Source organism: Pseudomonas sp. LAMO17WK12:I1, assembly GCF_900177315.1.
Lineage (GTDB): Bacteria > Pseudomonadota > Gammaproteobacteria > Pseudomonadales > Pseudomonadaceae > Aquipseudomonas > Aquipseudomonas marginalis.
This window is the reverse complement of sequence record NZ_FWZV01000005.1, coordinates 338,934-454,276: the sequence shown is the minus strand read 5'-3', so window position 1 is coordinate 454,276 and position 115,343 is coordinate 338,934. Positions and strand designations below refer to the sequence as shown.

97 protein-coding genes and 1 pseudogene (2 of these 98 cut by a window edge) are annotated in these 115,343 nt (G+C 62.5%); 46 read left to right on the top strand and 52 right to left on the bottom strand.

Annotated elements, in window-relative coordinates:
• A protein-coding gene (locus B9N88_RS12315; protein ID WP_027604592.1) for a molybdopterin oxidoreductase family protein crosses the window boundary here: on the bottom strand, positions 1-276 show its start. 1,833 nt of this gene lie to the left of the window's left edge; the window shows 276 of its 2,109 coding nt (coding positions 1-276); its start codon is at positions 274-276; its stop codon lies beyond the left edge, outside the window.
• A gap of 432 nt (positions 277-708) precedes the next feature.
• On the opposite strand from B9N88_RS12315, the gene argF reads away from it, so the two are divergent.
• Entirely contained in the window at positions 709-1,629 is a 921-nt protein-coding gene (argF, locus tag B9N88_RS12305; protein WP_027604593.1) for an ornithine carbamoyltransferase, read from the top strand.
• Complete coding sequence (locus B9N88_RS12300; RefSeq protein ID WP_027604594.1) at positions 1,626-2,735, top strand: ABC transporter ATP-binding protein; 1,110 nt, start codon at positions 1,626-1,628, stop codon at positions 2,733-2,735. Before argF ends, B9N88_RS12300 begins: the two co-directional genes overlap by 4 nt.
• A gap of 63 nt (positions 2,736-2,798) precedes the next feature.
• Here the strand turns inward: B9N88_RS12300 and ybaK are convergent, their stop codons facing one another.
• Complete coding sequence (ybaK, locus tag B9N88_RS12295) at positions 2,799-3,269, bottom strand: Cys-tRNA(Pro) deacylase (RefSeq protein ID WP_027604595.1); 471 nt, start codon at positions 3,267-3,269, stop codon at positions 2,799-2,801.
• Between the two features lie 326 nt (positions 3,270-3,595).
• Here ybaK and B9N88_RS12290 point away from each other — a divergent pair, with 326 nt between their 5' ends.
• From B9N88_RS12290 to B9N88_RS12240, 11 genes are all read left to right on the top strand, one after another.
• A complete protein-coding gene (locus B9N88_RS12290; protein ID WP_027604596.1) occupies positions 3,596-4,450 on the top strand; it encodes an MIP/aquaporin family protein in 855 nt (284 codons plus the stop codon).
• A gap of 76 nt (positions 4,451-4,526) precedes the next feature.
• Positions 4,527-6,032: a glycerol kinase GlpK gene (glpK, locus tag B9N88_RS12285; protein ID WP_027604597.1), complete on the top strand. Its 1,506-nt coding sequence runs from the start codon at positions 4,527-4,529 to the stop codon at positions 6,030-6,032.
• 95 nt (positions 6,033-6,127) lie between these two features.
• Positions 6,128-6,883 carry a DeoR/GlpR family transcriptional regulator gene (locus B9N88_RS12280; protein WP_027604598.1) on the top strand — a complete coding sequence of 252 codons (756 nt, stop codon included), beginning with the start codon at positions 6,128-6,130 and terminating at the stop codon, positions 6,881-6,883.
• Positions 6,884-7,105: 222 nt separating this feature from the next.
• The gene (gene glpD, locus B9N88_RS12275; RefSeq protein WP_027604599.1) at positions 7,106-8,644 is read left to right on the top strand and encodes a glycerol-3-phosphate dehydrogenase; all 1,539 of its coding nucleotides are present in this window, start codon (positions 7,106-7,108) and stop codon (positions 8,642-8,644) included.
• Between the two features lie 312 nt (positions 8,645-8,956).
• On the top strand, positions 8,957-9,883 hold the full coding sequence (locus B9N88_RS12270; RefSeq protein ID WP_027604600.1) for a glutamate/aspartate ABC transporter substrate-binding protein: 927 nt from the start codon (positions 8,957-8,959) through the stop codon (positions 9,881-9,883).
• Positions 9,884-10,077: 194 nt separating this feature from the next.
• The gene (locus B9N88_RS12265) at positions 10,078-10,824 is read left to right on the top strand and encodes an amino acid ABC transporter permease (RefSeq protein WP_024073702.1); all 747 of its coding nucleotides are present in this window, start codon (positions 10,078-10,080) and stop codon (positions 10,822-10,824) included.
• The gene (locus B9N88_RS12260; protein ID WP_027604601.1) at positions 10,824-11,495 is read left to right on the top strand and encodes an amino acid ABC transporter permease; all 672 of its coding nucleotides are present in this window, start codon (positions 10,824-10,826) and stop codon (positions 11,493-11,495) included. Before B9N88_RS12265 ends, B9N88_RS12260 begins: the two co-directional genes overlap by 1 nt.
• Complete coding sequence (locus B9N88_RS12255) at positions 11,492-12,226, top strand: amino acid ABC transporter ATP-binding protein (RefSeq protein WP_027604602.1); 735 nt, start codon at positions 11,492-11,494, stop codon at positions 12,224-12,226. Before B9N88_RS12260 ends, B9N88_RS12255 begins: the two co-directional genes overlap by 4 nt.
• A 66-nt stretch (positions 12,227-12,292) precedes the next feature.
• Complete coding sequence (locus B9N88_RS12250) at positions 12,293-14,194, top strand: two-component sensor histidine kinase AauS (protein WP_027604603.1); 1,902 nt, start codon at positions 12,293-12,295, stop codon at positions 14,192-14,194.
• Positions 14,191-15,528 (top strand): two-component response regulator AauR, encoded by a 1,338-nt coding sequence (locus tag B9N88_RS12245; protein WP_027604604.1) that lies wholly within the window; start codon positions 14,191-14,193, stop codon positions 15,526-15,528. The genes B9N88_RS12250 and B9N88_RS12245 overlap by 4 nt, the downstream gene beginning before the upstream one ends.
• Positions 15,528-15,866, top strand: a complete 339-nt coding sequence (locus B9N88_RS12240) for a GlpM family protein (RefSeq protein ID WP_027604605.1) — start codon at positions 15,528-15,530, stop codon at positions 15,864-15,866. The genes B9N88_RS12245 and B9N88_RS12240 overlap by 1 nt, the downstream gene beginning before the upstream one ends.
• Positions 15,867-15,988: 122 nt before the next feature.
• Here B9N88_RS12240 and B9N88_RS12235 read toward each other — a convergent pair whose 3' ends face one another.
• The 6 genes from B9N88_RS12235 to B9N88_RS12210 are packed head-to-tail and all read right to left on the bottom strand — an operon-like array spanning position 15,989 to position 23,321.
• Positions 15,989-17,386, bottom strand: coding sequence for a sigma-54-dependent transcriptional regulator (locus tag B9N88_RS12235; protein WP_027604606.1), 1,398 nt, complete (start codon positions 17,384-17,386; stop codon positions 15,989-15,991).
• Positions 17,376-19,145: a HAMP domain-containing sensor histidine kinase gene (locus B9N88_RS12230; RefSeq protein ID WP_027604607.1), complete on the bottom strand. Its 1,770-nt coding sequence runs from the start codon at positions 19,143-19,145 to the stop codon at positions 17,376-17,378. The genes B9N88_RS12235 and B9N88_RS12230 overlap by 11 nt, the downstream gene beginning before the upstream one ends.
• Complete coding sequence (locus B9N88_RS12225; protein WP_027604608.1) at positions 19,145-20,269, bottom strand: GNAT family N-acetyltransferase; 1,125 nt, start codon at positions 20,267-20,269, stop codon at positions 19,145-19,147. The genes B9N88_RS12230 and B9N88_RS12225 overlap by 1 nt, the downstream gene beginning before the upstream one ends.
• Positions 20,270-20,282: 13 nt before the next feature.
• Complete coding sequence (locus B9N88_RS12220) at positions 20,283-21,233, bottom strand: alpha/beta hydrolase (protein ID WP_256221157.1); 951 nt, start codon at positions 21,231-21,233, stop codon at positions 20,283-20,285.
• Complete coding sequence (locus B9N88_RS12215; RefSeq protein ID WP_027604609.1) at positions 21,230-22,624, bottom strand: aspartate aminotransferase family protein; 1,395 nt, start codon at positions 22,622-22,624, stop codon at positions 21,230-21,232. The genes B9N88_RS12220 and B9N88_RS12215 overlap by 4 nt, the downstream gene beginning before the upstream one ends.
• The gene (locus B9N88_RS12210; RefSeq protein WP_027604610.1) at positions 22,617-23,321 is read right to left on the bottom strand and encodes an MtnX-like HAD-IB family phosphatase; all 705 of its coding nucleotides are present in this window, start codon (positions 23,319-23,321) and stop codon (positions 22,617-22,619) included. Before B9N88_RS12210 ends, B9N88_RS12215 begins: the two co-directional genes overlap by 8 nt.
• 226 nt (positions 23,322-23,547) lie before the next feature.
• Here B9N88_RS12210 and B9N88_RS12205 point away from each other — a divergent pair, with 226 nt between their 5' ends.
• Positions 23,548-24,318 (top strand): MipA/OmpV family protein, encoded by a 771-nt coding sequence (locus B9N88_RS12205; RefSeq protein WP_027604611.1) that lies wholly within the window; start codon positions 23,548-23,550, stop codon positions 24,316-24,318.
• A gap of 51 nt (positions 24,319-24,369) precedes the next feature.
• On the opposite strand, the gene B9N88_RS12200 is transcribed toward B9N88_RS12205, so the two are convergent.
• The 5 genes from B9N88_RS12200 to B9N88_RS12180 all read right to left on the bottom strand — a co-directional run bounded on the left by B9N88_RS12200 (position 24,370) and on the right by B9N88_RS12180 (position 27,985).
• Positions 24,370-24,774, bottom strand: coding sequence for a DMT family transporter (locus B9N88_RS12200; protein ID WP_027604612.1), 405 nt, complete (start codon positions 24,772-24,774; stop codon positions 24,370-24,372).
• Entirely contained in the window at positions 24,771-25,151 is a 381-nt protein-coding gene (locus tag B9N88_RS12195) for a DMT family transporter (protein ID WP_027604613.1), read from the bottom strand. The genes B9N88_RS12200 and B9N88_RS12195 overlap by 4 nt, the downstream gene beginning before the upstream one ends.
• Positions 25,148-26,068: an arginase family protein gene (locus B9N88_RS12190; protein WP_027604614.1), complete on the bottom strand. Its 921-nt coding sequence runs from the start codon at positions 26,066-26,068 to the stop codon at positions 25,148-25,150. Before B9N88_RS12190 ends, B9N88_RS12195 begins: the two co-directional genes overlap by 4 nt.
• Before the next feature lie 188 nt (positions 26,069-26,256).
• Positions 26,257-26,910, bottom strand: coding sequence for a DsbA family oxidoreductase (locus tag B9N88_RS12185; RefSeq protein WP_027604615.1), 654 nt, complete (start codon positions 26,908-26,910; stop codon positions 26,257-26,259).
• 55 nt (positions 26,911-26,965) lie between these two features.
• The gene (locus tag B9N88_RS12180) at positions 26,966-27,985 is read right to left on the bottom strand and encodes an alpha/beta fold hydrolase (protein WP_027604616.1); all 1,020 of its coding nucleotides are present in this window, start codon (positions 27,983-27,985) and stop codon (positions 26,966-26,968) included.
• A gap of 182 nt (positions 27,986-28,167) precedes the next feature.
• On the opposite strand from B9N88_RS12180, the gene metR reads away from it, so the two are divergent.
• Positions 28,168-29,085 (top strand): transcriptional regulator MetR, encoded by a 918-nt coding sequence (gene metR, locus B9N88_RS12175; protein ID WP_027604617.1) that lies wholly within the window; start codon positions 28,168-28,170, stop codon positions 29,083-29,085.
• Between the two features lie 24 nt (positions 29,086-29,109).
• On the opposite strand, the gene B9N88_RS12170 is transcribed toward metR, so the two are convergent.
• Genes B9N88_RS12170 through B9N88_RS12160 form a run of 3 tightly spaced genes read right to left on the bottom strand, consistent with a single transcriptional unit; the run spans position 29,110 to position 31,384 of the window.
• Positions 29,110-29,616 carry a GNAT family N-acetyltransferase gene (locus tag B9N88_RS12170; RefSeq protein WP_027604618.1) on the bottom strand — a complete coding sequence of 169 codons (507 nt, stop codon included), beginning with the start codon at positions 29,614-29,616 and terminating at the stop codon, positions 29,110-29,112.
• A gap of 5 nt (positions 29,617-29,621) precedes the next feature.
• The gene (locus B9N88_RS12165; protein ID WP_027604619.1) at positions 29,622-30,035 is read right to left on the bottom strand and encodes an NUDIX hydrolase; all 414 of its coding nucleotides are present in this window, start codon (positions 30,033-30,035) and stop codon (positions 29,622-29,624) included.
• Positions 30,036-30,067: 32 nt separating this feature from the next.
• On the bottom strand, positions 30,068-31,384 hold the full coding sequence (locus B9N88_RS12160; RefSeq protein ID WP_027604620.1) for a response regulator c-di-GMP phosphodiesterase, NosR family: 1,317 nt from the start codon (positions 31,382-31,384) through the stop codon (positions 30,068-30,070).
• 219 nt (positions 31,385-31,603) lie between these two features.
• Between B9N88_RS12160 and B9N88_RS12155 the strand changes: the two genes are divergently transcribed.
• The 10 genes from B9N88_RS12155 (at position 31,604) to B9N88_RS12110 (ending at position 51,606) form a co-directional block, all read left to right on the top strand.
• Positions 31,604-33,478: a putative bifunctional diguanylate cyclase/phosphodiesterase gene (locus B9N88_RS12155; protein ID WP_027604621.1), complete on the top strand. Its 1,875-nt coding sequence runs from the start codon at positions 31,604-31,606 to the stop codon at positions 33,476-33,478.
• 25 nt (positions 33,479-33,503) lie between these two features.
• Positions 33,504-34,472, top strand: coding sequence for a cytochrome-c peroxidase (locus tag B9N88_RS12150; protein ID WP_027604622.1), 969 nt, complete (start codon positions 33,504-33,506; stop codon positions 34,470-34,472).
• A gap of 10 nt (positions 34,473-34,482) precedes the next feature.
• Complete coding sequence (locus B9N88_RS12145; RefSeq protein ID WP_027604623.1) at positions 34,483-36,297, top strand: DAHL domain-containing protein; 1,815 nt, start codon at positions 34,483-34,485, stop codon at positions 36,295-36,297.
• Positions 36,294-37,673, top strand: coding sequence for an ATP-binding protein (locus B9N88_RS12140; RefSeq protein WP_027604624.1), 1,380 nt, complete (start codon positions 36,294-36,296; stop codon positions 37,671-37,673). The genes B9N88_RS12145 and B9N88_RS12140 overlap by 4 nt, the downstream gene beginning before the upstream one ends.
• A gap of 208 nt (positions 37,674-37,881) precedes the next feature.
• Positions 37,882-39,462: an OpgD/OpgG family glucan biosynthesis protein gene (locus B9N88_RS12135; RefSeq protein WP_256221179.1), complete on the top strand. Its 1,581-nt coding sequence runs from the start codon at positions 37,882-37,884 to the stop codon at positions 39,460-39,462.
• A complete protein-coding gene (locus B9N88_RS12130) occupies positions 39,459-41,723 on the top strand; it encodes a glycoside hydrolase family 3 N-terminal domain-containing protein (protein WP_051429328.1) in 2,265 nt (754 codons plus the stop codon). The genes B9N88_RS12135 and B9N88_RS12130 overlap by 4 nt, the downstream gene beginning before the upstream one ends.
• Before the next feature lie 81 nt (positions 41,724-41,804).
• Positions 41,805-43,424, top strand: coding sequence for an FMN-binding glutamate synthase family protein (locus B9N88_RS12125; protein WP_027604625.1), 1,620 nt, complete (start codon positions 41,805-41,807; stop codon positions 43,422-43,424).
• 64 nt (positions 43,425-43,488) lie between these two features.
• Complete coding sequence (locus B9N88_RS12120; protein WP_027604626.1) at positions 43,489-43,785, top strand: cupin domain-containing protein; 297 nt, start codon at positions 43,489-43,491, stop codon at positions 43,783-43,785.
• A gap of 132 nt (positions 43,786-43,917) precedes the next feature.
• Positions 43,918-45,051, top strand: coding sequence for an OpgC family protein (locus B9N88_RS12115; protein ID WP_043293421.1), 1,134 nt, complete (start codon positions 43,918-43,920; stop codon positions 45,049-45,051).
• 66 nt (positions 45,052-45,117) lie between these two features.
• Positions 45,118-51,606, top strand: a complete 6,489-nt coding sequence (locus B9N88_RS12110; RefSeq protein WP_027604628.1) for an NEL-type E3 ubiquitin ligase domain-containing protein — start codon at positions 45,118-45,120, stop codon at positions 51,604-51,606.
• Positions 51,607-51,656: 50 nt separating this feature from the next.
• Here the strand turns inward: B9N88_RS12110 and B9N88_RS12105 are convergent, their stop codons facing one another.
• Positions 51,657-53,075, bottom strand: a complete 1,419-nt coding sequence (locus B9N88_RS12105; RefSeq protein WP_027604629.1) for an amino acid permease — start codon at positions 53,073-53,075, stop codon at positions 51,657-51,659.
• A gap of 457 nt (positions 53,076-53,532) precedes the next feature.
• Here B9N88_RS12105 and B9N88_RS12100 point away from each other — a divergent pair, with 457 nt between their 5' ends.
• Positions 53,533-56,643 carry a transglycosylase domain-containing protein gene (locus tag B9N88_RS12100; RefSeq protein WP_027604630.1) on the top strand — a complete coding sequence of 1,037 codons (3,111 nt, stop codon included), beginning with the start codon at positions 53,533-53,535 and terminating at the stop codon, positions 56,641-56,643.
• On the opposite strand, the gene B9N88_RS12095 is transcribed toward B9N88_RS12100, so the two are convergent.
• The 6 genes from B9N88_RS12095 to B9N88_RS12070 form a co-directional block, all read right to left on the bottom strand.
• The gene (locus B9N88_RS12095; protein ID WP_027604631.1) at positions 56,640-57,380 is read right to left on the bottom strand and encodes a pilus assembly protein; all 741 of its coding nucleotides are present in this window, start codon (positions 57,378-57,380) and stop codon (positions 56,640-56,642) included. The genes B9N88_RS12100 and B9N88_RS12095 overlap by 4 nt on opposite strands.
• 20 nt (positions 57,381-57,400) lie before the next feature.
• Positions 57,401-57,931 (bottom strand): CS1 type fimbrial major subunit, encoded by a 531-nt coding sequence (locus tag B9N88_RS12090; protein WP_223841661.1) that lies wholly within the window; start codon positions 57,929-57,931, stop codon positions 57,401-57,403.
• The gene (locus tag B9N88_RS12085) at positions 57,931-58,671 is read right to left on the bottom strand and encodes a pilus assembly protein (protein ID WP_027604633.1); all 741 of its coding nucleotides are present in this window, start codon (positions 58,669-58,671) and stop codon (positions 57,931-57,933) included. The genes B9N88_RS12090 and B9N88_RS12085 overlap by 1 nt, the downstream gene beginning before the upstream one ends.
• Positions 58,672-58,686: 15 nt before the next feature.
• Positions 58,687-59,925, bottom strand: a complete 1,239-nt coding sequence (locus tag B9N88_RS12080; RefSeq protein ID WP_027604634.1) for a hypothetical protein — start codon at positions 59,923-59,925, stop codon at positions 58,687-58,689.
• A gap of 26 nt (positions 59,926-59,951) precedes the next feature.
• Positions 59,952-62,477: a CS1-pili formation C-terminal domain-containing protein gene (locus B9N88_RS12075; protein WP_027604635.1), complete on the bottom strand. Its 2,526-nt coding sequence runs from the start codon at positions 62,475-62,477 to the stop codon at positions 59,952-59,954.
• A 122-nt stretch (positions 62,478-62,599) separates the two neighbouring features.
• Positions 62,600-63,091 carry a CS1 type fimbrial major subunit gene (locus B9N88_RS12070; protein WP_027604636.1) on the bottom strand — a complete coding sequence of 164 codons (492 nt, stop codon included), beginning with the start codon at positions 63,089-63,091 and terminating at the stop codon, positions 62,600-62,602.
• A gap of 520 nt (positions 63,092-63,611) precedes the next feature.
• Between B9N88_RS12070 and B9N88_RS12065 the strand changes: the two genes are divergently transcribed.
• Both B9N88_RS12065 and B9N88_RS12060 read left to right on the top strand, forming a co-directional pair.
• On the top strand, positions 63,612-64,160 hold the full coding sequence (locus B9N88_RS12065) for a PadR family transcriptional regulator (protein WP_027604637.1): 549 nt from the start codon (positions 63,612-63,614) through the stop codon (positions 64,158-64,160).
• A complete protein-coding gene (locus B9N88_RS12060) occupies positions 64,157-64,924 on the top strand; it encodes a siderophore-interacting protein (RefSeq protein WP_027604638.1) in 768 nt (255 codons plus the stop codon). The genes B9N88_RS12065 and B9N88_RS12060 overlap by 4 nt, the downstream gene beginning before the upstream one ends.
• Positions 64,925-64,964: 40 nt before the next feature.
• Here the strand turns inward: B9N88_RS12060 and B9N88_RS32900 are convergent.
• From B9N88_RS32900 to B9N88_RS12045, 3 genes and pseudogenes are all read right to left on the bottom strand, one after another.
• Positions 64,965-65,158, bottom strand: a pseudogene (locus tag B9N88_RS32900) (fimbrial protein); the annotation flags it as partial.
• Positions 65,158-65,784 (bottom strand): Pr6Pr family membrane protein, encoded by a 627-nt coding sequence (locus B9N88_RS12050; RefSeq protein WP_027604639.1) that lies wholly within the window; start codon positions 65,782-65,784, stop codon positions 65,158-65,160. The pseudogene B9N88_RS32900 and the gene B9N88_RS12050, both read right to left, overlap by 1 nt.
• Positions 65,785-65,788: 4 nt before the next feature.
• Positions 65,789-66,022, bottom strand: coding sequence for a VF530 family protein (locus B9N88_RS12045; protein WP_027604640.1), 234 nt, complete (start codon positions 66,020-66,022; stop codon positions 65,789-65,791).
• Between the two features lie 149 nt (positions 66,023-66,171).
• Here B9N88_RS12045 and B9N88_RS12040 point away from each other — a divergent pair, with 149 nt between their 5' ends.
• Both B9N88_RS12040 and B9N88_RS12035 read left to right on the top strand, forming a co-directional pair.
• Entirely contained in the window at positions 66,172-68,190 is a 2,019-nt protein-coding gene (locus tag B9N88_RS12040; protein ID WP_027604641.1) for a TonB-dependent receptor, read from the top strand.
• 380 nt (positions 68,191-68,570) lie between these two features.
• The gene (locus tag B9N88_RS12035; protein WP_027604642.1) at positions 68,571-70,988 is read left to right on the top strand and encodes a glucose/quinate/shikimate family membrane-bound PQQ-dependent dehydrogenase; all 2,418 of its coding nucleotides are present in this window, start codon (positions 68,571-68,573) and stop codon (positions 70,986-70,988) included.
• 105 nt (positions 70,989-71,093) lie between these two features.
• Here B9N88_RS12035 and B9N88_RS12030 read toward each other — a convergent pair whose 3' ends face one another.
• The 9 genes from B9N88_RS12030 to B9N88_RS11990 all read right to left on the bottom strand — a co-directional run bounded on the left by B9N88_RS12030 (position 71,094) and on the right by B9N88_RS11990 (position 81,296).
• On the bottom strand, positions 71,094-73,430 hold the full coding sequence (locus B9N88_RS12030; RefSeq protein WP_027604643.1) for a putative bifunctional diguanylate cyclase/phosphodiesterase: 2,337 nt from the start codon (positions 73,428-73,430) through the stop codon (positions 71,094-71,096).
• 213 nt (positions 73,431-73,643) lie between these two features.
• Entirely contained in the window at positions 73,644-74,816 is a 1,173-nt protein-coding gene (locus B9N88_RS12025) for an ABC transporter substrate-binding protein (protein WP_027604644.1), read from the bottom strand.
• Positions 74,813-75,787: a CobW family GTP-binding protein gene (locus B9N88_RS12020; protein ID WP_027604645.1), complete on the bottom strand. Its 975-nt coding sequence runs from the start codon at positions 75,785-75,787 to the stop codon at positions 74,813-74,815. Before B9N88_RS12020 ends, B9N88_RS12025 begins: the two co-directional genes overlap by 4 nt.
• Positions 75,784-76,083, bottom strand: a complete 300-nt coding sequence (locus B9N88_RS12015) for a hypothetical protein (RefSeq protein WP_027604646.1) — start codon at positions 76,081-76,083, stop codon at positions 75,784-75,786. The genes B9N88_RS12020 and B9N88_RS12015 overlap by 4 nt, the downstream gene beginning before the upstream one ends.
• Positions 76,084-76,096: 13 nt before the next feature.
• Positions 76,097-76,846, bottom strand: a complete 750-nt coding sequence (locus tag B9N88_RS12010) for an SDR family NAD(P)-dependent oxidoreductase (RefSeq protein ID WP_027604647.1) — start codon at positions 76,844-76,846, stop codon at positions 76,097-76,099.
• A 77-nt stretch (positions 76,847-76,923) separates the two neighbouring features.
• On the bottom strand, positions 76,924-77,685 hold the full coding sequence (locus B9N88_RS12005) for an SDR family NAD(P)-dependent oxidoreductase (protein ID WP_027604648.1): 762 nt from the start codon (positions 77,683-77,685) through the stop codon (positions 76,924-76,926).
• 10 nt (positions 77,686-77,695) lie between these two features.
• Positions 77,696-79,036 carry an MFS transporter gene (locus B9N88_RS12000; protein WP_027604649.1) on the bottom strand — a complete coding sequence of 447 codons (1,341 nt, stop codon included), beginning with the start codon at positions 79,034-79,036 and terminating at the stop codon, positions 77,696-77,698.
• Positions 79,037-79,074: 38 nt separating this feature from the next.
• Positions 79,075-79,953 (bottom strand): polysaccharide deacetylase family protein, encoded by an 879-nt coding sequence (locus tag B9N88_RS11995; RefSeq protein ID WP_010212857.1) that lies wholly within the window; start codon positions 79,951-79,953, stop codon positions 79,075-79,077.
• An 11-nt stretch (positions 79,954-79,964) separates the two neighbouring features.
• Positions 79,965-81,296 (bottom strand): amidase, encoded by a 1,332-nt coding sequence (locus B9N88_RS11990; RefSeq protein WP_027604650.1) that lies wholly within the window; start codon positions 81,294-81,296, stop codon positions 79,965-79,967.
• 336 nt (positions 81,297-81,632) lie between these two features.
• Between B9N88_RS11990 and B9N88_RS11985 the strand changes: the two genes are divergently transcribed.
• The 6 genes from B9N88_RS11985 (at position 81,633) to cmoB (ending at position 88,129) form a co-directional block, all read left to right on the top strand.
• Positions 81,633-82,622, top strand: a complete 990-nt coding sequence (locus tag B9N88_RS11985) for a GntR family transcriptional regulator (protein WP_027604651.1) — start codon at positions 81,633-81,635, stop codon at positions 82,620-82,622.
• A 119-nt stretch (positions 82,623-82,741) separates the two neighbouring features.
• Positions 82,742-85,162 carry an endopeptidase La gene (gene lon / locus B9N88_RS11980; RefSeq protein WP_027604652.1) on the top strand — a complete coding sequence of 807 codons (2,421 nt, stop codon included), beginning with the start codon at positions 82,742-82,744 and terminating at the stop codon, positions 85,160-85,162.
• Between the two features lie 187 nt (positions 85,163-85,349).
• The gene (locus B9N88_RS11975; RefSeq protein ID WP_027604653.1) at positions 85,350-85,739 is read left to right on the top strand and encodes a protease inhibitor I42 family protein; all 390 of its coding nucleotides are present in this window, start codon (positions 85,350-85,352) and stop codon (positions 85,737-85,739) included.
• A gap of 1 nt (position 85,740) precedes the next feature.
• On the top strand, positions 85,741-86,397 hold the full coding sequence (locus B9N88_RS11970) for a lysoplasmalogenase (RefSeq protein WP_027604654.1): 657 nt from the start codon (positions 85,741-85,743) through the stop codon (positions 86,395-86,397).
• A gap of 35 nt (positions 86,398-86,432) precedes the next feature.
• Positions 86,433-87,176, top strand: coding sequence for a carboxy-S-adenosyl-L-methionine synthase CmoA (gene cmoA / locus B9N88_RS11965; protein WP_027604655.1), 744 nt, complete (start codon positions 86,433-86,435; stop codon positions 87,174-87,176).
• Positions 87,173-88,129, top strand: a complete 957-nt coding sequence (cmoB, locus tag B9N88_RS11960) for a tRNA 5-methoxyuridine(34)/uridine 5-oxyacetic acid(34) synthase CmoB (RefSeq protein ID WP_027604656.1) — start codon at positions 87,173-87,175, stop codon at positions 88,127-88,129. Before cmoA ends, cmoB begins: the two co-directional genes overlap by 4 nt.
• Positions 88,130-88,162: 33 nt before the next feature.
• Here the strand turns inward: cmoB and tadA are convergent, their stop codons facing one another.
• From tadA to lptF, 10 genes are all read right to left on the bottom strand, one after another.
• Positions 88,163-88,660 (bottom strand): tRNA adenosine(34) deaminase TadA, encoded by a 498-nt coding sequence (gene tadA / locus B9N88_RS11955; protein WP_027604657.1) that lies wholly within the window; start codon positions 88,658-88,660, stop codon positions 88,163-88,165.
• Positions 88,660-90,042 carry a multicopper oxidase family protein gene (locus B9N88_RS11950; RefSeq protein WP_027604658.1) on the bottom strand — a complete coding sequence of 461 codons (1,383 nt, stop codon included), beginning with the start codon at positions 90,040-90,042 and terminating at the stop codon, positions 88,660-88,662. The genes tadA and B9N88_RS11950 overlap by 1 nt, the downstream gene beginning before the upstream one ends.
• Before the next feature lie 103 nt (positions 90,043-90,145).
• Positions 90,146-90,889, bottom strand: a complete 744-nt coding sequence (pdxJ, locus tag B9N88_RS11945; protein WP_027604659.1) for a pyridoxine 5'-phosphate synthase — start codon at positions 90,887-90,889, stop codon at positions 90,146-90,148.
• A 52-nt stretch (positions 90,890-90,941) separates the two neighbouring features.
• Positions 90,942-91,631 (bottom strand): DNA repair protein RecO, encoded by a 690-nt coding sequence (recO, locus tag B9N88_RS11940; RefSeq protein ID WP_027604660.1) that lies wholly within the window; start codon positions 91,629-91,631, stop codon positions 90,942-90,944.
• Positions 91,632-91,773: 142 nt separating this feature from the next.
• Positions 91,774-92,676, bottom strand: coding sequence for a GTPase Era (gene era / locus B9N88_RS11935; protein WP_027604661.1), 903 nt, complete (start codon positions 92,674-92,676; stop codon positions 91,774-91,776).
• A complete protein-coding gene (gene rnc / locus B9N88_RS11930) occupies positions 92,669-93,358 on the bottom strand; it encodes a ribonuclease III (protein ID WP_027604662.1) in 690 nt (229 codons plus the stop codon). The genes era and rnc overlap by 8 nt, the downstream gene beginning before the upstream one ends.
• A gap of 147 nt (positions 93,359-93,505) precedes the next feature.
• Positions 93,506-94,360 carry a signal peptidase I gene (gene lepB / locus B9N88_RS11925; RefSeq protein WP_027604663.1) on the bottom strand — a complete coding sequence of 285 codons (855 nt, stop codon included), beginning with the start codon at positions 94,358-94,360 and terminating at the stop codon, positions 93,506-93,508.
• A gap of 5 nt (positions 94,361-94,365) precedes the next feature.
• A complete protein-coding gene (gene lepA, locus B9N88_RS11920; RefSeq protein ID WP_027604664.1) occupies positions 94,366-96,165 on the bottom strand; it encodes a translation elongation factor 4 in 1,800 nt (599 codons plus the stop codon).
• Between the two features lie 151 nt (positions 96,166-96,316).
• The gene (gene lptG, locus B9N88_RS11915) at positions 96,317-97,396 is read right to left on the bottom strand and encodes an LPS export ABC transporter permease LptG (RefSeq protein WP_027604665.1); all 1,080 of its coding nucleotides are present in this window, start codon (positions 97,394-97,396) and stop codon (positions 96,317-96,319) included.
• Entirely contained in the window at positions 97,389-98,507 is a 1,119-nt protein-coding gene (gene lptF, locus B9N88_RS11910) for an LPS export ABC transporter permease LptF (protein ID WP_027604666.1), read from the bottom strand. Before lptF ends, lptG begins: the two co-directional genes overlap by 8 nt.
• 274 nt (positions 98,508-98,781) lie before the next feature.
• Here lptF and B9N88_RS11905 point away from each other — a divergent pair, with 274 nt between their 5' ends.
• The 5 genes from B9N88_RS11905 to rlmF all read left to right on the top strand — a co-directional run bounded on the left by B9N88_RS11905 (position 98,782) and on the right by rlmF (position 105,403).
• The gene (locus B9N88_RS11905; RefSeq protein ID WP_027604667.1) at positions 98,782-100,272 is read left to right on the top strand and encodes a leucyl aminopeptidase; all 1,491 of its coding nucleotides are present in this window, start codon (positions 98,782-98,784) and stop codon (positions 100,270-100,272) included.
• A gap of 51 nt (positions 100,273-100,323) precedes the next feature.
• Positions 100,324-100,752 (top strand): DNA polymerase III subunit chi, encoded by a 429-nt coding sequence (locus tag B9N88_RS11900; protein WP_027604668.1) that lies wholly within the window; start codon positions 100,324-100,326, stop codon positions 100,750-100,752.
• A 4-nt stretch (positions 100,753-100,756) separates the two neighbouring features.
• The gene (locus tag B9N88_RS11895) at positions 100,757-101,152 is read left to right on the top strand and encodes a hypothetical protein (RefSeq protein WP_043293424.1); all 396 of its coding nucleotides are present in this window, start codon (positions 100,757-100,759) and stop codon (positions 101,150-101,152) included.
• Positions 101,153-101,301: 149 nt separating this feature from the next.
• Positions 101,302-104,148 carry a valine--tRNA ligase gene (locus B9N88_RS11890; RefSeq protein WP_027604670.1) on the top strand — a complete coding sequence of 949 codons (2,847 nt, stop codon included), beginning with the start codon at positions 101,302-101,304 and terminating at the stop codon, positions 104,146-104,148.
• Between the two features lie 238 nt (positions 104,149-104,386).
• Entirely contained in the window at positions 104,387-105,403 is a 1,017-nt protein-coding gene (rlmF, locus tag B9N88_RS11885; RefSeq protein ID WP_027604671.1) for a 23S rRNA (adenine(1618)-N(6))-methyltransferase RlmF, read from the top strand.
• Positions 105,404-105,471: 68 nt separating this feature from the next.
• Here the strand turns inward: rlmF and B9N88_RS11880 are convergent, their stop codons facing one another.
• A complete protein-coding gene (locus B9N88_RS11880; RefSeq protein ID WP_003188840.1) occupies positions 105,472-105,753 on the bottom strand; it encodes an HU family DNA-binding protein in 282 nt (93 codons plus the stop codon).
• A gap of 396 nt (positions 105,754-106,149) precedes the next feature.
• Between B9N88_RS11880 and yejK the strand changes: the two genes are divergently transcribed.
• Positions 106,150-107,154: a nucleoid-associated protein YejK gene (gene yejK, locus B9N88_RS11875; RefSeq protein ID WP_012722392.1), complete on the top strand. Its 1,005-nt coding sequence runs from the start codon at positions 106,150-106,152 to the stop codon at positions 107,152-107,154.
• Positions 107,154-107,504, top strand: coding sequence for a glutaredoxin family protein (locus B9N88_RS11870; protein WP_027604672.1), 351 nt, complete (start codon positions 107,154-107,156; stop codon positions 107,502-107,504). The genes yejK and B9N88_RS11870 overlap by 1 nt, the downstream gene beginning before the upstream one ends.
• Here the strand turns inward: B9N88_RS11870 and B9N88_RS11865 are convergent, their stop codons facing one another.
• The 5 genes from B9N88_RS11865 to B9N88_RS11845 are packed head-to-tail and all read right to left on the bottom strand — an operon-like array spanning position 107,505 to position 111,267.
• Positions 107,505-108,482 carry a FecR family protein gene (locus B9N88_RS11865; RefSeq protein ID WP_027604673.1) on the bottom strand — a complete coding sequence of 326 codons (978 nt, stop codon included), beginning with the start codon at positions 108,480-108,482 and terminating at the stop codon, positions 107,505-107,507. It lies immediately after the preceding gene.
• Complete coding sequence (locus B9N88_RS11860; RefSeq protein ID WP_027604674.1) at positions 108,479-109,057, bottom strand: RNA polymerase sigma factor; 579 nt, start codon at positions 109,055-109,057, stop codon at positions 108,479-108,481. Before B9N88_RS11860 ends, B9N88_RS11865 begins: the two co-directional genes overlap by 4 nt.
• A gap of 9 nt (positions 109,058-109,066) precedes the next feature.
• Positions 109,067-109,393, bottom strand: coding sequence for a DUF3325 domain-containing protein (locus tag B9N88_RS11855; protein WP_027604675.1), 327 nt, complete (start codon positions 109,391-109,393; stop codon positions 109,067-109,069).
• On the bottom strand, positions 109,394-110,968 hold the full coding sequence (locus B9N88_RS11850) for a PepSY-associated TM helix domain-containing protein (RefSeq protein WP_027604676.1): 1,575 nt from the start codon (positions 110,966-110,968) through the stop codon (positions 109,394-109,396). It lies immediately after the preceding gene.
• Positions 110,965-111,267 (bottom strand): DUF3649 domain-containing protein, encoded by a 303-nt coding sequence (locus B9N88_RS11845; RefSeq protein WP_027604677.1) that lies wholly within the window; start codon positions 111,265-111,267, stop codon positions 110,965-110,967. Before B9N88_RS11845 ends, B9N88_RS11850 begins: the two co-directional genes overlap by 4 nt.
• Positions 111,268-111,451: 184 nt before the next feature.
• Here B9N88_RS11845 and B9N88_RS11840 point away from each other — a divergent pair, with 184 nt between their 5' ends.
• The 3 genes from B9N88_RS11840 to fecA all read left to right on the top strand — a co-directional run bounded on the left by B9N88_RS11840 (position 111,452) and on the right by fecA (position 115,314).
• Complete coding sequence (locus tag B9N88_RS11840; RefSeq protein ID WP_027604678.1) at positions 111,452-111,940, top strand: sigma-70 family RNA polymerase sigma factor; 489 nt, start codon at positions 111,452-111,454, stop codon at positions 111,938-111,940.
• Entirely contained in the window at positions 111,937-112,878 is a 942-nt protein-coding gene (locus B9N88_RS11835; RefSeq protein ID WP_027604679.1) for a FecR domain-containing protein, read from the top strand. The genes B9N88_RS11840 and B9N88_RS11835 overlap by 4 nt, the downstream gene beginning before the upstream one ends.
• 90 nt (positions 112,879-112,968) lie before the next feature.
• Complete coding sequence (gene fecA, locus B9N88_RS11830) at positions 112,969-115,314, top strand: TonB-dependent Fe(3+) dicitrate receptor FecA (RefSeq protein WP_027604680.1); 2,346 nt, start codon at positions 112,969-112,971, stop codon at positions 115,312-115,314.
• Here the strand turns inward: fecA and B9N88_RS11825 are convergent.
• Positions 115,311-115,343, bottom strand: partial view of a LysR family transcriptional regulator gene (locus B9N88_RS11825; protein ID WP_027604681.1) — the 3' end only. Its footprint extends 840 nt past the window's final position; the window shows 33 of its 873 coding nt (coding positions 841-873); the start codon falls outside the window, past its right edge; its stop codon occupies positions 115,311-115,313. The genes fecA and B9N88_RS11825 overlap by 4 nt on opposite strands.

Sequence of the window (115,343 nt, the reverse complement as noted above, 5' to 3'; positions counted from 1 at the left end):
CCGCTCGGCGACCAAGGCAAACGCCTCATCCCACGGGATTGGCTGCCATTCGCTGCCCACCCGCAACATGGGCTGGTGCAGGCGGTCAGGATCATTCTGGATGTCCTGCAACGCCACGGCCTTGGGGCAGATATGGCCGCGACTGAAGCTGTCCAGCGTGTCGCCCTTGATCGAGGTGATCGCCAGGCTGCCGTCTTCGGCCTGGGTGGTTTCCAGGGTCAGGCCACAGATGGCTTCACACAGGTGGCAGGCACGGTGGTGGAGAGTCTTGGTCATGGCCAGTCTCTTTATTGGGCTTTTGGCCTGACTATGGGCCGTGACCATGACAGGCGCCAGCATCGTTCGTCCTGTGAATCGATAGCCATCAGGCCAGGCCATGCGCAAACATGAGCAAATGTTACAGAACCTGTCATCAACCTCTGAAACCGACGCAGCCTGATCCAGGCCCGCCCCCGCGCATTGCAAAAGGTGATGGCGTCAGTGTACAAATGGCCCGCTGCTGTCAGGAAATCGTCTTCAAAAGCGCTCTCGCGCCCTTCTTGAACACCCCTAAAAACGTAGCCCTATTGGTAAGACGCGACATTTAATGTCAATATCGCGCCTTCCCCTATTTCGTCGCCCCGTGCGGCTTTCGCCGCAGGTCTCGCCCGTTGTCACAATAAACAAGGCTTTGAGTATCTGCGGTCTGTTGCAAAAAGGTAGTTAATGATGAGCGCAAGGCACTTTCTCTCCCTGATGGATTGCACGCCCGAAGAGCTGGTCAGCGTGATCCGTCGAGGCATTGAGCTTAAAGACCTGCGTAACCGCGGCGTACTGTTCGAGCCTTTGAAAAACCGCGTGCTCGGGATGATTTTCGAGAAGTCGTCGACCCGCACTCGCCTGTCGTTCGAAGCCGGCATGATCCAGCTGGGTGGCCAGGCCATCTTCCTGTCGCCGCGTGACACCCAACTGGGCCGTGGCGAGCCGATCAGCGACTGCGCGATCGTCATGTCGCGCATGCTCGATGCGGTGATGATCCGTACCTTTGCCCACAGCACCCTGACCGAATTCGCCGCCAACTCGCGCGTGCCGGTAATCAACGGCCTGTCCGATGACCTGCACCCATGCCAGTTGCTGGCCGACATGCAGACCTTTCTTGAGCACCGTGGCTCGATCCAGGGCAAGACCGTGGCCTGGATCGGTGACGGCAACAACATGTGCAACAGCTATATAGAAGCGGCGATTCAGTTCGACTTCCACCTGCGCATCGCCTGTCCGGAAGGCTTCGAACCGGCCGCCGAGTTCCTGGCCAAGGCCGATGGCCGTGTGCAGATCCTGCGCGATCCAAAGGATGCAGCGATCGGCGCCCACCTGGTCAGCACCGACGTCTGGACCTCCATGGGCCAGGAAGACGAAACCGCCAAGCGCCTGGCCCTGTTCGCGCCCTTCCAGGTGACCCGCGCCCTGCTCGACATGGCCGCGCCGGACGTGCTGTTCATGCACTGCCTGCCCGCCCACCGGGGTGAGGAAATCAGCCTCGACCTGCTCGATGACCCACGCTCCGTGGCCTGGGACCAGGCCGAGAACCGCCTGCACGCGCAAAAAGCCCTGCTCGAATTCCTCGTCGAACCGGCGTACCACCACGCATGAGCCAGCCATTACTGCTGAACTTGCGCAATCTGGCATGCGGTTACCAGGATCAACGGGTGGTGCAGAACCTCAATCTGCACCTCAACGCGGGCGATATCGGTTGCCTGCTGGGTTCTTCGGGCTGTGGCAAAACCACGACCTTGCGCGCGATTGCCGGTTTTGAGCCGGTGCACGAAGGCGAAATCAGCCTCGCGGGCGAAGTGATCTCCAGCGCCGGTTTTACCCTGGCGCCGGAGAAACGTCGCATCGGCATGGTGTTCCAGGACTACGCGCTGTTCCCCCATCTCAGCGTGGCCGACAACATCGCCTTCGGCATTCGCAAACACCCGCAAAAAGACCGTGTGGTCGCCGAACTGCTGGAGCTGGTCAACCTCAAGAACCTGGGCAAGCGTTTCCCCCACGAACTGTCGGGCGGCCAGCAACAACGCGTCGCCCTCGCCCGCGCCCTGGCGCCGGAGCCGCAGCTGTTGCTGCTGGACGAACCGTTCTCCAACCTCGACGGCGAACTGCGGCGCAAGCTCAGCCACGAGGTGCGCGACATCCTCAAGGCACGGGGCACCAGTGCGATCCTGGTCACCCATGACCAGGAAGAGGCATTCGCCGTGAGCGATCACGTCGGGGTGTTCAAGGAAGGCCGCCTGGAGCAGTGGGATACCCCCTACAACCTCTATCACGAACCCCTGACGCCTTACGTCGCCAGCTTTATCGGCCAGGGTTATTTCATTCGTGGCCAGTTGAGTTCGCCCGAGTCCGTCCACACCGAACTCGGCGACCTGCGCGGAAACCGCGCCTACACCTGGCCTACGGGGGGGGCGGTGGACGTCTTGCTGCGCCCGGACGACATCGTCTACGCGCCGGACAGCGCCTTGAAAGCGCGGATCGTCGGCAAGACCTTCCTCGGCGCGTCGACCCTGTACCGCCTGCAACTGCCGACCGGTGCGCAGTTGGAGTCGATTTTCCCCAGCCATGCCGACCATCAGGTGGGCGCGCAAGTGGGCATTCGCGTGGCCGCTGAGCATCTGGTGCTGTTCCAGGCCTCAGGCAGCGTCGCGGCGCAGGTTCTTCACGCCGAATCCGGCGTACGACGCTACAGCCCGGCTGGCTGAGTCAATGATCAACGTGTGGGAGGGGCAAGCCTCCTCCCACATTGGTTATCCAGGATACCGGGATTACGCCCGGCCAATTTCTGCGAATTTGGCCTGGGTATGTTCCGCCAGCACTGCGGCGGACAACTCCACTTCCAGTCCCCTTCTCCCCGCACTCACAAAAATTGTCGCAAACGGCTGCGCCGTTACATCGATAAATGTGCGCAGCCGCTTCTTCTGCCCCAGTGGGCTGATACCTCCCAGCAGGTAACCGGTGGAACGCTGCGCCGCAGCCGGATCAGCCATTTCGACTTTTTTAACCCCCGCCGCATGAGCCAGGGCCTTGAGGTCGAGACTTCCGACGACCGGCACCACAGCCACCAGTAATTCGCCTTTTTCACTGCTGGCCAACAAGGTCTTGAACACCTGCGCCGGGTCGAGGCCCAATTTCTCTGCGGCCTCCAGGCCATAGGAGGCCGCCTTGGGGTCGTGTTCATAACTGTGGATGCGATGTTCGGCGCGAACTTTTTTCAACAAATCCAATGCGGGGGTCATGACCTCTCCGAGCGTGGCAAACTGACGGCCAATTCTAGGCCAAGCCCGCATAAAACGCTCTAGTCCGCCCTCCCCGTCCACAATACTTAACGTGGCGAGCGTGATCATTCATCAAACCAATAGTTGGAAAGTGACCGACAGTTCACTTTCGACCTTTGACAGCCGTCATTCTTGTCTATATTTTTTCGTTTCCGAATACTGTAGGAATACACCTGCAGCGTTCCAGCAGTAAGCCGTGTCTTGGATGGGGATCCTCGTCACGGTGAAAATCGCGCAACCGTCCGTTGAGGCAGTGCGCCAGACAAGAACAACAATCGAGGTTTTCCATGACAACTGCTCTTCAACAGCCTTCACTTTCGAGCCAATGCATGGCCGAGTTCCTGGGGACTGCGCTTCTGATCTTCTTCGGTACAGGCTGCGTTGCTGCGCTCAAGGTCGCGGGTGCCAGCTTCGGGTTGTGGGAAATCAGCATCATCTGGGGGATCGGCGTCAGCATGGCGATCTACCTGAGCGCCGGTATTTCCGGGGCTCACCTCAATCCGGCGGTCAGTATCGCCCTGTGTATTTTTGCCGACTTCGACAAGCGCAAACTGCCGTTCTACATCCTGGCCCAAATCGCCGGAGCCTTCTGCTCGGCGGCGCTGGTGTACACGCTTTATAGCAATCTCTTTTTCGATTACGAACAAACCCACCATCTGGTACGCGGCACCCAGGCCAGCCTGGAATTGGCCTCGGTGTTCTCCACCTACCCCCATGCACTGCTGAGCACGGCGCAGGCCTTCCTGGTGGAAATGGTCATTACCGCGATCCTGATGGGCGTGATCATGGCCCTGACCGATGACAACAACGGCCTGCCGCGCGGTCCGCTGGCACCACTGCTGATTGGCCTGCTGATTGCGGTCATCGGCAGTGCCATGGGCCCGCTGACCGGCTTTGCGATGAACCCGGCGCGGGATTTCGGGCCCAAACTGATGACCTTTTTCGCTGGCTGGGGTGAAATGGCCTTTACTGGCGGCCGCGATATTCCTTACTTCCTGGTTCCGATTTTCGCGCCGATTGTCGGCGCATGCCTCGGTGCTGCGGCCTATCGCGGGCTAATTGCTCGCCACTTGCCGAGCGCCGCACCTGCTATAGCGGAAACAACTGACACGGCTGTCAACGGCAAGACTCGTATTTCCTGAAAGCGCCAGCCTGGTCCTCTGCCCTTCGCGGCCCCGGCTGATTTCTGACTTCCTTATTTCGTCCAAGGCAATAGACATGACCGATATCGAGAATAAGAACTACATCATTGCCCTTGATCAGGGCACCACCAGTTCCCGGGCAATCATCTTCGATCGCGACGCCAACGTGGTCTGCACCGCCCAACGTGAATTCACCCAGCACTACCCGCAAGCCGGCTGGGTCGAGCATGACCCGATGGAAATCTTCGCCACCCAGAGCGCGGTGATGGTCGAGGCCCTGGCACAAGCCGGCCTGCACCATGACCAGGTCGCCGCCATCGGTATCACCAACCAGCGTGAAACCACCGTGGTATGGGACAAGATCACCGGCCGCCCGATCTACAACGCCATTGTCTGGCAATGCCGCCGCAGCACCGAGATCTGCCAGCAGCTCAAGCGCGACGGCCACGAGCAATACATTAACGACACCACCGGCCTGGTCACCGACCCGTACTTCTCCGGCACCAAGCTCAAGTGGATCCTCGATAACGTCGAAGGCAGCCGCGAGCGTGCGCGCAACGGCGAGCTGCTGTTCGGCACCATCGACAGCTGGCTGATCTGGAAATTTACCGGCGGCAAGACCCACGTCACCGACTACACCAACGCCTCGCGCACCATGCTCTTCAACATCCACACCCTCGAGTGGGATGCGAAGATGCTGGAGATCCTCGACGTTCCGCGGGAAATGCTGCCGGAAGTGAAGTCTTCCTCCGAGATCTACGGCCGCACCAAAAGCGGCATCGCCATCGGCGGTATCGCCGGTGACCAGCAAGCGGCCCTGTTCGGCCAGATGTGCGTGGAGGCCGGCCAGGCCAAGAACACCTACGGCACCGGCTGCTTCCTGCTGATGAATACCGGCGACAAAGCGGTCAAGTCCAAGCACGGCATGCTCACCACCATCGCCTGCGGCCCCCGTGGCGAAGTGGCCTATGCGCTGGAAGGCGCGGTGTTCAACGGTGGCTCCACCGTGCAATGGCTGCGTGACGAGCTGAAAATCATCGCCGATGCCACCGACACCGAATACTTCGCCGGCAAGGTCAAGGACAGCAACGGCGTGTACCTGGTCCCGGCCTTCACCGGCCTGGGTGCCCCCTACTGGGACCCGTATGCCCGTGGCGCACTGTTTGGCCTGACCCGCGGCGTACGCGTGGATCACATTATTCGTGCCGCCCTGGAGTCGATTGCCTACCAGACCCGCGACGTACTCGACGCCATGCAACAGGACTCGGGCGAACGCCTCAAGGCCCTGCGTGTGGACGGCGGTGCGGTGGCCAACAACTTCCTGATGCAATTCCAGGCCGACATCCTCGGCACCCAGGTCGAGCGCCCGCAAATGCGCGAAACCACTGCACTCGGCGCCGCCTACCTGGCAGGCCTGGCCTGCGGCTTCTGGGGCAGCCTGGACGAGCTGCGCGGCAAGGCCGTGATCGAGCGCGAATTCGAACCGCAACTGGAAGAAGCCGCCAAGGAAAAACTCTACGCCGGCTGGCAAAAAGCGGTGAGCCGCACCCGTGACTGGGAGCCCCACGAAGGCGCCGAATAAGCCATGCGCCGGCCCCATATCGGGTTGTAACTGGCAGGGAGCAGATTCCTGCGTCATCATGGGCCACTTTTGTATGGCAGCCCAAAGGACGCCCCATGAATCTGCCTCCCCGCCAGCAGCAAATCCTCGAACTGGTCCGCGAACGCGGCTACGTCAGTATCGAGGAAATGGCGCAGCTATTCGTTGTCACCCCGCAAACCATCCGCCGCGATATCAACCAGCTGGCGGACGCCAATCTGCTGCGCCGCTACCACGGCGGCGCGGCCTATGACTCCAGTGTCGAGAACACCGCCTACGCCATGCGTGCCGACCAGATGCGCGACGAGAAACAGCGCATCGGCGAAGCCATCGCGGCACAAATTCCCGATCACGCCTCGTTGTTCATCAATATCGGTACCACTACCGAGTCCATTGCCCGTGCGCTGCTCAATCACAATCACCTGAAAATCATCACAAATAACCTCAACGTCGCCACCATGCTCAGCGCAAAGGACGACTTCGATGTGTTGCTGACCGGCGGTAATGTGCGCCGTGACGGCGGCGTGGTGGGCCAGGCCAGTGTCGACTTCATCAACCAGTTCAAGGTCGACTTCGCGCTGGTGGGTATCAGCGGCATCGACGAGGACGGCAGCCTGCTGGACTTCGACTACCAGGAAGTCCGGGTTTCCCAGGCGATCATCGCCAATGCACGCCAGGTGATCCTGGCGGCGGACTCCAGCAAATTCGGGCGCAATGCCATGATTCGACTGGGGCCGATCAGCCTGGTGGACTGCCTGGTGACGGATCAGGAGCCGGTGCCGGCCCTGGTGCAGTTGTTGAACCAGCATAAGGTTCGCCTGGAAGTCGTATAGCGTCTGCACTGAAGCCATCGGGGGCAAGCCCCGATGGCGATTTATCCAGCGCCTTTTTCTCGAGCCTGCCCAGGCTTATGTTCACAAATTTTCCTTTTCCCGCCCTTCGATGAGTTTTTTCAATCGAAGTCGACTGGCTGTGCCCACGTTTATCAGCTACCATTTTCGCAAATGAACATTAATGTTCGAATTCCAATACGAAAAAGCTCCCGAGGCCAGTCGATGAACCCTTCTACCTTGCCTGCTCCACCGCTTGCCGAAGTCTATGACGTTGCCGTAATCGGTGGCGGGATCAACGGCGTCGGCATTGCAGCAGACGCAGCCGGTCGCGGTTTGTCGGTATTCCTTTGCGAAAAGGACGACCTGGCCAGCCACACCTCCTCCGCCAGCAGCAAGCTGATCCACGGCGGCCTGCGCTACCTCGAACATTACGAATTCCGCCTGGTACGCGAAGCCCTGGCCGAACGTGAAGTGCTGCTGGCCAAGGCCCCGCACATCGTCAAGCAGATGCGCTTCGTGCTGCCACACCGCCCCCACCTGCGCCCGGCGTGGATGATCCGTGCCGGCCTGTTCCTCTATGACCACCTGGGCAAGCGCGAGAAACTCGCCGGCTCCAAGAGCCTCAAGTTCGGCCCTGACAGCCCGCTGAAAAGCGAAATCACCAAAGGCTTCGAATACTCCGACTGCTGGGTCGACGACGCCCGTCTGGTCGTCCTCAACGCCATGGCCGCCCGTGAAAAAGGTGCGCATATCCATACCCAGACCCGCTGCATCAGTGCCCATCGCAGCAATGGCATGTGGGACATGAACATGGAACGCGCCGATGGCAGCCTGTTCTCGATCCGTGCCCGCGCCCTGGTGAACGCCGCCGGCCCGTGGGTCGCCAAGTTCATCAAGGACGACCTGAAGCTGGACTCGCCCTACGGTATCCGCCTGATCCAGGGCAGCCACCTGATCGTGCCGAAACTGTATGAAGGCGCCCACGCGCACATCCTGCAGAACGAAGACCAGCGCATCGTCTTCACCATTCCGTACCTGAACCACCTGACCATCATCGGCACCACCGACCGCGAATACACCGGCGACCCGGCGAAAGTGGCGATCACCGAAGGTGAAACCGACTACATGCTCAAGGTGGTCAACGCGCACTTCAAGAAACAGCTGAGCCGCGACGACATCGTCCACACCTACTCGGGTGTGCGCCCACTGTGCAACGACGAGTCGGACAACCCGTCGGCCATCACCCGTGACTACACCCTGTCGCTGTCCGGTGGTACGGGCGAGGCACCGATCCTGTCGGTGTTCGGCGGCAAGCTGACCACCTACCGCAAGCTCGCCGAATCGGCGATGGCGCAACTGGCCCCGTACTTCACGCAGATGCGTCCCAGCTGGACCGCCACCGCCAGCCTGCCCGGCGGCGAGGACATGACCACCCCAGAAGCCCTGGCCGAGGCCATTGGCAGCAAGTTCGACTGGTTGCCGAGCGAAATCGCGCGCCGCTGGTCCACCACCTATGGCAGCCGCACCTGGCGCCTGCTCGAAGGCGTGCAGTCGCTGGCTGACCTGGGTGAACATTTGGGCGGCGGCCTCTACACCCGCGAGGTCGACTACCTGTGTGCCGAGGAATGGGTAACCCAGCCCCAGGACGTGCTGTGGCGCCGGACCAAACTCGGCCTGTTCACCACCCCACAGGAACAGGACAACGTGCAACGCTACCTGTCCAAGGTTGAGCAGACCCGCAGCAAGATCGAAGCGGCCTGACAGGCCCGTCGTACAAAAGCCCCTGCGCCGTAAGGCCCAGGGGCTTTTTTATAGCGCCTGGCATTCGGTTTTCCGAACGCCACAGGCAAGCCTATTCGGTTTACCGGATCAAACGGTTACATATTTGTCGTCATACAAAATTAATCCTCATGTAAATCAACTTGTTAAGCTTTTATTTCCGGTCTGGCACGACTCATGCTCTACACTCCTAGACGATTGCCTGGGACGCTTCAGGAGCCGTCACGGGCATTCGCTGTACAAGAGAGCCGTCTAGCCGGCTTCATAAAAAAAACAAATGTCGAGGAAGTATTGATGCGCATCGTTCCCCATATCCTGGGCGCAGCTATCGCTGCTGCTCTGATCAGCACTCCAGTTTTTGCCGCCGAACTCACCGGCACACTGAAGAAAATCAACGACTCCGGCACCATCACCCTCGGGCACCGCGACAGCTCCATTCCGTTTTCCTACATTGCGGATGGTTCGGGCAAACCTGTGGGTTACTCCCACGACATTCAGCTGGCCATCGTCGAAGCCCTGAAAAAAGACCTGAACAAACCCGATCTGCAGGCCAAGTACAACCTGGTCACCTCGCAGACCCGTATTCCGCTGGTTCAGAACGGCACCGTCGACATCGAGTGCGGTTCCACCACCAACAACGCCGAACGCGCCCAGCAAGTCGCCTTCACCACCAACATCTTCGAAATCGGCACTCGCCTGCTGGTCAAGAAAGACAAGGAAGGCAAGCCTAGCTACGCCGACTTCGCCGACCTGAAGGGCAAGAACGTCGTGACCACCGCCGGCACCACGTCCGAGCGCATCATCAAGGCGATGAACGCTGACAAGCAGATGGGCATGAACGTCATCTCCGCCAAAGACCATGGCGAGTCCTTCCAGATGCTGGAAAGCGGCCGTGCCGTAGCCTTCATGATGGACGACGCCCTGCTGGCCGGTGAAGAAGCCAAGGCCAAGAAGCCGGATGACTGGGTCATCACCGGTACTCCACAGTCCTTCGAAGCCTACGCGTGCATGGTTCGCAAAGAAGACCCTGCCTTCAAGAAAGCGGTGGATGACGCCATCGTTGGCCTGTACAAGTCCGGCGAAATCAACAAGATCTACGCCAAGTGGTTCGAAAGCCCGATCCCACCAAAAAACCTGAACCTGAACTTCCCAATGAGCGACAAGGTTAAGGAACTGATCAAGAACCCGACCGACAAGCCGGCGCCTGAAGTAAAAATCTGATTCCTGACTAACCTTATCGCCTGAGGGAGCCAACCCTCCCTCAGGCGTCTGTTACTACCTGCTGGCTATACTTTGGAACACTCGACCGGGCGGTTTTCGAGCCGATCGCGTGTGCCTGGCGTTCATCGCCAGGCGGGAATGGACTTTCCCCAAGCGGGTGCTTGTACATCGATCGATCTCGAGGGGAGACCCTAATGAATTACAACTGGGACTGGGGCGTGTTCTTCAAGTCCACCGGCGTGGGCAGCGAGACTTATCTCGACTGGTACATCGCCGGCCTGGGCTGGACCATCGCCATCGCTGTCGTGGCATGGATTATCGCCTTGCTGCTGGGCTCCATTCTGGGGGTCATGCGCACTGTGCCAAACCGCCTCGTATCGGGCATCGCGACCTGCTACGTGGAACTGTTTCGTAACGTGCCGCTGCTGGTGCAGCTGTTCATCTGGTACTTCCTGATACCCGACCTGCTGCCGCAGAACCTGCAGGACTGGTACAAGCAGGACCTCAACCCGACCACCTCGGCCTACCTGAGCGTTGTCGTGTGCCTGGGCCTGTTCACCGCTGCCCGTGTGTGCGAGCAAGTGCGTACCGGTATCCAGGCGCTGCCACGTGGCCAAGAGGCCGCTGCACGTGCCATGGGCTTCAAGTTGCCGCAGATCTACTGGAACGTGCTGCTGCCCCAGGCCTACCGGATCATCATTCCGCCGCTTACCTCGGAATTCCTCAACGTCTTCAAGAACTCCTCCGTGGCGTCCTTGATCGGCCTGATGGAACTGCTGGCGCAAACCAAACAGACCGCCGAGTTCTCGGCCAACCTGTTTGAAGCCTTCACCCTGGCCACGCTGATCTACTTCACCCTGAACATGAGCCTGATGCTGCTGATGCGCGTGGTCGAGAAGAAAGTCGCAGTGCCCGGCCTGATCTCCGTGGGGGGTAAATAATGGAACTCGATTTCAGCGGCATCATCCCCGCCATCCCGGGCCTGTGGAACGGCATGGTCATGACCTTGAAGCTGATGGTCATGGGCGTGATCGGCGGTATCGCGCTGGGTACGATCCTGGCACTGATGCGCCTGTCGTCCAGCAAACTGCTGTCCCGGGTGGCCGGCGCCTATGTGAACTACTTCCGCTCGATCCCGCTGCTGCTGGTGATCACCTGGTTCTACCTGGCGGTGCCGTTCGTCTTGCGTTGGATCACCGGCGAAGACACCCCGATCGGCGCGTTCACCTCCTGCGTCGTGGCGTTCATGATGTTCGAGGCCGCGTACTTCTGCGAGATCGTGCGGGCCGGCGTGCAGTCGATCCCCAAGGGCCAGATGGCGGCGGCACAGGCAATGGGCATGACCTATGGCCAGACCATGCGCCTGATCATCCTGCCCCAGGCGTTCCGCAAGATGACCCCGTTGCTGCTGCAACAGTCGATCATCCTGTTCCAGGACACCTCGCTGGTCTACACCGTGGGCCTGGTGGACTTCCTCAACTCCGCCCGTTCCAACGGCGACATCATCGGGCGCTCCAATGAGTTCCTGATCTTCGCCGGTGTCGTCTACTTCATCATCAGCTTTTCCGCCTCGCTGCTGGTCAAGCGTCTGCAAAAAAGGTTTGCCGTATGATCTCGATCAAGAACATCAACAAGTGGTATGGCGACTTCCAGGTGCTGACCGATTGCAGCACCGAGGTTAAAAAAGGCGAAGTGATCGTGGTGTGCGGGCCATCGGGCTCGGGCAAGTCCACCCTGATCAAGTGCGTCAACGCGCTGGAACCGTTCCAGAAAGGCGACATAATCGTCGACGGCACGTCCATCGCCGACCCGAAGACCAACCTGCCGAAACTGCGTTCGCGCGTGGGCATGGTGTTCCAGCACTTCGAGCTGTTCCCGCACCTGACCATCACCGAAAACCTGACCATCGCACAGATCAAGGTGCTCGGCCGCAGCAAGGAAGAAGCCACCAAGAAAGGCCTGCAACTGCTTGAGCGCGTCGGCCTGTCGGCGCACGCCCACAAGCATCCGGGCCAGCTTTCCGGTGGCCAGCAGCAACGTGTGGCGATCGCCCGCGCCCTGGCCATGGACCCGATCGTCATGCTGTTCGACGAACCGACCTCGGCCCTCGACCCGGAAATGGTCAACGAAGTACTGGACGTGATGGTGCAACTGGCCCAGGAAGGCATGACCATGATGTGCGTCACCCACGAAATGGGCTTTGCCCGCAAAGTGGCCGACCGCGTGATCTTCATGGACGCCGGCAAGATCATCGAAGACTGCCCGAAGGAAGAGTTCTTCGGCGACATCAGCGCCCGCTCCGAGCGCGCGCAGCACTTCCTTGAGAAAATCCTGCAGCACTAAGTACCACCCAGCTGTGGTGAAGGGGCCACCCCCTTCGCCACAACTGGTTGACCCAAGGCATCTGTGATGAAATGCGACCCCAACCTCTATCGCGCCGCACCGCCATCACTTGCCGTGAAACCTCGTCTGATTCGCCAACTGTTCCTGCCGCCGTTGATCATCGCCCTGATGATCGGCCTGGGTTATATCGGCTTCTGGATCAGTGAGTACTACGGCATCCGCACCCTCAGCGACAACGGCGAACGCCAGCTGGAGCTGCATGCCCGCACCGTCGAAAGTGAAATCAGCAAATACACCTACCTGCCCAGCCTGCTGGAGCTGGAGTCGAGCGTCTCCAAGCTGCTGGCCGAGCCGAACCAGGAAACCCGTAAAACGGTCAACGACTACCTCGAAGGCCTGAACCGACGCAGTCGCAGTCGGGCCATCTACGTGATGGACACCACCGGCCGCGTGCTGGCCACCAGTAACTGGCGCGATGCCGACAGTTACCAGGGTGAAGACCTGTCCTTTCGCGCCTATTTCCAGAATGCCGTGCGTGGCCAGCCCGGGCGTTTCTACGGCATCGGCAGCACCAACGGCGAGCCCGGCTACTACCTGGCCCACGGCCTGGAAGAACACGGCAAGATCATCGGCGTGGCGGTGGTCAAAGTGCGCCTCGAAGCCCTGGAAGAGCGCTGGCAACGCGCGCGCCTCGAAGCCTTTGTGAGCGACGAGAACGGCATCATCATTCTCTCCAGCGACCCGGCTCGACGCCTCAAGGCGGTGCGACCGCTGAGCGACGAGACCAAGGATCGCCTGGCCCACAGCCTGCAATATTACTGGGCCACGCTCAACGAACTGGAACCCCTGGCCCGTGAGCGCTTGAATGACCGCAGCGAGAAGCTGACCTTCCCGGCCAACACTGAAGTGGTCAACGACGAGCACGAAGTCAGCTACCTGGCGCAAACCCGCCCACTCAATGACACACCGTGGAATTTCACCCTGCTCACCCCGCTCAACGACCTGCGCCGCGCGGCGATCAACCAGGGCATCCTGGTGGCTGTCGCGTTTGGCCTCGTCGCGTTTTTGCTGATTGCCTGGAACGAGCGGCGCAAAGTCATCGCCACCCGCCTCGCTGCGCGGGAAGCCTTGCAGGAAGCCAACAGCCAGCTGGAACGGCGGATCGCCGAACGCACCGCCGACCTGCGCGCCAGCAACGAGCGGCTCAAGGGCCAGATCCGCGAACGGCGCCAGGCCGAGGAAACCCTGCGCCGCGCCCAGGATGAACTGGTACAGGCCGGCAAGCTGGCGGCCATCGGCCAGATGTCCACCAGCATCGCCCATGAACTGAACCAGCCGTTGGCCGCGCTGCGCACCTTGTCCGGCAACACCGTGCGCTTCCTCGAACGCGGCGCGCTGGACACCGCCAGCGCCAACCTCAAGACCATCAACGAGCTGATCGACCGCATGGGCCGCATCACCGCCAGCCTGCGCTCCTTTGCCCGACGCGGCGATGACCAGGGCGAAGCCAGCCTGGCCAAGGCCGTGGACGCCGCGTTCCAGGTCCTCGGCCCACGCCTGGACAGCCTGCCGCTGAGCCTGCACCGCAACTTTGCCCCGGCCCAATTGCAGATCGACCAGACGCGCCTGGAACAGATCCTGGTCAACCTGATCGGCAACGCCCTCGACGCCATGCAGGCACAACCGGCTCCCGAGTTGTGCCTGGAAGGCAGCATCGCCGACGGCAAATACCGCCTGCTGGTGCGCGACAACGGCCACGGCATCGACGCCGAGGCGCGCAAGCATCTGTTCGAACCCTTCTTCACCACCAAACCCGGCGAGCAAGGCCTGGGCCTGGGCCTGACCCTCTCCGCCAGCCTCGCGGCAGCCACCGGCGGCACCCTCGCCGTGGAGCACCCGGCCGGCGGTGGCACTGCCTTTGTCCTGAGCCTGCCGCTGGTGGGCGCTCAACAAGCTGAGTCGACATGAATATTGATCCTCAAGACCTCACCGTGCTGATCGTCGAAGACGACCCCCATGTGCTGCTCGGCTGCCAACAGGCGCTGGCGCTGGAAGACATCCCCAGCGTGGGCGTGGGCAGTGCCGAAGAAGCGTTGAAACGCATCGGCGAGAACTTCGCCGGCATCGTGATCAGCGACATCCGCCTGCCGGGCATCGACGGCCTGGAACTGCTCACCCGTCTCAAGGCCCTGGATAAAAGCCTGCCGGTGGTGCTGATCACCGGGCATGGCGACATCTCCATGGCGGTCGGCGCCATGCGCAATGGCGCCTACGACTTCATGGAGAAACCCTTCTCCCCCGAGCGCCTGGTCGACGTCGCCCGCCGCGCCCTGGAACAACGCGGGCTGGCGCGGGAAGTCTGGTCGCTGCGCCGCCAGTTGGCTGAGCGGGATTCGCTGGAAGGCCGCATCATCGGTCGCTCGCCGACCATGCAGAACCTGCGCGAGCTGATCGCCAACGTCGCCGATACCTCGGCCAACGTGCTGATCGAAGGCGAGACCGGCACCGGCAAGGAACTGGTCGCGCGTTGCCTGCATGATTTCAGCCGCCGGCACGCCCACCAGTTCGTCGCCCTCAACTGCGGCGGCCTGCCGGAGAACCTGTTCGAAAGCGAGATTTTCGGCCACGAAGCCAACGCCTTTACCGGCGCAGGCAAGCGCCGTATCGGCAAGATCGAACACGCCCATGAAGGCACGCTGTTCCTCGATGAAGTGGAAAGCATGCCGATCAACCTGCAGATCAAATTGCTGCGGGTGCTGCAGGAGCGCACCCTGGAACGCCTGGGCTCGAACCAGAGCGTGGCCGTGGATTGCCGGGTGATCGCCGCCACCAAGTCCGACCTCGACGAACTGAGCCGCGCCAGCCAGTTCCGCAGCGACCTGTACTACCGCCTCAACGTGGTGACCCTGGAACTGCCGCCCCTGCGCGAACGCCGCGAAGACATCCTGCAGCTGTTCGAACACTTCCTGCAGCAGTCGTCGCTGCGTTTTGACCGCACCGCGCCGGAACTGGACAACCAGACCCTCTCCAGCCTGATGAGCCACGACTGGCCCGGTAACGTACGCGAACTGCGCAACGTCGCCGAACGCTTCGCCCTCGGCCTGCCCGCCTTCAAGAAAAGCGGGGCCAGCAGCGGTAGCCAAGGCCTGGCGTTCACCGAAGCGGTGGAAGCCTTTGAACGCAACCTGCTCAGCGATGCCCTGCAACGCAGCGGCGGCAACCTGACCCAGGCCAGCCAGGAACTGGGCATGGCCAAGACCACCTTGTTCGACAAGGTCAAGAAATACGGGTTGAGCCACTGATGGATGTTTTTTTGAAAGCCGCCCTGGGCGCGGCGGTGGTGCTGATCCTGGCGGCGCTGGCCAAGACCAGGAACTACTACATCGCCGGGCTGGTGCCGCTGTTTCCGACCTTTGCGTTGATCGCCCATTACATCGTCGGCAAGGGCCGCTCGCTGGACGATTTGAAGACCACCATCCTGTTCGGGATGTGGTCGATCATTCCCTACTTTGTGTATTTGGCGACGTTGTATGTGATGGTGGACCGCATGCGGCTGGAGGCCTCTTTAGCCGTCGCGGCGGTAGCGTGGCTGATGGCCGCGACGGTGTTGGTGAGCGTGTGGGTACGCGTCCACGCCTGACACCACTCAATCCAAATGTGGGAGGGGGCTTGCCCCCGATAGCGGTGTATCAGTCACCTTATCTTTAACTGACCCACTGCCATCGGGGGCAAGCCCCCTCCCACATTTTTAATCGAGGCATGTCAGCGGACGATCTTGTCGACCTGGATGCCCAGCTTCTTCAACCGATACCAGAAGCTTCTCTCGGAAATTCCTATCTTCGCCGCCGCCGCAGCCTGCACGCCGTTGCTCTCCTGCAAGGCGGCCAGGATGTAGGCTTTCTCCACCTCCGCCAGCGCCGCATCCAGGTCCTGGGGAATCCCCGGCCCTTCGCTGAGGATCGCGGTCACGCCGCCTTCGCTGGGTTTGGAAGCAAACAGATAACCCGGTAAATCAATGTCTTCGATCACAGGCGTGGCGGCCACGATGGTCGCGCGCTCCACACAGTTTTGCAGCTCACGGATATTGCCCGGCCAGTGATACGCGGCCATGGCCTGCAACGCCTCAGGGCTGAAGCCGGTAATCCGCTTGCCGGCAGTGGCGCTGAGGGTCCGGGCAAAGTGGCGGGCCAGGGGCGCGATGTCTTCCACACGCTCACGCAGGGCTGGCAGCGGGATCGGGAACACATTGAGGCGGTAATACAGGTCTTCGCGAAACTCCTTGTTAGCCACCGCCTCCAGCAGGTTCTTGTTGGTGGCCGCGATCACCCGCACATCCACCTTGCGCTCGCGGGGGTCGCCCACCGGCTCGATCACCCGCTCCTGCAAGGCGCGTAGGATCTTGGCCTGCAATGCCAGGGGCATATCGCCCACTTCATCGAGAAACAGCGTGCCCTTGTCGGCCTGCTGGAAGCGCCCGACCCGGTCAGACACGGCGCCGGTAAACGCGCCCTTGCGATGGCCGAACATTTCGCTTTCCAGCAACCCTTCGGGGATCGCCGCGCAGTTGACCGCCACAAACGGCTTGTCGGCACGGCTGCCATGCTTGTGGATGGCGCGGGCGACCATTTCCTTGCCGGTGCCGCTTTCGCCGGTCAGCAGGATGGTGGTGCTGCTGTCGCGCACCGAATCCACCGCCTGCAACACTTTGCGAAACGCCGGGCTGTCGCCCACCAGGCTGTCGAACTGCGCCTGCTCATCCAATTCGGCGCGCAGGCGCGCGTTGTCGCGCATGATGTCGCGAAACTGCAGGGCCTTGGCCACGGTGATGTCCAGCTCGTCGATATCGAACGGTTTGGCAATGTAGTCGTAGGCACCGTTGCGCATCGACTGCACGGCGTTTTTCACCGTGCTGTAGGCGGTCATCACGATCACCGGCACGTGGGGATAACGCACCTTGATCTCGGCCAACAAGGCCGGCCCGTCCATGCCCGGCATGCGCCAGTCACTGATCACCAGGTCGATGTCTTCCTGTTCCAGCACCTTGAGCGCATGCAGGCCGTTGCCCGCAATGAACACCTGCACGCTGTTCTGGCCCAGGGCCGACGCCAGCAGGTCGCAGAGCTTGGGTTCGTCGTCGACTACCAGAATGTTATGCGTCATGACTGTCCTCGTCGTCTTCGCCTGTCGCTGGAATGTACAGGCTGAAGGTGGCGCCGGCATCGTTTTCGCTGGCGCATTCGATGCTGCCGTCGTGACTTTCCATGATCGAATAGACTTTGGCCAGGCCCAGGCCCGTGCCCGAGGCCTTGGTGGTGACGAATGGCGTAAAGATACGCTCGATCATCTCCGGCGCGATGCCCTGGCCGGTGTCGGCGATGGCGATGACGGTGTTGTCGCCCTCGCTGCGGATGCCCAGGGTCAGGCGCCCGCCTTCAGGCATGGCATCGATGGCGTTGAGAATCAGGTTGAGGCAGGCCTGCTTGAGTTGCTTGGCATCGACGTAGATCGTCGCCCCCGGCGCCTGGTCGTCGATCTGCGCGTCGATGTTATGGCTGGCCAGTTCCGGCGCGCAGAAGCCCAGGATCTCCTCCACCAGCGGACGGGCCGGCTGCAGCACGCGCAACGGTGGGTTGGGTTTGGCAAAGTCGAGGAACTCGGTGATCAAGTCATTGATGCGGCTGACTTCGCTGATCACATATTCCAGGTGGCGCTTGTCGGCGTCCGGCAGGTCAACGCGGCGGTGCAACAACTGGGTGGCCGTCTTGATGATGCCCAACGGGTTACGGATCTCATGGGCCAGGCCCATGGCGACTTCACCCAGGGCATGCAGGCGATCGCGCCGGCGCAGTTGGGCTTCGAGGTGGTGCAGCTCGCCCAGGCGCTCGGTCATATGGTTGAAGGTGCTGCTCAATTGCGCCAGTTCATCGCCGCCACTGACCAGCACGCGGTGCGTGTAGTTGCCTGAGATCACCGCGCCCACGCCTTCGGACAAGTCCCGCAACGGCTTGGTCAGGCGCCGAGACACCAGCACCCCCGCCGCCAGGGACAGCGCCGAGCTGAGCAGGAAAATCAGCACGAACAGATTGCTCTGGTTCACCAGCCCCACCAGGCTGGTATGGCGCAGCAGGCCGCTGAAAATCACGCCTTGGAGGTCACCGGCGTCATTGAAGATCGGCCAGTACAGCCCGCTGTAGCTGTTGGTGAACTGCTCGCTGGGCTGCTTGGTACTGCGCATCGCGGTCTCGACACTTTTCGGAATGCGCGCAGGATGGTCCACGAAGCGCTGGGTCGAAAATATCTCCGAGAACCCCTCGGGGTTGGCCAGGTACAGGCGCAGGTCGAGGGAATGCACATCGGCCACGCTGGTGAGAAAGCTGCTGTCCAGGTAGGTCGCCACCAACAGGCGGTAGTCGACGCCGTCCTGGCTGGTTTCGAAGGTCGAGACCACAATCCCGGTGCTCACCCCTGCCACTTGCACGGTCTGCAGCACCGCGTTGCTGGTCAGGCTGATCTGTTTGACGATGTCATCGGAGGCGGTGCTGAACACCACCTTTTGATCGCTGGTGCGGATCAGCGCCACCACGTCGATGTCGGTGGCATCGGCGATGTCCGCGGTCAGCCGGTCATGCTTGGCCGCCTGCCGGCTCGAGGGCGGGCTGGTGTAGCGCAGGAACAGCTTGGCCATGCGCGCGTTGTCGTGAAGGATGTCGCCGATCTCGTCCTTGACGATCTTGGTCGATTCCTGCAGCCAGATGCGCACGTTGCTGTCGAAAATCTGCGACAGCGTGGTCGCCGCCAGCTCCGCCGCGATCATGGTGGGAATCACGCTGACCAGCCAGAACGCCAGCACCAGCTTGCGCTGGACGCTCCAGCGCGAAATGGCAAAGGGGCGGGCTTTCTGGCGGGTCTTGGTGATCATCAGGTTTCGCTTATCGCAGCAGCCATGGCAGGGTCGGAACGATCCGGTCGAATAAACAGTTTTACAAGCGTGAGCAGGCCGTTGACCAGCCGGTTGCGGTGGCGGAAAAACACACTGTTGCCCTGGAACTCGCAACCCAGGCGCAGCTTACTGGCATACCCGGCCTGGCCGCACTCATACACCGCAATATTGTGTTGAATACAGTAGTCGACGTTGGTCAGCCAACTGCGGAAGTACAGGTTGTAGTCACGGGTGAACGCAACGTCATGGGCGAAAAACTTGTCCACCAACCGGTGCTCGTCCAGCAGCAGCAGGTTGAACGCCACCAACTGCTCGTCGACCCAGTAAAGAACACAGACGGCGCGATCGCCAAGACGTTCCAGTACGCCGGTGAAATAGCCGGCAGGCAGGCGTTCGAACTGCAACTCGGCGCGCGTCAGCGTGGCTTCATACAGGCCCATGACCTCGGGCAGCACGTCATCGATATTGCCGCGCCACTCCACCCGCGGTCCAGGTGCACGCAGCTTGCGGCGCAAGTCCTTGCGGGTGGATTTGCCCAGCGAGCCGAGGTAGGCATCCACCGAGCCGTATGGCAGCGGCAACACCCCGGTGGGCAAGCCCGGCATGCTTTGAAAACCCGCCACCCGGCAACTGTCGAGCCAATGAGGATCCTGGCTGGGTGCATCCTTGACCGCCAGCAGGCCGACACCGAAATCATCGGCATCCTGGCGCGCGGCCTCCAGCAAGTGTTTGAGCAACAACGGGCGACGCGACTCGGGCACGCCACTGGCCACCCCGGCGTCGCAACGCTCGGCCACCGGGGAGCCAATGGCATACAGGCCCAATTGCAAAACACCCGGCCACAGCCGCTCCACACGTTCGGCCAAACGCTTGCCGGCGCCCGACACCGTGGTGTCGAGACGATAATGGGTGATGAACGCGGCAGCCACGGCCACCAGTGTTCCGTTGTCGTAAACCGCCAGGTAGCGCCATTGGAAATCATCGATGGCGGCGTTTTCCACGGCGACGTAATAGTCCCAGTCTTCCAGGGCACCGGGAAAACAGTCGTTCCAGGCGCTACGCTGGAGGGCCCGGATGGTCGGGAAGGCTTGGGTAGTGATCACATCGTTTCCCTTGTTATGGCTGGCGAGCTTGCTGTGGTGAGCGGCTTATTGTGGTGAGCGGGCTTGCTGTGGTGAGCGGGCAAGCCCGCTCACCACAACAAGCCCGCTCACCACAAAGTAAGCCGGCGTCCACAAACGCGGTGTGCCGTTCGACAAAGTCGGCACTCAACTCGATGACCCGGCGGTATTGCAGGTCGACGGTGATCATGTGGTAGCAGTTGTCCAGCAGGATCTTGGTCACCGGGCCGCCCAGGTGACGCTCCACGTAATCGGCGTTCCAGCGGCTGGTGATGTCGTCTTCGAGGGAATGCAGCACCAGGGCCGGCACCTTGACCTTGGGCATGCGTTTCCTGACCACGGCGTTCATGCGGTGCAATTCGCGCACCGTGATGCCTTCCATGGTCAGCAAACCGGCTTCGCTGCTCTGCCCTTCCTTCATCTGCCGCTCGACGATTGCCCGCAGGCGTTCGTTCTTGATGCCGTAGGGCGGCTTCTCTTCGAAGCGGCAGATGTGCACGCCGAACGGAATCTTCATCAGCAACGGCGTGAGGAATGCCAGCTTGTTGATGCTCCAGCCGTCGTACTTGAGGGTGGTCGAATACATCAACAGCCCGGCAACTTGCCCAGGGTGCTCGGCAGCCACGTACATCGACATCACCGCGCCCATGGACAAGCCACCGACAAACACCTGCTCGTGGCGTTGCCTGACCTGCACGAAGGTCTTGCGCACGCCCTCGTACCAGTCCAGCCAGCCGGTGGCCTGCAGGTCGCTGTTGTCACCGCAGTGCCCGGCCAGGGTGGGCACGTACACCGTGCAGTTACCCGCCTTGGCCAGGCCCTTGGCGACCTGGCGCAGTTCCGTCGGGGTGCCGGTCAGGCCGTGGATCAACAGGATCCCGACCGGACCTTCACCGAGAACGAAACCGGCGCTGCCTTCACCGAGGTCGATCCCGGCGGCGCTCACCGTTGGGTCGCCCGTACCAGCAGTTGCTCGAGCAGCTTCAGGCCCAGTTCGATTTCCGGGTAGCTGATTTCCAGGGACGGTGCCAGGGTGATCACGTTTTTGTAGTAGCCGCCCACGTCGAGGATCAGGCCGAGTTTGCGGCCATCGACGACCATGTCGCCTTTCATGCCTTCTTCGACCATGTAGTCCAGGGTCGCCTTGTCCGGCGTGAAGCCGTCCGGGCCGCAGATTTCGCAGCGCAGGGCCAGGCCCAGGCCGTCGACGTCGCCGATGATCGGGAAACGTTTCTGCAGGTCCTGCAGGCCTTCGAGGAAGAATTTGCCCTTGGCCATGACCATCGCGCCGTAGTCGACTTCGTTGGTCATCTTGAACATTTCCAGGCCCACCGCCGTGCCCAATGGGTTGGAGGCGAACGTGGAGTGGGTCGAACCTGGCGGGAAGATCTTCGGGTTGATCAACTCTTCACGGGCCCAGATACCGCCCAGTGGGTTGAGGCCGTTGGTCAGCGCCTTGCCGAAGACGATCACGTCCGGTTGGACGTCAAAGTGTTCGATGGACCAGAGTTTGCCGGTGCGGTAGAAGCCCATCTGGATTTCGTCGGACACCATCAGGATGCCGTGCTGATCCAACACATGCTTGAGTTCGCGATAGAAGTTCATCGGCGGGATCACGTAGCCGCCGGTGCCCTGGATCGGCTCGACGTAGAACGCGGCGTATTCACTCTGGCCGACTTTCGGGTCCCACACGCCGTTGTATTCGGTCTCGAACAGGCGTGCGAATTGCTGCACGCAGTGGCTGCCGTACTCTTCCTTGGTCATGCCTTTAGGCCCGCGGAAGTGGTACGGGAACGGGATGAACTGCGCACGCTCGCCGAAGTGGCCGTAGCGGCGACGGTAGCGGTAGCTGGAGGTGATCGACGAGGCGCCGAGGGTCCGGCCGTGATAGCCGCCTTCGAAGGCGAACATCAGGCTTTTGCCGTTGGTGGCGTTACGCACCACTTTCAGGGAGTCTTCGATCGACTGCGAGCCGCCGACGTTGAAGTGCACGCGACCGTCGAGGCCGAATTTCTTCTTGGCGTCCACCGCGATCATTTCCGACAGCTCGATCTTGCCTTTGTGCAGGTACTGGCTGGCGATTTGCGGCAGGGTGTCGATCTGCTGTTTCAGCGCGTTGTTCAGGCGCGGGTTGGCGTAGCCGAAGTTGACGGCCGAGTACCACATTTGCAGGTCGAGGTAGGCCTGGTCTTCGGTGTCCCACACGTAGGAGCCTTCGCAACGGCTGAAAATACGCGGTGGCTCGATGTAGTGAACGGTGTCGCCGTAGGAGCAATACTTGGCTTCTTTATCCAGAAGGATCTGGTCTTCGGCGGTAGCGATGCGGATATCAGACATGGTGGAAGAGTTCCTGATTGTCAGAAGAGGTATTGAAGGTGGTGGCGTTGGCGGCGATGCCCTGAGGCAGGCGGGCCAGCAACGCAGGCACTTCGGCGAAGGTGTCGAAGCGCGCGTGAGGGATGTTGTTGGCTGCGCAGTACTGGGCGAGGCTGCCTTTGGCGAACACGAAGTCGGCGGTGGAGGCCACGCACATGTCCGACTTGCCGTCGCCGATCACCAGCACGCGCTTGTTGCGCGGGGTGGATTTGCACTTGCAGTTGCCGGACGCGGCGCGGCAGGCATCGCTGGCATACGGGAAGTCGATGCGCCAGCTGTTCTGGTCGACCTGGCGCAGGCGGTTGGCAAGGATCGGCAGCAAGGTCACGTAGTTGCGCGACAGGATCCGCGCAATCCCCTGTTCGATGCCGTCGCTGACCACTTCGAGGGAAGCGCCCAGGCCGAGCACGTGATCGACGAAGTCGGGAAAATCCGGGTCGATCTCGACACTGTCGAAATACGCCAGCAGTTCACTTGGGGTGGCCTTGATCAGCGCCAGTTGACGGCTCAGGCATTCGCGGGAACCGATATGCCCATCCAGCCATTCCTGTTCGATGGTTTCCCACTCGGGGCCGGCGAAGCGTTGGAGGACGTTGTCGATGACATCGGTGGGGGTAATGGTCCCGTCGAAGTCACACACGATATGCCAGTGGATCATCTGCGTTTACCTTGAGGAGCGCGCTGTGTGCGCTTGCCCAAGGGGTAGAGCAGGGAGTGTGCCAACTGGCTGAAGCCCAGCCGGGCTGGGGGTTCTGGCGTTAACGGTGGAGATATGTGTCGTACGAGCTACAATTTTTGTAGCTCGCTACAAACAAGATGAGTGCTTGCGCAAGGGATGCCCTTCGCGCGTTCATGCGCGCATGTCCAGATAAGGAAACCGCTCCATGTTCAAGGTTACAGCGACTGTATTTGCCGGCTTACTCGGACTATGGGGCTTTTCCAGTAGTGTCCTGGCGGACCCGATCACCGGTGAAGTCGGCGCAGGCCTCAGTTATCAACCCCACGACCCCACCGGCAGCCGCTACGAAACCCGCCCCGTGCCCTACCTGGACCTGGATTGGGGCCCTGTCAGCCTGAGCACTGATGACGGCCTGACCTGGAGCGCCCTGAACAGCAACGGCTTTACCGCCGGCCCCTATATCAACTACCTGCAGGGGCGTACCTCCAACGGCGAGCTGCAAGGCCTGCGCAATGTGTCGGACATGGCGGAAGTGGGCGGTTTCATCCAATACGCGCCGGCCGACTTCTGGCGCGTGTACGCCCGGATGGGCCAGGCCGTGGGCGGCGGGCATTCGCAGAGCGGCGCGCTGGGCAAGGTCGGCGGCGAGCTGGGCTATCCACTGGGTGGCGGGATTATCGGCAGCAGCGGCCTGGCGGCGAATTTCGCCGATGCGCGCCAGACTCAAACCTATTTCGGGGTAGACGCCAATGAATCCGCGGCCTCCGGCATTCGCCCCTACAACGCCAGCGGCGGTTTCCAGAACCTCACGCTGACCCAGAGCTTCGAGTTCCCCCTGGCCTCCCACTGGTCGCTGCTGACCAGCGCCAGCTGGATCCACCTGGTGGGTTCGGCGGCCAACAGCAGCATCGTCAAGGAGACGGGCGACGTGAACCAGGGCCAGGTGCAGACAGCGATCAGCTACAGGTTCGATTGATCACTTCGGACAACATGTGGGAGCAAGCCCCCTCCCACAGGGTTCCATGCTTCAGTTTTCCTCGCCCTCGGCCAACAGTGCGATTCCGCCGATAATCACCGCAACGCCCACCCAATGCAGCGGGCTGATATGTTCCCCCAGCCCCAGCCACGAACCGAGCAACACCACCACAAACACCAGTGAACTCAGGGGAAACGCCAGGGACAGGCTGCTGCGCCGCAGGATCAGCATCCACACGAAAAACGCGCCGATGTAGCAGGCAATCGCCGCCAGGATTCCCGGGTTGCGCGCCACCTCGGACAACCACTGCCAGTTGAAATCCATCTGCCCCAGCTGGTCCCCTGCAACCTTGGTAAACAGCTGCCCGGCACTCTCGGTGCAGATCAGCAAGGCCCACAGCACCACCGTGCCGAGGCGCCCATGCAACCAACCGGTATGCATCGTTTGCGTACTCATGCCTGACTCCCAGCAATCGCTACCAGCATCACACCCAAGGTAATCACCAGCGTGCCCAGCCAACGGCGGCGGCTGACGGTTTCGCCCAGTACCACCTTGCCGGCCAGCACCACCCCGCAATAGGCCAGGGCCGCCGCCGGAAATAACAGGCTCAACGGCGCACGAGACAGCGCTTCGAGCCACACGAAAAACTCGATCACATAGGCCGCGATCCCCGCCCACAGCAACGGCGCATTGAACACCTGGCCCCAGAACGCATTCAGGCGAAAGCCGCCCTCCAGCTCCGGTAAACGGTCCAGACCGAGCTTGAAACACAGTTGGCCGATCACATCGAGCACGATGGAAAAGGCCACCAGCAACACCACAGTCAAGGTCACGGGAACAGCTCCTCAAACAGGTCGATCAGGGCTTCATTGGTGGCGGCGTTGCGCTGCAGATCCTCCGGGCTCCAGCGCTCCGCGGGCGGCTGGTCGGACTTGGCTTCCCAACGCTTGAACGCGTTGCTGAACGCCGGCGTGGCGAACTCGCCGCACACGTCGATGCCGATGATGCGCTTGCGCGCCGCCAATGCGCGCAGGGCTTGCAGCAGGTGGGTCAGGCGCATGCCGCCCTGGTCCCAGTTGGTGGCGGCGTCTTCACTGGCGAGCACGTCTTTGTCGATGGTGATCCAGATCGCTTCGGTGGGCAGGCTGCCGATCATCTGCTCGAGAAACGCCGGCCAGTCCAGCTCCGCCAGGTTGCGCCAGTGCAGGTGGTTTTCCTGCTGCTGGTGGCCGGCGCCATCGCCGACCCGGCCCCAGACTTTCGACGGCGGGTGCTGCCAGGGGAACAGTTGCAGGCGCCCGCGCTTGAGGGCTCCGAGGTTGCCGCCACGCAGTTGCGGGTTATGCAGGTCATCGCTGCACGGGCCGAGGGTGACGATGCGTTTGATCGCCGGCATGTTCAATGCGCGGTTGACCCACGAGCCACAGTGACGCTTGGGCGCAAAGCGCACCCAGTCTGGGTGGTTGTCGAAGTGGATCAGGCTGATGGGTTCTTTCAGGTCGGCCAGAAACGCCGGCGTCAGGTGGTGATAATCGCCGGAGCCGACGAACAGGATTTCCGGGCGCGCATCCGTGGGCCGGGGCCGCCGGGCCAGGCGCTCGGCGAAGCGCTTCCAGGTTTTTTCGGTGGACCACAGGCGCAGCTTCGGGCCCAGGTCCAGCAGGTCGATACGCGTGGCACGGCCACTGGCCAGACGCCGGGCAATCGGTGCCTGACCGGTGAGGCTGTGGTCGAGGTCGAGAATATTCAAGGTCATGTTTCCCCTATGGCTTTAGGGGGGCGATGCAAGGGGCGGGCCAGCGTTTACCTCAAGGACAGTGAGAAACAAATGTGAGAGGGGGCTTGCTCCCGATAGCAGAGTGTCAGTCAACAAAGATGTTGAATGTGCCACCGCTATCGGGGGCAAGCCCCCTCCCACATTTGGATCAGTGTTCGATTTTAGTTTTTAGCTTCGCTGATGATCTGGCGAATCGCCCCCACAAAGGCTTCCGCCGGCTGGCCACCGCTGACGGCGTACTGGTCGTTGAACACGATGGTCGGCACCGACGTCACCCCACGGGAGGTCCACAACTGCTCTTGCTCGCGGACTTCGGCGGCGTATTCATCGCTGGCGAGAATCTCGGCGGCGCGCTTTATATCCAGGCCGACGCTTTCGGCGATGATCGCCAGGGTGGCGTGATCGGAAGGGTCCTGGCCATCGCTGAAGTAGGCCTTGAACAACGCCTCCTTGAGGTTGTACTGCAAGCCCTCGAGCCCGGCCCAATGCAGCAGGCGGTGTGCGTCGAAGGTGTTGTAGATACGGCTCTGGCCGTCGGTGCGGAAGGCAAAGCCCAGCTCGGCGCCCATGTCGCGGATACGCGCACGATTGGCCTGGGACTCTTCGGCGCTGGAGCCGTATTTCTCGGTGATATGCTCGACGATATTTTGCCCTTCGGCGGGCATGTTCGGGTTCAGTTCGAACGGCTGGAAATGGATCTCGGCCTGCACCTCGCTGCCAAGCTGGTCGAGGGCTTCGGTCAGGCCGCGCAGGCCGATGATGCACCAGGGGCAGGACACGTCGCTGACGAAATCGATTTTCAGGGGAGTACTCATGACAGGCAACCTCGCAGGCTTCAATACGCCGTAAAGGGTGCACGATACACCAATGTCACAGCAGCTTCGAAGGCCCGACCGGATCGATCTGCGCCCAATGCGCGGCATCTTCACGATGAGCCTGCAGGTACGGCAGCACCGCCGTCAGCAGCGGCACCTTGAACGCTTCCTGGAAACGATGGGCCATGCCGGGAATCAACTTCAACTGGCTGCCCTGGATATGCGCCGCCAGGTGCACGCCGTGCATCACCGGCAGCAAAGGGTCGGCGGTGCCGTGGACCACCAGTGTCGGCACGCGCAGCTGGTTGAGCAGCGGCACACGGCTGGGTTCGGCGAGAATCGCCATGATCTGGCGCTTCACGCCGTCCGGGTTGAAGGCGCGGTCATAGGACAGCGCCGCCTGGTGCAGCAACACCTGGCGATCGTCCTTCACCGTCGGGCTGCCCAGCGCCGCGAGCAAATCCGCCTGCTGCTCCAGCGCCACTTCACGATTCGGCGCACTGCGTCGCGACAATAACTGCACCAGCGCCGCATTCGGGGCCGGCAAGCCTTCGGCGCCGGAGCTGGTCATGACCAGGGTCAGGCTTTCCACGCGCTGCGGCGCCATCGCCGCCAGGTGCTGGGCGATCATACCGCCCATGCTTGCGCCCAGTACGTGGAACTGTTGGATCTGCAAGGCGTCCATCAGGCCCAGGGCGTCATCGGCCATATCCGTCAGCGTGTACGGCGCCGATACCGGCAGGCCGAGCTTGTAGCGCAGCACTTCAAAGGTCAGGTTGGCGCTCGCCGGCGCCTGGCGCCAGGTGGAGAGGCCGACATCGCGGTTGTCATAGCGGATCACCCGGAAACCCTGCTGGCACAGGGCAACGACGACTTCGTCGGGCCAGTGGATCAGTTGCCCGCCCAGGCCCATCACCAGCAGCAAGGCCGGGTCGGACGCACGGCCGATACTCTGGTAGGCGATGCTCACCTGGGCCAGGTCGACCGTTTGGGTCGGGACATTGACATCACATCGAGACGCCGCAAAAGACGGCAGGCCGAACAGCAGAGCGGCCAGTAAAAGCAACACGCGCATGAAAAACACCGAAACGCAGAACCCCAGTAGAGCGCGAGTCTGATGAAGTTTGTTCAAGGGCGCTGCCACAGTTCCATGACAGTTTGATGAAGAGTGCCCGGCGGTCGTGGTCGACACAGCTTGCAACATGAGACAAACTCACGCTATCCCGCTTCGTCACAAATTGTCTTCATGGAGAGCCCGTGCTCGAGATCCGTCACCTCAAGACCCTGCACGCCTTGCGCGAGGCCGACAGCCTGGTGGAGGCCGCCGAGCGCCTGCACCTGACGCAATCGGCACTGTCCCACCAGTTCAAGGAGCTGGAAGAGCGCCTGGGCATGCCGCTGTTCGTGCGCAAGACCAAACCCGTGCGTTTCACCAGCGCCGGCCTGCGCCTGCTGCAACTGGCCGACGCCACCCTGCCCCTGCTGCGCGGTGCCGAGCGCGATATCGCGCGCCTGGCCGGTGGCACCGCCGGACGCCTGCACATGGCGATCGAGTGCCACAGTTGTTTCCAGTGGCTGATGCCGACCATCGACCAGTTCCGCGATGCGTGGCCGGAAGTCGAGCTGGACCTGGCCTCGGGCTTTGCGTTCGCGCCGCTGCCGGCCCTGGCCCGTGGCGACCTGGACCTGGTGGTGACGTCCGACCCGCTGGAGCTGCCGGGCATCACCTATGTACCGCTGTTCACCTACGAAGCCATGCTCGCCGTGGCCAACCAGCACGCGCTGGCGAACAAGGCGTACATCGTGCCCGAAGACCTGCTGAGCGAAACCCTGATCACGTACCCGGTGGAGCGTGACCGCCTGGACATCTTCACCCGCTTCCTGGAACCGGCCGACGTGGAACCGGCCCAGGTGCGCACTTCGGAACTGACGGTGATGATGATGCAACTGGTCGCCAGCGGTCGCGGCGTGTGCGGCATGCCCCATTGGGCCCTGCATGAATACAGCTCGCGCGGCTACGTGAAGGCCAAGCGCCTGGGCGAGAAAGGCTTGTTTGCGACGCTGTATGCGGGGATTCGTGCGGATATGCTGGATGCACCGTATATGCGCGATTTTTTGCTGACGGCCAAGGACACGTCGTTTTCAACGCTGGACGGCGTGAGCGCGGTGCGCTGAAACAACACCCTCCCACATTGGCTCTCAGCCAGAGTTGAGTTCGCGCCACATGTAGATTTTGTCGAAGTAGTCCACACCCACCCGCACCGCCAACGGTTCCAGGCCGTACTGGATAAACCCGCAGCGGCGGTACAGCGCAAACGCTGCATCGTTGCCGGCGGTGACGGTCAGTTGGATCACTTTCAGGCGCGGATGTTGGCGCGCTTCATCCAGCGCGGCCTCGACCAATCGCCGGCCCAGGCCTTTGTGCTGGTGCGCCTGGGTCACGTACATGCCGAACAGGGTCACTTTGTGCCGCGCCTTCTCCCGAGGCTCGAAGGCCAGGCCGACGATGCCGGCCAGCTCATCCCCGACGTACGCGCCGAGCAAACGATCCAGCGGACTCTCCAGGCGTTTTTCCCACCAGCTCAACGGCATCGCCCCACGCTCGGCCACACTGGAAGTGAACGCCTGGGGATAGGCGCCGTAAGCTTCCAGCATCAACGCCCGATAAGCCTCGGCATCGCTGGCCCCCAGCGCACGCACGCTCATTCGCGTCAGGCCGGCGTGGTCAGTGACGCGCGGTAAAACGGCAGGATCAGGTCACGGGTCAAGGGCGCCAGCACCAGGCCGCCATCACCGGCCGGGTCGATCCAGCGCACCTCTTCGATTTCAGCGGCCGGGCTGACCGGAACATCGATCTGCACCTGGAACAATTCAGCGTCCACGGTAAACCCCGGTTCGTTGGCCGCGGGGGCCGAGAAGTGACCCAGGTAGACCGCGTCGCCGGGCTCGATGCGCAGGTTCAGCTCTTCGTACAGCTCGCGGGCCAGGGCCTCGACGGGCTGCTCACCGGCGTCGATCTTGCCACCGGGCTGCATAAAGGCCTGGGTGCCGCGCTTGCGCACCAGCAAGGTGTGGCCGTCGCTGCCGATCAGCAGGGCAGCGGCGATACGGATAGTGCTAGGCATGAACTGAAAACCTTGAACTCAAACAATGAAAATTAATGGAGCACCCCTTCGCTCTCGTCCGGCTCCTTGATGAACACGCTGTACTTGGCGCCTTCCATCGCCTCGAACGCGATCAGCTTGTCCACCAGCGGCAGGTTCAGCACCTTGCCGGCATTGAGCAGCAACATGCCGTTATCGGCGTTGAGGTTACGCGCCAGGACCATGCCGTCTTCCAGCTCACGGGTGGTGAGCACCTTGACGGTCGGATCGCCCAGGGTCACGTCACTGAGAAACGCAGCGCACGCCAGGATGAAGTTCTCGACCAGGTCCGGATCGTAGAGGCGCCCGGCATACTTGCGGATATACAACAGCGCTTCATCGCTGTTCAGGTGCCGCTCAAGGATCAGGCCTTTCTGCAACTCGATGAAGTCCACCGCCAGTTTCAGCAGGCGTGAACCGAACGGAATCGCATCGCCCTTGAGGTGGTCGGGAAAACCACTGCCGTCCCAGCGTTCCTGGTGATGACGGATGATCCGCGCCGCATCCTTCATCGGCTCCAGGGTCATCAGCAGTGATTCGCTCTGGGCCGGATAGCCACGGTAGCGCTCGCGATCGGTGCTGTGCAGCTTGTCGGCGGGCTCGATCAACATGCTGTCGCTCCAGCTCAGCTTGCCGATGTTGTACAGCGCGGCGGCCATGGCCATGTCGCGGGCGCTGGCTTCGTCTATGGACTGGGCGGTGCAGTACACCCGCACCAGTTCGATCAGTGCACGGTTGGTCTGTTTGTTCTTGGGCAGGCGCAGGTTGGCCAGCAACGAAAACACTTCGGTGCCGGTCACGTAGCTGCGCTTGAGCTCGTCGTAGGCCAGGTCGAGCATGTCGGCGGTCTGTTGCAACTCACTGGTGCGTGCTGCCACGCGCTTTTCCAGGGTCGCGTTCAACAGCTTGAGCTGGTCGTTCTGCTGATGGGCCAGGCGTTCCAGCCGCTGAAATTCCAGGGCCTGCTGCAGGATCAGCTTCAGTTCGTCGTCGTTCCAGGGTTTGCCGATATAGCGGTGGATCGCCCCTTCGTTGATCGCCTTGATGATCGTCGGCAGGTCGGCGTAGCCGGTGAGCAGGATGCGACTGGTGGCGGGATAAAGGCGATGAACCTCGGCCAGCAGCTGCGCGCCGTCCATGCCGGGCATGCGCGCATCGCTCATCACCAGGTCGATGGGCTGGGCGGCCATGATCTCCAGGGCCTGGGCGCCGCTGCCCGCGAGCACGACATCAAAGGGTTGGCCGCGCAACAGGCGACGCAAGCTGTTGAGAATCGACTCTTCATCGTCGACCAGCAAAATAGTGGGTTTCGTCGCAAGTTGTTCATCCATGCCTGCTGCGCCTTCACATTGAACTGAATTGAGCTGATTTGAAACCGTGTGCCAAGCCATCTTCCCTCGCTTAAGGCGCGGAGTTGATTTGACGCCAACTGGCCGCCGAATTCAAGGGACCTCGACTACACTGTCACGGCAGGTCTGCGCCCCGCTCAGCCATGGAACCAAGGAAGGAATGGTTATGCCGTCGAACCGTTTGCAGATAAGGCGCGCACTATGAACCCGAACGCAGGGCGGGCCAACCGTCGCATCCTGATCGTCGATGATGTCACGTCCATCCACCTGGACTTTCGCAAGATCCTCTGCGCCGACGCCGACGCCGAGCCCTCCCTGGATACCCTTGAGCAAACCCTGTTCGGCACCCCCACCGTCCCTCGCCAGGCGTTTATCCTGGATTCCGCCTATCAGGGCCAGGAAGCCCTGGAGCTGGTGAATCGGGCCCTGGCAACCAACGCCCCCTACGCCATGGCGTTCATCGACATGCGCATGCCGCCCGGCTGGGACGGCCTGCAAACCATCGAGCAGTTGTGGAACGTCGATCCCAACCTGCAGATCGCCCTGTGCACCGCCTATTCCGACTATTCCTTTGAAGCGATCGAGGCGCGATTGAAGTACAACGACCAGTTGCTGATCCTGAAGAAGCCCTTCGACCACCTGGAAATCCGCCAGATGGCCAGCGCCCTTACGTGGAAATGGCAGCTCGCCCAGGATGCCGCCCTCAAGGTGATCGGGCTCGAACGCACGATTGAGGAACGCGTGCAGGAGTTGCTGAAAGTCTCGCACCTGCTGCAATACGACGCGCTCACGGAGCTGCCCAACAGCACGCTGCTGGGCGACCGCCTGACCCAGGCCATTGCCCTGGGCCGGCGCCATGACACGCAACTGGCGGTGATGTTTATCGGCCTCGACCGCTTCAAGCGCATCAACAACGCCCTGGGTTATCCGGTGGGGGATGAGGTGCTCCAGCAGGTCAGCCAAAGCCTGGTGGCGGCCGTGCGTGAGTCGGACTCGGTGTTTCGCTATGGTTCGGACGAGTTTGTGATCCTGCTCAATGATGTCCAGCATCCCCAGCAAACCCAGCACATCGCCCAGAAGGTGCTCCAGGCCATCAGCGTTACCCGGCATGTCGCGGGGCACGACCTGAGCGTTACCGCCAGCCTCGGAATCAGCATCTACCCGAACGACAGCAGCACTGCGGTGGAACTGATCAAGCACGCCGAAACCGCCATGCACACCACCAAGGAGCGTGGCCCCGACGACCTGAGTTTCTACACCGAAGACATGAACCTGCGCGCCCGGCACCAGCAGAACCTGGAAAGCGCGATCCGCCAGGCCCTGGAGCACGATGAGTTTGCGCTGCACTACCAGCCCAAGCTGGACCTGGAAACCGGGCGGATCCTCGGCGCAGAGGCGCTGATCCGCTGGTTTCAACCGCGCTCGGGCTGGGTCCACCCGGCCGACTTCATTCCGGTGGCCGAAGACAGCGGGCTGATCGTGCCCTTGACCCAGTGGGTGCTGCGCCACGCCTGCGAACAGGCACAGGCCTGGCGCACCATGGGCCTGGCGCCGCTGCGCATCTCGGTGAACATCTCGGCCATCGACTTCCGCCAGCGGGAGTTTGTCGACAACCTGGCCGCCATCCTCAAGCAGACCGGCCTGCCGCCCAACCAGCTGGAGCTGGAAATCACCGAAAGCGTGCTGATGCAGAATGTCGACGAGACGGTCGATATCCTGAACCGGATCAAGGCCATGGGCGTGCGCCTGGCCCTGGATGATTTCGGCACCGGCTACTCCAGCCTCAGCTACCTGCGACGCTTTCCCATCGATGTGCTGAAGATCGACCAATCATTCGTGCGCGGGCTGCACGAAAATAGCCAGGACGCGCAGCTGATCAGCGCTATCATCGGCATGGGCAAGAGCCTGGAGCTGAACATCATCGCCGAAGGGGTGGAGACCCTCGAACAGCTGAACTTCCTGAGAGCCCAGCACTGTGAAGAAGGCCAGGGCTTTCTGTTCAGCAAGGCCGTGCCTGCGAAGGATTTCGCCCAGTTGCTGCAGGTGGGCAGCCCCACACTGATGCCCGACCAATAGCCCTATGCCTGCAAGGAGTGCTCGCTTGAGCGACGTTTCAACCTACCGTTTCGGCTTCATTCTCTCGTTGGAGCTGTGCCTGGGGATGACCGTGACGGCCGCGCCGCTGGACGAAGCGCTCAAGCCCCTGCCGCCGGTGCCGCACCTCGATGCGGCCAAGGTCGAACTGGGCCGCCAGCTGTTCAATGAGCCGCGCCTGTCAGTGAACAACACGCTGTCGTGCGCCAGTTGCCATCACCTCGAATCCGGGGGCGCCGACACCAGGCCCTTCTCCCTGGGTTTCGACGGCAAACCCGTGGAGATCAATACACCGTCGGTCTTCAACGCCAGCCTGAACTTCAAACAGTTCTGGAATGGCCGGGTGGACACCCTGGAAGCGCAGGTCGAGCAAGTGGTCATCAGCCCGGTGGAAATGGGCAGCGACTGGAACACGGTGGTGCAGAACCTGACCGCCCTGCCCGCCTACCAGGCGGCGTTCAAGCAGGCCTACCCCGATGGCGTCACCGCCGCCAATGTGCAAAACGCCCTGGCCACCTATGAACGCACGCTGCTGACGCCCAACTCACGGTTTGACCAGTACCTGCTGGGCAACACGGAAATCCTCACGATCCAGGAAAAGTACGGCTACCAGCGCTTCAAGGATTACGGTTGCATCGCCTGTCACCAGGGCATCAACATCGGCGGCAACATGTTCCAGAAATTCGGCGTGATGGGCGACTACTTCAAGGCCCGCGGCAACCCCGTCGAGTCGGACCTGGGGCGCTACCTGCTGACCAAGGATGAGGAAGACCGGCACGTGTTCAAGGTCCCCAGCCTGCGTAACGTCGCGGTCACGGCCCCGTATTTTCACGATGCCTCGGCCAAGACCCTGGAAGAAGCCGTCGACGTGATGTTCAAGTTCCAACTGGGGCGCAATCCTTCACAGGAGGATAAAGACCTGATCATCCAGTTTCTCAAGACCCTGACCGGCGAATGGAAAGGCAAGCCTTTATGAGCAGACCGTCATGACCCTTTCTCGCCGCCGCACCAGCCAGTTGGCCTTGGGGTTGATCACCCTGTTGCTGGCCTCGACCCTGATTTTTCTGTACATCAAGTCGTCCAGCGACCAGGCGTCTTCCTACACCCACTCCCGGGACCTGATCCGGCAGTTGCAGCAACTCAATGCCCAGTGGGACAGCGAAGTCCTCAAGGCCAGGATAGCCATCACCCACAACTACGACCCCCTGGTGACGCCCCTGACGGAAATGACCCGGTTGTGGGCCGAACTGGAAGCACGCGACTCGTACCACAGCCCGCAAGACCTGCCCGCCTGGCAAGCCAGCCAACAGGCTTATCAGGCGGCCATCCAGGAAAAGGCCCGGCGCGTCGACCAGTTCAAGTCCCATAACGCGGTATTGCGCAATTCCCTGGCCTTCCTGCCGACTGCCGAAGACGATATCCAGGCGCAGTTCAACCAGGTGAACGACGATACAAAACCGCAACTGCAAAGCGTGGCCACCGACACCTACGACTTGCTGCTCAGCAGCCTTGAATTCGCCCAGGTCACCAGCGACGAGCGCGCCGCCGACATTCTCGTCGGCCTGGGCAAGCTGGCCGTCAACCAGGAACTGCTGCCCAGCGAATTCCGCGGCCCGGTGGAGATCCTGAGCAATCACATCGAACTGATCCTGCGCGAGCAGCCGGTGGTGAACACGTTGCTCGAACAGATCGCCGCCATTCCGGTAGCCGAACGCCTGGATGACCTGACCACCCACCTCAACCAGGACCAACAGGCCCTCGACCTGGTCGAGCAGCAATACCACCGTTACCTGCTGGTGTTCTCGACCCTGCTGGTGGCCCTGCTGCTGTTCCTGACGGTTCGCCTGCTGCGTAGTTTCGCCGAGATCAACCGCGTCAACCGCGCCTTGCAGGCGGTGAACGAAACCCTGGAACAGCGTGTGGAACGACGTACCCGACAGCTCAAGGATGCCCAGAGCGAGCTGATGGACAGCGCGCGCCAGGCCGGCATGGCGGAGATCGCCACCAACGTGCTGCACAACGTCGGCAATGTGCTTAACAGCGTGAACATCTCCGCCGACCTGGTCACCCGCAAACTGCGCAGCAGCAAGGCAATGGGCCTGGGCAAGGCCATGCAGTTGATCAACGAACGCCAGGGCGACCTGGGCACTTTTATCACCGAAGATGAGAAGGGCAAGTTGCTGCCCGGCTACTTGAACCAGTTGGTGGACGCCATTGCCGTCGAGCAACAAGGCCTGATCGAGGAACTGGGGCAATTGAGCAAAAGCGTGGACCATATCAAGGACATTGTCTCCACCCAACAATCCTATGCGGGCGCGCCCTCGCTCAAGGAGCCGGTGCAGATCAGCACCTTGATGGAAGACGCCCTGCGCATGAACGCGGGGGCCCTGAGCCGGCACAATGTCACAGTGGTCAAGCACTACGGGCAGGTGCCGGAAGTCCTCGGGGACAAACACCGCTTGCTGCTGATCATGGTCAACCTGATCAGCAACGCCAAGTACGCCATGTCCAACCTCACCGACCGGCCACGGCAGATGACCCTTACGGTCCAGTCGCTGGAGGACAACAGGTTGCAGATCAGCGTGAAGGACGAAGGCGAAGGCATACCGGCCGAGAACATGACCCGGATATTTACCCATGGTTTTACCACCCGCAAGGAAGGCCACGGTTTCGGGCTGCACAGCTGCGCCCTGGCCGCTGTCGAAATGGACGGCCACCTCAGCGCCCACAGCGACGGGCCGGGCCTGGGCGCGCTATTCACCCTGACGATCCCCCTCATTCCTGCCGGAAGCCTCGTATGAACCAGCCTCCCAACCGGCGCATCCTGTTGATTGATGACACACCGTCGATTCATGAGGATTTCCGCAAGATCCTGATGCCGCCCACTGAATCCAACCAGGAGCTGGATGACATGGAGTCGGCACTGTTCGGCGAAACCAGCAAACCCACGGCCCCCCCTTTCGACCTGCACTCGGCCTACGGCGGCGAAGAAGGCCTGCAGTTGCTCATCACCGCCATGGCGCACCAGCAGCCCTATGCCCTGGCGTTTGTCGACATGCGCATGCCCCAGGGCTGGGACGGCGCGAGGACCATAGAAGAGCTCTGGAAAGTCGCCCCCGACCTGCAAGTGGTGGTGTGCACCGCCTACTCGGACTATTCCTGGGAGGACCTGCTCGACCGCCTGCAAGGCCATGATCGCTTGCTGATCCTGAAAAAACCGTTCGATAACATCGAAGTCCAGCAGATGGCCAACACCCTGGCCAATAAATGGGACATGGCCCGTCGCGCCACCCTGCAAACCACTCATCTGGAACGGCTGGTGGAACAACGCACCCACGCGCTGCAGCTGGAAATCGAAGAGCGCAAGCACCTGGAAAGCCAGCTGGTGCAGTCGGAAAAACTCGCCTCCCTGGGGCAACTCGCTGCGGGCGTGGCCCATGAGATCAATAACCCGGTAGGCTTTATCTCGTCCAACCTCAGCACCCTCGACGGCTACTTCACCCAGTTGCAACAGATGCTGGAGGCTTACCGGCAGGCCGAAGAAAGCCTCGCCACGGGTGAACAGCACGAGCAGCTCAAGGCCTTGCGCACCCGCCTGGAACTGGAGTTTCTACAGGAAGACATTCCGGTGTTGATCCACGAATCCAAGGAGGGCATCGGCCGCGTGGTGCAGATCGTCAAGGACCTGAAAAACTTCTCGCGGGTGGACAACGACCAGACCTGGCAATTCGCAAACCTGCAACAGGGCATCGATTCGACGCTGAACATCGTTGCCAGCGAACTCAAGTACAAGGCCGATGTGGTCAAGCACTACGCACCGCTGCCAGAGATCGAATGCCTGGCCTCCCAGCTCAACCAGGTGGTGATGAACCTGGTGATCAATGCGGCGCAGGCCATGGGGCCGGAGCGCGGCATCATCACCATCAGCAACGGTGTGGAAGGCGAGAACGTGTGGCTGGAAGTGGCGGACAACGGCTGTGGGATTGCCCCCGAGGCGGTGCAGAAAATCTTCGACCCGTTTTTCACCACCAAGCCGGTGGGCGAAGGCACTGGCTTAGGGCTGTCACTCTCCTACGGCATCATCAAGAAACACCATGGCGATATCTCTGTCAGCAGCGAACTGGGCAAGGGCACGAAGTTTCGCGTGGTATTACCGATTCGGCAGACGGCGGCGTAGGACACGCCGCCGAATCATCCGCCCCTGCGCAACCTGTTATTTCTGACAGTAGACAGACCCTTTTCCCGACTCGAGACTCCACACAAGCAACACGATTGCATGCCGGTGGCGTGCTGAACGTGAGGCCTAGGCTCTCATCGTCGAAGGAAAGGACACCATGTCTACGCGCCGCGAGTTCCTCACATACGCGTCACTGGGCGCCTTGCTCATGCCACTGGGCAGGGGCGCCCTGGCGGCCGATACAGCCGACCCGGCCAGTACTTTTTCCTTCGAAGGCTTGATCGAACAGGCACAGGCCGATGCCTTGAAACCCTACACCTACCCCAGCACCGCATCGGCCGCGCTGCTGGCGCGACTCGACTACGCCGCCCATGGCCAGATCCGCTTCAAACCCGAGCACGCCCTGTTCGCCAAAGGCCCCGGCAAGTTCCCTGTGACATTCTTTCACCTGGGGTCGTTTTTTCGCACGCCCGTCAGGCTGTATGTGCTGGACAACGGCATCGCCCGCGAGATCGTCTACGACCCGGCGCACTTTGATATGCCGGGCGACAGCCCGGCCCATGCCCTGCCCCGTAACAGCGGGTTCGCCGGCTTTCGTATCCAGGAAAGCCGCCTGGGCGACCAGGCCAGGCTGGCGTGGCAACAAAACGACTGGGTGGCCTTTCTTGGCGCGTCGTACTTCCGGGCCATCGGCAAGTTGTACCAGTACGGCCTGTCGGCACGGGCGATTGCCCTGGATGTGGCACAAGCCGGCAAGGCCGAAGAATTCCCCGACTTCACCCATATCTGGTTCGAGCCGCCAAAGAACCAGCACACAAACGCCATGACCCTCTACGCGCGGCTCGACGGCCCCAGTATCTGCGGCGCCTACCGTTTCGATATCCACCGTACACAGGGCGTGGTCATGGACATCGACTGCACGTTTTTCCTGCGCAAGAACGTCAGCAGGCTGGGCATTGCGCCGCTGACCTCGATGTTCTGGTTCAGTGAAACCGCCAAGCGCACCGCCGCCGACTGGCGCCCCGAAGTCCACGACAGTGACGGCCTGGCGCTGTGGACCGGCAACGGAGAACGTATCTGGCGGCCCTTGAACAACCCGCCACGCACCCTGGTTTCGGCGTTCAGCGACCGGCAACCGAAGGGCTTCGGCCTGTTACAGCGCGACCGTGATTTCGACCACTACCTCGATGGCGTGAATTACCAGCGGCGCCCCAGCCTGTGGGTCGAGCCATTGGGCGATTGGGGCGAAGGCAGCGTGCAACTGATGGAAAACGGCACCGACGACGAGATCCACGACAACATCGTCGCAATGTGGGTGCCCTCGGCCCCGGCGGAAGCGGGCAACCGTTATGCGCTGCGGTATCGCCTGCACTGGCTGGCCCGGGAGCCCTACGTTTCGCCACTGGCGGTGTGCGTGGCCACTCGCCTGGGCAAAGGCGGCTCACCGGGCGAGCCGCGCCCGCTGGGGGTACGTAAATTCGTGGTGGAATTCCAGGGCGCCCCCTTGAAAAAACTCGCACCGGGGGTCAAGCCCGAGGCCGTGATCAGTGGCTCCAGGGGCGCGCTCAGCCGGGTCTTTACCGAAGCGGTGCCGGACGGCGTCGCCGGCCATTGGCGGGCACAGTTCGACCTGAGCGTCGACGGCAAGGACCCGGTGGAATTGCGCCTGTTCCTACGCCTGGACGGCCAGCCGCTGTCAGAGACCTGGCTGTATCAGTACCACCCCTTCCATTCGGAATCGACGGCAATCGGTACCCCTTCAACGGCTGACACCGGCAATAGTCCATGAGGCTCGGCGGTCAATGGGCGCTGCTCTGCCTGGCCCTCAATGCCAGCGGCAACGCTCTCCAGGCCGGCGAGCAGGCCCCGGTAGAGGCCTTGTTGCAGCAGATGACGCTGGAAGAAAAAGTCGATCAACTCAGCCAGCTCGGCGTCCAGGACACACCTACCGGCCCGGTCATTGACCCAGGCGAGCTGGCGCAACGGCCCATGAGCACCGTGGGCTCGGTCCTTGGCGCCTACGGCGTCGAACAGACCCGCCGGTTACAGGAACACGCCGTCACCCGTTCGCGCCTGCCTATACCGTTGTTGTTTGCCTTTGATGTGATCCACGGGTTTCGCACCGTATTTCCCGTGCCGTTGGCAGAAGCTGCGGCCTGGGACGTTGACCTGGCACAACGGACCGCTCGCGCGGCGGCCGTTGAAGCGACGGCCAGCGGCATACACTGGACCTTCGCGCCCATGGTCGACATTGCCCGCGACCCGCGCTGGGGCCGTGTGGTGGAAAGCACCGGCGAAGATCCATTCCTGGGCGCAGCGCTGGCCGGCGCCAAGGTGCGGGGGTTCCACGGCGCCGGGCCTGCCGACCCGTCATATATGCTGGCGACCGCAAAACACTTCGTGACCTACGGTGCCGCCGAAGGCGGGCGCGACTACAACGTCGCCGACGTGTCGGAACGCACCTTGCGGGAGGTGTACTTGCCACCTTTCCAGGCGGCCGTGGCGGCTGGCGTCGATGGGATCATGCCCTCGTTCAACGAACTGGCCGGAACGCCCCTGCACAGCAACACCGCACTGTTGACCGGTGTGCTGCGCAATCAGTGGCGGTTCCGTGGCCTCATTGTCAGTGACTTCAACGCCCTCTGGGAGCTGAGCCAGCACGGCATCGCCGGCGGTCCGACCGACCGGGCACGGCTGGCGTTCAACGCCGGCGTGGACATCGACATGGTCAGCCAGACGTACCGCCAATACCTGCCCACCCTGGTGCGCACTGGCCAGGTTTCCCTGACCGCCGTGGATAATGCGGTGCGCCGTGTACTCCAGGCCAAGCAGCGCCTGGGACTGCTTGACGATCCCTACCGCTACAGCGACGAGGCGCGGCAGCGGACCAATGTCCTGACCCCGCAGCACCGGGCACTGGCACGCGAGGCCGCGCAGAAGTCCATCGTATTGTTGAAAAACACCGACGCCCTGCTGCCGCTGCCCAAGCACCTGCGCAACATGCTGGTGGTCGGCAGCCTGGCCACGGACGCCGAGGCCACGCTCGGCCCCTGGGCCTTGGCGGCTCATCCCCAAGATTCGATCACGGTCTTGCAGGGCATACGCCGTGCCGTCGCCCCTGGCACCGAGGTGGTTTACCTGCCCGGCGCTTCGCCCATCAGCACCGAGACGCAGAACCTCAACGAGGTCCGGCAGGCCGCCCGCCGCGCCGAGGTAGTGGTCGCCGTGCTCGGCGAGCGCGCCGATCAGAGCGGCGAAGCCCGCAGTCGCGCGGACCTGGGCCTGCCGGGTGCCCAGGAGGCGCTGTTGCGTGCCCTGCTGGACAGCGGCAAACCCGTGGTCATCCTGTTGATGAATGGCCGCCCGCTGGTGCTCTCGCAGAACGTGCGCCAGGCGCCGGCGCTGCTGGAAACCTGGTTCCTGGGCAGTGAGATGGGCCATGCCGTGGCCGATATCCTGTTCGGTGACGTCAACCCCAGCGGCAAACTGCCGATCACGTTCCCCCGCAACGTGGGGCAGATCCCTCTCTACTACGCGCACAAAAGCACCGGGCGTCCGCCCAGCGGCGATGAAAGGTATACCTCCGGCTATATCGATGAACACTGGACGCCGCTGTATCCCTTCGGCTTCGGCCTGAGCTATACCTCGTTCAGTTACTCCGCACCGCGGCTCAGCACACAGCGGCTGGCGTCCACCCAAGTGCTAGCTGTAAAGGTCACCGTCACCAATACCGGAGCGCGCCCAGGCGAAGACATCGTGCAGTTGTACCTGCGCGATGACGTCGCCAGCGTGACCCGCCCGGTTCGCCAATTACGCGGTTTCCGCAAAGTGCAACTGGCGCCCGGCGAGGCTCGGGACTTGACCTTCACCCTTGACCAGGCGGACTTTGCCCTGCTGGACAGCAACTTTTCGCCGGTGATTGAGGCCGGCACGTTCACCGTCTTCGTCGGGGCAGATTCGACCACCGAAAACCAGGCCCGGTTTGAACTGACCGATGGCCGCGCCTTGTCTATTGCGGGCCAGTCCGTCCCATCACCGGGATCAAACTGAGTCCACCTGCAGGTTGTCTGGCGTTTCGTTACTGGCGCAGAATGCCGGATCGACCTGAGAGTCCGAACCCAAGGAAACCGTATGAGCCTGTCCTTGCTAAGCCGCTACGCCTTCTTTGCCGTGTGCGTCATTTTCACCCTCGCCAGCCTGCCCTTTATCCAACACGAATGGCTGTGGCCCATCACCCTGGTCACCGGCGTGTTGAGCCTGATCGGTATTTTCGACCTGTTGCAAAGCCCCCACGCCGTACGCCGCAACTACCCGATCCTGGGCAATATCCGTTACCTGGTGGAAGCCATCCGCCCGGAAATCCGCCAGTACCTGCTGGAGTCCGACAGCGACGCCCTGCCCTTCTCGCGCTCGCAACGATCCCTGGTGTACTCGCGAGCCAAGAACGAAACCGCCGACAAACCCTTCGGCACCCTGATCGATGTGTACCAGCTGGGTTTCGAATTTATCGGCCACTCCATGCGCCCCGCGCCCCTGAGCGACCCCAGCGCCTTTCGCGTGATGGTCGGCGGCCCGCAATGCACCCAGCCGTATTCGGCGTCGGTGTTCAATATCTCGGCGATGAGCTTTGGCTCGTTGAGCGCCAATGCGATCCGCGCGCTCAACCAGGGCGCCAAGCTCGGCAATTTTGCCCATGACACCGGCGAAGGCAGCATCAGCCCCTATCACCGCGAAAACGGCGGCGACCTGACCTGGGAACTGGGCAGCGGCTACTTCGGCTGCCGTACCAGCGATGGCCGCTTCGACCCGGAGCGCTTCGCCGCGCAGGCGCAGAACCCGCAGGTGCGCATGATCGAAATCAAGATGAGCCAGGGCGCCAAACCCGGCCACGGCGGCATCCTGCCCAAGCACAAGGTGACTCAAGAGATTGCCGAAACCCGCGGGATCCTGATGGGCGAAGACTGCATCTCGCCGTCGCGTCACAGCGCGTTCTCCACGCCCATTGAGCTGATGCAATTCATCGCCCAATTGCGCGAACTGTCCGGCGGCAAGCCGGTGGGCTTCAAGTTCTGCCTGGGTCACCCCTGGGAATTCATGGGCATTGCCAAGGCCATGCTCGAAACCGGCATCCTCCCGGACTTTATCGTCGTCGACGGCAAGGAAGGCGGCACCGGCGCCGCGCCCGTGGAGTTCACCGACCATATCGGCGTGCCGCTGCGCGAAGGCCTGCTGTTCGTGCACAACACCCTGGTGGGCCTGAAGCTGCGCGACAAGATCAAGCTCGGTGCCAGCGGCAAGATCGTCAGCGCCTTCGACATCGCCAGCGTGCTCGCCATCGGCGCCGACTGGGCCAACTCGGCGCGCGGCTTCATGTTCGCCATCGGTTGCATCCAGTCCCAAAGCTGCCACACCAACAAATGCCCGACCGGCGTCGCCACCCAGGACCCATTGCGCCAACGTGCCCTGGTGGTACCGGACAAGGCCCAGCGCGTATTCAACTTCCACCGCAACACCCTCAAGGCCCTGGCCGAGATGCTCGCGGCGGCAGGCCTGGATCATCCGTCGCAGCTGTCGGCCAAGCATCTGGTACGACGCATGTCGGCCACCGAGATCAAGCTGTTCTCGCAGTTGCATGTATTCCTCAAGCCTGGCGAGTTGCTCACCGGCGAAGTGAATGGCGAGTTCTATTCGCGCATGTGGCAGATGGCGCGGGCGGACAGTTTTGAGCCCCATGAGGTGGTAGCTGCATAACCTGCAAACACCCTTTCCTGCTGAACCGGACCACCGACGGCATTGTAGAAACAAGGAGATTCACATGCCGTTACTGGACTTCGCTGCACTCGCCGGGCAACTGCCTGACAGCTGGAAATCGATACGCCTGGGCCAGGTCGGCCCGGCGCGGATCAAGATGCTGCGCATGGATGAGCAGGCTTACGAAGCAGAAGTGCACGACTACAACGAAGGGCTACTGGTGATCAGCGGCCATTTGCGCCTGAGCATCGCTGATGAAGAGATCCACGTAGAGACCGGCCAGATGTACCTCGTGGAAGCGGGCACCGCTCATGCCGTACTTCCAGGTAGCCAGGGCACCCTGGTGATCATTGACGTCTAGAGACATTCAGTAATACCCAACCTTTGCAATTGCTTACAAATACCGCCAACCTGCGCCCGCCCGACGTGCGGCGTACGACAACCTGCGCGCTCGCCGGTCATTACTAAACCTTTTGTTCAAGAGCCCGCTGCCATGCTGAACGGACGCGACCCACGCATCGATTTTTTTCGGGGCCTGGCGTTGATCTTCATTTTCTGGGATCACGTCCCCCACAATCCTCTCGGCCAGATCACCCTGCGCAATTTTGGTTTCAGCGATGCGGCCGAGGTCTTCGTATTCCTCGCCGGTTACGCCGCGGTGCTGGCCTACGGCAAGATCCTGCAACGCGACGGCTACTGGATTGCCTCGCTGAAAATCCTGCGTCGCGCCTGGGTGTTGTACGTGGTGCATATCTTTTTGCTGGCGATGCTGATGGGCATCGTGTTCTTCGCCAACAGCCATGTGGAAACCCGCGACCTGGTCGAAGAGATGGGCCTGACGCACTTCGTCACCCACCCGCAACAGGCCCTCACCGACGAGCTGCTGCTACGCTTCAAACCCAACCTGATGGACCCGCTGCCGCTGTATATCGTGCTGCTGGCGGGGTTGCCGCTGGTGTTGCCGCTGCTGCTGCGCAGCACCTGGCTGGTGGTGGCCGCGTCGGCGGCGGTGTATCTGCTGGCGCCGTGGATGGGCTGGAACCTGCGGGCGATTGCCGACGGCGTGTGGTACTTCAACCCGGTGACCTGGCAGTTCCTGTTTATCCTCGGTGGCGCGGCGGCGCTGCAGGCCAGTCAAGGGCGACCGCCGGAACAACGCCCACTCAAGCGCCAGCCGTTGTTCTTGGCGGCGGCGGTGTACACCGTGGTGGCGTGTGTGCTGACCCTGTCATGGCGCTGGCCCGAGGTGCATGACGCGTTGATGCCGTCGTGGCTCAGCGACCTGATCTACCCCATCAGCAAGACCGACCTGTCGCCGCTGCGCCTGCTGCACTTCCTGGCCCTGGCCTATGTCACCGCCAAGCTGTTGCCGGGTCGTGGCTGGACGCAAACCTGGTGGGCGCAACAAAGCTGTCGCATGGGCCGCTACTCCCTGGAGGTGTTCTGCCTCGGCGTGCTGCTGGCACCGCTGGCGGACATGCTCAACGCCCAGGTCGAGGATGCCTGGCCGATGCAGGTTTTCAGTGCATTGCTGGGGCTGGCGCTGATGGCCGGGCTGGCGGCGTGGCTGGAGTTCAACAAGCGCCTGGACCTAGCCCTGCGCGGCGAGGCGCCGGCCTTTAAATAGATAGCCCCAGCGCCGGTATGCGTGATGCTTCCATCTGCCTTCCACTTATCGTGAAAGGTAGAGCGCATGCCGACTCATCAATTACTCAACGGCCTGTCCGGCAATCTGCAATCGAGCACCACCTGGGCCCAGCAACAGGCGCTGGAGCTGATCCAGCGCAATATCCTGCAAGCCCTGGAAGGGCTGGACGCCGAGGAAAAAACCCGCTTCCTGCGCCTGCAACGCAACGCCCTGGCGGCCATGGCGGCGGTTGAAGCCGAAAAGGAACGGGTGGTCCGCAGCTTCAAGGCAGATGGCCTGGCGCAGTTGCGTGACCGGATCGGAGGGCGCGATCCGGAGCAGTATCGCTTCGAAACCACCTACCTGGAAAAGATCGAGCAACCGCTGCCCTGGGACCGGCAGCCGGGCAGTCACGTGCGGGTACCGCGGCGCTCCGACAAGGATCTGCGCTTTATCGAACACATCAAAAGCCTCTCGCTGTGGGAGGCCGCCTGCCTGAATTTCGGCTTCACCGCCTCGGTCCGCCAGGACTCCGGCTACAGCCTGGTGGACGCCAGCCGTGTGGTCGGGCCCGGTGACGATCGCAGCCTCACGGCGCAGGCGTTCATCGCCATTGCCCGCGAGCTTGACCTGGGCCACCAGTTACAGGTGAAGATCAAGGCCAGCCTCGATGAAAACGGCACGCTGCGCCGCTTGATGGGCGAGGCGGCGCTGGCACTGCTGCAGTTCGATGTGCTTGACGCCTGGCGCAATCGCGCCCGCAACGGCCTCACCCGCGAGATGTATGACAGCCTCACCGCATCGATCGACGGCAGCGGGTCGCAACTGCCGGTCGACCGCCTGAGTCTGACCTCGGGCGTCACCCCTGTCATCGCCGTGCCCTTCGTCACCTGGGAGAGTGCCATTCCCGTACCGCTGCTGCTGATCAGGGTCGCCAGCCTCGGGGTGCTGTCCTATTTTCCGTTCCGCCCCGGCGGCGCGCTGCGTTACCACAGCGATGCGCGCGCGGCAGAGGTGGATTTTCGCCAGCAGCTGCTGGACAGCCACCAACAAGGCGACCTGGGCTGGTTTTCCCGGCAACTGCCCCTGGTGGGGTTGTCGGTGTTCCAGTCGTTGCTGACCCGGCAACCCCGCCCCGAGGGCATGAGCTGGCTGGCCGAGCGGCTTTACGATGGCTTTCACGCGGCCTTCCCGGAGCGCACCCTCAACGACATTCGCTTCTCCACCGACCCGCACGCCGGCCCCGCCGTAACCCTGGTGCAAGCCTTGACTTACCGGCAGATCCAACGCTGCCAGGCCGACCTCGACACCCTGGCCAACAGCCGTTCCGAAGCCGACTGGCAGGCGGTCCAGGACGCCACCGCCGCCGTTGCCGCCGAAGTCTTGCAAGTGCTGCTCACGCCCTTGCCCGGCGGGGTCACGGGGATGAACCGGGTGATGCAGCTGGCCGTGCTGGGCAGCATGACCTACAGCGTCAGCGTGGGCCTGAATGAAGCGGTCAAGGGCGAGGCCAGCAGCTTCGCCTCGACCCTCAGCGATGTCGCCGACCTGGCCATCAGCGGCCGCTTGATCAGCGTCGCCGGCAGCGCCCATCGCCAGCGCATGCTCGGGCACCTGCAACGGCTGGGCAACCCGCGCAAAGTCACGCGTCCCGACGGGGTGGAAGAGCTGTGGAAACCCGACGCACGTCCCTACGCCCATCGCCAGCAGTACCTGCTCGAGGGTCAACGCGCCGACGCCCTGTGCGTGTTCACCGTGCAAGGCCAGCAATACGTCAAGCTGCACCATGACAGCCAGACCCTGGTGGCCGAGGTCGCCCACGACCAGGCCACCCAGCGCTACGTCCTCAAGAACGGCAGCAGCCCCTATAAGCCACCGATTGTCTTCAACCCGGCGCTGCAAGCCTGGACCTTCGACCTGCACAACACCCAGGCCCTGTCGGATGCCCAGTTGCTGCAACAGATGCTGCCCGATGGCTCATCGCTGATCGCGCGAGCAGACCTGGAGCGGATGCTGCGCAGCACAGCCACCTCCCGCGCCACCCTGGAGGACGTGTGGCGCGGCGAACCGGCCCCGTTGAACCTGATCGAAGGCGTGCGCCGCCTGCAAGCCGACCAGGTGATCGAGCACATCATCAACCGCTTTCATGAAGCCGGCTATCTGCCCCCCTATGGCGACAGCGTGGTGTTATGCCTGCTGACCCAACTGCCCGATTGGCCCGCCGCCACCTTGCTGAGCATCAACGACCCGCAACGCAGCGTGATCGAAACCTTCGGCAAGACCGAGCCGACGGTGCCGCGCCCGACAACGATCACCCTCGTGCGCGGCGCCGACCACCGCTACCAGGCCGAAGGCGACGGCGGCCTGCCGCCTTACCGGGCCGACCCCTTGCTGGGCCTGGTCATCAGCCTGCAACCGAGCACCTCGCTGCTGGGGCTCACGGATCAACTCGACGCCACGCTCGAACAGCGGATCCTGGCAGTACGGCGCGACGTCGCCGCCCTGGCACGGCGCGAACGCCTGGCCCTGTTCGCGGCCCTGGTGAACTACGCCGGCTATGAAAAACATGAGCTATTGCCGCCCGCCAATGTGCGGCGTTTCCTGCCGGTCAAGGCGTCGATGCCCTTGGTGGCGGTTACGCCGCTGCTGAAAAAACTGCGCGACCTCAACAGCCCGCTGTCACCGGCCTTGCTGGAGCGCCTGCTGGCGCAGCATCCCCTCACCCCGCGCCAGCAGCAGGCCTATCTGCGTGAAGGCGGGCTGCCCACGGCCTTTGCCGAACTGTTGGACAACCACCGCACCGCCCTGCGCATCGACGCTGCAATCGATGCGCTGTACCACCCGCGCCAGTTCAACAACGATGCCGATCAATGGGCGCGGGAGTTCGCCTCGGCGTTGATACGCCGAAGCCTCAAGCGCGATTTCCTCATCACCGAAGTGGTCGCGGGACGCATCGCCAAACCCTATCGCTCCAGCGGCCCCGAGGACCTCACCGTGGAGCTGCGTCACTACGGCGAGGGCGTCTATGAAGCCTATGACATGCGCAATGCCGGCACGATTGCGGTGACGCCGGCGGTGGACAGTTTCTACCTGGCCATCGGTTCGGTACTGCAACCCCATGAGCGGCAACAATTGGGCATGCGCAGTGCCACCGACGCCAGGGGCCTGCGCATCACCCTGGGCGACTACATGAGCAACCAGCGCGGCCCGGAAGGCTTCGTCAGGCTGGCCGACGGTTCGCTGGCCCAGTACGAGCACACCCTGGCGCTGCCGACCAGCCTGCGGCCGGATGCCGAGGGTATTTTCCCTCTCGCCGGCGACCACTATCTGCCGCTGTTCGGTTCCTGGTACCGGATCGTCTATGACAAACGGCTGTTCAAGTGGCGGCTCAAACACCCGCAGAAGATCGGTGTCGACACCCCGACCCTGGAGCACAACGGCGAGGGCGCGTGGCGCCTGTCCAGCGAGAACCCCATGGGCTGGGACGACCACAGCCTGCTCTATCGCCTCGGGGGCGACCATTACACATTCCCCCAGGACACCGCCCGCAGCATTCTCGCCCTGACCGACACCCCGCCCCACGTGCTGCGCCAGATACACCGCAGCGGTCGGGCGTCGCCACCGTTGTTGGCCGATACCTGCAAGCGCTTGCGCATCGATCAGGAAATCAACCACTTCATCGAAGCGATGTATGAGCTCCCCAATAATTCCGCCACCGCTCCAGACCCGAACCTGCAACTGCTGGTGGTCTCCAGCCTGCCCGGCTGGCCCGACAGCCACGTGCTGGAGATTGTCGACCGGGATGCCCCGCTCAGATACCCCGCCCGTCATCGGACCGATGCCAAGGTGGTGAGCGCCACCGATAAAGACCTCGAGTCGGCCGGGCTGCTGGAAAAATTCATCGCTGACGATGACCTGACCCGGGCGCTGCTCGGCACGCTGCCGCAGACCGAGGAACAGCGCCTGTTCCAGCTGATCACCCGGATCGTTGGATACACCGACCGCGAGCGTTCGCAAATCCTCGACTCCTTGTACATGCGCAGCGAGACTGCGGGCAGCGAGCCGGAGCGCCGCTTCAAGACCAAGCACCCGGACCTGTCCACCAGCACGGTCAAGGCGATTCTCGGCCAGGCCTCCAAGCGCGAGCTCAAACAGCTGCATGAGCATGACCGCCTGAGCCTGCGCCTGGCCGAACAGGCGCGCCTGAGCGGCCACGAGTTACGCTTGAACCGGGCGTTCGAAGGCCTGTATGTGGATGCCTGCGCCAACGCCGACAGTGACCGGATCACCCTGTACCTGCTGCACAACCTGCCCGCCTGGCCGAAGACCCTGCGCATCGATGTGCGTGAACGGGACAATCAGGGGCGCCTGCTGGAAACCGCCGGCCATCGGCAGGGCTCCTCGCGCCGGACCGTGGCCAGGACCAATCGCGGTTACCAGGCCTACACCCCGCAGGGCGAGCCGCTGGGCCAGCCCTCGAACCGATTGCTGCGGGTGATTCTCAGCAGCTTGTCCGCCGACGAGCAGGCCTTGCTCGAGGTGGACAGCGAAAGCGGTATCGCCCAACTTCGCACCCAACTGGCCGAACTGGCCTTCGCGCGCCGCGTGGAAATCAAGGGCCTGCTGGATATTCCCCATCTGCAACCCTGGATGCAACCGGCCATGGGGGTGGATCGTTCGTTCCTGGTGTATCCGTTCTGGCAGCGTATCTGGCCGTTTCGCGGCCCACGGCCGCCGGATCTGGTGGCCAAGGTCCAGGAGCTTTACCCGCACTTCAACAATGACGATGCACGGCGGATGCTCCAGTCCCTGAACATGACCGACCCGGAAAAACTCATCGAGCTGGAGCGCCGCCAGGCCGAGTACCAGGCCATGGATGTGGAACTGTCACGCTGGAGCGAAACCCTGCTGCCGGCCGACAACGAACTCAATGACCCGCTGGGCATGAACCGTGGCCGACGTCGCCATATCGCCTACCAACTGCGGGGCGCATGGCGGCGCGAAAACGCGACGTTCTATATCGCCGGCCTGTTCAACGTACCGTCACTGGAGTTGCAGCTGGACGACGAAGGCCTGCCGCCGGGCTCGTTCCTGACCGGCACCAGCGGCTTCAGCCACATCGAGTACCTGCGGATTTCCGGTAACGCCTTCCCCGCCACGGGGGCAGAGTTCCTGGGTAAATTCACCCAGCTCAAGGCCCTGCGCATCGACTGTCGCCTCACCGACTTGCCCAGCGCGATCACCGACATGACCTGGCTCACCCACCTTGACTTGAACGACAACGACCTGCGCTTGACCGAAGAGTCGGTACAGCGCCTGGCCCATATGGTCAGCCTGCAGAAACTCGACCTGAACGACAACCCGGACCTGACCCTCACCCCGGATGTCAGCCGGATGCTGCAGCTCAATACCCTGCGCCTGGCCAACACCGGCATCACCCAATGGCCCATCGGCGCCAGCGCGCTGCCGGTGCTGACCGAGCTGCACTTGCAGGCCAACGGGATCAGCACTATTCCCGACGAAGTCTTCAGCAACCCCTGGCTGCAAATGGCCAATCGCAACACCCTGCTGCACGAAAACCCGCTGTCCGCCGAGACCCTGGCAAGCATCGACGCCTACCGTATCGCCACGGGTATCCGCCTGGGCGGTCAACTGCGCACACCAGCCCATGCCCCCGTGGCGCCGAATGACTTCGATACCTGGCTGACCGGCGTCGCGGCGCAGGACGTGGCGGCCCGCCGACAACTGTGGGAGCAACTGCAGGCCAATGAAACGGCGAGTGCCGATGATGTGTTCCGGGTCCTGCGCGACCTGAAGAGGACCCACGCCTACCGCAGCAACACCTCAAGAACGCGGCTGACCGAGCGGGTCTGGAGCCTGCTGATGGCGATGGGCGAGTCGACGCAACTGCGCAACACGATCTGCCTCAATACCTACGGCTCAGGCAATTGCGGCGACAGCGTGCTGCTGGCCTTTACCAACATGGAACTGCATCACCGTATCCACCAGGCCAAGCTGCAACCCAGGAGCTACCTGGCCGACCGGGCCTTGCTGGAACTGGCCAAGAGTTGTTTCTACCTCAATCAGCTCGACCACTTTGCCGACCAGTTCGTGCTGGCGCGCGAACGGGCCGACCTGGACGCCGACCCCGCCGAGGTGACCATCTACCTGCGCAGTAAACTGGCGCGGGAATTCAACTTGCCGTTTTATCCACTGGAGCTGCTGTACAGCGTGGATGACTATGTGACACCGGCAGTCATCGACGAGGCGCGCCGGACCCTGCGCAGGCTCGGCCAGTCACCGGCGTTGCAGGAGGCGATCCTGGCCACCGAGTTCTGGGTCGAGTACCTGGCCAGCAGCGAGCCGGAGGCGTTTTTCACCGTCAAGGACACCATCACCTACAAAGTCAGCGTGCTCGATCAGGAATTATCGGACAGGCGTTCGGATGAATACCTGGAGCGTCGCCAACAACTGGTCGACGAGGAAGCCAACGAACACAACCGCCTGGTGCGGCAGTTGACCGAGGGCACGCAACGCACGTTGCAGCGGGTCTGAGACCGTGCGGGCCGACCTGTCGTAACACAGGCCGGCCCGCGCTCAAGGGATCACGCCGATGGCTGTGAACCCTGGACGACCGGGGTCGGCTGCAGCTTGAACACGTAGAACAACACGGTCAGCAGCACCAGGAACGCCGGCCCCACATACAGTGCCACGCGGGTATCCGGGAAGTACGCCATCAGGCCCACCACCAGCACCAGGAACGCCAGGGCCAGGTACGAACTGACCGGGTACAGCCACATGCGGTACTTGAGGGCTTTCTGTTCGGCCGGGCTCAGGCTCCTGCGGAACTTGAGCTGGGCCAGCAGGATCATGACCCACGTCCAGATCGCACCGAAGGTGGCGATGGACGTGACCCAGACGAAGACTTTCTCCGGCACCAGGTAGTTGAGCAACACGCCCAGCAGCAAGGCGAAGATCGACAACAGCAGCGCCTTGCGCGGTACGCCGTTGCTCGAGGTGGTAGCGAACGTGGCCGGCGCCTGGCCGTTCTGCGCCAGGCTGTAGAGCATGCGCCCGGTGCTGAAGATGCCGCCGTTGCACGACGACAGTGCCGCAGTGATCACCACGAAGTTGATGATGCCGGCGGCGGTCTTGATGCCCAGGCGCTCGAAGGTCATCACGAACGGGCTGCCCTGGGTGCCGATTTCATTCCACGGGTAGATCGACAGGATCACGAACAACGCGCCCACGTAGAACAGCAGGATGCGCCAGAACACCGAGCCGATGGCGCGGGGAATGGTCTTCTGCGGGTTCTTCGCTTCACCGGCGGTGAGGCCGATCATCTCCACGCCCAGGTAGGCGAACATCACCATTTGCAGGGACATCAACACGCCCTGGACGCCATTGGGCATGAAGCCGCCGTGGCTCCACAGGTTGGAAATGCCCAGGGCTACGCCGTCGTTGCCGAAGCCGAAGGCAATGATGCCGACGCCGCCGATCACCATGGCAATGATGGTGACGATCTTGATCAGCGCGAACCAGAATTCGAACTCACCGAAGGCCTTCACCGCGATCAGGTTGATGGTGCCCATGCTGATCAGGGCTGCCAGGGCCCAGATCCAGCGCGGCGTATCGGGGAACCACACGCCCATGTACACCGCCACCGCAGTGATCTCCGCCACGCAGGTCACCAGCCACAGGAACCAATAGTTCCAGCCGGTCAGGAAGCCCGCCAACGGGCCGAGGTAGTCCTGGGCATAGCGGCTGAACGAGCCGGCGACCGGGTTGTGCACGGCCATTTCGCCGAGGGCGCGCATGATCACCAGGATGGCCAGGCCACCGATGATGTAGGACAGCATGATGGCCGGGCCGGCCATTTCGATGGCCTTGGCCGAGCCGAGGAACAGGCCGACACCGATACAGGCGCCGAGCGCCATCAGGCGGATATGCCGTTCGCCCAGTTCGCGTTTGAGCGGGCCGCCCGAAGCGGTCTCGCCATGGGGCAGGTGGTTGCCGACTGGCATAGGGATACAACCTCGTCTTGTTATTGGATATGAGCCTCCGAGTCCGGCACGCCACGGCGGGTCAGCCATGGCATGCCGTCTCCGGTGAACCTTATGGGTCAACCGGTCTGGCCGGGCCAGATCAGGGGGGTGCAGTATAAAAAGCTCAACCCAGTGATTTTCACTCTATAAACGGCAATATTCAGCGGGAACTCCCGGAGAACTCCGATTGCGCGGTGGGAGTATCGCACGGCAATGGTGCGCGGCTTAAGCCCATTGCCCTGCGTACTGACCCTGGCGGCGCCCACATCGGCACGTCGAAGAACCACGTGCGGGCCATGGGCAGGCTGATTTCGCCGCGATGAATCGCCAGGGGTTGCACGGGGTCGCCCGCACGCCGACAAATTTCTCGGCGGTGCCCATCAGCGTCTACGCTTGAATCAAGTCCGATCAATCTGCCGGGATGGATCAATCGACTATGGGCGCTTTATGGCAAACCGATTCAACCAAGGCTGCGGCCCCCACCGACAGCATGGACGAACAGCCATTGCCACGACGCTCCCGCAAACGGCTGTACCGGTGGCGAATGGCGTGGCTGTTGCTGGTGATCGGCCTGATCGCCGCAGGGTTCGCCGCCCAGCGCGAAATGCGCACGTCCCATTGGCAGGCCCGGGAACTGAGCCGCCTGGCCGCCACCCTGAACTACCGGCTCGAACCCGGCCCCAGCGATGCCGTGGTCTATCCCGGTGACGGGCCTTTCGACAAACGCCTGGGCTACAGCGACCTGGATGAATTCCTGCCGCGCCTGCTCAAGCGCAACTATCTGGTCCAGAGCCAGGTGCGCTTCTCCCCGCCCCTGATGACCTATGCCGAGCGCGGCCTGTTCGTGCCTTATGGGGAGAAAATCCAGGCCGGCCTGTCGATCAGCGATTGCCGCGCCGAGCCGTTGTACCGGTTCACCTACCCACAGCAGTCCTACCAGCGTTTCGACGCGATCCCGCCGGTGGTGGTCAACAGCCTGCTGTTCATCGAGAACCGCGATTTGCTCGACCCGGCCCAGCCCCAGGCCAACCCGGCGGTGGACTGGCCGCGCTTCGCCAGGGCGGCGTGGTCGCAAGTGGCCAAGCTGTTGCACTTGCCCGGGCAGACCGCCGGCGGCAGTACCCTGGCCACCCAGCTGGAAAAATACCGCCACTCCCCTGACGGGCTGACGCTGTCCGGCGGCGAGAAACTGCGCCAGATGTTTTCCGCCAGCGTGCGCGCCTATCGGGATGGCCCGCAGACCTTGCAGGCGCGCCAGGACATCGTGCGCGACTACCTCAACAGCGTGCCGTTGTCCGCCGTGCCCGGTCACGGCGAAGTGCATGGCATGGCCGAAGGGTTGCGTGTGTGGTACGGCGCCGACTTCGACCGCACCAACGCGTTGTTCGCCGACACCCGCCCGCAGGACCTCGCGCAAAAGGGCCTGGCCCTGCGCGAAGTGTTGTCGTTGATGATTGCCCAGCGCCGGCCTTCCCATTACCTGTCCAAAGGCCACGCGGAACTTTCGAACCTGACCGACAGCCACCTCCGCCTGCTGGAGCGGGACGGGATCATCGACCCTGCCCTGGCAAGGGCCGCCCTGGCCAGCAAAGTAAGTTACCGCGACTGGCAGCAACAGCCGACGCTCCAAGCGATTGACACCAACAAAGGCATCAGCATGGCCCGCAGCCGCCTGGCCGCCCTGCTCAACCGCCCGCTGTATGACCTGGATCGCCTCGACCTGTCCGCCACCAGCACCTTGCACAATGAGCTGCAAACCCAGGCCACGGCCTACCTCAAGCACCTGGCCGATCCGGCCTTCGCCGGGCAACTCGGCCTGCTCGGCCCGCGCCTGCTGACGCCCGCCAGCACCGCCCAGGTGCGCTACAGCTTCACGCTGTACGAGATGACCGGCGACGGCGCGCGGGTCCGGGTGCAGACCGACAACACCGACCAGCCGTTCGATATCAACGAGAGCAGCAAGCTGGAACTGGGCTCCACCGCCAAGCTGCGGGTGCTCACCACCTACCTGCAAATCATCAGCGAACTGCACCAGCGCTATGGCGGCCAGACACCGGCTGCACTGAAAAAAGTCGATATCGATGAGCAGGATCGCCTGTCGCGCTGGGCCGTGGACTACCTGGCGCAAAACAGCGACAAGAGCCTGTCGAAGATGCTCGAGGCCGCCCTTGACCGGTCGTATTCCGCCAGCCCCGGCGAGAGCTTCTTTACCGGCGGCGGCCTGCATCGCTTCCATAACTTTCGCAATGAAGACAACGGCCGCAACCCGACGTTGCGCGACGCCCTGCGTGAGTCGATCAACCTGCCATTTATTCGCCTGATGCGTGACCTAGTGCGCTACAGCACCTATCACGCAGACAACAACAGTGCCGAGTTGCTCAAGGACGACAGCAACCCACGGCGCCAGGAATACCTGGCCCAGTTCGCCGACCGCGAAGGCACGACCTTCCTGCTGCGCTTCTGGAAAAAGTACCGCAACAAGGACACCCAGGCGCGGCTCGCCACCTTTCTCGACAGCCTGCACCCCACCGCCATCCGCCTGGCCGCCGTGCACCGCTACCTGTTGCCCCAGGCCAGCCAGGCGAGCTTCAACAGCTTCGTGCGCTCCCACCTGACCGGCAGCAAGGCCGCAGAAAAACTGACCGACGAACGCCTGGCCAGGCTCTACAACGACTACGGCCCCGGTGCCTACGACCTGCCGGACCAAGGCTATATCGCCAAGGTCCACCCTCTGGACCTGTGGCTGCTCGGCTACCTGTTGAACCACCCCGACGCCACCTTCACCCAGGCCGTCGCCGCCAGCGAGCATGAGCGCCAGGAAGTCTATGGCTGGCTGTTCAAGAGCCGCCACAAGAGCGCCCGCGACAGTCGTATCCGCACCATGCTGGAGGTCGAGGCGTTCCTGGATATTCACCAGCGCTGGCAGGCGGCGGGCTACCCGTTCGACCACCTGGTGCCGTCCCTGGCCACGGCCATCGGCAGCTCGGGGGACCGCCCGGCGGCGCTGGCGGAACTGGTGGGCACGATCCTCAACGACGGCGTGCGCGAGCCGACGCTGCGCATCGACAGCCTGCACTTTGCCGTCGACACCCCCTATGAAACCCGCCTGGTGAACAACCCCGACAAAGGCAAGCGGGTGATGCCCAGCGAAGTCGCCACCGCCTTGCGCGGCGCGTTGTCCCAGGTGGTGGATGCGGGCACGGCCAAACGCGTGTCGGGCAGCTTCAAGTTGCCCGACGGCACACCGCTGTCCATGGGCGGCAAGACCGGCACCGGGGACAATCGCATCGAAGCCATCGGCGCCGGTGGGCGCATCCTCAGCTCCAAGGCGATCAACCGTACCGCGACCTTTGTGTTCTATATCGGCGACCGGCATTTCGGCACGCTGACGGCCTTCGTGCCCGGCAGCGGCGCGCAGAATTTCACCTTTACCTCGGCGCTGCCGGTGCAGGTGCTCAAGGGCATGGCACCGGTGCTGATGCCGTACCTGCAACCGGGCGGCCATACCCTGTGCAACCCGCCTCGTGCCGTGACCTCAACAGACTAACCGTTGATTTCGATGATGCGTTCGGAGGTGCCCTCCACCAGATAGAACCGATACGTCCGCCCGGGCTGTTTTTCAAAGCTGAACACCCGGCCAGGGAAGATATGGTTCTTGGTGGTCGGGGCGCAGGATGTACGGTCCTTTGCCGCGCAATCCTTGAACTCATCCACCACCACCACGGTGTTGCCGGCATTGCGCAAGGTGTAACGCTGCCCGCCGTTTTCGACCCGGGTGTCGAAGCGGCTGTCCTTGGGCCGCACGAAGAACACCGTGCCGTAGCCGGCCATCACCTGCACGCCTCCCACCAAGGTCTCTTCGTAGGCTTTGCGCTCTTCGTCGCTGAGGCCAAAGCCGTCTTCGGTCTCGGGCGCGACCGGCAGGTAGCGTACCCGGAAGTAGCGCTCGCGCTCGCGATCGCCGATAAACACAAAGCGCGTGCTCTGCATGCCGTCCGCCGGCACGATCAGGCGCGCCGGGCTGGCCACCAGGCCGTTGCGCACGCTGCCATCGGCTTCGAGCTTGAGCGGCACCTCGTCGTAGCTGCCGTCGGGCTTGTAGAGCATCTCGGTGACATTGACCTTGACGAAGGCCGTCTTGGTGCCGCCGTTGAATACCCGCTTGAGGTAGGTGCTTTTATCGCCGCGCAAATAATCGTAGAAGTCACCGACGTTGATGTTCGGCCCGGCCTGGGCATTGAGTGAACACAGCATCAAACCCAGCATTGCATATAAAGCCTTCATAACCACTCCTCTGCCCATCATCACGGCCGTACCGCATCGAACAGCAGCTCGACGCTGCCGTAGTACTCACCAGGGGTAAAACCATCCGCCGGCTCGACCGCCGAGATATCCAGCAGCACGCGCTTGCCCTGGCGCGCCTCGTCGTGCGGCACCACCAGGGTGTCATCGAGGCCCAGCACCTGGCCGTTGAAGGTGACGTTCAAGTCGATATAGGTGCGCCCGCCATTGAACAGCGTGGGCAACGCGCCCAGACGGGCGTTGATGCCGCCGGCGGAACTCTTCACGTCAAAGTGCTCGCGCAGCGGGCGCAGGCGCCCGGGTACCAGGTCCCAGACCATTTTTTGCTCGCGCTCCAGGAACCCGGGGTTGATCGGCAGGACGTAAAAGTCTGCGGTCGGGATGGTCACGGACACATCGAACACCTGTTCTTCACGGATCGCCAAGGCCTGGGTACTCAGCAATGCGCCCACCATCAGCAGCAGCGCCGCCAACACGAGCTTGCAATGTCTGCACGACTGGCGCGCGCCCCCTGGGGCTATTTCACTGACCATCAGCCTTTGACCTCATATGGTTTTTTTTCGCTGCCCTCGATCAGGGTGAAGCGGTAGGTACGCCCGGCCTGCCTGGCAAAGCTGAAGGCACGCCCCGGCAGGATGTGATGTTTGGTGACGGGCAGGCAGTCCTGGCTATCGCCACTGGCGCAGTCCTTGAACTCATCGACCACCACCACGCTGTTGCCGTCGTTATGCAGCCCGTACTCAACGGGTTGCTCATCGATGCGGGTGGCGAAGCGGGTGTTCTTAGGCCGCACGAAAAACACCGTGCCGAACCCCGCCAACACCGTGACCCCGGCTGACAGTTGATTCTTGTAGGCCTCGCGCTCTTCGCTGGAGACCACGAAATCGTCCTCGGGCTCGGGCATCACGGGCACGAAACGCAGGCGGAAATAGCGCTCGTTTTGCCGCTCGCCCAGGTACAACAGGCGTGTGCCCTGCATGCCATCGGGCGGCACGATCAGGCGGGCCGGCGTGGCCATCAGGCCATCGCGCGTGGCATTCCCGGGGGTGTTCTTGAGCTCGACCTCCTCGGCGCTGCCATCGGCGTTGTAGAGGATCTCCATCACCGAGACCTTGATGAACGCCGTACTGTCGCCACCGTTGAATATCCGTTTCAGGTAGGTACTTTTGTCACCGTCGAGGTAGTCATAGAACACCCCGACGTTGATGTTCGGAGCCGCTGGCGCCGACAACGGCAACCAGCACAGCGCGCACAGCGCCAACAGATGTTTCATCGCCATAAATCCCCGTTAGAGTTCAGAATCCCAGACCACCGTGACCTGGCCTGAGTAGGTGCTGCCTCCCCGTTCGAGCATCTGTTCGGCGTAGTCCTTCTTGACCTCGAAGTGCAAAGTGCCGGGCCGTCGGTTGACATAGAACCCCGGTTGAAACGACTCGGTACCGGCACCGCTCAGCAGCAACGGCTGGCGGTTCACCGGCGCACCGTCCATGCGGCTCAAGCCATGGGGCAGGCTGACGCTGACATCCACCGGCACTGCGTGGCCGTCGGTGGCGTTTCTCAAGGCGCAGGTATCGCCCATCGTTCGCTCGCACCCCAACTGCATCTTGAAGCGCGACGAGGCGGAGATATTGAAGGTCTGGTCACGGAACAGGCGCGCGGGTTTGCGGCCCTGGTTCAGCCAGGGCTGCCAGCCGCCCTGGGGCACCAGTTCAATGCGATTGCCCCCCGGCGGTACTTCGACCTTGAGGTCGTGCTCCACGCTCAAGGTGAAGTTGAACGTGAGGGCGTTCTTGGAGGGCATCATGACGTCGCCGAAATCGTAATCGCCGCCAGGGCCCATGGTGTAGGTGATGCTGCCGGTGTATTGCCCGCTGGACATGCCCAAGGGGTTGGGCGTGCGCAGTTCGTAGGCATACTCCATGGTGTTGAAACGCAGACTCGCCAGGTCCACGGAGGGCTGCCGGCTGCAGGGCCCCGCCCCCTCGGGCGTCAGCCAGAAGTACGACGCGAACGAGACGCCTGCGGCAAGATGGCTGGTGCTCACACACGGTGCGGGCGCCCTCATCCATTGGAGTGACCAGTGAACCCCTGGCATGCCCCAGGCCGACACGCCTGGCGGTCGAGGCACATGCCAAAGCGAGCCGATACCGGCGATCCGCAACTGGACGGTCTCGGTTTCCTGGGTGGTGGCGTGTGTCACCGTCAAGTCACGCCAATCGGACGGCACCTTGACCATGAAGCCCTGGCGCTCGTCCTCATGGTTGGCCTTGATCGGCGCAATGGAAAGTGCCGTGAAGTTGGTGTCCCGCAGGCTGAAAATACCCAACGCCTTGCAGCGCCCCGGAATATGCGCGGCGCAGATCGAGCTGATCGGCGTGGTGTTTTCGAACTTGTTCACCATGGGGTTGGACGGGTCGGGGCGAAACCGCGCGGTGATGTTCTCGTCGGCCGTTGCGCCAGCGGAACACAACAGGACGGCCATGCCCAGGGCGAAACGGTGAGGCGCGCGTGCGCTGGGGGTTTTCATAACGTTGTTTAGTCTCGTCATCATGCTCAACCGGCAATCTGTTCGGCGGTGGTGGTGTCGGCCAACGTATCCGGCGTGCAACGCAAGTCACCGATCATCAGCACGCTGTTTTCGCTGCGCGCCTTGGAGGGGTCGAGCCGGAACTGGCAGAGCAACTGGTTGTTACGGCGCACTTCCAGGGTGGGTGAACTGGCGTTCATTTCCAGCGAGAAGAAGCCGTCGACCTCGCTCACCCCACGGGTGGCGTGATTGATCACGTGCAAGCCCTTGAGCGGTTTGCCCTGGGGATCCACCAGGCGACCGAGCACGGTCACGGTTTGCATCACACTGATCTTGCGATACTCCACGCCCCCCTTGTTCAAGTGGTAGCGCGTGCGCGGCGGCTGGATCGTGGCCGAGGGTGCATGGTTGCCTTCGAAGTCGAAGCTCACCGAGCTGCCCTTGTAGGCGGTGATCGGGATGAAGTTGCGGCCGGGGCGCAGGGCCGTGCTGCCGCCGCTCAGGTCGTCGGCGCGCAGGGCGATGTCATCGACGTCGGTCTCCACGTCCACGATCAGGCCGGAACCGGTGCCGTGGTACTGGCTGGTGAGCACCATCTTCTGCTGGCCCAGGGCGAAGGTGCTGTCCAGGTTGAGGCCGCCGGACAACTCGTTGTTGAACGACGAGCGCTGGGCATAACCGTCACCACTGACAAACTCGTTTTCGAAACTGGCCATGCCGGATAAACCGACGCCGTAGGTGTCGGTGGTTGCCGTGGCGGACACGCTTTGCAGCACGTGGTCCTGCAGGTCCTTGCGGTAGGTCAGCGAGGCATTATTGTCGCGGGTCCCGTCGCGGGAGGTCCGCGTGCCGATGCTGGCGGACCATTGCTCGCCCGGCGCGCCGAGGGCCAGGCTGACGCTCAGGTCGACCCCGCGGTTGCGCCGGTCGCCCGTGCTGGCGCTGGCGGGCCGGTCGAACACTGACAGCCGCCAATTGGCGTCGTTGCCGAACAGGTGGGTGCGTTCGGTCCAGCCCAGGTCCAGGCCGACGCCTTCGTTATTGCCCTCGCTGTAGAACAGCCGGCCATTGATCGAACGCAGGTTGCTCAGGCGATGGTTGACCGAAATCGACGAACTGCTGGTCTGGCCGACAAAGATGTCGCGCTGGCGAATACGCGTGCCATCGGGCAGGTTTTCGTAGGTGTTGCGGGTGTCGAGCCAGCTGCGGGTGTGGTTGAACACCACGCTGCCCATGCCGTAGTTGTATAAGCCGTTGAGGTCGAGGCCGGTGCCGTACTTTTCCGACCAGTACACGTTGGCGTACAGGCTGGCCTGGTCGGCCAGGGTCCAGTCGATCGAGGAGCCGTACTGCATGTTGTCCTTGACCTGGCGCCCGGATACACCCAGCACCACACGGGGATGCGCCAGGTAATTGAGGGAAACGCCGGCAGTCGGACTGCCGCTGCTTTGTTCGTCGAAATTACTCAGCAGTTTGCTTTCCTGGCCGGCGAACAGGTTGTAGCGCCAACGCTCGTCGTGGTTGCGCCAGTTGTTGGGCTTGTACACCAGCTCCTGGGTGGTGCTGGTGATCTGGCCGTCTTCCACCAGGCGCACTTCCACTTCATAGATGCCACCGGGCAGTGGTCGGGTGTCCAGGCTGTGCAGGCCGCTGCCGACCGGCTGGGTGTTGATCAGCAGGCCGTTGCGGTAAATCTCCACCGATGCCTGGCGGCTGGCGGTGACGTAGATCGGGTAGACCGCCGGTTTGGAGTTGTTGATCACCAGGCTGTCGGAACTGCCGTACATCACGCCGACCGCGGTGTCCGGGCTGGCACCGAAGGTGCGCAACTGGCGGGTCAGGCCTTCGGCGTTGGGGGTGAAGTAACCCAGGCGCAGGAAGTTGCCCTGCAACTCGCGCTGGGTATAGAGCGCATACACCGCGTGGTTGAGGTCGTCGTCATCGGGACCGCCGAGGCGCGAGAACTGCATGTTCAGGGTCTGGCTCCACAGGCCCAGGCTGCTGCTGGCGTCGATGCCGAAGCGCCCGCCCAGGTCCTGGCCTTCGCCGCCGCTGAGGTTCAATTGGTTGCGTACGATCAGGCCGGTGCTGCCACCGGTGGGCAGGAAATAGTAGCGCTGCGCCTGCTCATCACGCTCGGCGTTTTCGGTCAGCAGCGACACCGTGGAGTTTTCCAGGTTGTAGTGCACGGCCATGAGCCCATCCGGGCAGTTGCTGGCGCAGGCACCCAGGGCCACACCCTGTTTCAGGTAATCGGCCCACTGGTCGCGCTCTTCGTCCTTGATCACGCTGCCGTCGTGGTCGGTAAAGTCGAGCAGGGTCATGCGGTCATCACGGGTCAGGACTATCATCGCCTCGGAGACAAACTCCTGATCCAACTCAACCCTGACCGCCAGCGGCACGTCGAAAAAGTGCTCTTCAAAGTCCGCCGGCAGTCCCTTGGCCTGGGACAGCAAACTACGAGGGGTTGTACCGTCGGCGGTACCTGCCGCCAACGCGCCCGCACAAAACAACAGGGCGAGCGCTGCCGCGATGGGAGTCATCGGGAACATGAACGGAATACTCTGAATTCGGACGTCAAAACAGGGAGACCGATCGACCGACAAACGCTGCCTGCCGACCGGTACCGCTACCCAACAATAAGCCGCGGCTTATTGAGTCAACGGGCTTGGCGTTACGGAGTAACGCGTGGCTCGTGGTCGAACACGATGGTGTAGTTGGTGGTGAAGAGGCCGGAAATGCCATCCGCCGGCTTGGCTGCGGCCACGACCAGATCCGCCTGGGTACCTGGGGTGGAACTGGCGTCGTCGACCACTTCCAGCGGCGAACCGGTCAGCACCACACCGTTGAAGGTGTTCGTCAGTGCGATCGACGAAGTGCCGTTGGTCAACGAAGCAGGACCGCCTTCGATGTAGGCCTTGATCGAGCCATCCGTGTTCTTCACATCGTAGGTAGCGCGCAGCGAACTCAGTTCACCGCTGACGGTGTTGTAGGCCATGGTTTCATCACGACCGAAGTTGGGATCACGCGGCTGGACATGAAACTGCTTGGTAGGAATGGTGGCCTTGATGTTGATGACGCTGGTAGCTTCGCCGGCAGCGAACACGCTGGAAGAGCCAATAGCCAGAGCGATCAGTGGCAGCACGAAAGCGGTCTTTTTAAGCATTTTAAGTACCTGTAGTGACATCAGTCTTTAGTTGAGAAACGGTTTCTCGCGCCGCAAGCAATCGCGTAATGCGTGTCTTGCGACGCCGGTAAATACTCCCTCGAAAACCCATTCAACGATGCCAGCACATTCGTTTAACCGCGTAATTAATCACGACTGGGCAATACAGAAAAAAACAATATTATTCAATACGTTGAATATTAACTGTCATCTATGTATTACCTTTTCAAGCACTCGATACTACTTAGTTTATTCATTTATCTGTAGGACATTAACTACACGCACCGCAGACTCTAACTATTCAAGCGTTTCGCCTAAAGACGTACTTAATAAGTTTATTCCCCATTCATGAAATCGCCATTTAACGGTCAAATAAAGGATGGTAGCGCCGGAACGGATTGTGGGTCGTGACGCTCCTTCAGAAGCAGCTCTCGCCTGCCGGCACCGCTCGTCAGAAGATTTTGCATCGCTCATAAGATATATCTTAAGTTGTATCGAAATCAGACAAGAGAACATCACCATGAGAGACCCTCATCACCACCGAGACCACGGTGAGCGCCACGATGGCTTTGAAAAGCGCGCCGGCCGCGAACGCGGTGGGCGTGGCCCGCGTGTCTTCGCACCGGGTGACCTGAAACTGCTGCTGCCGGCGCTGATTGCCGAGCAGCCGTGCCACGGCTATGACTTGATCCGCCGCATCGAAACCCTGTTCGACGGCGCCTACAGCCCCAGCCCCGGGGTGATCTACCCCACGCTGACCTTCCTGGAAGAAAGCGAATTGATCGCCGGCGACGCCGAAGGTGGAAAAAAACGCTACACAATCACCGAGGCCGGTCGTCTCTTCCTAAGCGAACAGGCAGTGGCTCTCGACGGCATTCGCCTGCGCATGGACGTGAGCAAACGCTCGCTGCGCGGCCATGACCGCCCAGCGGAAATCCACGAGGCCGTGCATAACCTGCGCCATGCCTTGCATTCGCACCACGGGCGCTGGAGCCCGGAAGAAATCGTTCGTGTCGCGGCGCTGCTCAACGGCGCCGCCCAAGCCATTGCCGACGGGACAGCTCAATGAATACGCAAGCCATCCACCGCGTGACCCACGAAATCAAACGCCGCCGCCTCGAAGTCGTGCGGGTAGTCGACCTCACCCCGCGCATGCGCCGCATCACCCTGGGCGGCCCGGAACTGGCGGGCTTTATCAGCCTGGGCAGTGACGATCACATCAAGCTGCTGTTCCCGCAGAACGCTGCCGAACAAGCGGCGCTGGAAAGCCCGACCTTCAACATCAAGGACGACGGCCCGCAACCGGCGATGCGCGACTACACGCCACGGCGCTTCGACCTGGACATCGGCGAGCTGGACATCGACTTCGTGCTACACGGCGACGGCCCCGCCTCCACCTGGGCAGAACAGGCCACGGTCGGCCAGCACCTGTACATCGGCGGGCCACGGGGCTCGATGATCGTGCCGGATATGTTCGACAGCTATTTGCTGATCGGCGATGAGACGGCGATCCCGGCCATTGCTCGGCGCCTGGAAGAATTGCCGGCCGGGCGCAAGGTGCTGGCGGTGATCGAAATCGCCAATGCGGCGGAACGGCAGGCACTGGCAAGTGCTGCCGATGTGGAGGTGAAATGGGTCGTGCGCGGCCAGGACGACCTGCTCGACACCGTGCAGAAACTGACGCTGCCGAGCGGTTCGTTGTACAGCTTTGTCGCCACCGAAACCAGGCTGTCGCGCCAGGTACGCCGGGTGCTGCTGGACACCCACAAGGTCAATGAGGCGTTCCTCAAGGCGGTGGGTTACTGGCGTGCGGAAGGCAGCGAAGAGGAGTAAGCCTCAACAAGGACACCGCTGCCGCTGACAACCCCAGCGGCAGGCGCGTATCGAACGACGAGGCAGTACCTTTGCAGGTGATGGTGATCGGCGTGGTGATCCCACCGTCCGGGCATGAATAGGTGAGCCGGCGGTTGCTGCGGTGGATCGTGTCGGCGGATCGGTACCTATTGCTCTTTGGTGCACATTGCCGAATGTTGATATCGATCGGGTTGTTATGTTGATCGTGCAGGTTAAATTCGGGGTGATTTCAAGGTCCTGTCCAGGCCGACCGCCGCCAGGGCAACCAGCACGAACCCCAGCAGGATCCCCCCGGCATTCACAAACACATGTGGATAACCCAGGGTGCCGACATCGATGAACGGGTACTGGTACTGCCCGAGCAAATCCCCACGCAGCAGCACATAGCCGAAGTACACCAACGGGTAGATGACCCACAGGCCAATGTGCTTGAGGCGCAACTGGCCCTTGGGCACGCAGCGCCACCAGTACAGCACGAACAGCAGCGGCATCACGTCGTGCAGCAGCTCATCGGCGATCCATTGAAAACCTTCGGGCTGCCACAGATGCCGCAGCAACAGGCTGTAGGCCAGGCCCACCACCACGATGCTGACGGCGATGCCGCTGCTGACACCGGGGGTGAGGAAAAACCGCCTGGCTGCAGAATCGCGCTTCACCCACGCATAGCTCAGCACCACCGCTGCCAGGGTATTGGTCAGCACCGTGAAGAAACTGAAGAAGTTGATCAGCCCGCCGAGCAGGCTGGCGCCGGACTCCCAGCGCGAATAGAAAATCAGGTATTGCTGAATCGCCAGGCCCACCCAACCGGTCAGCGCCGCTGCCGCCACATACCGCTTCATGAGGTCAATCCAGCGGGCGTTTGGTGCGCATCAGCTTGACGTACAAGCCTTCGACCTTCTCCCGCGCCCATGGGGTCTTGCGCAGGAACGTCAGGCTCGACTTGATGCTCGGGTCGCTCTTGAAGCAACGGATATCAATGCGTTCGGCCAGGCCTGCCCATTCGTAGTGTTCCACCAGGGTGGTGAGGACGTGTTGCAGGGTCACGCCGTGGAGGGGGTCGTTGTTTGTCGCGGTCATGCCGGGCCTATGAAAAAGTGTTCACGAAGGCGCACACCTTATCACTCCGCCCCGGCAGGTAAAAAAAGTTCCCGCCCTCGGCGAAAAAGAGATGTTATATTGTAACTATACGTCTCAAGTCTTTTCGTCGTTTTGCCAAGGAATGTCCGATGTCCCTCTCCTCCCTGTGGCGCTTGTCGCCGCTCGCCGCCGCCCTGCTGATCAGCTCGGAAGCCCACGCCCTGGAACTGCAACCCCAAGTCATCACCGGCAACCCGCTGGGCAGCGAGCAACTCGCCTCGCCGACCACCGTGCTGGAGGGTGATGAGCTGACCCTGCAACAAAAAGGCAGCCTCGGCGAAACCCTGAACAAGCAGCCGGGCGTGTCGTCTTCGTACTTTGGCCCGGGCGCCAGCCGGCCGATCATCCGTGGCCAGGACGGCGACCGCATTCGTATCCTGCGCAATGGCGTGGGGGCGTTGGATGCCTCGTCACTGTCCTACGACCATGCGGTGCCGCTGGACCCGGTGAATGTCGAGCGCATCGAAATCGTACGCGGCCCGGCAGCGCTGTTGTACGGCGGCAGCGCCATCGGTGGCGTGGTCAACACCTTCGACAACCGCATCCCCACCGAAGCCATCGAGGGCATCCACGGCGCCGGTGAACTGCGTTACGGCGGCGCCGACACCACGCGCAGCAGTGCGGGCAAGCTGGAAGCGGGCAATGGCACCTTCGCCTTGCACCTGGATGCCAACGCGCGGGAATTCAACGACCTGAAAATCCCCGGCCAGGCCCGCAGCCGCCACGCCCCGGACAGCGATGACGCACCCGGCAGGAACGGCCGCCTGGGCAACAGCGACGGGCGCCAGGACGGCGGCGCGGTAGGCGGCTCCTACACCTGGGACGACGGTTACGCCGGGCTGTCCTACAGCAACTACGACAGCAACTACGGCTCCCCGGCCGAGCAGGATGTGCGCATCCGCATGCAGCAGGATCACTACGGGTTCGCGTCCGAAATCCGCAACCTGCAAGGCCCGTTTACCTCGGTCAAGGTCGACGCCGGCTACACCGACTACGAGCACCGCGAAATCGAAGGCGGCGAAACCGGTACGGTCTTCAAGAACAAGGGCTACGAAGCCCGCGTCGAAGCCCGTCACCAGCCGCTCGGCCCATTCGACGGCGTGGTCGGTGCGCAGGTGACGCGCAACGAGTTCTCGGCCCTCGGCGAAGAGGCCTTCGTGCCGCAGACCGATACCAACGCCGGCGCGCTGTTTATCCTCGAAGAAATGCAAGCCACCGACCGCCTGAAACTCAGCCTCGGCGGACGCCTGGAACACACCCGCGTCGACCCCGACGCCAAGGGCAACGAACGCTTCGCCGGCGCCGACAGGAGCAACCACTTCACCGCCGGCAGCCTGTCGTCGGGCGCGGTGTATACCCTCACGCCGATCTGGTCCGTGGCCGCGACCCTGGGCTACACCGAGCGCGCACCGACCTTCTACGAGCTGTACGCCAACGGTGCCCACGTCGCCACCGGCACCTATGAGTTGGGCGACGCCAACCTGAAGAAAGAGAAAGCCGTGTCCAGCGACCTGGCCCTGCGCTTTGACACCGGCACCCACAAGGGCAGCTTCGGCGTGTTCTACAGCCACTTCTCCAATTACATCGGTTTGCTGGGCACCGGTCGTACGCTGAACGACGAAGGCGAAGAAGACGCTGGCGGCATCCCCGAGTACGAATACTCCGGTGTGCGCGCACGTTTCGCCGGCTTCGAGGCCCAGGATCACTGGAAGCTCGGCGAAGGCGCCTACGGCAAGTTCGCGCTGGAGCTGTCAGGCGACTACACCCGCGCCACCAATCTGGACACCGGCGAAGCCTTGCCACGCATCGCGCCGCTGCGCTTGAACAGCGGCCTGCTGTGGGAACTGGACCGCTGGCAGGCGCGCATCGACGTCGAGCACGCGGCCGGGCAAGGGCGTGTGCCGGATAACGAGAGCGGTACCGATGGCTACACCACCCTGGGCGCGAGCGCGGGCTATCGCTTCAACGTCGGCGGCAGCCAATGGCTGGCGTTTGTGAACGGTGAAAACCTGACCAACCAGACCGTGCGCTACGCCAGCTCGATCCTGCGCGATATCGCGCCGGCACCGGGGCGCAGCGTGCAATTGGGCATCCGCACTACCTTCTAAACACACTGAAATGCCCCTGTGGGAGGAGGCTTACCCCCTCCCACCGTTATTGGGCAGCGACGATCTGTCACTGTTACCAAATCTGAAATGATGCATCTTGCGATTCGTGCTTTCTCTTGGTGCGCCAGCGCTTTATCCTTGTCGGCAATAACCTGAAACGTTTCACTCCCCCGGCCGACCCCACTTTGCTGATTATTCCTACCCGCCAAGACAGCGCTGTCTTACGCCGACCTGCGCACGGGAATAAATCTCCCACCTGTGGATAAGTCCGTTATCCACAGAAAAACGTAATTAACGCTGAACCAAGCCCGTGTCGAATCGTCATCTACAGTGAAGAAACACGGGGATACATAATTCCAACGTAACGGAGAAACACAACTATGAGCACTGACGGTGCTTCACGTCCGAGCCGCCTGCTGCCGAGGCTGCTAGGCGTCTTGCTGCTGATCATGGGCCTGGCCTTGCTGGCCGGCGGCGTCAAGCTGAGCCTGCTCGGCGGATCGCTGTACTACTTGCTGGCCGGTATCGGCATCACCCTGACCGGCCTGCTGCTGCTGGCCACCCGCCGCGCCGCGCTGGGCCTGTACGCGGTGGTGCTGTTCGCCAGCACCGTATGGGCCCTGTGGGAAGTCGGCCTGGATTGGTGGCAGCTGGTGCCGCGCCTGGCGCTGCTGTTCGCCCTGGGCATCGTCATGCTGCTCCCGTGGTTTCGCCGTCCGTTGCTGCGCGGCCAACCTGCCCCGCTGGGCACTGGCGCGCTGAGCGTGGCCGTGGTGCTGGCCGGTGCAACCGCCCTGGCCAGCCAATTCACCAACCCCGGTGAAATGGTCAAGACCGGCCAACTGGACCGCGACGCGGTACCGGGCATGGCCAGCGCTGCACCGTCCCAGGCCGATGGCGACTGGAACTCCTACGGCCGCTCGGCCTACGGTGATCGTTACTCGCCGTTGGCGCAGATCACTCCGGAAAACGCGCACAAGCTGGTACCGGCGTGGACCTATCGCACCGGCGACATCCCCGGCCCGAACGATCCAGGCGAGACCACCGCGGAAAACACCCCGCTGAAAGTCAACGGCATGCTCTACGTGTGCACGCCCCACAGCCAGGTGATTGCGCTGGACCCGGACACCGGCAAGGAAATCTGGCGCTTCGATCCGAAGATCAGCAGCCAGGGTGCCGAGAACTTCAAGGGTTGGGCGCACATGACCTGCCGTGGCGTGTCGTATCACGATGACGCCGCCTACGCTTCCGAGCAGAGCCCGACCGGCAGCGCCAGCCCGGCCGCCGCGCCGAATGCCTGCCCGAAACGCATCTTCGTGCCGACCGCCGACACCCGCCTGATCGCCCTGAACGCCGACACCGGCAAGATGTGCGAAGACTTCGGTGACAAAGGCCAGGTCGACCTGCGTGCCAACATCGGCAGCTTCGCCCCAGGCGGTTACTACTCCACTTCGCCACCGGCCGTGACCAAAAACCTGGTGGTGATCGGTGGCCACGTCACCGATAACGTCTCCACCGACGAGCCCAGCGGCGTGATCCGCGCGTTCGACGTGCACACCGGCAAGCTGGTGTGGAACTGGGACAGCGGCAACCCGGACGACACCACCCCGTTGGCCGAAGGCAAGACCTACACCCGCAACTCGCCGAACATGTGGTCCATGTTCGCCGTGGATGAAAAACTCGGCATGCTCTACCTGCCGATGGGCAACCAGATGCCCGACCAGTACGGCGGCGACCGTACCGACGATTCCGAGAAATACGCTGCGGGCCTGACTGCCCTGGACATCGACAGCGGCCACGTGAAGTGGACCTTCCAGTTCACTCACCATGACCTGTGGGACATGGACGTCGGCGGCCAGCCGTCGCTGATCGACATCAAGACCGAAGCCGGCGTGAAGCAAGCGGTGATGGCGTCGACCAAGCAAGGCAGCATCTACGTGCTGGACCGCGCCACCGGCCAGCCGGTGGTGCCGATCCACGAAGTGGCCGTGCCCCAGGGCGCTGTCGCGGGCGACCGTACTTCCCCGACCCAGCCGAAGTCCGAGCTGAACTTCATGCCACCGCCCCTCAAGGAGCGTGACATGTGGGGCGTGACGCCGTTCGACCAGATGCTGTGCCGCATCGATTTCAAATCCATGCGCTACGACGGCCCGTTCACCCCGCCCTCGCTGCAAGGTTCGATCGTTTACCCAGGTAACTTCGGCGTGTTCGACTGGGGCGGCATTTCCGTCGACCCGGTACGCCAGATCGCTTTCGTGAACCCGAGCTACATGGCGTTCAAATCCAAGCTGATCCCGGCGGCCGATATCGCCAAGCAAGGCCCTCGTGTCAGCGAAACCCAGGGCGTGCAGCCGAACAAAGGCGCGCCGTACGGCGTGATCCTCGAAGCACTGCTGTCGCCCCTGGGCCTGCCGTGCCAGGCACCGGCGTGGGGTTACGTGGCCGCGGTCGACCTGACCACCCACCAGACTATCTGGATGCACAAGAACGGTACCGTGCGTGACAGCTCGCCGGTCCCGGTTCCCCTGACCATGGGCGTACCGAGCCTGGGCGGCACCTTCACCACCGCCGGTGGCGTGTCGTTCCTCAGCGGTACCCTCGACCAGTACCTGCGGGCCTATGACGTGAAAAACGGCAAGCAGTTGTGGGAAGGCCGCCTGCCCGCCGGCGCGCAAACCACCCCGATGACCTACACCGGCAAGGACGGCAAGCAGTACGTGCTGGTCATGGCGGGTGGTCATGGATCCCTGGGGACCAAGCAGGGTGACTACGTGATGGCGTTCAAACTGCCGGATTAAGCTTTATCGGCGGCAAAACCAAGGCGGCTACCCTCACAGGTAGCCGCCTTTTTTGTGCCTTCCATAGCAGCTGCGGATTTGCGCGGTGTTGGATTATGCGGTGCTTCAGAGCGGCTTGCGTTCCCGCCGCATCCACATCTCGAACGCCATGGCATTGAGCGGCCGGCTGATCAGGTAGCCCTGGGCCGTATCGCAGTTCCACTGCTTGAGCAGCTTGAGGCTGGGCTCGAATTCCACGCCTTCGGCCACCACCTTGAGCCCCAGGTTGTGGCTCATTTCGATGGTCGAACGCACGATCACGCCGTCGCCGCTGGTGCTGTCGAGGTTGCGCACGAAGGATTGGTCGATCTTCAACTCCTGCACCGGCAGGCGCTGCAGTTGCGCCAGGGAGGAATAGCCGGTGCCGAAGTCATCCACCGACAGGCTGATGCCGCAGCCGCGCAGTTGCTCCAGCACGCTCAAGGCTTGCTGCGGGTTGTGCATGATCGCGCTTTCGGTGATTTCGAAAATCAGCTGCCGGGCCGCCACGCCGTACTGCATCAGCAAGGTGCTGACGCGGATCGCCAGGTCGTCATCGGCCAGGTCATCCACCGAGATGTTCACCGACAACTGAATGTGCATGCCGCGCTGCGACCACTCGCCGATCTGGCGGATGGCTTCTTCGATCACCCACAGGGTCAGGCCGCCCATGCTGCCGGTGCGCTCGGCCAGGGGGATGAACTCGGCGGGCGACACCAGCCCCAGGGTGGGATGCTGCCAGCGCAGCAGGGCTTCGGCCTGGCACACCTCGCCATGCTTGAGGTCGAGCTTGGGCTGGTAGCACAGGTACAATTCGCCTTCGACGACGGCCCGGCGCAGGTCGCGGATCAGGGTGATCTGGCGCTGGTGGGCGAGGTCGCGGTCCTGCTGGTAGATCTGCAGATAGCCCGGCAGCGTCGCCGCATCGTGGCGTGCGATGGCGGCGCGACTGATCAACTCTTCCACCTGCTGGCCATCGGCGGGGTAGGCGGCGATGCCGATGCTGACCTCGTGGCGCACTTCATCATTGCCGATGCGCTGGGGCTCGGTAAGCAGCGCGTAGAGGCGGTCGGCACGGGCCACGGCGCGGTCGATCTCGGTGTTTTCCAGCAATAGCAAGAACTCGCTGCCGGTGATGCGCGCCGCCGTGTCGCTGGCCAGCAGGCTCATGGACAGGCAGCGGCTGGCTTCGCGCAGCATTTCATCCACGCCCTCGGGACCGAAGCCCTCGTTGATCACCCGGTAGTTCTCGATGCCCAGGTACAGCAGCACTACCGGCCGCCGGGCACTGATCGCACTGCCCAGGCGTTCCATGGCCAGGGCTCGGTTAGGCAGGCCAGTGAGCGGATCATGCAGGGCGTTATGGGCCAGTTGCCGTTCGCGCACGGCGATGCCGCTTTGCATGGCGTTGAAGGCGCGGGCCAGCAAACCGAACTCATCGTGGCTGCGCACCCGCACCGGCGTGCGGTAATCACCGGCGCCGATGCGCCCCGCCGCCTCCACGAGGGCGTTGAGCGGGCGCGACACCCGCCGCGCCAGGAACAACGCGCCGGCCAACGACACCAGCAGCACCGCCAGGGCAATCCCGAGAAACTGCCGGTCCAGCGGCGCAAAGGATTCCAGCGCATGGTCCAGCGGGCTTTGCAGCAATACGCGCACGTCATCGCCGTCGCCGGTATTGGCCAATGGAAGCACGCGGCTGAGCACGCGCTGACCGTGGAACCCATGGATCTGTGCCTCAGGGTTGAGCGGAGCGTCGTGCAGCAGGCTGAGGGCGGTGGCCCGGTACGCGTCGGGCTGGGTGCTGAACAGCGGGCCGGGCGTGCCGTCCTGCACACTGAGAAACGACACTTCCAGGTTGCTCATGGAGCGCAGTTCATAGGCGAACAGTTGGTCCATGGCAAAGCCCATCACGATGCGCGCGATGGGCAACGGGTCGCGCACTTCATCCTGCACCAGCAGGTAAGGCCGCCCGTCCAGGGCCACGATCACCATGTGCAGGCCACTGCGCCGCGCATGGCGCAAGGCGGCGTCATAGGGGAACGGCTGGCCGCGGGTGAGGATAGGGAGTGTGCTGACCATGACCTTGCCATCCAGGCCCAGCACGAACACTTCGCTGGAACGGATGCCGGTGCCGTGGCGACGCAGTGCCGCCAGGATCGGCGCAGGCTTGCCCTCGGCCACGGCCAGCTTGAACGGACCATCGCCGGCGAGCCAGTCGAGCCCGTATTGCAGGCGCCGCCCGCGCAGGTCCAGCAGACGCTCGAATACCTGGGTTCCGGTTTTCAGTTGGACTTGTGCCTGGTTCTCCACGGCACGGCGGGTGGCGCTCTTGACGGCGAAATAGGTCGCGGCGACCACCACCAGCAGCAACAGCGCCAACACCCCGGCAATGCGGGTTTGAAAGGTATGGCGCCATGTCATGGCAGTGCCCTCCGGCAGCGTTCGCCGCTCGCTGCCGCTGCGTCCCTTAGTCATGTGCATTCCTTGCGCTCTGACCCGCCGTCAAAAAAACATCCATTCAGACCGGAAATTTGTTTTTAGCAGATTAGCTGGGACAGAGCAGAAGCGCACCGAATAAAACCGGGGATTTTACTGTCATTTTATTGGCGACAACCGCTTGACCATGCCTCCCTGTCAGCTGCGGGCGCGCATGAAGTCCCCCCAACGCCGCACCAGATAGTTGTGCTCATCCATGACCGAGTTCCACACCGCAATATGCCCCATGCGCTGCTCATAGGAGCCGCCATCGCGCACCTCGCCGATATCGATCAACGGCAACCCATCACTGCCGAGCAGCTCCTCCCGTGCAGGCTTGCCGGCGTACCAGTAATCCCACTCGGCACTGCTCAGGTGATCACGGCTGCGCGCCGGGTTGCCGATGTAGTAACCCTGGCGCGCCATCACCGCGCCCGGCCAGCCGGACAACCACCAATTGAGGTACGCGTAGGCCGCGTCCAGCACCGGCCCCTGGGCATGGCGCGACAATGACAAGCCGCCGAACCAGGCGCGATAGCCTTCGCGGGGGACCGCCAGGCGGTATTTCACCCCGGCGCGGTGCAGGCGCATCAGGGTTGGCGACCACAGGCTCTGGATATCGATGCTCGGGCTGAGCATCAGTTGCGCGGCCTCTTCATCGTCGGACCAGAACGCGGCGAAATGCCCTTCCTTCTGCTTGCGCACCAGAATATCGGCGAGCACGTCGATCTCTTCGATGCTCATATTGCCGATGTCGTTGAAGCGCGCCAGCCCTGCGCCCTGCACCGCCAGCGCAGCATCCAGGGCGCCGATGGCGGCATCGCTCTGCAGCGCCGTGCGGGCGCGCCAGGCCGGGTCCAGCAGCCAGCCCCAGCTTTCGTTACCGTGGCAAAAACCCTCGGGCAGGCGCTCGGGGCGGTAGGCGAAGCTGTCGGCATTGTGGGTCAGGGGCAGCATGCTGATGCGTTCGGTGACGGTGCTGCCGAGGCTGCCGTCGTGCTGCACGAACAGGCGCTCGCTGGGCACGCTGCCGCTGCCCAGGCGGTCGTTGGGCGACAGCCGACCACGCTTGGGCAGGTCGTTGATCTCGTGCCACAGCGCGATGCGCCGCGTGTCGATGGGCTGGATCGCCCGGGCCGGCCACACGAAGTCGACGTTGTGAAACCATTGGTCGTACAGGTCATAGCTGTCGGGCTGCATCACTGCGATGCGCTGGGCCTGCTCCACATCGTGCACCTGGTACACCAGGCGAATCCCCAGTTCCTGTTCGGCGTGCACCCGCAGGCATTCGAGCAAAGTGACCGAGGTGCCGAGCACCCGTAAGGTGATCATCCGGCGAACCGCCGTGAGAACACCTCAAAGGAACGCCGCAGCAACGTTGGGTCGAGACCGCGCAGGATAAACACCAGGCGCGATTGCCGCTCGGTGCCTGGCCACGCAGGCAGATGGACCGGGGCATGCAGGCAATGCTGCACGCCATGAATGACGATGGGGGCGTTACTGGCGTTCACGTTGAGCAGTCCTTTGACGCGAAGGATTCGTTCGCCGTGGCATCTTAACAGCATCGACAACCACACCCCGAAGCCGACCCAGTCCAGCGGCCGGTCGAAGGTCATACTGCACACCTGGGCCGTACCGTGGGTGGCGCTGGTGGTCTGGTGCAATTGCCAGCGGCTGACTTCCAGGGCGGGTTCGGCACTGCGCAGGCCTTCGCCGAGCAACAGTTGGTCGCCACTGTGGATGGCGTGGGTATCGAGGACCGGCGTACCGGCGTTGAGTGCCTGCAGGTGCGCACGCAGCGGTTCGCAGTCATCCACAAGATCAGTCTTGCTCAGCAGCAAACGGTCTGCCGCCGCGACCTGGGCCAGCCATTCCGGGTGCAGGCGTTCCTGCAACGCGGCGTGGCTGGCGTCGACCAGCGTCACCACCAGGCCGATATGAAAACGCCCGCGCAGTTGCACGTCGTTGTTCAAGGTGGCGAGGATCGGGGCCGGGTCGGCCAGGCCGGTGGTTTCGAGGATCACCCGTTTGAACGCAGGAATTTCGCCACGCTCGCGGCGTTGCAACAGGCCGAGCAACGCGTCCTTGAGCTCGCCACGGATGGAGCAGCAAATGCAGCCGCTGGGCAGCAGCACAGTGTTCGGCGCGACTTCTTCCACCAGCAGATGGTCGATGCCGATATCGCCGAATTCGTTGATCAGCAACGCGGTATCGCCCAGGCTTTCGCCTTGCAGCAGGCGCTGGAGCAAGGTGGTCTTGCCGCTGCCGAGGAAGCCGGTGATGACATTCAGGGGCATGCTCATGGCGCTGGCTCCAAGTGATCGAGCAGACGCGGGTCAAGGGGATCCAGCGGCCGGCCGAGCATGGTTTCAGCTGCCTGCCAGAGTTGATCCAAGCCGCTCGCCAGTGCCTGTTTACCGGTGGCGCCCACCAGCAGATAAGACGCACCCTGGAAGTCTTCGACCTTGAGCCGGAACACCGCCAGCACCTGGTTGATCGCGGCGATACGGCGCAGGCGTTCGCGGCGCCGGGGCAGTTCATCACCCAAGGGGTCGCTCCAGTGCAGGTCTTCGCCGAGCAATCCGCAGAGTCCGCACATGGCTACACCCCGCTCATGGCATGACATCGCCGGAGTTCGGGCCCAGCGTCTGGCCGACGAACAGGTTGCCGCCCGGTTCACTGGCCAGCAGCACGGCGGTGGGCGCCACCTCGTCCGCCAGGCCGAAGCGTCCCAAGGGCAATTCAGCGGCCTTGGCGCGCTTCCAATCGTCGCTGATACCGCCCACTAACGGCGTCTCGATCGGCCCGGGGGCGATGGCGTTGACCAGCACATTGTCCTTGGCCACTTCCAGGGCCAGGGACTTGGTAAAACCGATGACCCCGGCCTTGGCGGCCGCGTAGTGGGTGAGTTCGGCGCCGCCCTTGATGCCCAGTTGCGACGCCACGTTGATGATCCGCCCCCAACGCTGCGCCAACATATGCGGCAAGGCGCGCTGGCTGGCGACGAACACACTGGTGAGGTCGACGCGCAGCATGTCGTTCCACATCTCGATGGACAGGTCGACGCAACGCGCCTGGGTGAGCATCCCGGCATTGTTGACCAGGATATCGATGCCGCCGAAATGTTCGACGCAACGGTCGACACTGGCCTGGGCGCCTTCGACCGTGCCCACATCGGCCACGCACTCGACCACTTCGGCGCCCAGGTGGCGGCAGGCGGTCGCGGTTTCGGCGAGGCTGGCGGCGTGGCGGTCGGCCAATAGCAGACGCGCGCCTTCAACGGCATAGGCGCGGGCAATGGCGGCACCGATGCCGCTGCCGGCGCCGGTGATCACGGCCCGGCGGTTGGTCAGTTGGTTCATGCAAAAACTCCTGAAAAATTTTACTTCCAATGTGGGAGGGGGCTTGCCCCCTCCCACATTTGGATTGAGTACATCAGTCAGTCAGGCCAGCGCACGGTGAGGCCGCCGTCGATGACGATGCTCTGCCCGGTCAAATAACTCGACGCTTCACTGGTCAAGAACTGCACCAGCGACGCCACTTCATCCGCGCGCCCTACCCGCCCCAACGGAATCGCTCGCGCCGCTTTTGCCAGACCTTCCGGCCCCAGCGAGTTCTTCGCATCCAGCGACTGCGGCGTCTCGATCAACCCCGGGATTACTGCATTGCAGCGAATGCCCAGGGGCGCCAGTTCCACCGCCAGCGAACGGCACAACCCCGGCACACCGGCCTTGGCTGCGGCGTAATGGCTGTGGTCCTGCCAGCCATACACGCCGCCGGCAATCGAAGAGATCGCCACCAGCGCGCCACCTTCGTTCATATGCCGCGTCGCCGCGCGGAAGGTGCGCATCACCCCGGTCAGGTCGACATTGAGCATCTCGTTCCATAACTCGTCGGTCATTTCCAGCAGCGGCGCACGGCGCAGCAAACCGGCGTTGGCCACCGCGTAATCCAGCCGGCCGAAATGCTGTACCGCCTGCTCGGCGAGGGCGTCCACCGAGTCGGTATCGCCCACGTCCAGCGGCAACATCAGGCACTCGCCCCCCGCCTCTTCCACCCACGACACGGTGGTGCCCGGGTCGTGGGGATCGGCCGGGTAATACCCGCCCACCACCGCCACGCCGCTGCGGGCATAGGCCACGGCGAGGGCTTGGCCGATGCCACTGGCGGCACCGGTAATCAGGGCAACTTTACGGCTCATCACATTCTCCTTACTGAACGGTTTCCGGACGCACATGGCGTGCGGCAAACATCAGGGCGCCGGACAAGAAGCATGGCAGCGCGCCGAACCACAGCGCGGCGGTCTGCCAGTCACTGCCGGCGGACAACACCTGGGTCGCACCAAAGCCCGCGACCACGGCACCAATCGGGCCCATGGCATGGATGATCGCGCCGCCGGTGGCGCGGATGCTGGTGGGAAAGCTTTCACTGATAAAGAACAGTGCCGCCGAGTACGGCCCGATCAGGAAGAACAGGCCCAGGCTGTACAGCCCGACCACCATCGGCATATTGCTTGGGCCAAACAGCATGCCGGCAAACGCCAGGCCGCCAAGCATCCAACCCAGGCCGATCACATTGCGGCGGCCGATCTTGTCGCCCATCCAGCCGTGGCTGAGGTAGCCGCAGTAACCCACCAGGTTGGACAGCACGAGGATGATCAGCGAGTTCTCGAACGAGATGTGGTGCACGCTGACGATCACCGAGGTGCCGAGCACACTGAACACCTGGATCGCTGCCCAGTTGAGCAGCAGCGCAGCGCCGATCACCAGGGTGGCGCGACGGGCCGGGCCACGGAAGGCCGCCTTGAGGCCGGCCTTGCTGTGTTCGTCGTAGTCCACGCCGTAGGTCACGGCAACGTTTTGTGCTTCTTTCACCGCGCCGCTTTTACGCAGTTGGCTGATGCGCTGGTGGATCTGGAACTGCGGGCTCTCCTTGAGCTTGCGCGCCATGATCGCGATGACGATGGCCGGGATCGCGGCGAAGATAAAGCAACCCTGCCAGCCGATGATCGGCAGCAACAGCGCGGTCAAGCCGGCGGCGATCAACGCACCGACCGGCCAGCCGCCCTGCACCAGGCTGTAGATGAAGCCGCGGCGCTTGGTCAGGCGCGGGTCTTCCGAGGCGCCATACAGCTCGGTCAGATAGGTGGCGTTGACGGTTTCTTCGGCATACCCCAGGCCGCCCAGCGAACGGATCAGGATCAGCGGCGACTTGCCCCACGCGCCGCCAATGGCGGTCAGCGCCGAGCACAGGGCGGAACCGGCCACGGTGAAAATAATCCCTTTGCGCCGCCCCAGCTTGTCGACGATCGGCCCGATGGCCAAGGCGACCACGGCGGTACCCACCGCCACCCAGGTCGCGATTTCAGCCTGTTCCACTTCACCCCAGCCGAAGTGTCGGCCGATCTCCGGCAGCAAGGTGCCGAACAGGATGAAGTCGTACACCGCAAACACCCAGGCGAAAAACGCGATCCAGGTGGCGAAGCGCACTTCCTGGGACGTCAGTTGCCGGGGTTTCCAGCCAGTCAGGTCAAGCTTGTTGTAGATGGACATAATCGCGCCTCGGGAGGTGGGGGCTGCTTGGGTTGGGATCAGGTACGCGGTTGGCGGCGGATAAAGTCGTCGGCGATTTCGTCGAAGGTGACAAAACGCACGCCGGCATGGCTCTGGATGTGTTCGATCAAGCGCTCGAGCATCAGCAGCACTTGCGGGCGGCCGGACACGTCGGGGTGGATGGTCATGGTGAACACCGCGTGTTCGTGCTCGCGGTAGACCCAGTCGAACTGGTCGCGCCACATTTCTTCGAGGTGGCGCGGGTTGACGAAGCCGTGGCTGTTGGGGGCTTTCTTGATGAACATCATCGGCGGCAGGTCGTCGAGGTACCAGTTGGCCGGGATCTCCACCAGGTCGGTTTCTTCGCCGCGCACCAGGGGTTTCATCCAGGTATCGGGGTGCTGGCTGTAGTCGATCTTGGTCCAGCTGTCGCCCTTGCGTACGTAGTAGGGGTGGAAGTCGTTGTGCATCAGGCTGTGGTCGTACTTGATGCCTTTTTTCAGCAACAGCTCGTTGGTGACCTTGCTGAATTCCCACCACGGCGCGACGTAGCCGGTAGGGCGTTTGCCGGTGACTTGGGTGATCAACTCGATGGATTTATCGAGGACGATTTCTTCCTGCTCGGCGGTCATCGCAATCGGGTTTTCGTGGCTGTAGCCATGCACGCCGATTTCGTGGCCGGCGTCGGCCACGGCCTTCATCTGCTCGGGGAAGGTTTCCATCGAGTGGCCGGGGATAAACCAGGTGGTGCGCAGGCCGTAGCGTTCGAACAGTTTGAGCAGGCGCGGCGCGCCGACTTCACCGGCGAACAGGCCGCGGGAGATGTCGTCGGGCGAGTCTTCGCCGCCGTAGGAACCGAGCCAGCCGGCGACGGCGTCGACGTCGACGCCAAATGCACAGAGGATGTCTTTAGCCATGGTGTTTCTCCTTAAAGGTTGAGGACGGATTCGACGGACAAGGCCGCGCGCAACAGCCGCGCATCTTCTCCGCTCGGGGCGCTGAGCAGCAGCCCGGTGGGCAGGCCCTGGGCATCGCGGCCGCTGGGTAAGCTGATGCCCGGCATGTCGAGAAAACTGCCGGGCATGGTCAGGCGCAGGGTGGCGAGGTTGGTTTTCACGAACAGTTCGTCGTCGGCTTCAAGCGGTGCCAATGCCGGGGCGACATGGGCGACGGTGGGGGTGATCAGGATCGCGCCGTCGAGGTCATCGAGCAGTTGCTGTTGCAGGCGGCGGCGTGCGTCGGTCAGGTGGATCAACTGGCTGGCCGGCAATGTGCGCGCGGCTTCAAGGCGGCGACGCACGCGGGGGTCGAGGTGCTCGGCGTCAGCACTGTCGAGCAGGGCCTGGTGCAGGGCGAAGGCTTCGAACGCGCCGAGCCAGCCTTGGTGCTTGATCAGCTCCAGGGTGGCCTGGAACGGGGTGCTGTCACGCTCTTCAATCAGCGCACCTTCGGCCTTCAGTCGCTCAACGGCACGCAGCAGGTTGTTGCGCACCGCAGGCTCCACGTCGGCCAGCACCCCCTGTTCCAACACAAAACGCTGCCCTTTCAGGCGGCGGGCACTGTGCTGCCGGGCACGGCCATGGAGCAGGTCGTCGATGGCCAAGGCATCGCGCACGCTGCGGGTCAACGGGCCAAGGCTGTCGAGGGAACGGGCCAGGGGAAACACACCGTCGCGGCTGTAGCGTCGGCTGCTGCTGCGGTACCCCACCAGGCCGTTGAGCGCTGCCGGAATGCGGATGGAGCCTGCGGTGTCGGTGCCCATGGCGATCGGCACGATACCGGCCGCGACCGCCACCGCCGAACCGGACGACGAGCCGCCGGGAATACGCGCCTGGTCGGTGCCATGGGGATTGTGCGGCGTGCCGAAATGCGGGTTCAGGCCCAAACCGGAATAGGCGAGTTCGCTGAGGTTGGTCTTGCCGACACTGACCATCCCGGCACGGCACAACAGGCCCACGCTGGGGGCGTCCAGCAACGCGGCGGGCGCAGTGCGGCGGTAGGCGGCACCAGCGGTGGTGATGCTGCCGGCCACATCGAACAGGTCTTTCCAGGCCAGGGGCACGCCATCGAACACGCTCAAGGGCTGGCCGGCACGCCACCGGGCGGCGGACGCTTCGGCTTCACGGCGGGCGCGTTCGGCGGTCAGGGCAATAAATACGCTGGTCGAGCGGCTCGCTTGATCGAGTGCCTGCTCAAGGGCTTGCACCGGGTCGCTGCGACCGTTGGCGAAATCCTCGGCCAGTGAAGTGGCGTCTGACATCAGGGAAACCTCATAAAACGTACATATTCATAAAATGTACATTTTACAAAGGCAGCTTTCGTGCCAGTCTCTGCGTAGCGCTCTTGGCGCGATTACGCATTCTTACCCAGAGCTACGGGATAGATGGTGTTGATCGATGGAAAAAAATCGTGCGCCACGCTTGCGAAGCGCCTTCAATGAAATAATGTATCTTTTATTAATAAGTACATTTTGGTGCAGAAAAGTAACATTCCTACGTTCAAGGCCCCAAAAAAGTGCCACCGACGTGGCGCAGAGTGACAGGCGCAACTTATGAGAGAATCCCCGGCCATCGTCCTACATGCCTTTGAGAAATCGATGAAAGCAGTGTCCGCCTCGGCCTCCCGTTACGCGATGATTCACCAGGTGTTGCGCGACGCGATCGTCAATGGCACCGCGCGCCATGGCCTGGTATTGCTCGAAGCGCCCCTGGCCGAGCTGTTCGGCACCAGCCGCGTGCCGGTGCGCAAGGCGCTGGACCTGCTGCACGCTGAGGGCTTGATCTGCCGCTTCAACGGCCGGGGTTACCTGATCAACCCAGAAGGCCTGGCCATGGAGCCGCTGCGCCTGCCCCTGAGCCATGCGCACCTGGGCCTCAATGGCGAGGCCGAACTGGTGGACACCCGGCCGTTGGGCGAGCGCATCGTCGAGGAAATCGGCGCGGCGCTGTCCACCTGTATCGCCTTCGGCCATTACCGCCTGGATGAGCAGGCCGCCGCCGACCACTACGGCGTCAGCCGCGCGGTGGTGCGTGAAGCGCTGATGCGCCTGCGCGACCGTGGCCTGGTGGAAAAAGAGCCCTATTCCCAATGGCTGGCGGGGCCCCTTACCGCGCGGGAAGTCACCGAAGATTACGAACTGCGCGCCTGCCTGGAACCCGAAGCCCTGCGCCAGAGTGCCCCGAACCTCGACCGCGACATGCTGGAAGCCATGCTGCAGCGCGTGCTGGATGCCCAGGACAGCCCCCAGTGCAGCCTGGAAGCCATCGAGCAGATCGAAGAGGACCTGCACCAGCGCTGCCTGGCCGGCCTGCAGAACCGCAAGATTGCCGCGCTGATTCGCCAGGGCCAGAGCCCGATGATCATCAGCCGGATTTTTTACCGATTGCTGGGGATCGGTGCCGATCCGGCGATGCTTGCCGAACATCGCTTGATTCTGGAGCTGCTGCTGCATGGCGCATTCGATGCGGCGGCGTTGAACCTGCGCGAGCACTTGCAACGGGCGCGGCAGCGGATGTTGCAGCGCTTGAAAGTCCTGTCGGTGCTGCCAGAGCAGCCACTCCCCGCCTACCTTCACAAAATCAGCTGATCCCATGCGGGAGGGTCGCCGCAGTAATTTCCTGCAATATGTTGCTATCTCACCCCCACCATTGAAACCACTGCTGCCCCGCCCCATCTAAGCTGCATACTTCCTTATGCAGGTGCCCCATGAGCGACCAGCAAGAATTCCCTGATTACGACCTCAACGATTACGCCGACCCCGAAAACGCTGAAACCCCTTCGTCCAATACCGGCCTGGCCCTGCCTGGGCAAAACCTGCCGGACAAGGTCTACATCATCCCGATCCACAATCGGCCGTTCTTCCCGGCGCAAGTGCTGCCGGTGATCGTCAACGAAGAGCCGTGGGCCGAGACCCTGGAGCTGGTGAGCAAATCCGACCATCACTCCCTGGCCTTGTTCTTCATGGACACGCCGCCCGAAGACCCGCGCCATTTCGACACCTCGAGCCTGCCGCTGTACGGCACCCTGGTGAAGGTGCACCACGCCAGCCGCGAGAACGGCAAGCTGCAATTCGTCGCCCAGGGCCTGACCCGCGTGCGCATCAAGACCTGGCTCAAGCACCACCGCCCACCGTACCTGGTCGAAGTGGAATACCCGCACCAGCCGAGCGAGCCGACCGACGAGGTCAAGGCCTACGGCATGGCGCTGATCAATGCGATCAAGGAACTGCTGCCGCTCAACCCGCTGTACAGCGAAGAGCTGAAGAACTACCTCAACCGCTTCAGCCCCAACGACCCGTCGCCCCTCACCGACTTCGCCGCCGCGCTGACCTCGGCCACCGGGAACGAGCTGCAGGAAGTGCTGGACTGCGTGCCGATGCTCAAGCGCATGGAAAAAGTCCTGCCGATGCTGCGCAAGGAGGTGGAAGTCGCGCGCCTGCAAAAAGAACTCTCCGCCGAGGTGAACCGCAAGATCGGCGAGCACCAGCGCGAGTTCTTCCTCAAGGAACAGCTCAAGGTCATCCAGCAGGAACTGGGCTTGACCAAGGACGACCGCAGCGCCGACGTCGAGCAGTTCGAGCAACGCCTGGAAGGCAAGGTGCTGCCGGCCCAGGCGAAAAAACGTATCGATGAAGAACTGAACAAACTGTCGATCCTCGAAACCGGCTCGCCGGAATACGCCGTCACGCGCAATTACCTGGACTGGGCCACCTCGGTGCCCTGGGGCGTGTATGGCGAGGACAAACTCGACCTCAAACACGCACGCAAGGTGCTGGACAAGCACCATGCCGGCCTGGATGACATCAAGAGCCGCATCCTCGAGTTCCTCGCGGTGGGCGCCTATAAAGGCGAAGTCGCCGGCTCCATCGTGCTGCTGGTGGGCCCGCCGGGCGTGGGCAAGACCAGCGTGGGCAAGTCCATCGCCGAGTCCCTCGGGCGGCCGTTCTATCGCTTCAGCGTCGGCGGCATGCGCGACGAGGCCGAGATCAAGGGCCATCGCCGCACCTACATCGGCGCCCTGCCGGGCAAGCTGGTGCAGGCGCTCAAGGATGTGGAAGTGATGAACCCGGTGATCATGCTCGACGAGATCGACAAGATGGGCCAGAGCTTCCAGGGCGACCCGGCTTCGGCACTCCTGGAAACCCTCGACCCGGAGCAGAACGTCGAATTCCTCGACCACTACCTCGACCTGCGCCTGGACCTGTCCAAGGTGCTGTTCGTGTGCACCGCCAACACCCTGGACTCGATCCCCGGCCCGCTGCTGGACCGTATGGAAGTGATTCGCCTGTCGGGCTATATCACCGAAGAAAAAGTCGCCATCGCCAAACGCCACCTGTGGCCAAAGCAGCTGGAAAAAGCCGGCGTGTCGAAAAACAGCCTGAGCATCAGTGACGGCGCCCTGCGCGCACTGATCGACGGGTACGCCCGGGAAGCCGGGGTGCGCCAGTTGGAGAAACAACTGGGCAAACTGGTGCGCAAGGCGGTGGTCAAGCTGCTGGATGAGCCGAACTCGGTGATCAAGATCGGCAACAAGGACCTGGAAAGCTCCCTCGGCATGCCGGTGTTCCGCAACGAGCAGGTACTGTCGGGTACCGGCGTGATCACCGGCCTGGCCTGGACCAGCATGGGTGGCGCGACCCTGCCGATCGAGGCGACCCGTATCCACACCCTCAATCGCGGCTTCAAACTCACCGGGCAGTTGGGTGAGGTGATGAAAGAGTCCGCCGAAATCGCCTACAGCTACATCAGCTCCAACCTGAAGTCGTTTGGTGGCGACCCGAAGTTCTTCGACGAAGCCTTCGTGCACTTGCACGTACCGGAAGGCGCCACGCCGAAGGACGGCCCGAGCGCCGGGGTGACCATGGCCAGCGCGCTGCTGTCCCTGGCGCGCAACCAGGCGCCGAAAAAAGGCGTGGCCATGACCGGCGAACTGACGTTGACCGGGCATGTGCTGCCAATTGGCGGCGTGCGCGAGAAGGTGATTGCGGCGCGGCGCCAGAAGATCCACGAGCTGATTCTGCCGGAGCCGAACCGTGGCAGTTTTGAAGAGTTGCCGGAGTACCTGAAGGAAGGCATGACGGTGCACTTTGCCAAGCGCTTTGCGGATGTGGCGAAGGTGTTGTTCTGATAGCACGCTAGCGCCTGAACTGGCCTCATCGCCCCCCCCCCTCCCACACTTGAATGTGTTCACACATCAACATGTGGGAGGGGGCTTGCCCCCGATGGCGTGAGTGGCCGCAACCTGTATCCTGCTTGTAACACCCTGTCTTATCTTCGGTTATGCTCGGTCTTCGTCGCCAAACAACGGAGCCCCCATGACCGCTGCCCGCCTGCTTCTCCCCCTGAGCCTTTGCCTGCTCGCCGCCTGTGCCAGTGCGCCGAAGCAAAACGTCACCGTGGACAACCAGAGCGCCTGCCCGCTGCAACTCAAGACCGGGCAAAACCTGATCCTCGCCCTGCCGAGCAACCCCACCACCGGCTACCGCTGGGCCATCCAGGATTCTGCCGGCGGCGTATTGCGGGCCCTGGGCCCCGAGGTGTACAGCAGCTCGGAATCCGGTGTGATCGGCGGCGGCGGCCAGTCCACCTGGCGCTTCCAGGCATTCGCAGCCGGCCAGGGGCGGTTGCGCCTGACCTCCCAGCAACCCTGGGAACCGGAAGCCGAGCCCGCCGAGACCTTCGACTGCGCCATTACGGTGAACTGATATGCCATGGCTGATTCTTGCGTTGATGGGCGCCGGCACCTTTATCTACGGCCTGAGCACCCATGCCACGTTGCTGTGCCTGCTGGTCAAGCCGCTGCCGGTCCTGGCGCTGCTGGGCTGGCTGCATGACGCGCCGCCGACCGAGTATCGACGCTGGATCAGCCTCGGGCTGATTTTCTCCCTGGTCGGCGATGTATTGCTGGCCTGGCCGGGCGACCTGTTTATCTTCGGCCTTGGCGCCTTTCTGTTTGCCCACCTGGCCTACCTCAAAGCCTATTGCAGCGACTGCCGCCGTCTGGCGCTGCTGCCGTTGGCGTTGGCGCTGGGCGTGGGCGCGATCCTGCTGGGCATCCTGATTTCCCACGGCCTTGGTGAACTGCTGGTACCGGTGGTGGTTTACGCACTGGTGATCAGCGCCATGCTCTGGCGCGCGCTGGCACGCGTGGGCAGCGATGTGCCGAAACGCTCGGCGCTGCTGGCGGCCGCGGGCGCGGTGTCGTTTGTGTTTTCCGACACGCTGATCGGTATCAATCGGTTTGTGCTGTCGTTCGACGCCGCGCCGTATTTGTTGATCGTCACCTACTGGCTCGGACAGTGGGGCATCACCGCCTCGGCTTTCCATCAGACAACCCGCGCACACGAGGGCCAACTTGGCTAAAATGCCGGCCTTTCCCCTTCGTCGCCGGAACAACCGTGAGCAAAGAACCCGATCGCCTATTCGCCCAGCCCCTGCCCCAGGTGCCGGACTTCGCCTTTAACGAGGACGTGGTGCGGGTGTTCCCGGACATGATCAAGCGTTCGGTGCCCGGTTACCCGACGATTGTCGAAAACCTCGGCGTGCTTGCGGCGCAGTTTGCCCAACCGCACAGCGTGCTCTACGACCTGGGCTCGTCCCTGGGTGCGGTGACCCAGGCCTTGCGCCGTCATGTGCGCACCGACGGTTGCCGCGTGATCGCGGTGGATAACTCGGCGGCCATGGTCGAGCGCTGCCGCGAATACCTCAATGGCCAGGACTCGATGTTCCAGGAGCTGCTGCCGGTGGAGGTGATCGAGGGCGACATCCTCGCGCTGCAGTTCCAGCCGGCCTCGGTGGTGGCGTTGAACTTCACCCTGCAATTCATCGCCCCGGATGAGCGCCTGGCGTTGCTCGGGCGTATCCGCCAGTCGTTATTGCCCGGCGGCGCACTGATCCTTTCGGAAAAGCTGCGCTTCAATGACCTGGAAGAGCATGCGCTGCTCACCGACCTGCATATCGCGTTCAAACGCGCCAACGGCTACAGCGAACTGGAAATCGCCCAGAAGCGCAGCGCCATCGAAAACGTCATGAAGCCCGACAGCCTCGAAGAACACCGCGAACGCCTGCTGGCGGCCGGGTTCTCGAAAGTCGTGCCGTGGTTCCAGTGTCTTAACTTTGCCTCGTTGATTGCCTTGCCATGATTGATCTGTCCCCCCTCGCCCGCCATCTGGTCGGCACCCCGCTGGCCGTATGGGCCCAAGGCCTGCAAGCGCAGCTCGATAGCAAGATGGAAAAGGGTCATGGCGACCTGGAGCGTTGGCAGAGTGCCCTGGACGCGCTGCCAAGGATCCAGCCCAGCGAAGTCGACTTGCTCAATGGCCTGGTGCTGGACACCGATTGCGACGACGCCACCCGCGCGCAGATGCACACCGCGCTGATGGGCTTGAGCCCGTGGCGCAAGGGCCCGTTCCACCTGTTCGGCGTGCATGTGGACACCGAATGGCGCTCGGACTGGAAGTGGTCGCGTGTGGCCCCGCACCTGGACCTGAAGGGCAAGCGTATTCTCGATGTCGGTTGCGGCAACGGTTACTACATGTGGCGCATGCTCGGCGCCGGGGCCGACAGCGTGATTGGCGTCGACCCGAACTGGCTGTTCTTCTGCCAGTTCCAGGCCGTACAGCGTTACCTGTCCGAACCCAAGGCCTGGCACCTGCCGTTCCCGTTTGAAGACCTGCCGGCGAACCTGGAAGGCTTCGACACGGTGTTTTCCATGGGGGTGTTCTATCACCGCCGCTCGCCGATCGAGCATCTGCTGGCGCTGAAGGACACCCTGGTCAAGGGCGGCGAACTGGTCCTGGAAACCCTGGTGGTGGAAGGCGACCAGCAACAGGTGCTGGTGCCGGAAGACCGTTATGCGCAGATGCGCAACGTGTGGTTCCTGCCGTCGGTGCCGGCACTGATGCTGTGGCTGCGGCGTGCCGGGTTCAGTGATGTGAGGTGCGTGGATGTGAGCGTGACCACGGTGGAGGAACAGCGCGGAACGGAGTGGATGAAGTATCAATCCCTCAGCGACTTCCTCGATCCGCAGGATCACAGCAAGACGATTGAAGGGCTGCCGGCGCCGATGCGGGCAGTCATCATCGCTAAAAAGTAAGCCTCCAAGCTCCCTGAAAAAATGAAGTGTTCTTTAGAGCGGGGGCTTGGCCCGGCGGGCCTTGAAGAATTCGCTCAACACCGTGCCGCACTCCTCGGCCAGCACCCCGCCTTCAAACAACACCCGATGGTTCAGAAAGCCCTGGGTAAAGAACTGCCCCTGGCTTTGCACAATCCCCGCCTTCGGCTCCAACGCGCCATACACCACCCGCGCGATGCGTGAATGCACGATCAGCCCGGCGCACATGCTGCACGGTTCCAGGGTCACGTACAGCGTACTGCCCGGCAGGCGGTAGTTGCTGACAGCCTGCGCGGCGGCGCGGATGGCGACCATTTCGGCGTGGGCACTGGGGTCATTGCCACTGATCGGGCAGTTGAAGCCGCGACCGATGATGTCACCGTCCTGCACCAGCACCGCGCCCACCGGCACTTCGCCCAGCGCCGCGCCTTGGGCGGCAAGGGCCAGGGCTTCGCGCATGAAATCCTGGTCGCGGCTGCGGTCGATGATCGCCGTGGGGCGGAACTGGCGCATCACGCCACCTCGATGGCGGCCATCAGGCCGGTTTCCATATGGTCGATCACGTGGCAGTGGAACATCCACACCCCGGGGTTATCCGCCACCAATGCCACGCGGGCGCGTTCGTTCTTGCCCAGCAGGTAAGTGTCGGTGAAATACGGGATCACCTTGTGGCGGTTCGAGGCGATCACCTTGAAGCTCATGCCGTGCAGGTGGATCGGGTGCTGGTACTGGGTCATGTTCTTCAATTCGAAAATGTAGCTCTTGCCTTTTTCCAGCTTGGCAATCGGGCGATCGGCGCAGGTCTTGTCGGTGATGTCCCAGGCCTGGCCGTTGATCTGCCAGAGGCTCGGCGGCTTGCCATTATCGACATTCACCGACACTGAACCGACCCACTCGAAATTGAAGTTGAGTTTCTCCGCATTGGCCAGGTCCGGCTCGGCAATCGGGTTGGCGGGCAATGCCGGTGGCCATTCGGTCGGTGCATCGGTGTTGGCGACTGAGCGGAAAGTGCCCAGGCGCACCGGGCCGTTGCGGATCGACAGTTCTTCACCCGCCGGCGGCGCCTTGATCGCGAGGCAGATACGCATGCCCGGACCCAGCCAGTATTCCTTGCCCAGCGGGCGCGGTTCGACGGGGTTGCCGTCCAGGGCGTAGATCTGCGCTTCGACGTCGGGGATGTTGATGCGATAGGTCAGGGTGTTGTCGAGGTTGAGCAGGCGCACACGGGTGATCTGCCCGGCAGGCAGGTCGATCACCGCCTGGGAGACGCCATTGATGGTCGACAACCGCCCGGCCGTACCGCCGCGCGCGGCCTCACGGGGAATGCTGAAGGCGACAAAGGCGCCCTCTTCGTCCACATGCCAGCTCTTCAGGCTCAGGGTGCGCTCGTGCTTGAACCCTGTGGGTTCGCGTTCTTCGATGATCAGCGGGCCGACCAGGCCGCGGCCGAGTTCTTCGCTGCTGTTCACATGGGGGTGATACCAGTAGCTGCCGGCGTCGGGCACGCGGAATGTGTAGTCGAAGTATTCGCCGGGCAGCACCGGCAATTGCGAGACGTAGGGCACGCCATCCATTTCCAGCGGCAGGCGGATGCCGTGCCAGTGGATCGTGGTGGCGACCGGCAGGTGGTTGATAAAGCGCACCCGCAGCCACTCACCCTGGCGCACGCGCAACTCGGTGCCCGGTGCCGAAGGGCCGAAGGCCCAGGCCTGGGTCTTGTGCCCCGGCACCAGTTCTACGTCGAGCGGCGCGGCGATCAGTTCGTAATCATGCCCCGCTTCGGCTTCGGCGACTTTCCCCAGCCAGTAGCGGTAGGCGCCACCGGCACCGACGCCCACTACGGCCAGGCCGGCAAGACCACCCAGGATTTGTCGACGGGAAAAGGATCGGGACACAACAACCTCACGTATCTGCCGCAGGCGCAGGGCCTGCAAAGGGCGGATACGATACACCTGCATTGGCTAAACAGTAAGGCTTCGCATTGCCGCGGATCTGCGATCAGCGCTTGGCGGCCGCCAGGATCAGGGCTTTCATCTCGGCCACCGCGCCTTTGAAACCGACGAACAGCGCGTGGGCCACCAGCGCGTGGCCGATGTTCAGCTCGTTGATGCCCTTGATCGCGGCCACGGCTTCGACGTTGTGGTAGTGCAGGCCGTGGCCGGCATTGACGATCAGGCCTTCATTAAGGCCGCAGTTCACACCGTCAATGATGCGCTGCAGTTCATCCGCCACTTCGGTCGGTGTGGTGGCGTCGGCGTACCGGCCGGTGTGCAGTTCGATGGCCGGCGCGCCGACACGGCGGGACGCTTCGATCTGGCGCTCGTCGGCGTCGATGAACAGCGAGACTTCGCTGCCGATCTTCGACAGGCGCTCCACGGCGGCCTTGATCCGCGCTTCCTGGCCGGCCACGTCGAGGCCGCCTTCGGTGGTCAGTTCCTGGCGGGTTTCCGGGACCAGGCAGATGTGCGCCGGACGGATGCGCTCGGCGAAGGCCATCATTTCTTCGGTGACGCCCATCTCGAAGTTCATGCGGGTTTGCAGCACGTCCTTGAGCAGCAGCACATCGCGCTCCTGGATGTGGCGGCGGTCTTCGCGCAGGTGCACGGTGATGCCGTCGGCGCCCGCTTCTTCGGCGTCCAGCGCGGCCTTGACCGGGTCAGGGTAACGGGTGCCCCGGGCCTGGCGCAGGGTAGCGACGTGGTCGATGTTGACGCCAAGAAGAATGCGATTGCTGGTGGTCACGGAAGCGCTCCTGAAAAGGGGAAAGAAACGCTGCACAGCATACACGGGGATGTCAGGGCTTTCGAAACAACTCGCGACTGACCAGCGGCCGTCCACCCAAGTGCACGGCCAGCGCCTGGCGCATCAAGCGCTTGGCGGCGGACAAGGCGCCCGGTGCAGTCCAGTCGGCTTCACTCATGGCCAGCAGCTCGGTGCCCTGGAACAGTCCCGGTTGCAGCAGGTACACACGCTCCAGGCCCGCATCCACCTGCAGGCGGTACATGCCGTCGGCGGCGATGGGGTCGCCGTGCAGGTCGTTGTGCAGTTCGAAGCCGTAGCCCAGGTCGTCGAGCAGGCGCCATTCGAAGGCGCGCAACAGCGGCTCCAGGGGGCGGCCCTCGGCCAGGGCCAGCAAGGTGGCGGCGTAGTGATCGAAGACCGCCGGGTGCGGGTCTTCGGCGGGCAACAGGCGGATCAGCAGTTCATTGAGGTAGAGGCCGCTGAACAGTGCATCGCCATTGAGCCAGGCGGACGTGCCGACGCTTTCCAGGCGGCCGACGTTTTTCAGCTCGCCCTTGCCGCGAAACTCCACGTCCAACGCCACGAAAGGTCGCGCCAATGTCCCCGCCTTGCCCCGCGCGCTACGCAACACCGCGCGCAGGCGGCCTTGGGGCGTGAGGAAATCCACCAGCGCGCTGGTCTCGCGGTAGGCGCGGCTGTGCAGCACGTAGGCGAGTTGGCTGGTGGGTGAGGATTGGGACATGGGTTCTCTATCTTGAAAACAACACAAACCTAATGTGGGAGGGGGCTTGCCCCCGATGGCGGTGGCTCAGTCACTTACTTATTAACTGACCCACCGCTATCGGGGGCAAGCCCCCTCCCACATTTTTTGCCCTGCGGTGTCCTTACAGGTCGCCGTAGCCGAGGGAGCGCAGTGCGCGCTCATCATCGGACCAGCCGCCTTTAACCTTCACCCACAGGTTAAGCATGATCTTGGAATCGAACAGCAATTCCATGTCCTTGCGCGCTTCGGTGCCGATGCGCTTGATGCGCTCGCCCTTGTCGCCGATGATGATTTTCTTCTGACCGTCACGTTCGACGAGGATCAGCGCATGGATATGCAGGGTCTTGCCCTGCTGCTTGAACTCTTCGATTTCGACGGTGATCTGGTACGGCAGCTCGGCGCCCATCTGGCGCATGATTTTCTCACGCACCAGTTCGGCGGCGAGGAAACGGCTGCTGCGGTCGGTGATCTGGTCTTCCGGGAAGAAGTGCTCGTTCTCCGGCAGGTAACCGGCGATCACGCGCTCCAGGGCTTCGAGGTTGTGCCCGTGCTGGGCCGAGATCGGCATGATCTGGGCGTTCGGCAGTTGCTCCTGCAGCCAGCTCAGGTGCGGCATCAGCTCGGCTTTGTCTTCGATGCGGTCGGTCTTGTTCAACGCGACGATCAAAGGGCCAGTGACGTACTGCACGCGCTCGAGGACCATCTGGTCTTCGTCGGTCCACTTGGTGCGGTCGACCACGAAGATCACCACGTCCACGTCTTTCAACGCCGCCGAGGCCGTCTTGTTCATGTAGCGGTTAAGGGCTTTCTCGCCGCCCTTGTGCATGCCCGGGGTGTCGACGTAGACCGCTTGCACGCTGCCTTCGGTCTTGATGCCCAGCATGTTGTGGCGGGTGGTCTGCGGCTTGCGCGAGGTGATTGCAAGCTTCTGGCCGAGGATATGGTTCAGCAGCGTGGACTTGCCCACGTTCGGGCGGCCGACGATGGCAACATAGCCACAGCGTGTTGCGGTTGAATCAGTCATGGCCATTCTCCACGCCCAGGGCAATCAGTGCTGCAGCGGCCGCTACCTGTTCGGCAATACGACGGCTCACACCCTGACCTCGGCTTTTTTCATTCAGTAAGGTGATTTCACATTCCACGAAGAACACGCGGCAATGGGGTTCACCCTGGATATCCACCACTTCGTAGCGTGGCAGGTCGCAACCGCGCGATTGCAGGAACTCCTGCAAGCGGGTCTTTGGATCCTTGTTGGTGTCGACCAGCGTGAGGCTTTCGATCTCGGAGGTCAGCCACGCGGTGACGCGCTCCTTGGCCGCTTCCATGCCGGCATCGAGGTAGATCGCGCCGATCAACGCCTCAAGCGCATCGGCCAGGATCGACTCACGGCGGAACCCGCCGCTCTTCAACTCGCCGGAACCCAGGCGCAGGTACTCACCCAGGCCAAAACCACGGGCCAGTACGGCCAGGGTCTCGCCCTTTACCAGGCGTGCGCGTAAACGCGACAGCTGACCTTCACGGGCTTGGGGGAAGCGCTCGAACAGTGCTTCACCGGCGACGAAATTGAGGATGGCATCACCGAGGAATTCCAGGCGTTCGTTATTACGCCCTGCAAAGCTGCGGTGTGTGAGGGCAAGGACCATCAATTCCTGATCCTTGAAGGTGTAGCCGAGCTGGCGCTCGAGACGACTTAGAGAAACGGTCACGGTTTACCCATATCTGTGTGGTGGCACCGGCGGCCATCGACGATTGACGCAGTGTTCAAATTCAAATCCTGGTTGGTATTGCACGGGGACGGGAAATGTCCAAGCCCCAGAAAAGCATTCGGCGCTGTGTTCACAGCGCCGCTTGTATTACTTGATCAGCCCGACCCGCGAGAAGTTCGGCAGGTGGCTGAGCTTGGGTTCCGGCCAGCTCATCCAGACCGCAAAGGCCTTGCCGACGATATTCTGGTCGGGAACCATGCCCAGCAGGTCCTTGGGAATGCTGGGGTCATCCCAGTAACGGCTGTCATTGGAGTTGTCGCGGTTGTCGCCCATCATGAAGTAGTGCCCGGCCGGCACTTTCCACTCGCCGTCAGGCATGGCACGGTAGCGGCTCATTTCCTTGCGGATTTCATGCTCTACCGCACCGAGTTTTTCCTGGTACAGCTCGGCACTGCCCAGGCTGTTCGGTTCGGAACCGATCAGCTTCTCGGCCACCGACTCGCCGTTGATGAACAGGCGCTTGTCGCTGGTGTAGCGAATCACGTCGCCCGGCAGGCCTACCACACGCTTGATGTAGTTGACGTTCGGGTCGCTCGGGTAGCGGAACACCATCACATCGCCGCGCTGCGGATCACCGACTTCGATGACCTTCTTGTCGATCACCGGCAGGCGAATCCCGTAGGAGAACTTGTTCACCAGGATGAAATCGCCCACGTCCAGGGTAGGTTTCATCGACCCCGACGGGATCTGAAACGGTTCCACCAGGAACGAGCGCAGCACCAGCACGATGAACAACACCGGGAAGAACGACTTGCCGTATTCAACCAGCAAAGGCTCTTTGTTCAGCTTCTCGATCACCATGCCATCGGGCTGGCTGACGCTGCCCTGATAGGACGCGATAGCCGCCCGCCGACGCGGGGCGAAGAACACCAGATCGAGCAACGCCAGGAGACCGCAAACGGCAACGGCGATGACCAGCAACAGCGGGAAATTTAGCGACATAGGACCTAACTATCCAACCTGAGCACCGCAAGGAAGGCTTCTTGTGGAATTTCCACGTTGCCCACTTGCTTCATGCGTTTTTTACCGGCCTTTTGCTTCTCAAGCAGCTTGCGCTTACGGCTTACGTCACCGCCGTAGCATTTGGCCAGTACGTTCTTTCTGAGTGCCTTGACGGAGGTTCGCGCAATGATCTGCCCGCCAATGGCGGCCTGGATCGCGACGTCGAACATCTGGCGCGGAATCAGTTCTTTCATCTTCTCGGTCAACTGGCGACCTTTGTAGTGCGCATTGTCCTTGTGCACGATCAGTGCCAGGGCATCGACCTTGTCGCCGTTGATCAGCACATCCAGTTTCACCAGATTAGCCGATTGGTAACGGTCGAAATGGTAATCCAGCGAAGCATAGCCGCGACTGGTGGATTTGAGACGGTCAAAGAAGTCCAGGACCACTTCGTTCATCGGCAAATCGTAGGTCACTTGCACCTGGGTACCGAGGAACAGCATGTCGTGCTGCACGCCACGCTTTTCGATACACAGGGTAATGACGTTGCCCAGGTGTTCCTGCGGCACAAGGATATTGGCCCGCACGATCGGTTCGCGCATGTCTTCGATGGAAGACAGGTCTGGAAGCTTGGACGGGTTGTCGACGTAAATCGTTTCACCGTTTTTGAGCAGCAGCTCGAAAATAACCGTCGGCGCCGTGGTGATCAGGTCCAGGTCGTATTCGCGCTCAAGGCGCTCCTGGATGATTTCCATGTGCAGCATGCCGAGGAAGCCGCAGCGGAAGCCGAAGCCCAGGGCGTCGGAGCTTTCCGGGGTGTACTGCAACGACGAGTCGTTGAGGGTCAGCTTTTGCAGGGCTTCGCGGAAGTCTTCGAAGTCGTCGGAGCTGACCGGGAACAGGCCGGCGTAGACCTGCGGCTGGATGCGTTTGAAGCCCGGCAGCACGTCGACGTCAGGGGTGGAGCTCAAGGTCAGGGTGTCACCCACCGGCGCACCGTGGATGTCCTTGATACCGGCGATAATGAAGCCTACTTCACCGGCTTTCAGATCAGTGGTCGCGGTGTGCTTGGGGTTGAATACACCGACGCTGTCCACCAGGTGGATCTTGCCGGTGGACTTGACCAGGATCTTGTCGCCCTTCTTCACACGGCCGTGGCGCACGCGTACCAGGGAGACAACCCCCAGGTAGTTGTCGAACCAGGAGTCGATGATCAACGCTTGCAGCGGATCTTCGTAGTTGCCGGTGGGGGCTGGAATGGTCTTGACCAGGCGCTCGAGCACTTCATCGACGCCCAGGCCGGTCTTGGCGCTGCACTCGACGGCGTCGGTAGCGTCAATGCCGATGATTTTTTCGATTTCTTCTTTTACGCGGTCCGGATCGGCCTGCGGCAGGTCGATCTTGTTCAGCACCGGCATGACTTCCAGGCCTTGCTCGATGGCGGTGTAGCAGTTGGCCACGGACTGGGCTTCAACGCCCTGGCCCGCGTCCACCACCAGCAGCGCACCTTCGCAGGCCGCCAGGGAGCGGCTGACTTCATAGGTGAAGTCCACGTGGCCGGGGGTGTCAATGAAGTTCAACTGGTACTTGATACCGTCTTTGGCGGTGTAGTACAGGGTAACGCTGTGGGCCTTGATGGTGATCCCGCGCTCGCGTTCGAGGTCCATGGAGTCCAGCACCTGGGCTTCCATTTCACGCTCGGCAAGGCCGCCGCACATCTGGATGAATCGATCGGCCAGCGTCGACTTACCATGGTCAATGTGGGCGATGATGGAGAAATTGCGGATATGACTCAAATCACTCACGGATCAACACTCAAAAAGGCTGCAGGCAGATTGCCCGCTGAAAAATAGCCGGGAATTGTACCTGATGCTCAGGCCGGGCGTCATCTTTGCTGACCAGAACAAAAATGCCCCGCTCATCCGAGCGGGGCATTTTTTATCCAACGGCGCGGTATCAGCCGGCCCGGCGCAGCAGCCAGAACCCGGCCAGGGCGCAGATGGCCGTCGGCACCAGCACTGCAAACAGTGGCGAGAACCCGAACACCAGGCTCGACGGGCCGAGCAGGTCCTGGGCGATGCGGAAGGTGAAACCGACCAGCACGCCCGTGAATACCCGCTGACCGAGGGTCACGGAGCGCAACGGACCGAAGATGAACGAGATCGCCATCAACACCAGTGCGGCGGTCACCACCGGCTGCAACACCTTGACCCAAAATGCCAGCCAGTAACGACCGTTATTCAAGCCTTGATCCTTCAGGTAGTGGATATAGCCCCACAACCCGGAGATCGGCAGGCTTTCGGGGATCATCACCACCGTATTGAGCAGTTCCGGCTTGAGGGCGATATCCCACTCTTCACTCGGCACATTGATCACTTCGGTGCTGGCCTTGGTGCCTTGGCCGACATTGCGGAAGTAAGTCGTGGTGACGTCGGTCAGTTGCCACTTTTCGTCGCCGTACTGCGCGCGTTTGGCGAAACTGGACGACAGCATGTGACGTTCCTTGTCGAACGTGTAGCGCGTCACACCGATCAACAGCCCGCCCGGTTGCACGGCGTTGATGTGGATGAACTCATCACCCTGGCGGTGCCACAGGCCATGCTTGGCGCTTTGTGCATCGCCCGAGCCCTGGGCCAGGGCGCGATTGGCCTGGGCGGTGGTTTCGGCCGGCGGCGCGACGTACTCACCGATCAGCACGCTGCACAGCATCAGCAGCAACATTGGCTTCATGACCGCCCAGACGATACGCCCCACGGACACCCCGGCGGCGCGCATGATGGTCAGTTCGCTGTTGCTGGCCAGGCTGCCCAGGCCGATCAGGCAACCGATCAGCGCGGCCATCGGCATCATGTCGTAGAGACGACGCGGCGCGGTCAGTGCCACGTAGCCGAGCACGTCCCATACGGTATAGGTGTCGCTGACGTTGCCGACTTCATCGATGAAGGCGAACAACGAGGCCAGGCCCAGGATAATGCCCAGTACCGCCAGGATGGCGATCAGGACGCTGCTACCAATGTAGCGATCGAGCTTAGCCACGAGCCAACTCCTTCTGGCCACGACGGCTCATCATTTTCAAACGAATAGGCTCCCAATACAGCAGCCCCAGGCCGATCACCAGGAACATGCCGTGCACCCACCACAGGCCCAGGACCGGCGACAGCTTGCCTTTCTCCAGCGAGCCACGGGCGGAAATCAGGATGGTGAGGTAAGCCATGTACAGCAGGATCGCCGGCAACAGCTTGAGGAAACGGCCCTGGCGCGGGTTGACGCGCGACAGCGGCACGGCCATCAGGGTCACGATAAACACCAGCAGCGGCAGGGAAATCCGCCATTGCAGCTCGGCGATGGAGCGCAGTTCCTTGCTGCCGAGCAGGTCCGCCGTGGGGATGGCGTCGCGGTCGGTGACTTCGTCGCTGATATCCGGGCGGGCCAGCATCACGCCATAGGTGTCGTACTTGATCGCGCGATAGTCGGCCATGCCTGGACTGCCATCGTAGCGATAGCCATTTTCCAGGATCAGGTAGCGGCTGCCGTCAGGACGCACTTCCTGGCGGCCCGAATCGGCCACCAGTACGGAAATGCCCCGGTCTTTCTTGTCCTGGCCAAACCGTTTCTCGGAGATGAACACACCGCCCAGGTTGGCGCGGTCGTCGGTCAAGGTTTCCGTGTAAGTCACCCGCGAGCCGTCATTGAGTGCCTGGAAACGGCCCGGCTCGAGGGTATCGAACTCGGTCATCGCATCCTGCTTGTTCAGCACCAGCTGGAACTGCATGGCGCCCTGGGGAGCCAGGCTCAGGCTCAGCCAGGCCACGATCAGCGCAACACCGGCCGCCGGAATCATGGTCATGCCCAGCAGGCGCTGCTGGCTCATGCCGGTGGCCGAGAGCACGGTCATTTCACTTTCAAGGTACAAGCGGCCGTAGGCCAGCAGGATGCCGAGGAACAGGCCCAGCGGCAGGATCAGTTGCAAGAATCCCGGCAGGCGAAAGCCCATGATCAGGAACAGCGAGCCTGGGTCCAGGGCGCCGGAGGCAGCCTGGGCCAGGTATTTGACGAAACGACCACTCATGATGATGACCAGCAGGACCGCACTCACGGCACTCAGGGTCAACAGGACTTCGCGGGACAGATAACGGAAGACGATCAAACCAGACACTCCAGGGTTGTCAGGCTAAGGCGGCCAAACAAGCAAGCATACCGAGTCAGCCCGTTTGCACCGGGCCGGCTAAAAAGATGGCGCATTATCCTGTGATTGACCGCGCCTGTCACTGCGCAACCTCATGCGCAGGCACAAAGGGTTGTCAGGCTCCGTCGGCGAGGTTCAAACTGCGGCCTTTGTCGCTGGTGGTTTACACAGCCGCCACGCTTTAAAGCCTGCGTACAGACGCCAGGCTCTCAGACCTTATATAAGGGACCCGAAAATGGAATTGGTTGTAAAAAGCGTTAGCCCCGAAACGTTGAAAACCGCCACCCTCGTGGTCGCCATCGGCGAAGGCCGCAAGCTCGGCGTAGCCGCCAGGCAGCTCGACGAACTCAGCGGCGGCGCGATCAGCGCGGTCCTCAAGCGCGGCGACCTGGCCGGCAAAGTCGGCCAGAGCCTGCTGCTGCAAAGCCTGCCCAACCTGAAAGCCGACCGCGTATTGCTGGTGGGCGTGGGCAAGGACGCTGAACTGGGCGACCGTCCGTTCCGCAAGATCATCAGCGGCATCCTCAACACCCTGAAGGGCCTGGGCGGCAGCGATGCCGCACTGGCACTCGATGAAATCGTGGTCAAGGGCCGTGACAGCTACGGCAAGACCCGCCTGCTGGCCGAAACCCTGGTGGACGGCGGCTACATTTTCGATCAGTTCAAGAGCCAGAAAGCCGAACCCCGCGCCCTGAAGAAAATCACCCTGCTGACCATCAAGGCCGCCCAGGCTGAAGTCGAGCGCGCCGTGACCCACGCCCAGGCCATCGCCAATGGCATGTCGTTCACCCGCGACCTGGGCAACCTGCCGCCGAACATCTGCCACCCGACCTACCTGGGCGAACAGGCCAAGGCGTTGGGTAAAGAGTTCAAGGGCCTGAAAGTCGAAGTCCTGGACGAGAAGAAGATCAAGGAACTGGGCATGGGCTCGTTCTATGCCGTGGGCCAGGGCAGCGACCAGCCGCCACGCCTGATCGTGATGCAATACAACGGCGGCAAGAAGTCCGAGAAGCCTTACGCCCTGGTCGGCAAAGGCATCACCTTCGACACCGGCGGCATCAGCCTCAAGCCGGGCCTGGGCATGGACGAGATGAAGTACGACATGGGCGGCGCCGCCAGCGTATTCGGCACCCTGCGCGCCGTGCTGGAACTGAAGCTGCCGATCAACCTGGTGTGCATCCTGGCCTGCGCCGAGAACATGCCCAGCGGCGGCGCGGCCCGTCCGGGCGACATCGTCACCACCCTCAGCGGCCAGACCGTGGAAATCCTCAACACCGACGCCGAAGGCCGCCTGGTGCTGTGCGATGCCCTGACCTACGCCGAGCGCTTCAAGCCACAGGCCGTGATCGACATCGCCACCCTGACCGGCGCCTGCATCGTGGCACTGGGCTCCCACACCTCGGGCCTGCTGGGCAATAACGACGAGCTGATCGAGCAACTGCTCAGCGCCGGCAAGGCCGCCGACGACCGCGCCTGGCAACTGCCGCTGTTCGATGAGTACCAGGAGCAGCTGGACAGCCCGTTCGCCGACATCGCCAACATCGGCGGCCCGAAAGCCGGCACCATCACGGCTGCGTGCTTCCTGTCGCGCTTCGCCAAGAACTTCAACTGGGCGCACCTGGACATCGCCGGCACGGCCTGGACCAGCGGCGGCAAGGACAAGGGCGCCACCGGCCGTCCGGTGCCATTGCTGACCCAATACCTGCTGGACCGAGCCAAAGCCTGACACTGAAGATGCCGGGGCGGTGATCTCGCCGCCCCGGCCTCAGGAACCGCAATGACCCAAGTCGACTTCTATATATTGCCCAGCGCCGATCCGCTCGCGCGCCTGGACTTCGCCTGCAAGCTCACCGAGAAAGCCTGGCGCATGGGCCACCGCATCTACCTGCATTGCAGCGATGCCGCCCAACGCGACGAGCTCGACGCCCGCCTGTGGCGTTTCAAGGGCGAAAGCTTCGTGCCCCACGGCCCCGCAGAATCAGAACCCGAAGGCCAGGTTGTCCTGGGTTTGGGGGACAGTTGCGGCAATCACCAGGACCTGCTGGTCAACCTGGACCTGAAAGTACCGCCTTTTGCCAAGGCCTTCGCCCGTGTGGCGGAAGTGGTGGTGGAAGATCCGGCTATTCGTCAGGCCGCGCGGGAGAGTTTCCGTTTCTACCGCGAACAGGGCTATCCTTTGCAAGATCACCGGCTACAACGACTTTGAGTACATGATGGACACTCCCAACCCGACAAAAAAAGATGACCACCTGCTGGACGACCTCGAGTCGATTCGTCAGTTGCTGGGTGATGATGACTTGCAACCGCCACTATTGACCGAACAGGCCGATGGCGAGGTACAGATTCCGCTGTTGTTCGACATGGTCGGTAGCAAGCAAGCTGCACCAGAACCGGTTGTCGAAGCCCCCGTTGTGGTGGACGCTGCCCCTGCTGCGGCTGAAAAGGGTCCCGACGCCCTGCTGCTGCACCTGGACAACGAACTGCGTGCCGCTGCGCAATTGATCATGCAAGATGTGATCGACGACTTTGCCCCCCATATCGAAACCGAGATCAAGCGCCGGATGGATGCACGGATGGAGCGGCTGCTCAGCCAGTACCAGTCTTGAACCGTCCATAGATCCCCTGTGGGAGGTGGCAAACTCCTCCCACATTTGATTGCCTGCACCTTAAGCCCGCCTTCGCCTCGCCCTGCGCCCTATCCCCCGTTATACTTGCCGGCTTTCCTGAATATATGCCAACTAGGGTCCCGCCGCGCATGGATAAGACCTACCAGCCGCACGCTATTGAAACTTCCTGGTACAACACCTGGGAGTCCGAGAACTATTTCGCTCCGCAAGGCGCGGGCGAGTCCTACACCATCATGATTCCGCCACCGAACGTCACTGGCAGCCTGCACATGGGCCATGGCTTCAACAATGCGATCATGGATGCGTTGATCCGTTTCCGCCGCATGCAGGGCCGCAACACCCTGTGGCAACCGGGTACCGACCACGCCGGTATCGCCACCCAGATGCTGGTGGAGCGCCAACTCGAAGCCACCGGCCAGAACCGTCACGACCTGGGCCGCGAGAAATTCCTGGAAAAAATCTGGGAATGGAAAGACCAGTCCGGCGGCAACATCAGCCGTCAGATCCGTCGCCTCGGTTCGTCCGTCGATTGGAGTCGCGAGCGCTTCACCATGGATGACGGCCTGTCGGAATCGGTGAAAGAAGCCTTCGTGCGCCTGCATGAAGACGGTCTGATCTACCGCGGCAAGCGCCTGGTCAACTGGGACACCAAGTTGCACACGGCAATTTCCGACCTTGAAGTGGAAAACCACGACGAGAAAGGTTTCCTGTGGAACCTCAAGTACCCGCTGGCCGACGGCGCCAGGACCGCTGAGGGCAACGATTACCTGATCGTCGCCACCACCCGTCCGGAAACCATGCTTGGCGACGCCGCGGTCGCGGTCAACCCGAACGACGAGCGCTACCAGGCACTGATCGGCAAGTTCGTCGAGTTGCCGCTGGTAGGCCGCCGCATCCCGATCATCGCCGACGATTACTGCGACCCTGAATTCGGCACCGGCTGTGTGAAAATCACCCCGGCCCACGATTTCAACGACTACGAAGTCGGCAAGCGCCACAACCTGCCGCTGTTGAATATCTTCGACAAGAATGCCGCCGTGCTGCCGGCCTGCCAGGTGTTCAACCTGGACGGTACGCTGAACGAGAGCATCGACGGCAAGATCCCGGCCGAATACGCCGGCCTTGACCGTTTCGAAGCGCGCAAGCAGATCGTTGCTGCCTTCGACGCTGCCGGCCTGCTGGTCAGCGTCGACGACCACGGCCTGAAAGTGCCGAAGGGCGACCGCTCCGGCACCGTGATCGAGCCGTGGCTGACCGACCAATGGTACGTGTCCACCAAGCCCCTGGCCGAGCCGGCGATTGCTGCCGTGGAAGACGGGCGTATCCAGTTCGTGCCCAAGCAGTACGAAAACATGTACTTCTCGTGGATGCGCGATATCCAGGATTGGTGCATCAGCCGCCAGCTGTGGTGGGGCCATCGCATTCCGGCCTGGTACGACGAGTCGGGCAAGGTCTACGTGGGCCGCGACGAAGCCGAAGTACGCGCCAAGCACAACCTCGGTCCGGATGTGGCACTGCAACAGGACAACGACGTACTGGACACATGGTTCAGCTCGGGCCTGTGGACCTTCTCCACCCTGGGCTGGCCGCAGCAGACCGAATTCCTGAAGAAATTCCACTCCACCGACGTGCTGGTCACCGGCTTCGACATCATTTTCTTCTGGGTTGCCCGGATGATCATGCTCACCATGCACTTGGTGAAGAACGAGGACGGCACCCCGCAGGTACCGTTCAAGACCGTGTACGTGCACGGCCTGGTGCGGGATGGCCAGGGCCAGAAGATGTCCAAGTCCAAGGGCAACGTCCTCGACCCGCTGGACATCATCGACGGCATCGACCTGGAAACCCTGGTACAGAAACGCACCTCGGGCCTGATGCAGCCGAAACTGGCGAAGAAGATCGAGAAGCAGACCCGCGACGAATTCGCCGACGGCATTGCCAGCTACGGCACCGATGCGCTGCGCTTCACCTTCTGCTCGCTGGCGTCCACCGGTCGCGACATCAAGTTCGACATGGGCCGCGTCGAAGGCTATCGCAACTTCTGCAACAAGATCTGGAACGCCGCGCGCTACGTGCTGGACAAGGGCGAAGACTGCGGCCAGAACGGCGAGGCCATCGAGCTGTCCCTGGCGGATCGCTGGATCATCTCGCAATTGCAGCGCACCGAAGCCGAAGTGACCCGTCAACTCGACCAGTTCCGTTTCGACCTGGCCGCACAGGCCTTGTACGAGTTCATCTGGAACCAGTATTGCGACTGGTACCTGGAACTGTCCAAGCCCGTATTGTGGGACGAAAACGCGCCGATCGAACGTCAGCGCGGCACCCGTCACACCCTGGTACGCGTGCTCGAAGTCGCCTTGCGCCTGGCGCATCCGTTCATGCCGTTCATCACCGAAGAAATCTGGCAGCGCCTGGCGCCGCTGGCCGGCAAAGACGGCAAGACCATCATGCTGCAACCTTGGCCGGTGGCCAACGAAGCACGTATCGATGAGGCGGCCGAAAGCGACATCGAATGGCTCAAGACCCTGATGCTCGGCACGCGCAACATCCGCGCCGAAATGAACATCGGCCCGGGCAAGCCCCTGGCGGTATTCGTGAAGAACGCCAGCGCCGAAGACCAGCGTCGTCTCACCGAGAACGATGCGCTGCTCAAGAAGCTGGCGAAGCTGGAATCGATCACCGTATTGGCGGATGGCGCCGAAGCGCCACTGTCAGCGACCGCGCTGGTCGGCGAGATGGAAGTGCTGGTGCCGATGGCCGGCCTGATCGACAAGGGCGCGGAACTGGCCCGTCTCGACAAGGAAATCCTGCGCCTGCAAGGCGAAGTGGCGCGGGTGGGCGGCAAGCTGTCCAACGCGGCATTCGTCGACAAGGCACCGGCTGAAGTGATCGATAAGGAACGCGCCAAGCTGGCCGAGGCCGAACAGGCTTTGGGCAAGCTGGCGGAGCAACATGCGCGGATTTCCAGCCTGTAAGGGGCAATCCGTGTGAAAAAAGAGACCTTCGGGTCTCTTTTTTTGCCTGGTGTTTCCCAATCCCTTGCTGGCAATACAGTCAATGTGGGAGGGGGCTTGCCCCCGATGGCGATCTGTCAGCCAGGCTAGTCTTGACTGATCCACCGCTATCGGGAGCAAGCCTCCTCCCACATTTGACCGAGTTATCCTCGGGAATGTGTGACAATGGCCGCCACTTTGAGCCAACACCAGAATCATCATGACCGCCCCCACTACGCCCAAACCTCCACGCAAGAAGCCTAAGACCGCAGCCACGGCCAAACCCGTCGCGCCGCGCAAAGAGGCTACCCTGCACCCACGCAACCGCCACACAGGTCGTTACGACTTCCAGGCGTTGATCAAGACCACGCCGGAACTGGCGCAATTCGTGATCATCAACCCCTATGGCAAAGAGAGCATCGACTTCGCCAGCCCGGACGCGGTGCGGGTGTTCAACCGGGCGTTGCTCAAGGCCTTCTATGGCATCCAGCATTGGGACATCCCGGCCGATTACCTGTGCCCGCCGGTACCGGGACGTGCCGACTACGTGCACTTCCTCGCCGACCTGCTGGCCAGTGTCAACGAGGGCAAGATCCCGCGCGGTTCAATCGTCAAGGTGCTGGACATCGGCATGGGCGCCAACTGCGTCTACCCACTGATTGGCTATATGGAGTACCGCTGGAACTTCCTCGGCTCGGAAGTCGACCCCATCGCCGTGGCCGCCGCCAAGGCCATCGTGCAGTCCAACGACCTGAGCAAGGTCATCCAGTTGCGCCAGCAGGAAAACCCCAAGCACATCCTGCTGGGCCTGCTGGAGCCGGGTGAGCGTTTTGACCTGACCATGTGCAACCCACCGTTCCATGCGTCCATGGACGAAGCCACCAAGGGCAGCGAGCGCAAGTGGCGCGCCCTGGGCCGGGCCGATCCCAAGCGCAAATTGCCGGTGCTCAACTTCGGCGGCCAATCGGCCGAGTTGTGGTGTGAAGGCGGTGAAGCGCGCTTCGTGACGCAGTTGATCGCCGAGAGTGCGCACTTTGCCCACAAGGTGTTGTGGTTCAGCACCCTGGTGTCAAAAGCGTCAAACTTGCCCGCGATCGAGACCGCCCTGAAAAAAGCCGGCGTGCTGGAAAGCCAGGTGGTGGAAATGTCCCAGGGCCAGAAGCAGAGCCGTTTCGTGGCCTGGACCTTCCAGACCAAGAACGAACAGCAGATCTGGCGCCAGCGCTGGGTGCGATAGAGACAAATCCCAGGCAACAAAAAACCGTGCCCGGATCGCTCCAGAGCACGGTTTTTTTTTGCTGCGTCTTACTTGTTAACAGCGTCGGTCAGGCCTTTGGCCACAACCAGCTTGATAACTTTCTTGGCAGCGATTTCGATGGCAGCGCCAGTCGAAGGGTTACGGCCAGTACGGGCAGGACGCTCGGTCACTTTCAGTTTGCCAACGCCTGGCAGAGTGATTTCGCCGCCGTTTTCCAGCTGGTCAGCAACAACTTGGCTCAGTTGGTCCAGCAGAGCGCGCACGGTGGTTTTCGGTGCGTCTACTGCTTCAGCCAGGTCAGCGATCAGTTGGTCTTTAGTAATAGCCATTGTGGTGTTCCTTCCCTATCAAATTCATATGGATTGCAGAGTGCAGTGTCAGCCGTCGAGCCCGACCGTCATGGCCTGGCACCCCCGGCTATAACCACGGAGATCGGGGTTATAGATGCTTGAAACGGGGATTGGTTCGACCTGACAGATGCTGAATGCACGCTTATCGCCGAGACTTGGCGTAAGACGGGGCAAAACTAGCACAGAGACGGGGAAATATCCGCTTCTACCTACCCATTTGGTCAGCTTTATCGCTCTAAACCGTGAAAAAAAGGCATATGCCTCGTCCGAGAGCATCCAAAATGCCCTTCGACGCGTGTCTTGACCAATGGGTGCGGTACACTGGGCGACTTTTCGGGGAGGCCGACCGCTCCCCTTCAACCAGCCGAGAAGCCCATGCCGATCCGTCATTGCATCGTCCACCTGATCGACAAAAAACCCGACGGCACACCCGCAGTTCTCCACGCCCGCGACTCCGAGCTCGCCGAGTCGGCCGCCATCGAGAACATGCTTGCCGACCTCAACGAGAGCTACAACGCCAAACAAGGCAAGGCCTGGGGTTTCTTCCATGCCGAATCCGGCGCGCACCCGTTCAGCGGCTGGTTGAAGGAATATTTCGAGGGTGGCCAGGATTTCACCACGTTCAGCCGCACCGCCGTCGAACATCTGCAAAAACTGATGGAAGAGTCCAACCTCTCCACCGGCGGCCACGTGCTGTTTGCCCACTACCAGCAAGGCATGACCGACTACCTGGCCATCGCCCTGCTGCACCACAGCGAAGGCGTGGCGGTGACCGACGAGCTGGACGTGACCCCGTCGCGCCACCTGGACCTGGGCCAACTGCACCTGGCAGCGCGTATCAACGTGTCCGAGTGGCAGAACAACAAGCAGTCCAAGCAGTACATCTCGTTTATCAAAGGCAAGAACGGCAAGAAGGTCTCGGAATACTTCCGCGACTTCATCGGCTGCCAGGAAGGCGTCGACGGCCCGGGCGAGACGCGCACCCTGCTCAAGGCCTTCAGCGACTTCGTCGAAAGCGAAGACCTGCCGGACGAATCCGCCCGCGAAAAAACCAAGACCCTGGTCGATTACGCCAGCAGCCAGGCCAAGCTCGGCGAGCCCATGGGCCTTGAAGAGCTGTCGGGCTTGATCGATGAAGATCGGCCCAAGGCGTTCTACGACCATATCCGCAACAAGGACTACGGCCTGTCGCCGGAAATCCCGGCGGATAAACGCACCCTCAACCAGTTCCGCCGCTTCACCGGGCGCGCCGAGGGCTTGTCCATCAGTTTTGAAGCACACTTGCTGGGCGACAAGATCGAGTACGACGAAGCCGCCGGCACCCTGATCATCAAGGGCCTGCCGACCCAATTGACCGACCAGCTCAAGCGCCGTAACTGATGCTCGGCGGGGTCCTCAAGAAAGTCCTGCTGGTGTTGCTGGTGGTGGTGGTTATCCAGAACTGGGGCAAGGTCGAGCGGCTGCTCAACCCTTCCCAGGTGGTGCCGGAGCAGACGCGAGCCTCGGCGCGGGTGGTGCTGTATGCCACCGAGTGGTGCGGCTACTGCAAGCAGATCCGCCGCTTCCTCGACCAGAAGGGCATTCCGTACCAGGCCGTCGATATCGAGAAGGACGCCCAGGCGCGCAAGGCGTATGAAGCGCTGGGCGGTGGCGGGATTCCGTTTGTGGACGTCAACGGGACGCTGATTCGCGACTACAACCCTGACGCGATCATGGCCGCGCTGAAGTAATCAGCGGACCACGATCACCCGCCCCAACAGGCTGTACTGCTCGAACCCCAATACCGCTTGCAAGGCGTTGAGTACCGCCTGCGGGTCCTTGCTCGGGAAGCTGCCGCTGACGCGCCTGGCACCCATCTCTTCGCTGAGCAGCAGGATGCGGCCAGGGTAGTAACGCCCCAGGTCCTTGACCACATCGGCCAGCGGTGCCTTGTAGTAGTTGAGCCAGCCATCCCGCCAGGCCAGGCGGGATTCGCTGTCGACCGCGTGCAAGGGATCGGCGCTGCCATCGGCGTAGGCCACTTGCTGGCCCGCCGTCAGAATTTGCTGTGGGCCCTGTTTCGACGCGGTCACGCCGACCCGCCCCGACAACACCGTCACCTCGGCCCCTGCCGGTTGCAGGCGCACTTCGAACTGCGTCCCCAGCACCCGCGCTTCGCCGCCGCCCGCCTCGACCACAAAGGACTCGCCGGTGTGGGTGACGCTGAAAAAACCTGCACCGCGACGTAATTGGATATGCCGCTCACCGTGGCTGAAGTCCACGGCAATGGCGCTGTCCGCATCCAGCGTGACCTGGGATTGATCAGCCAGGGTGACGGTCTTCACTTCTCCCGGTGCGCTCACGTAATCGGCGCCGAAATCATCGATCCACCGCGAAGGCTGCCAACCGGCGCCCATGGACACCATCAACACCAGGCACGCCGCCATGGCTAATACGCCGGACCAGCGCACCACCCGCGAGCGCCTAGGGGTGTTCATCGCATTAAGGTAGCCCTGCAATGCCAGCGCATCCTCATCCGCCAGTTGGCGTGCCGGCACTTCGCTCAACTCCCAAAGCACCTGGGCCTGGGCATAGGCTTCGACGTGCGCAGGATCGGCCCGTAGCCAGCGGCTGAACGTGGCCTGGTCGCCACTGCTGGGCTGGTCGTGCAACAGGCTCAGCCAGGCCAGTGCGGCTTGTTCCTGGTCTGGCGTGGGGGTCGGATTCACGGTGCTTTCCCTGGCGTGCGCGATGGCGATGGTTCGCGAAGGCTGGCTTTGCAGGCTTCGAGGGCACGCATCATATGTTTTTCCACGGCGCTTTGGGACAGGCCCATGGCCTTGGCGATTTGCGCGTACTTGCGCCCGTGAATGCGGTTGAGCAGGAAGATCTGCCGGGTGCGCTCCGGCAGGCTGCGCAGGGCGGCTTCGACATGCCGCAGGTCGTTGCCCGCCTCGAGCGCCGCCTGGGGCTCTGAGCCCTGGTTATCCTGCTGCTCCGGCAGCCAGCCTTCACTGCTGCGCACCCGCGCGCCTTCGCTGCGCAGGTGGTCGATGGCGATATTGCCGGCGCAGCGCAACAGGTAGGTGCTGAGTTCTTCGACCTGCACCAATGGCCGACGCCAAAACCGCAGGAACAGGTCCTGCACCAGGTCGGCCGCCGTGGCGCGGCACCCGACACGTCGGCTCACCAACGCTTCCATCTGCGAACGCTGGGACAGGAACACCTGCAGGAAATGCGCACGCCCACCCGCCGCGTCAGCCTGCGGGCTGTCCTGGGAATCGGGTGGGGTGCTGATCATCATGGCCGCGGCTCAGAACGTTGCGAAGGCGGCAACAGGGCTGGCCAGCAGGCCGACGCCTGCCAGGAGCAAGGCCAGCCTTGGCCGATACGGCAACAACAGCACCAGCAACAGGGCGCTGAGCATCAACACCGCGCACCACTCCACCAGGCCCAGGCCCCAACCGGCGACAGCCACGGCGGGCCAGATCGACACGGTCAGCAGCAGCCAACCGATGACGCGCAAAGCAATACGCCGCCGAGGCGATGGCTTGCTGTGCAGCAGTTCGCCGTGGTGACGGTCGGTGGACAGGCACAAGGCGGTAAACCCGGCGTAACACATCAGCAGCGCGAGGAGCATTCAGTTCGCCTCCTGCTTGAGCTGCAGCGGCCGCGCCCGTTCGGTCTTGGGCTGCGGGGCCTTGCGGTGCTGCATCTTCCAGGCTGCCCAGGCGAGGAACACGCCGCTGGCCAGGCAGGTCAGGTCGAAGCCGGCCATGGCCCAGTCGCCCGTCGCCAGTGAAGCGCCCAAGTGCTGCGATGTGGTCAGGGCATTGAGCAACGGGATTGCAGCAAACAACAGTGCTGCGAAGCTCAATTGCTCAACCCAACCCTGGCGGCCCCGGCGCAGGATCCCGTGCAACAGGCTCAGGCCCCAGGCGATAAAGAAGGCCTGCACTTCCCAATCGGAGCGCTCGGCAAAGCCCACCGGCAATAAACGGTTGGCCCAGAAGAAGGCTGCAATGGCGATCAACAGCCCGGACATGCTGGCGATGTTCAGCACTTCCACCAGCCGCAGTTCAAACGGCATCACGCCGCTTTTTGCATGTTTGAGTTGCCGCTTGCCGAGCCAGATCACCAGCCCCGTGCCGATCATCGCCGTGCCCGCCAGGCCGCAGATAAAGTACAACCAGCGCAGCACCGGACCGGCGAAATGGCCCATGTGCAGGCCATAGAAGCTGCCGCCGATCGCCGCCGGCAGCGATTGTTCAGCGCTGACCCGCAACAACTCGCCGGTGTTGCCGTTGAACGACACGGTACTGCCGAAGTCATGCACCACGCGGTCGGAGCTGGCACGGAACAGGTTCACCGAAGCGTTTACATCACTCGGGTTGTTCACCGCCAACCGCCCGACATGCCCACCCGCCCACTGCGCCCTCGCCTGCTCGTACATCGGCAGCAATGACAGCAATTGGCCGGGCTGGCCCAGCGCCGGCGCGTTGTTGGTGGCGGGGAACACGTCATTGAAGAAGGCCCGGGTGTCGTTGCCATAGGAGGCCACGATCGGCGCCGGCATCACCATGCTCATGAAAATCACCAGGCTGCTGTAGGTGATCATCAGGTGGAACGGCAGCACCAGCACACCCACCGCGTTATGCCCGTCGAGCCAGGAACGCTGGCCTTTGCGGGGGCGGAAGGTGAAGAAGTCCTTGAAGATTTTCTTGTGGGTGATGATGCCCGTGATCAACGCCACGAACATCACCATCGCTGCAATGGTCGACAGCCAGCGGCCCCATGGGTAAGGCATTTGCAGCTGGAAGTGGAAGCGGTAGAAGAAATCCCCGCCCATGCTTTCCCGGGCCTCTACGGCTTGACCGCTCACGGGGTCGAGGGTTTTCTGAATGAAATTGCCGCGTTTGCCGGGGTCGACCTTGTCTTGCCACATCACCGACAGGCCAGGGTCGCGGCTATCCGGCAAGGTGATGAACCAGCGTGCGGCCGTGGGTGCGACCTTCTGCAGGTAGTCCTGGGCGACACTCAGGCTGCGCGCATCATCCAGGGGATGGGCCTGCACTTCGGGTTGCATCCAGTGAGTGATCTCATCCTTGAAATAGGCCAGGGTGCCCGTCAGGAAAATCGCAAACAGCAGCCAGCCAAAGATCAGCCCGGCCCAGGTGTGCAACCAGGCCATGGCCTGGCGAAAGCCCTCTTTCATGTGCGTGCCATCCACAAGCCCACGCCCGCCAGGGTGGCAAACGCCGCACTCGGCAGCATCACGCCGCACCACGCGCGCCATGCCGTACGGCAGGCGAAACACCACAGCACTGCCAACAGGTAGAACACGAACGAACTCATCATCCCGGTAATCACCGCATCGGCGCGGGACGTTGGCATCCACAGCGCCAGGCAGATGCTGGCCAGGGACGCCATCAGGTAACCGCCGACGACAGCAGCCAGCACGCGCGACGTAACGGCGAGACGATAGGAAGCAGGCAGTGAGGTTTTGCTTTTCATGCGGGAGGCGCCAGGTTCATCAGCGCGCAATATTAATGATAAATATTCTCATAAGCAAAACAGAACGGATGAAACACCTGCCTTCGCACATTGCCGAACGGTTGGCGGCCCCCTACAATGCGAACAATTCTTGTTCTCTAAAGCATGCCGAGATTTTGCCGGCATGCACAAAAGGGAGATCGCGTTGCAGCCGTCCAACACTGTCGAAGTGCTCTATAACGACCATCACCACTGGCTCACCGGCTGGTTGCGACGCAAGCTCGGCTGCCCGGAAAGTGCGGCAGACCTGGCGCAGGACACCTTCATCCGGGTCCTGACCGCACGGGAGGCGCCGACGCTGGTCGAGCCCCGCGCGTTCCTCACCACGGTCGCCAAGCGCGTGTTGTTCAACTTCTACCGCCGCCAGGACCTGGAACGCGCCTACCTCGACGCCTTGGCGCAGATGCCTGAACAGGTAGCGCCATCCGAAGAAGAGCGCGCGATCATCCTGCAAACCCTGCTGGAGCTGGACCAGTTGCTCGACGGCTTACCCACGCTGGTCAAGCGCGCGTTCCTGCTGGCCCAACTCGACGGCCTGACGTATGCGCAGATCGGTGCCGAACTGGGCATCTCCATCGCCACCGTCAAACGCCACCTGAATAAAGCCGCCATGCGCTGCTATTTCGCCCTATGAATGTCTCGACCCAGGTTGCCGAACAGGCCGTGCACTGGCTGATGGAAATGCAGCAAGGCGCGCTCAACCCACGCCAGCAGGCGGCCTGGCAACACTGGCTGAATGCCCATAGCGAACATCAGCGCGCCTGGGACCATATCCAGCGCGTCAACCAGCGCCTGCGCGGCATGCCCTCGCCCCTGGCCCATGCGGCCTTGAACGCACCTAAGTCCAGCAGCCGGCGCCAGGCGCTGAAGTTGTTGCTGATCCTCGGCGCCGGTTCGGCCGCGGCCTGGAGCCTGCGCCAGCAGCATATCCTGCCGCCGCTGAGCGCCGACTACCGCAGCCCCGTCGGCCAACGGCGCAAGGTGCAACTGGCCGACGGCAGCCAGTTGCAACTCAATACCGGCAGCGCCGTGGATGTGCACTTCGACGGTCGGCAACGGCTGATCCGCCTGCTCGAAGGCGAGATCCTGCTCACCGCCAATGCCGGCAGCACGCCGCTGCAGGTGTTGACCGGCCAGGGCCTGCTCAGCAGCCAGGCGGCGCGCCTGAATGTACGCCAGTTCAACGACCACACCCAACTGGCGGTGTTCGACGGCCGCGTCGAGGTGATGCCCAATACCTACAGCGGCCTGCCCCTGACGGTCGACGCGGCACGCCAGGTCAATTTCACCCGCAAGGGCTGGGACACCCCGCGAGCTACCGATGCCAACAGCGGCGCCTGGGCCGACGGCATGCTGGTGGCCGCGCATATGCGCCTGGAGGACTTTCTCGCCGAACTGGGCCGCTACCGCCGTGGCCAGCTCCATTGCGATGCGCAGGTCGCCAACCTGCTGCTGTCCGGCAGCTACCCGCTGGACGACAGCGAACGCATCCTCGACCTGCTGGAGGTCAGCCTGCCGGTCAAGGTGCGGCGTTTTACCCGCTATTGGGTGAGCGTCCAGGCCCGTGCGTAAATTATTTTCAGCCACCGTGAGCCGTTTTCCGCACCTCGCGTGACAGAGAAGGAAAGCCACCTTGATCCTTCCTTCTCAGGACCGCCCTTCATGCCCCAGCACCCCACCCTTCTCGCCCGCACCTTGCGCCAACTGCTGCTGGGCGCCAGCCTCAGCCTGACCGTACTGCCTTGCGTGATGGCGGCCGATGCCAAGCCGTATCACATCGCGCCCAGCTCGCTGGAAGCAGCCCTGAACCAGTTTGGCCGTGAAGCCGGCGTGTTGATTTCCTTCGGTTCCGAAGTCACGGCGGGCATGCAAAGCCGTGGTTTGTCCGGCAGCTACAGCGCCGCCGAAGGCCTGCAGAAGCTGCTGGAAGGTACTGGCCTGCAAGCCCGTGCCGAAGGCGACAACGCCTACAGCCTGCAACCGGCAACGGCGCCGGCGCCGGCGGCTGTCGAGTTGGCGACCTCCAGCGTGGTCGGCGACTGGCTCGGCGATGCGGCGCAAACCAATGTCTTCGAACACCCCGGCGCCCGTGACGTGATCCGCCGCGAAGCGTTCGAACGCCAGGGCGCCACCCAGGCCAAGGACGTGCTCAACCGCATCCCCGGCGTCAACGCCCCGGACAATAACGGCACCGGCAGCCACGATATGGCGCTGAACTTCGGCATTCGCGGTCTCAACCCGCGCCTGGCCTCGCGCTCAACAGTGCTGATGGACGGTATCCCGGTGCCGTTCGCGCCGTACGGCCAGCCGCAGCTGTCGTTCGCACCGATCAGCATGGGCAACATGGACGCCGTGGACGTGGTGCGTGGCGGCGGCGCAGTGCGCTACGGCCCGCAGAACGTCGGCGGCGTGGTCAACTTCGTGACCCGCGCGATCCCGGATGCACCCACCGTCAAAGGTGGCTTGCAGACCGAGACCAGCCCGTCTTCCAGCCATGACGGCTTCAAGACCACCGGCAACCTGCTGGCCGGCGGCACTGCCGAGAATGGCCTGGGCGGCGCGATTTTGTATTCCGGCACCCGTGGCGGCGACTGGCGCGAAAACAGCAACACGCGCATCGACGACCTGATCCTCAAAGGCAAATACCAGCTCGACGACGCCAACAGCTTCAACGCCATGGCGCAGTACTACGAAGGCCAGGCCGATATGCCTGGGGGCTTGAACGTCGCGGACTACAAGGCCGATCCGTATCAGTCCACCCGCCCCTACGACAAATTCTGGGGCCGCCGTACGATGTTCAACGTCGGCTATCGATACGAGCAGGACCGCCGCGAATTCACCGTCAACAGCTTCTTCACCAAGACCCTGCGCAGCGGCTACCTGGACCAGGGCACGTTCCTGTCGCTGTCCCCGCGTGAGTATTGGGTGCGCGGCGTGGAAACCCGTTTCGCCCAGGGCTTTGACCTCGGCCCGACCAGCCATGAAGTGGGCGTCGGCTACCGCTACATCAACGAAGCCGGCCACGAGTTGCGCTACCGCACGCCGATTTCCGCCAACAACCAGCAAATCCCCAGCACCGACAGCCGCAACGACCGCGACACCCGTGGCGGCACCGAAGCCAATGCGTTCTTCGTCGATGACCGGATTGATATCGGCAAATGGACCATCACCCCGGGCATCCGCTACGAGATGATCGAGTCCCAGCAGAGCAACAACCTGACCAACGTCAAATACAAAGGCGACTACAACACCGCGCTGCCGGCGTTGAACGTGCTCTATCACCTGACCGACGACTGGAACCTGTACGCCAACACCGAAGGTTCATTCGGCAGCGTGCAGTACAGCCAGATGCCCAACCGTGTGACCAGCGGTGAAGTGAAACCGGAAAAAGCCCGCACCTGGGAACTGGGTACCCGCTATGACGACGGCACCTTGCGCGCAGAGATCGGCGCGTTCCTGATCAACTTCGACAACCAGTATGAAAGCAACCAGACCAACGACTCGGTGATCGCCCGCGGCGAAACGCGCCACCAGGGTATTGAAACCAGCGTCAACTACGCCCTCGATGGCTTGAGCCCGGCGCTGGCCGGTTTCGATGTGTACGCTACCTACGCCTACGTCGACGCCACCATCCGCGAAGACGGCCCGAACAAAGGCAACCGCGTGCCCTTCTCGTCCAAGCACAAGGGCACCCTCGGCGTGGGTTACACCGAAGGGCGCTGGAAACTCAATGTGGACAGCAGCTATCAGAGCAGCCAGTTCGCCGACAACGCCAACACCCAGGCAGAAAGTGCTGACGGCGCCAACGGTCGAATCCCCGGCTACATGCTGTTCAGCAGCCGCGCAGCCTATGACTTCGGCCCGCAACTGTCGGATCTGAATGTGGCGGTCGGCGTGAAGAACATCTTCAACACGCAGTACTTCACCCGCTCGTTCGACGACAACAACAAGGGCAAATACGTGGGTGAGCCGCGTACGCTGTACGTGCAGACCTCCATCGCGTTCTAACTGCCCGCCAGGCAACTGGGGGTGGCGGC

Bases quoted from the DNA above. Each gene is read 5' to 3' on its own strand.
- argF (WP_027604593.1), top strand. From the start codon at position 709: ATGAGCGCAAGGCACTTTCTCTCCCTGATGGATTGCACGCCCGAAGAG.
- B9N88_RS12300 (WP_027604594.1), top strand. From the start codon at position 1,626: ATGAGCCAGCCATTACTGCTGAACTTGCGCAATCTGGCATGCGGTTAC.
- ybaK (WP_027604595.1), bottom strand. From the start codon at position 3,269: ATGACCCCCGCATTGGATTTGTTGAAAAAAGTTCGCGCCGAACATCGC.
- B9N88_RS12290 (WP_027604596.1), top strand. From the start codon at position 3,596: ATGACAACTGCTCTTCAACAGCCTTCACTTTCGAGCCAATGCATGGCC.
- glpK (WP_027604597.1), top strand. From the start codon at position 4,527: ATGACCGATATCGAGAATAAGAACTACATCATTGCCCTTGATCAGGGC.
- B9N88_RS12280 (WP_027604598.1), top strand. From the start codon at position 6,128: ATGAATCTGCCTCCCCGCCAGCAGCAAATCCTCGAACTGGTCCGCGAA.
- glpD (WP_027604599.1), top strand. From the start codon at position 7,106: ATGAACCCTTCTACCTTGCCTGCTCCACCGCTTGCCGAAGTCTATGAC.
- B9N88_RS12270 (WP_027604600.1), top strand. From the start codon at position 8,957: ATGCGCATCGTTCCCCATATCCTGGGCGCAGCTATCGCTGCTGCTCTG.
- B9N88_RS12265 (WP_024073702.1), top strand. From the start codon at position 10,078: ATGAATTACAACTGGGACTGGGGCGTGTTCTTCAAGTCCACCGGCGTG.
- B9N88_RS12260 (WP_027604601.1), top strand. From the start codon at position 10,824: ATGGAACTCGATTTCAGCGGCATCATCCCCGCCATCCCGGGCCTGTGG.
- B9N88_RS12255 (WP_027604602.1), top strand. From the start codon at position 11,492: ATGATCTCGATCAAGAACATCAACAAGTGGTATGGCGACTTCCAGGTG.
- B9N88_RS12250 (WP_027604603.1), top strand. From the start codon at position 12,293: ATGAAATGCGACCCCAACCTCTATCGCGCCGCACCGCCATCACTTGCC.
- B9N88_RS12245 (WP_027604604.1), top strand. From the start codon at position 14,191: ATGAATATTGATCCTCAAGACCTCACCGTGCTGATCGTCGAAGACGAC.
- B9N88_RS12240 (WP_027604605.1), top strand. From the start codon at position 15,528: ATGGATGTTTTTTTGAAAGCCGCCCTGGGCGCGGCGGTGGTGCTGATC.
- B9N88_RS12235 (WP_027604606.1), bottom strand. From the start codon at position 17,386: ATGACGCATAACATTCTGGTAGTCGACGACGAACCCAAGCTCTGCGAC.
- B9N88_RS12230 (WP_027604607.1), bottom strand. From the start codon at position 19,145: ATGATCACCAAGACCCGCCAGAAAGCCCGCCCCTTTGCCATTTCGCGC.
- B9N88_RS12215 (WP_027604609.1), bottom strand. From the start codon at position 22,624: ATGTCTGATATCCGCATCGCTACCGCCGAAGACCAGATCCTTCTGGAT.
- B9N88_RS12210 (WP_027604610.1), bottom strand. From the start codon at position 23,321: ATGATCCACTGGCATATCGTGTGTGACTTCGACGGGACCATTACCCCC.
- B9N88_RS12205 (WP_027604611.1), top strand. From the start codon at position 23,548: ATGTTCAAGGTTACAGCGACTGTATTTGCCGGCTTACTCGGACTATGG.
- B9N88_RS12200 (WP_027604612.1), bottom strand. From the start codon at position 24,774: ATGAGTACGCAAACGATGCATACCGGTTGGTTGCATGGGCGCCTCGGC.
- B9N88_RS12185 (WP_027604615.1), bottom strand. From the start codon at position 26,910: ATGAGTACTCCCCTGAAAATCGATTTCGTCAGCGACGTGTCCTGCCCC.
- B9N88_RS12180 (WP_027604616.1), bottom strand. From the start codon at position 27,985: ATGCGCGTGTTGCTTTTACTGGCCGCTCTGCTGTTCGGCCTGCCGTCT.
- B9N88_RS12170 (WP_027604618.1), bottom strand. From the start codon at position 29,616: ATGAGCGTGCGTGCGCTGGGGGCCAGCGATGCCGAGGCTTATCGGGCG.
- B9N88_RS12165 (WP_027604619.1), bottom strand. From the start codon at position 30,035: ATGCCTAGCACTATCCGTATCGCCGCTGCCCTGCTGATCGGCAGCGAC.
- B9N88_RS12160 (WP_027604620.1), bottom strand. From the start codon at position 31,384: ATGGATGAACAACTTGCGACGAAACCCACTATTTTGCTGGTCGACGAT.
- B9N88_RS12155 (WP_027604621.1), top strand. From the start codon at position 31,604: ATGAACCCGAACGCAGGGCGGGCCAACCGTCGCATCCTGATCGTCGAT.
- B9N88_RS12145 (WP_027604623.1), top strand. From the start codon at position 34,483: ATGACCCTTTCTCGCCGCCGCACCAGCCAGTTGGCCTTGGGGTTGATC.
- B9N88_RS12140 (WP_027604624.1), top strand. From the start codon at position 36,294: ATGAACCAGCCTCCCAACCGGCGCATCCTGTTGATTGATGACACACCG.
- B9N88_RS12135 (WP_256221179.1), top strand. From the start codon at position 37,882: ATGCCACTGGGCAGGGGCGCCCTGGCGGCCGATACAGCCGACCCGGCC.
- B9N88_RS12130 (WP_051429328.1), top strand. From the start codon at position 39,459: ATGAGGCTCGGCGGTCAATGGGCGCTGCTCTGCCTGGCCCTCAATGCC.
- B9N88_RS12125 (WP_027604625.1), top strand. From the start codon at position 41,805: ATGAGCCTGTCCTTGCTAAGCCGCTACGCCTTCTTTGCCGTGTGCGTC.
- B9N88_RS12120 (WP_027604626.1), top strand. From the start codon at position 43,489: ATGCCGTTACTGGACTTCGCTGCACTCGCCGGGCAACTGCCTGACAGC.
- B9N88_RS12115 (WP_043293421.1), top strand. From the start codon at position 43,918: ATGCTGAACGGACGCGACCCACGCATCGATTTTTTTCGGGGCCTGGCG.
- B9N88_RS12110 (WP_027604628.1), top strand. From the start codon at position 45,118: ATGCCGACTCATCAATTACTCAACGGCCTGTCCGGCAATCTGCAATCG.
- B9N88_RS12105 (WP_027604629.1), bottom strand. From the start codon at position 53,075: ATGCCAGTCGGCAACCACCTGCCCCATGGCGAGACCGCTTCGGGCGGC.
- B9N88_RS12100 (WP_027604630.1), top strand. From the start codon at position 53,533: ATGGGCGCTTTATGGCAAACCGATTCAACCAAGGCTGCGGCCCCCACC.
- B9N88_RS12095 (WP_027604631.1), bottom strand. From the start codon at position 57,380: ATGAAGGCTTTATATGCAATGCTGGGTTTGATGCTGTGTTCACTCAAT.
- B9N88_RS12090 (WP_223841661.1), bottom strand. From the start codon at position 57,931: ATGGTCAGTGAAATAGCCCCAGGGGGCGCGCGCCAGTCGTGCAGACAT.
- B9N88_RS12085 (WP_027604633.1), bottom strand. From the start codon at position 58,671: ATGAAACATCTGTTGGCGCTGTGCGCGCTGTGCTGGTTGCCGTTGTCG.
- B9N88_RS12080 (WP_027604634.1), bottom strand. From the start codon at position 59,925: ATGAAAACCCCCAGCGCACGCGCGCCTCACCGTTTCGCCCTGGGCATG.
- B9N88_RS12075 (WP_027604635.1), bottom strand. From the start codon at position 62,477: ATGTTCCCGATGACTCCCATCGCGGCAGCGCTCGCCCTGTTGTTTTGT.
- B9N88_RS12070 (WP_027604636.1), bottom strand. From the start codon at position 63,091: ATGCTTAAAAAGACCGCTTTCGTGCTGCCACTGATCGCTCTGGCTATT.
- B9N88_RS12065 (WP_027604637.1), top strand. From the start codon at position 63,612: ATGAGAGACCCTCATCACCACCGAGACCACGGTGAGCGCCACGATGGC.
- B9N88_RS12060 (WP_027604638.1), top strand. From the start codon at position 64,157: ATGAATACGCAAGCCATCCACCGCGTGACCCACGAAATCAAACGCCGC.
- B9N88_RS12050 (WP_027604639.1), bottom strand. From the start codon at position 65,784: ATGAAGCGGTATGTGGCGGCAGCGGCGCTGACCGGTTGGGTGGGCCTG.
- B9N88_RS12045 (WP_027604640.1), bottom strand. From the start codon at position 66,022: ATGACCGCGACAAACAACGACCCCCTCCACGGCGTGACCCTGCAACAC.
- B9N88_RS12040 (WP_027604641.1), top strand. From the start codon at position 66,172: ATGTCCCTCTCCTCCCTGTGGCGCTTGTCGCCGCTCGCCGCCGCCCTG.
- B9N88_RS12035 (WP_027604642.1), top strand. From the start codon at position 68,571: ATGAGCACTGACGGTGCTTCACGTCCGAGCCGCCTGCTGCCGAGGCTG.
- B9N88_RS12030 (WP_027604643.1), bottom strand. From the start codon at position 73,430: ATGACATGGCGCCATACCTTTCAAACCCGCATTGCCGGGGTGTTGGCG.
- B9N88_RS12025 (WP_027604644.1), bottom strand. From the start codon at position 74,816: ATGATCACCTTACGGGTGCTCGGCACCTCGGTCACTTTGCTCGAATGC.
- B9N88_RS12020 (WP_027604645.1), bottom strand. From the start codon at position 75,787: ATGAGCATGCCCCTGAATGTCATCACCGGCTTCCTCGGCAGCGGCAAG.
- B9N88_RS12015 (WP_027604646.1), bottom strand. From the start codon at position 76,083: ATGTGCGGACTCTGCGGATTGCTCGGCGAAGACCTGCACTGGAGCGAC.
- B9N88_RS12010 (WP_027604647.1), bottom strand. From the start codon at position 76,846: ATGAACCAACTGACCAACCGCCGGGCCGTGATCACCGGCGCCGGCAGC.
- B9N88_RS12005 (WP_027604648.1), bottom strand. From the start codon at position 77,685: ATGAGCCGTAAAGTTGCCCTGATTACCGGTGCCGCCAGTGGCATCGGC.
- B9N88_RS12000 (WP_027604649.1), bottom strand. From the start codon at position 79,036: ATGTCCATCTACAACAAGCTTGACCTGACTGGCTGGAAACCCCGGCAA.
- B9N88_RS11995 (WP_010212857.1), bottom strand. From the start codon at position 79,953: ATGGCTAAAGACATCCTCTGTGCATTTGGCGTCGACGTCGACGCCGTC.
- B9N88_RS11990 (WP_027604650.1), bottom strand. From the start codon at position 81,296: ATGTCAGACGCCACTTCACTGGCCGAGGATTTCGCCAACGGTCGCAGC.
- B9N88_RS11985 (WP_027604651.1), top strand. From the start codon at position 81,633: ATGAAAGCAGTGTCCGCCTCGGCCTCCCGTTACGCGATGATTCACCAG.
- lon (WP_027604652.1), top strand. From the start codon at position 82,742: ATGAGCGACCAGCAAGAATTCCCTGATTACGACCTCAACGATTACGCC.
- B9N88_RS11975 (WP_027604653.1), top strand. From the start codon at position 85,350: ATGACCGCTGCCCGCCTGCTTCTCCCCCTGAGCCTTTGCCTGCTCGCC.
- B9N88_RS11970 (WP_027604654.1), top strand. From the start codon at position 85,741: ATGCCATGGCTGATTCTTGCGTTGATGGGCGCCGGCACCTTTATCTAC.
- cmoB (WP_027604656.1), top strand. From the start codon at position 87,173: ATGATTGATCTGTCCCCCCTCGCCCGCCATCTGGTCGGCACCCCGCTG.
- tadA (WP_027604657.1), bottom strand. From the start codon at position 88,660: ATGCGCCAGTTCCGCCCCACGGCGATCATCGACCGCAGCCGCGACCAG.
- recO (WP_027604660.1), bottom strand. From the start codon at position 91,631: ATGTCCCAATCCTCACCCACCAGCCAACTCGCCTACGTGCTGCACAGC.
- era (WP_027604661.1), bottom strand. From the start codon at position 92,676: ATGACTGATTCAACCGCAACACGCTGTGGCTATGTTGCCATCGTCGGC.
- lepB (WP_027604663.1), bottom strand. From the start codon at position 94,360: ATGTCGCTAAATTTCCCGCTGTTGCTGGTCATCGCCGTTGCCGTTTGC.
- B9N88_RS11905 (WP_027604667.1), top strand. From the start codon at position 98,782: ATGGAATTGGTTGTAAAAAGCGTTAGCCCCGAAACGTTGAAAACCGCC.
- B9N88_RS11900 (WP_027604668.1), top strand. From the start codon at position 100,324: ATGACCCAAGTCGACTTCTATATATTGCCCAGCGCCGATCCGCTCGCG.
- B9N88_RS11895 (WP_043293424.1), top strand. From the start codon at position 100,757: ATGATGGACACTCCCAACCCGACAAAAAAAGATGACCACCTGCTGGAC.
- B9N88_RS11890 (WP_027604670.1), top strand. From the start codon at position 101,302: ATGGATAAGACCTACCAGCCGCACGCTATTGAAACTTCCTGGTACAAC.
- rlmF (WP_027604671.1), top strand. From the start codon at position 104,387: ATGACCGCCCCCACTACGCCCAAACCTCCACGCAAGAAGCCTAAGACC.
- B9N88_RS11880 (WP_003188840.1), bottom strand. From the start codon at position 105,753: ATGGCTATTACTAAAGACCAACTGATCGCTGACCTGGCTGAAGCAGTA.
- yejK (WP_012722392.1), top strand. From the start codon at position 106,150: ATGCCGATCCGTCATTGCATCGTCCACCTGATCGACAAAAAACCCGAC.
- B9N88_RS11870 (WP_027604672.1), top strand. From the start codon at position 107,154: ATGCTCGGCGGGGTCCTCAAGAAAGTCCTGCTGGTGTTGCTGGTGGTG.
- B9N88_RS11860 (WP_027604674.1), bottom strand. From the start codon at position 109,057: ATGATGATCAGCACCCCACCCGATTCCCAGGACAGCCCGCAGGCTGAC.
- B9N88_RS11855 (WP_027604675.1), bottom strand. From the start codon at position 109,393: ATGCTCCTCGCGCTGCTGATGTGTTACGCCGGGTTTACCGCCTTGTGC.
- B9N88_RS11850 (WP_027604676.1), bottom strand. From the start codon at position 110,968: ATGAAAGAGGGCTTTCGCCAGGCCATGGCCTGGTTGCACACCTGGGCC.
- B9N88_RS11845 (WP_027604677.1), bottom strand. From the start codon at position 111,267: ATGAAAAGCAAAACCTCACTGCCTGCTTCCTATCGTCTCGCCGTTACG.
- B9N88_RS11835 (WP_027604679.1), top strand. From the start codon at position 111,937: ATGAATGTCTCGACCCAGGTTGCCGAACAGGCCGTGCACTGGCTGATG.
- fecA (WP_027604680.1), top strand. From the start codon at position 112,969: ATGCCCCAGCACCCCACCCTTCTCGCCCGCACCTTGCGCCAACTGCTG.